The organism is Pseudoalteromonas luteoviolacea H33-S, assembly GCF_001625695.1.
Lineage (GTDB): Bacteria > Pseudomonadota > Gammaproteobacteria > Enterobacterales > Alteromonadaceae > Pseudoalteromonas > Pseudoalteromonas luteoviolacea_B.
The window spans coordinates 57,672-173,014 of the sequence record NZ_AUXY01000070.1 but is presented as its reverse complement, the minus strand read 5'-3'; the positions used below and the strand labels follow the sequence as shown (position 1 = coordinate 173,014).

110 protein-coding genes, 1 tRNA gene and 1 pseudogene (2 of these 112 cut by a window edge) are annotated in these 115,343 nt (G+C 41.7%); 39 read left to right on the top strand and 73 right to left on the bottom strand.

The window, feature by feature from the left end; translation table 11 throughout:
- The 9 genes from N477_RS11335 to rlmE all read right to left on the bottom strand — a co-directional run.
- Nucleotides 1–1,972 carry the 5' portion of a UvrD-helicase domain-containing protein gene (locus N477_RS11335; protein WP_063360645.1) on the bottom strand. The gene continues 2 nt to the left of window position 1, outside the view, so 1,972 of the gene's 1,974 nt are visible here — the first part of the coding sequence; the start codon lies at nucleotides 1,970–1,972; the stop codon is cut by the window's left edge — 1 of its three bases falls inside, at nucleotide 1.
- A 154-nt stretch (nucleotides 1,973–2,126) separates the two neighbouring features.
- Nucleotides 2,127–4,313 carry a TonB-dependent receptor gene (locus N477_RS11330; protein WP_063360646.1) on the bottom strand — a complete coding sequence of 729 codons (2,187 nt, stop codon included), beginning with the start codon at nucleotides 4,311–4,313 and terminating at the stop codon, nucleotides 2,127–2,129.
- 353 nt (nucleotides 4,314–4,666) lie between these two features.
- A tRNA-Leu gene (locus N477_RS11325) sits at nucleotides 4,667–4,752 on the bottom strand.
- A gap of 9 nt (nucleotides 4,753–4,761) precedes the next feature.
- Nucleotides 4,762–5,100: a preprotein translocase subunit SecG gene (gene secG, locus N477_RS11320; protein WP_063360647.1), complete on the bottom strand. Its 339-nt coding sequence runs from the start codon at nucleotides 5,098–5,100 to the stop codon at nucleotides 4,762–4,764.
- Nucleotides 5,101–5,104: 4 nt separating this feature from the next.
- Complete coding sequence (gene tpiA, locus N477_RS11315) at nucleotides 5,105–5,848, bottom strand: triose-phosphate isomerase (RefSeq protein WP_063360648.1); 744 nt, start codon at nucleotides 5,846–5,848, stop codon at nucleotides 5,105–5,107.
- A 79-nt stretch (nucleotides 5,849–5,927) separates the two neighbouring features.
- Nucleotides 5,928–7,268 (bottom strand): phosphoglucosamine mutase, encoded by a 1,341-nt coding sequence (gene glmM / locus N477_RS11310; RefSeq protein WP_063360649.1) that lies wholly within the window; start codon nucleotides 7,266–7,268, stop codon nucleotides 5,928–5,930.
- On the bottom strand, nucleotides 7,265–8,110 hold the full coding sequence (gene folP, locus N477_RS11305) for a dihydropteroate synthase (protein ID WP_063360650.1): 846 nt from the start codon (nucleotides 8,108–8,110) through the stop codon (nucleotides 7,265–7,267). Before folP ends, glmM begins: the two co-directional genes overlap by 4 nt.
- Before the next feature lie 179 nt (nucleotides 8,111–8,289).
- Complete coding sequence (gene ftsH / locus N477_RS11300) at nucleotides 8,290–10,227, bottom strand: ATP-dependent zinc metalloprotease FtsH (RefSeq protein WP_063360651.1); 1,938 nt, start codon at nucleotides 10,225–10,227, stop codon at nucleotides 8,290–8,292.
- 67 nt (nucleotides 10,228–10,294) lie between these two features.
- Complete coding sequence (rlmE, locus tag N477_RS11295) at nucleotides 10,295–10,924, bottom strand: 23S rRNA (uridine(2552)-2'-O)-methyltransferase RlmE (RefSeq protein WP_063360652.1); 630 nt, start codon at nucleotides 10,922–10,924, stop codon at nucleotides 10,295–10,297.
- A gap of 84 nt (nucleotides 10,925–11,008) precedes the next feature.
- On the opposite strand from rlmE, the gene yhbY reads away from it, so the two are divergent.
- Nucleotides 11,009–11,305 (top strand): ribosome assembly RNA-binding protein YhbY, encoded by a 297-nt coding sequence (gene yhbY, locus N477_RS11290; protein WP_063360653.1) that lies wholly within the window; start codon nucleotides 11,009–11,011, stop codon nucleotides 11,303–11,305.
- 18 nt (nucleotides 11,306–11,323) lie between these two features.
- Here yhbY and N477_RS11285 read toward each other — a convergent pair whose 3' ends face one another.
- The gene (locus tag N477_RS11285) at nucleotides 11,324–12,478 is read right to left on the bottom strand and encodes a serine hydrolase domain-containing protein (protein ID WP_081216352.1); all 1,155 of its coding nucleotides are present in this window, start codon (nucleotides 12,476–12,478) and stop codon (nucleotides 11,324–11,326) included.
- A gap of 224 nt (nucleotides 12,479–12,702) precedes the next feature.
- On the opposite strand from N477_RS11285, the gene N477_RS11280 reads away from it, so the two are divergent.
- The 4 genes from N477_RS11280 (at nucleotide 12,703) to N477_RS11265 (ending at nucleotide 17,321) form a co-directional block, all read left to right on the top strand.
- Entirely contained in the window at nucleotides 12,703–13,506 is an 804-nt protein-coding gene (locus N477_RS11280; RefSeq protein ID WP_063360654.1) for a hypothetical protein, read from the top strand.
- Nucleotides 13,507–13,648: 142 nt separating this feature from the next.
- Nucleotides 13,649–14,356, top strand: coding sequence for a response regulator transcription factor (locus N477_RS11275; protein WP_063360655.1), 708 nt, complete (start codon nucleotides 13,649–13,651; stop codon nucleotides 14,354–14,356).
- 103 nt (nucleotides 14,357–14,459) lie between these two features.
- Complete coding sequence (locus N477_RS11270) at nucleotides 14,460–15,773, top strand: sensor histidine kinase (RefSeq protein WP_063360656.1); 1,314 nt, start codon at nucleotides 14,460–14,462, stop codon at nucleotides 15,771–15,773.
- A gap of 201 nt (nucleotides 15,774–15,974) precedes the next feature.
- Entirely contained in the window at nucleotides 15,975–17,321 is a 1,347-nt protein-coding gene (locus N477_RS11265) for a sodium-dependent transporter (RefSeq protein WP_063360657.1), read from the top strand.
- A 46-nt stretch (nucleotides 17,322–17,367) separates the two neighbouring features.
- On the opposite strand, the gene N477_RS11260 is transcribed toward N477_RS11265, so the two are convergent.
- Complete coding sequence (locus N477_RS11260) at nucleotides 17,368–17,823, bottom strand: GNAT family N-acetyltransferase (protein WP_231098054.1); 456 nt, start codon at nucleotides 17,821–17,823, stop codon at nucleotides 17,368–17,370.
- Nucleotides 17,824–17,834: 11 nt separating this feature from the next.
- Nucleotides 17,835–18,578, bottom strand: a complete 744-nt coding sequence (locus N477_RS11255; protein ID WP_063360658.1) for a sporulation protein — start codon at nucleotides 18,576–18,578, stop codon at nucleotides 17,835–17,837.
- A 193-nt stretch (nucleotides 18,579–18,771) separates the two neighbouring features.
- On the opposite strand from N477_RS11255, the gene N477_RS11250 reads away from it, so the two are divergent.
- Entirely contained in the window at nucleotides 18,772–20,340 is a 1,569-nt protein-coding gene (locus tag N477_RS11250) for a cation:proton antiporter family protein (RefSeq protein WP_063360659.1), read from the top strand.
- 289 nt (nucleotides 20,341–20,629) lie between these two features.
- Nucleotides 20,630–20,914, top strand: a complete 285-nt coding sequence (locus N477_RS11245) for a hypothetical protein (RefSeq protein ID WP_063360660.1) — start codon at nucleotides 20,630–20,632, stop codon at nucleotides 20,912–20,914.
- 75 nt (nucleotides 20,915–20,989) lie between these two features.
- On the opposite strand, the gene N477_RS11240 is transcribed toward N477_RS11245, so the two are convergent.
- The 6 genes from N477_RS11240 to ilvY all read right to left on the bottom strand — a co-directional run bounded on the left by N477_RS11240 (nucleotide 20,990) and on the right by ilvY (nucleotide 29,437).
- On the bottom strand, nucleotides 20,990–21,964 hold the full coding sequence (locus tag N477_RS11240) for a sterol desaturase family protein (RefSeq protein WP_063360661.1): 975 nt from the start codon (nucleotides 21,962–21,964) through the stop codon (nucleotides 20,990–20,992).
- Nucleotides 21,965–22,047: 83 nt separating this feature from the next.
- The gene (locus N477_RS11235; RefSeq protein WP_063360662.1) at nucleotides 22,048–24,267 is read right to left on the bottom strand and encodes a TonB-dependent receptor family protein; all 2,220 of its coding nucleotides are present in this window, start codon (nucleotides 24,265–24,267) and stop codon (nucleotides 22,048–22,050) included.
- A complete protein-coding gene (locus N477_RS11230) occupies nucleotides 24,260–25,576 on the bottom strand; it encodes an imelysin family protein (RefSeq protein ID WP_063360663.1) in 1,317 nt (438 codons plus the stop codon). Before N477_RS11230 ends, N477_RS11235 begins: the two co-directional genes overlap by 8 nt.
- An 87-nt stretch (nucleotides 25,577–25,663) precedes the next feature.
- Nucleotides 25,664–27,472, bottom strand: coding sequence for a DUF4856 domain-containing protein (locus tag N477_RS11225; RefSeq protein WP_063360664.1), 1,809 nt, complete (start codon nucleotides 27,470–27,472; stop codon nucleotides 25,664–25,666).
- A gap of 299 nt (nucleotides 27,473–27,771) precedes the next feature.
- On the bottom strand, nucleotides 27,772–28,479 hold the full coding sequence (locus N477_RS11220) for a winged helix-turn-helix domain-containing protein (protein WP_063360665.1): 708 nt from the start codon (nucleotides 28,477–28,479) through the stop codon (nucleotides 27,772–27,774).
- Nucleotides 28,480–28,543: 64 nt separating this feature from the next.
- Complete coding sequence (ilvY, locus tag N477_RS11215; RefSeq protein WP_063360666.1) at nucleotides 28,544–29,437, bottom strand: HTH-type transcriptional activator IlvY; 894 nt, start codon at nucleotides 29,435–29,437, stop codon at nucleotides 28,544–28,546.
- Between the two features lie 128 nt (nucleotides 29,438–29,565).
- On the opposite strand from ilvY, the gene ilvC reads away from it, so the two are divergent.
- From ilvC to N477_RS26465, 4 genes are all read left to right on the top strand, one after another.
- Nucleotides 29,566–31,038 carry a ketol-acid reductoisomerase gene (gene ilvC, locus N477_RS11210; RefSeq protein ID WP_063360667.1) on the top strand — a complete coding sequence of 491 codons (1,473 nt, stop codon included), beginning with the start codon at nucleotides 29,566–29,568 and terminating at the stop codon, nucleotides 31,036–31,038.
- A 182-nt stretch (nucleotides 31,039–31,220) separates the two neighbouring features.
- Entirely contained in the window at nucleotides 31,221–33,125 is a 1,905-nt protein-coding gene (locus N477_RS11205) for a methyl-accepting chemotaxis protein (RefSeq protein ID WP_063360668.1), read from the top strand.
- Between the two features lie 101 nt (nucleotides 33,126–33,226).
- A complete protein-coding gene (locus tag N477_RS11200; protein ID WP_063360669.1) occupies nucleotides 33,227–34,414 on the top strand; it encodes a tetratricopeptide repeat protein in 1,188 nt (395 codons plus the stop codon).
- Nucleotides 34,395–35,294: a M28 family peptidase gene (locus N477_RS26465; protein WP_081216353.1), complete on the top strand. Its 900-nt coding sequence runs from the start codon at nucleotides 34,395–34,397 to the stop codon at nucleotides 35,292–35,294. The genes N477_RS11200 and N477_RS26465 overlap by 20 nt, the downstream gene beginning before the upstream one ends.
- Before the next feature lie 11 nt (nucleotides 35,295–35,305).
- Here the strand turns inward: N477_RS26465 and N477_RS26460 are convergent.
- Nucleotides 35,306–35,506, bottom strand: a pseudogene (locus tag N477_RS26460) (GIY-YIG nuclease family protein); the annotation flags it as partial.
- Nucleotides 35,507–35,661: 155 nt separating this feature from the next.
- On the opposite strand from N477_RS26460, the gene N477_RS11190 reads away from it, so the two are divergent.
- Nucleotides 35,662–36,021, top strand: a complete 360-nt coding sequence (locus N477_RS11190) for an outer membrane protein assembly factor BamE (protein WP_063360670.1) — start codon at nucleotides 35,662–35,664, stop codon at nucleotides 36,019–36,021.
- A 66-nt stretch (nucleotides 36,022–36,087) separates the two neighbouring features.
- Here the strand turns inward: N477_RS11190 and N477_RS11185 are convergent, their stop codons facing one another.
- Nucleotides 36,088–37,422 (bottom strand): ankyrin repeat domain-containing protein, encoded by a 1,335-nt coding sequence (locus N477_RS11185; RefSeq protein ID WP_063360671.1) that lies wholly within the window; start codon nucleotides 37,420–37,422, stop codon nucleotides 36,088–36,090.
- A 274-nt stretch (nucleotides 37,423–37,696) separates the two neighbouring features.
- On the opposite strand from N477_RS11185, the gene N477_RS11180 reads away from it, so the two are divergent.
- The gene (locus tag N477_RS11180) at nucleotides 37,697–37,888 is read left to right on the top strand and encodes a DUF2897 family protein (RefSeq protein WP_063360672.1); all 192 of its coding nucleotides are present in this window, start codon (nucleotides 37,697–37,699) and stop codon (nucleotides 37,886–37,888) included.
- Between the two features lie 39 nt (nucleotides 37,889–37,927).
- On the opposite strand, the gene N477_RS11175 is transcribed toward N477_RS11180, so the two are convergent.
- Nucleotides 37,928–39,298: a YjiH family protein gene (locus N477_RS11175; protein ID WP_063360673.1), complete on the bottom strand. Its 1,371-nt coding sequence runs from the start codon at nucleotides 39,296–39,298 to the stop codon at nucleotides 37,928–37,930.
- Nucleotides 39,299–39,363: 65 nt separating this feature from the next.
- Nucleotides 39,364–40,425 (bottom strand): outer membrane protein assembly factor BamC, encoded by a 1,062-nt coding sequence (gene bamC / locus N477_RS11170; RefSeq protein ID WP_063360674.1) that lies wholly within the window; start codon nucleotides 40,423–40,425, stop codon nucleotides 39,364–39,366.
- A 310-nt stretch (nucleotides 40,426–40,735) separates the two neighbouring features.
- Between bamC and N477_RS11165 the strand changes: the two genes are divergently transcribed.
- Together N477_RS11165 and bcp are read left to right on the top strand one after the other, a co-directional pair.
- Nucleotides 40,736–41,269, top strand: a complete 534-nt coding sequence (locus tag N477_RS11165) for a glycine cleavage system protein R (protein ID WP_063360675.1) — start codon at nucleotides 40,736–40,738, stop codon at nucleotides 41,267–41,269.
- 9 nt (nucleotides 41,270–41,278) lie between these two features.
- Nucleotides 41,279–41,749: a thioredoxin-dependent thiol peroxidase gene (gene bcp / locus N477_RS11160; RefSeq protein ID WP_063360676.1), complete on the top strand. Its 471-nt coding sequence runs from the start codon at nucleotides 41,279–41,281 to the stop codon at nucleotides 41,747–41,749.
- Between the two features lie 53 nt (nucleotides 41,750–41,802).
- Here the strand turns inward: bcp and pdxJ are convergent, their stop codons facing one another.
- The 10 genes from pdxJ to rpoE form a co-directional block, all read right to left on the bottom strand.
- Nucleotides 41,803–42,537 (bottom strand): pyridoxine 5'-phosphate synthase, encoded by a 735-nt coding sequence (gene pdxJ, locus N477_RS11155; protein ID WP_063360677.1) that lies wholly within the window; start codon nucleotides 42,535–42,537, stop codon nucleotides 41,803–41,805.
- 4 nt (nucleotides 42,538–42,541) lie between these two features.
- Entirely contained in the window at nucleotides 42,542–43,288 is a 747-nt protein-coding gene (gene recO / locus N477_RS11150) for a DNA repair protein RecO (protein ID WP_063360678.1), read from the bottom strand.
- Nucleotides 43,289–44,188, bottom strand: coding sequence for a GTPase Era (gene era, locus N477_RS11145; protein ID WP_063360679.1), 900 nt, complete (start codon nucleotides 44,186–44,188; stop codon nucleotides 43,289–43,291).
- On the bottom strand, nucleotides 44,178–44,855 hold the full coding sequence (gene rnc, locus N477_RS11140) for a ribonuclease III (RefSeq protein ID WP_063360680.1): 678 nt from the start codon (nucleotides 44,853–44,855) through the stop codon (nucleotides 44,178–44,180). The genes era and rnc overlap by 11 nt, the downstream gene beginning before the upstream one ends.
- 2 nt (nucleotides 44,856–44,857) lie before the next feature.
- The gene (lepB, locus tag N477_RS11135; RefSeq protein ID WP_063360681.1) at nucleotides 44,858–45,793 is read right to left on the bottom strand and encodes a signal peptidase I; all 936 of its coding nucleotides are present in this window, start codon (nucleotides 45,791–45,793) and stop codon (nucleotides 44,858–44,860) included.
- Nucleotides 45,794–45,808: 15 nt separating this feature from the next.
- The gene (lepA, locus tag N477_RS11130; protein WP_063360682.1) at nucleotides 45,809–47,596 is read right to left on the bottom strand and encodes a translation elongation factor 4; all 1,788 of its coding nucleotides are present in this window, start codon (nucleotides 47,594–47,596) and stop codon (nucleotides 45,809–45,811) included.
- A gap of 67 nt (nucleotides 47,597–47,663) precedes the next feature.
- Complete coding sequence (locus N477_RS11125; RefSeq protein WP_063360683.1) at nucleotides 47,664–48,113, bottom strand: SoxR reducing system RseC family protein; 450 nt, start codon at nucleotides 48,111–48,113, stop codon at nucleotides 47,664–47,666.
- Nucleotides 48,110–49,033, bottom strand: a complete 924-nt coding sequence (locus N477_RS11120) for a MucB/RseB C-terminal domain-containing protein (RefSeq protein WP_247686864.1) — start codon at nucleotides 49,031–49,033, stop codon at nucleotides 48,110–48,112. The genes N477_RS11125 and N477_RS11120 overlap by 4 nt, the downstream gene beginning before the upstream one ends.
- Nucleotides 49,034–49,066: 33 nt before the next feature.
- Nucleotides 49,067–49,672, bottom strand: a complete 606-nt coding sequence (locus tag N477_RS11115) for a sigma-E factor negative regulatory protein (protein WP_063360684.1) — start codon at nucleotides 49,670–49,672, stop codon at nucleotides 49,067–49,069.
- The gene (gene rpoE, locus N477_RS11110) at nucleotides 49,673–50,254 is read right to left on the bottom strand and encodes an RNA polymerase sigma factor RpoE (RefSeq protein ID WP_063360685.1); all 582 of its coding nucleotides are present in this window, start codon (nucleotides 50,252–50,254) and stop codon (nucleotides 49,673–49,675) included.
- Between the two features lie 247 nt (nucleotides 50,255–50,501).
- On the opposite strand from rpoE, the gene nadB reads away from it, so the two are divergent.
- Nucleotides 50,502–52,097 carry an L-aspartate oxidase gene (gene nadB / locus N477_RS11105; RefSeq protein WP_063360686.1) on the top strand — a complete coding sequence of 532 codons (1,596 nt, stop codon included), beginning with the start codon at nucleotides 50,502–50,504 and terminating at the stop codon, nucleotides 52,095–52,097.
- A 1-nt stretch (nucleotide 52,098) separates the two neighbouring features.
- On the opposite strand, the gene N477_RS26010 is transcribed toward nadB, so the two are convergent.
- Together N477_RS26010 and N477_RS11095 are read right to left on the bottom strand one after the other, a co-directional pair.
- Nucleotides 52,099–52,509, bottom strand: a complete 411-nt coding sequence (locus tag N477_RS26010; RefSeq protein ID WP_155731866.1) for a hypothetical protein — start codon at nucleotides 52,507–52,509, stop codon at nucleotides 52,099–52,101.
- The gene (locus tag N477_RS11095) at nucleotides 52,490–52,741 is read right to left on the bottom strand and encodes a succinate dehydrogenase assembly factor 2 (RefSeq protein WP_063360688.1); all 252 of its coding nucleotides are present in this window, start codon (nucleotides 52,739–52,741) and stop codon (nucleotides 52,490–52,492) included. Before N477_RS11095 ends, N477_RS26010 begins: the two co-directional genes overlap by 20 nt.
- 230 nt (nucleotides 52,742–52,971) lie before the next feature.
- On the opposite strand from N477_RS11095, the gene N477_RS11090 reads away from it, so the two are divergent.
- Complete coding sequence (locus N477_RS11090; RefSeq protein ID WP_063360689.1) at nucleotides 52,972–53,880, top strand: YgfZ/GcvT domain-containing protein; 909 nt, start codon at nucleotides 52,972–52,974, stop codon at nucleotides 53,878–53,880.
- A 10-nt stretch (nucleotides 53,881–53,890) separates the two neighbouring features.
- Entirely contained in the window at nucleotides 53,891–54,376 is a 486-nt protein-coding gene (locus tag N477_RS11085) for an FKBP-type peptidyl-prolyl cis-trans isomerase (protein WP_063360690.1), read from the top strand.
- A 9-nt stretch (nucleotides 54,377–54,385) separates the two neighbouring features.
- Here the strand turns inward: N477_RS11085 and N477_RS11080 are convergent, their stop codons facing one another.
- From N477_RS11080 to N477_RS11070, 3 genes are read right to left on the bottom strand one after another with little or no spacing between them, the layout of a single operon-like run.
- Complete coding sequence (locus tag N477_RS11080; protein ID WP_063360691.1) at nucleotides 54,386–54,835, bottom strand: hypothetical protein; 450 nt, start codon at nucleotides 54,833–54,835, stop codon at nucleotides 54,386–54,388.
- Nucleotides 54,836–54,841: 6 nt separating this feature from the next.
- Nucleotides 54,842–55,621 (bottom strand): DUF481 domain-containing protein, encoded by a 780-nt coding sequence (locus tag N477_RS11075; RefSeq protein WP_063360793.1) that lies wholly within the window; start codon nucleotides 55,619–55,621, stop codon nucleotides 54,842–54,844.
- Nucleotides 55,622–55,681: 60 nt separating this feature from the next.
- The gene (locus tag N477_RS11070) at nucleotides 55,682–56,002 is read right to left on the bottom strand and encodes a DUF440 family protein (protein WP_063360692.1); all 321 of its coding nucleotides are present in this window, start codon (nucleotides 56,000–56,002) and stop codon (nucleotides 55,682–55,684) included.
- 247 nt (nucleotides 56,003–56,249) lie between these two features.
- Here N477_RS11070 and N477_RS11065 point away from each other — a divergent pair, with 247 nt between their 5' ends.
- The 6 genes from N477_RS11065 to N477_RS11040 all read left to right on the top strand — a co-directional run bounded on the left by N477_RS11065 (nucleotide 56,250) and on the right by N477_RS11040 (nucleotide 63,758).
- Nucleotides 56,250–57,047, top strand: a complete 798-nt coding sequence (locus N477_RS11065) for a crotonase/enoyl-CoA hydratase family protein (protein ID WP_063360693.1) — start codon at nucleotides 56,250–56,252, stop codon at nucleotides 57,045–57,047.
- A 35-nt stretch (nucleotides 57,048–57,082) separates the two neighbouring features.
- Entirely contained in the window at nucleotides 57,083–57,436 is a 354-nt protein-coding gene (locus N477_RS11060) for a CidA/LrgA family protein (RefSeq protein WP_155731865.1), read from the top strand.
- 1 nt (nucleotide 57,437) lies between these two features.
- Nucleotides 57,438–58,118 carry an LrgB family protein gene (locus N477_RS11055; protein ID WP_231098060.1) on the top strand — a complete coding sequence of 227 codons (681 nt, stop codon included), beginning with the start codon at nucleotides 57,438–57,440 and terminating at the stop codon, nucleotides 58,116–58,118.
- Between the two features lie 31 nt (nucleotides 58,119–58,149).
- Nucleotides 58,150–58,989 carry a mechanosensitive ion channel family protein gene (locus N477_RS11050; RefSeq protein ID WP_063360696.1) on the top strand — a complete coding sequence of 280 codons (840 nt, stop codon included), beginning with the start codon at nucleotides 58,150–58,152 and terminating at the stop codon, nucleotides 58,987–58,989.
- A gap of 146 nt (nucleotides 58,990–59,135) precedes the next feature.
- Nucleotides 59,136–61,682 carry an Ig-like domain-containing protein gene (locus N477_RS11045; protein WP_063360697.1) on the top strand — a complete coding sequence of 849 codons (2,547 nt, stop codon included), beginning with the start codon at nucleotides 59,136–59,138 and terminating at the stop codon, nucleotides 61,680–61,682.
- Nucleotides 61,683–61,916: 234 nt separating this feature from the next.
- Entirely contained in the window at nucleotides 61,917–63,758 is a 1,842-nt protein-coding gene (locus tag N477_RS11040; RefSeq protein ID WP_063360698.1) for a methyl-accepting chemotaxis protein, read from the top strand.
- A gap of 3 nt (nucleotides 63,759–63,761) precedes the next feature.
- Here N477_RS11040 and mrcB read toward each other — a convergent pair whose 3' ends face one another.
- The 4 genes from mrcB to N477_RS11020 all read right to left on the bottom strand — a co-directional run bounded on the left by mrcB (nucleotide 63,762) and on the right by N477_RS11020 (nucleotide 69,178).
- Complete coding sequence (gene mrcB, locus N477_RS11035; RefSeq protein WP_063360699.1) at nucleotides 63,762–66,089, bottom strand: penicillin-binding protein 1B; 2,328 nt, start codon at nucleotides 66,087–66,089, stop codon at nucleotides 63,762–63,764.
- A 109-nt stretch (nucleotides 66,090–66,198) separates the two neighbouring features.
- Nucleotides 66,199–67,428: an ammonium transporter gene (locus N477_RS11030; RefSeq protein ID WP_063360700.1), complete on the bottom strand. Its 1,230-nt coding sequence runs from the start codon at nucleotides 67,426–67,428 to the stop codon at nucleotides 66,199–66,201.
- 11 nt (nucleotides 67,429–67,439) lie between these two features.
- The gene (locus N477_RS11025) at nucleotides 67,440–67,778 is read right to left on the bottom strand and encodes a P-II family nitrogen regulator (RefSeq protein WP_023399545.1); all 339 of its coding nucleotides are present in this window, start codon (nucleotides 67,776–67,778) and stop codon (nucleotides 67,440–67,442) included.
- Between the two features lie 131 nt (nucleotides 67,779–67,909).
- Nucleotides 67,910–69,178 carry a response regulator gene (locus N477_RS11020; RefSeq protein WP_063360701.1) on the bottom strand — a complete coding sequence of 423 codons (1,269 nt, stop codon included), beginning with the start codon at nucleotides 69,176–69,178 and terminating at the stop codon, nucleotides 67,910–67,912.
- A 248-nt stretch (nucleotides 69,179–69,426) separates the two neighbouring features.
- Between N477_RS11020 and N477_RS11015 the strand changes: the two genes are divergently transcribed.
- From N477_RS11015 to serA, 5 genes are all read left to right on the top strand, one after another.
- Entirely contained in the window at nucleotides 69,427–70,950 is a 1,524-nt protein-coding gene (locus N477_RS11015) for a S10 family peptidase (protein ID WP_063360702.1), read from the top strand.
- 211 nt (nucleotides 70,951–71,161) lie between these two features.
- Nucleotides 71,162–71,704 (top strand): hypothetical protein, encoded by a 543-nt coding sequence (locus N477_RS11010; protein WP_063360703.1) that lies wholly within the window; start codon nucleotides 71,162–71,164, stop codon nucleotides 71,702–71,704.
- Nucleotides 71,704–72,324, top strand: a complete 621-nt coding sequence (locus tag N477_RS11005; protein WP_063360704.1) for a 5-formyltetrahydrofolate cyclo-ligase — start codon at nucleotides 71,704–71,706, stop codon at nucleotides 72,322–72,324. The genes N477_RS11010 and N477_RS11005 overlap by 1 nt, the downstream gene beginning before the upstream one ends.
- Nucleotides 72,325–72,435: 111 nt before the next feature.
- Nucleotides 72,436–73,089, top strand: a complete 654-nt coding sequence (rpiA, locus tag N477_RS11000; RefSeq protein ID WP_063360705.1) for a ribose-5-phosphate isomerase RpiA — start codon at nucleotides 72,436–72,438, stop codon at nucleotides 73,087–73,089.
- Nucleotides 73,090–73,101: 12 nt separating this feature from the next.
- Nucleotides 73,102–74,331, top strand: coding sequence for a phosphoglycerate dehydrogenase (gene serA / locus N477_RS10995; protein ID WP_063360706.1), 1,230 nt, complete (start codon nucleotides 73,102–73,104; stop codon nucleotides 74,329–74,331).
- A 127-nt stretch (nucleotides 74,332–74,458) separates the two neighbouring features.
- Here serA and mdh read toward each other — a convergent pair whose 3' ends face one another.
- A complete protein-coding gene (mdh, locus tag N477_RS10990) occupies nucleotides 74,459–75,394 on the bottom strand; it encodes a malate dehydrogenase (protein WP_039611712.1) in 936 nt (311 codons plus the stop codon).
- 242 nt (nucleotides 75,395–75,636) lie between these two features.
- On the opposite strand from mdh, the gene argR reads away from it, so the two are divergent.
- Entirely contained in the window at nucleotides 75,637–76,104 is a 468-nt protein-coding gene (argR, locus tag N477_RS10985; RefSeq protein WP_046354427.1) for a transcriptional regulator ArgR, read from the top strand.
- Nucleotides 76,105–76,106: 2 nt separating this feature from the next.
- Here the strand turns inward: argR and N477_RS10980 are convergent, their stop codons facing one another.
- The 5 genes from N477_RS10980 to N477_RS10960 all read right to left on the bottom strand — a co-directional run bounded on the left by N477_RS10980 (nucleotide 76,107) and on the right by N477_RS10960 (nucleotide 82,107).
- Nucleotides 76,107–77,036 (bottom strand): Dyp-type peroxidase, encoded by a 930-nt coding sequence (locus N477_RS10980; RefSeq protein ID WP_063360707.1) that lies wholly within the window; start codon nucleotides 77,034–77,036, stop codon nucleotides 76,107–76,109.
- A 24-nt stretch (nucleotides 77,037–77,060) separates the two neighbouring features.
- On the bottom strand, nucleotides 77,061–78,092 hold the full coding sequence (locus N477_RS10975; protein ID WP_063360708.1) for an ABC transporter ATP-binding protein: 1,032 nt from the start codon (nucleotides 78,090–78,092) through the stop codon (nucleotides 77,061–77,063).
- Nucleotides 78,092–79,723: an ABC transporter permease gene (locus N477_RS10970; protein WP_063360709.1), complete on the bottom strand. Its 1,632-nt coding sequence runs from the start codon at nucleotides 79,721–79,723 to the stop codon at nucleotides 78,092–78,094. Before N477_RS10970 ends, N477_RS10975 begins: the two co-directional genes overlap by 1 nt.
- The gene (locus tag N477_RS10965) at nucleotides 79,723–80,727 is read right to left on the bottom strand and encodes a Fe(3+) ABC transporter substrate-binding protein (RefSeq protein WP_063360710.1); all 1,005 of its coding nucleotides are present in this window, start codon (nucleotides 80,725–80,727) and stop codon (nucleotides 79,723–79,725) included. The genes N477_RS10970 and N477_RS10965 overlap by 1 nt, the downstream gene beginning before the upstream one ends.
- Before the next feature lie 705 nt (nucleotides 80,728–81,432).
- Nucleotides 81,433–82,107 carry a tRNA-uridine aminocarboxypropyltransferase gene (locus N477_RS10960; protein WP_063360711.1) on the bottom strand — a complete coding sequence of 225 codons (675 nt, stop codon included), beginning with the start codon at nucleotides 82,105–82,107 and terminating at the stop codon, nucleotides 81,433–81,435.
- A gap of 68 nt (nucleotides 82,108–82,175) precedes the next feature.
- Between N477_RS10960 and N477_RS10955 the strand changes: the two genes are divergently transcribed.
- Complete coding sequence (locus N477_RS10955) at nucleotides 82,176–82,715, top strand: GNAT family N-acetyltransferase (RefSeq protein WP_063360712.1); 540 nt, start codon at nucleotides 82,176–82,178, stop codon at nucleotides 82,713–82,715.
- Nucleotides 82,716–82,757: 42 nt separating this feature from the next.
- On the opposite strand, the gene N477_RS10950 is transcribed toward N477_RS10955, so the two are convergent.
- Genes N477_RS10950 through folB form a run of 3 tightly spaced genes read right to left on the bottom strand, consistent with a single transcriptional unit; the run spans nucleotide 82,758 to nucleotide 84,399 of the window.
- Complete coding sequence (locus tag N477_RS10950) at nucleotides 82,758–83,561, bottom strand: undecaprenyl-diphosphate phosphatase (protein WP_063360713.1); 804 nt, start codon at nucleotides 83,559–83,561, stop codon at nucleotides 82,758–82,760.
- A gap of 6 nt (nucleotides 83,562–83,567) precedes the next feature.
- Nucleotides 83,568–84,047, bottom strand: a complete 480-nt coding sequence (gene folK / locus N477_RS10945) for a 2-amino-4-hydroxy-6-hydroxymethyldihydropteridine diphosphokinase (protein WP_063360714.1) — start codon at nucleotides 84,045–84,047, stop codon at nucleotides 83,568–83,570.
- 1 nt (nucleotide 84,048) lies between these two features.
- Nucleotides 84,049–84,399, bottom strand: a complete 351-nt coding sequence (gene folB, locus N477_RS10940; RefSeq protein ID WP_063360715.1) for a dihydroneopterin aldolase — start codon at nucleotides 84,397–84,399, stop codon at nucleotides 84,049–84,051.
- A gap of 105 nt (nucleotides 84,400–84,504) precedes the next feature.
- On the opposite strand from folB, the gene plsY reads away from it, so the two are divergent.
- Nucleotides 84,505–85,101: a glycerol-3-phosphate 1-O-acyltransferase PlsY gene (plsY, locus tag N477_RS10935; protein ID WP_155731864.1), complete on the top strand. Its 597-nt coding sequence runs from the start codon at nucleotides 84,505–84,507 to the stop codon at nucleotides 85,099–85,101.
- On the opposite strand, the gene tsaD is transcribed toward plsY, so the two are convergent.
- From tsaD to N477_RS10920, 3 genes are read right to left on the bottom strand one after another with little or no spacing between them, the layout of a single operon-like run.
- On the bottom strand, nucleotides 85,098–86,114 hold the full coding sequence (tsaD, locus tag N477_RS10930; protein ID WP_063360717.1) for a tRNA (adenosine(37)-N6)-threonylcarbamoyltransferase complex transferase subunit TsaD: 1,017 nt from the start codon (nucleotides 86,112–86,114) through the stop codon (nucleotides 85,098–85,100). The two genes, plsY and tsaD, sit on opposite strands and share 4 nt — an antisense overlap.
- A gap of 24 nt (nucleotides 86,115–86,138) precedes the next feature.
- On the bottom strand, nucleotides 86,139–86,738 hold the full coding sequence (locus N477_RS10925) for a YjaG family protein (protein ID WP_063360718.1): 600 nt from the start codon (nucleotides 86,736–86,738) through the stop codon (nucleotides 86,139–86,141).
- On the bottom strand, nucleotides 86,731–87,081 hold the full coding sequence (locus N477_RS10920; RefSeq protein ID WP_231098055.1) for a putative signal transducing protein: 351 nt from the start codon (nucleotides 87,079–87,081) through the stop codon (nucleotides 86,731–86,733). The genes N477_RS10925 and N477_RS10920 overlap by 8 nt, the downstream gene beginning before the upstream one ends.
- 35 nt (nucleotides 87,082–87,116) lie before the next feature.
- Here N477_RS10920 and N477_RS10915 point away from each other — a divergent pair, with 35 nt between their 5' ends.
- From N477_RS10915 to N477_RS10905, 3 genes are all read left to right on the top strand, one after another.
- Nucleotides 87,117–87,515 carry a DUF2721 domain-containing protein gene (locus N477_RS10915; protein ID WP_063360719.1) on the top strand — a complete coding sequence of 133 codons (399 nt, stop codon included), beginning with the start codon at nucleotides 87,117–87,119 and terminating at the stop codon, nucleotides 87,513–87,515.
- Between the two features lie 57 nt (nucleotides 87,516–87,572).
- Complete coding sequence (locus tag N477_RS10910; RefSeq protein ID WP_063360720.1) at nucleotides 87,573–89,099, top strand: DUF3369 domain-containing protein; 1,527 nt, start codon at nucleotides 87,573–87,575, stop codon at nucleotides 89,097–89,099.
- A 110-nt stretch (nucleotides 89,100–89,209) separates the two neighbouring features.
- Nucleotides 89,210–90,118 carry a LysR family transcriptional regulator gene (locus N477_RS10905; protein ID WP_063360721.1) on the top strand — a complete coding sequence of 303 codons (909 nt, stop codon included), beginning with the start codon at nucleotides 89,210–89,212 and terminating at the stop codon, nucleotides 90,116–90,118.
- A 54-nt stretch (nucleotides 90,119–90,172) separates the two neighbouring features.
- Here the strand turns inward: N477_RS10905 and ubiA are convergent, their stop codons facing one another.
- A complete protein-coding gene (gene ubiA / locus N477_RS10900; protein ID WP_063360722.1) occupies nucleotides 90,173–91,036 on the bottom strand; it encodes a 4-hydroxybenzoate octaprenyltransferase in 864 nt (287 codons plus the stop codon).
- Nucleotides 91,037–91,570, bottom strand: coding sequence for a chorismate--pyruvate lyase family protein (locus tag N477_RS10895; protein ID WP_063360723.1), 534 nt, complete (start codon nucleotides 91,568–91,570; stop codon nucleotides 91,037–91,039). It abuts the gene before it with no gap.
- A 155-nt stretch (nucleotides 91,571–91,725) separates the two neighbouring features.
- Here N477_RS10895 and N477_RS10890 point away from each other — a divergent pair, with 155 nt between their 5' ends.
- Nucleotides 91,726–92,121, top strand: a complete 396-nt coding sequence (locus N477_RS10890) for a flagellar basal body-associated protein FliL (protein WP_063360724.1) — start codon at nucleotides 91,726–91,728, stop codon at nucleotides 92,119–92,121.
- Here the strand turns inward: N477_RS10890 and glpG are convergent.
- The 6 genes from glpG to N477_RS10860 all read right to left on the bottom strand — a co-directional run bounded on the left by glpG (nucleotide 92,099) and on the right by N477_RS10860 (nucleotide 97,488).
- Nucleotides 92,099–92,923 carry a rhomboid family intramembrane serine protease GlpG gene (glpG, locus tag N477_RS10885; RefSeq protein ID WP_063360725.1) on the bottom strand — a complete coding sequence of 275 codons (825 nt, stop codon included), beginning with the start codon at nucleotides 92,921–92,923 and terminating at the stop codon, nucleotides 92,099–92,101. The two genes, N477_RS10890 and glpG, sit on opposite strands and share 23 nt — an antisense overlap.
- Entirely contained in the window at nucleotides 92,920–93,237 is a 318-nt protein-coding gene (gene glpE, locus N477_RS10880; protein WP_063360726.1) for a thiosulfate sulfurtransferase GlpE, read from the bottom strand. The genes glpG and glpE overlap by 4 nt, the downstream gene beginning before the upstream one ends.
- A gap of 85 nt (nucleotides 93,238–93,322) precedes the next feature.
- The gene (gene tdh, locus N477_RS10875; protein ID WP_063360727.1) at nucleotides 93,323–94,351 is read right to left on the bottom strand and encodes an L-threonine 3-dehydrogenase; all 1,029 of its coding nucleotides are present in this window, start codon (nucleotides 94,349–94,351) and stop codon (nucleotides 93,323–93,325) included.
- Between the two features lie 42 nt (nucleotides 94,352–94,393).
- On the bottom strand, nucleotides 94,394–95,590 hold the full coding sequence (locus N477_RS10870) for a glycine C-acetyltransferase (RefSeq protein WP_063360728.1): 1,197 nt from the start codon (nucleotides 95,588–95,590) through the stop codon (nucleotides 94,394–94,396).
- Between the two features lie 309 nt (nucleotides 95,591–95,899).
- Complete coding sequence (gmhB, locus tag N477_RS10865) at nucleotides 95,900–96,448, bottom strand: D-glycero-beta-D-manno-heptose 1,7-bisphosphate 7-phosphatase (RefSeq protein ID WP_063360729.1); 549 nt, start codon at nucleotides 96,446–96,448, stop codon at nucleotides 95,900–95,902.
- A complete protein-coding gene (locus N477_RS10860) occupies nucleotides 96,445–97,488 on the bottom strand; it encodes a glycosyltransferase family 9 protein (RefSeq protein ID WP_063360730.1) in 1,044 nt (347 codons plus the stop codon). The genes gmhB and N477_RS10860 overlap by 4 nt, the downstream gene beginning before the upstream one ends.
- A 128-nt stretch (nucleotides 97,489–97,616) precedes the next feature.
- Between N477_RS10860 and N477_RS10855 the strand changes: the two genes are divergently transcribed.
- Entirely contained in the window at nucleotides 97,617–98,342 is a 726-nt protein-coding gene (locus N477_RS10855) for a 3-deoxy-D-manno-octulosonic acid kinase (RefSeq protein ID WP_063360731.1), read from the top strand.
- On the opposite strand, the gene hldE is transcribed toward N477_RS10855, so the two are convergent.
- From hldE to N477_RS10840, 3 genes are all read right to left on the bottom strand, one after another.
- Nucleotides 98,339–99,787: a bifunctional D-glycero-beta-D-manno-heptose-7-phosphate kinase/D-glycero-beta-D-manno-heptose 1-phosphate adenylyltransferase HldE gene (gene hldE, locus N477_RS10850; RefSeq protein ID WP_063360732.1), complete on the bottom strand. Its 1,449-nt coding sequence runs from the start codon at nucleotides 99,785–99,787 to the stop codon at nucleotides 98,339–98,341. The two genes, N477_RS10855 and hldE, sit on opposite strands and share 4 nt — an antisense overlap.
- A complete protein-coding gene (locus N477_RS10845) occupies nucleotides 99,784–100,377 on the bottom strand; it encodes a D-sedoheptulose-7-phosphate isomerase (RefSeq protein WP_063360733.1) in 594 nt (197 codons plus the stop codon). The genes hldE and N477_RS10845 overlap by 4 nt, the downstream gene beginning before the upstream one ends.
- Nucleotides 100,378–100,439: 62 nt before the next feature.
- On the bottom strand, nucleotides 100,440–101,879 hold the full coding sequence (locus N477_RS10840) for a capsule assembly Wzi family protein (protein ID WP_231098056.1): 1,440 nt from the start codon (nucleotides 101,877–101,879) through the stop codon (nucleotides 100,440–100,442).
- 145 nt (nucleotides 101,880–102,024) lie between these two features.
- On the opposite strand from N477_RS10840, the gene waaA reads away from it, so the two are divergent.
- Together waaA and N477_RS10830 are read left to right on the top strand one after the other, a co-directional pair.
- Nucleotides 102,025–103,287 carry a lipid IV(A) 3-deoxy-D-manno-octulosonic acid transferase gene (gene waaA / locus N477_RS10835; RefSeq protein ID WP_063360734.1) on the top strand — a complete coding sequence of 421 codons (1,263 nt, stop codon included), beginning with the start codon at nucleotides 102,025–102,027 and terminating at the stop codon, nucleotides 103,285–103,287.
- Nucleotides 103,288–103,833 carry a DUF1415 domain-containing protein gene (locus N477_RS10830; protein WP_063360735.1) on the top strand — a complete coding sequence of 182 codons (546 nt, stop codon included), beginning with the start codon at nucleotides 103,288–103,290 and terminating at the stop codon, nucleotides 103,831–103,833.
- Between the two features lie 51 nt (nucleotides 103,834–103,884).
- Here N477_RS10830 and N477_RS10825 read toward each other — a convergent pair whose 3' ends face one another.
- From N477_RS10825 to N477_RS10790, 9 genes are all read right to left on the bottom strand, one after another.
- Complete coding sequence (locus tag N477_RS10825; protein WP_063360736.1) at nucleotides 103,885–104,205, bottom strand: YdbL family protein; 321 nt, start codon at nucleotides 104,203–104,205, stop codon at nucleotides 103,885–103,887.
- Nucleotides 104,206–104,216: 11 nt separating this feature from the next.
- On the bottom strand, nucleotides 104,217–104,396 hold the full coding sequence (locus tag N477_RS10820; RefSeq protein WP_023399504.1) for a YnbE family lipoprotein: 180 nt from the start codon (nucleotides 104,394–104,396) through the stop codon (nucleotides 104,217–104,219).
- 15 nt (nucleotides 104,397–104,411) lie between these two features.
- Nucleotides 104,412–106,967 (bottom strand): YdbH domain-containing protein, encoded by a 2,556-nt coding sequence (locus tag N477_RS10815; RefSeq protein ID WP_063360737.1) that lies wholly within the window; start codon nucleotides 106,965–106,967, stop codon nucleotides 104,412–104,414.
- A gap of 213 nt (nucleotides 106,968–107,180) precedes the next feature.
- Entirely contained in the window at nucleotides 107,181–108,515 is a 1,335-nt protein-coding gene (locus N477_RS10810) for a hypothetical protein (RefSeq protein WP_063360738.1), read from the bottom strand.
- 433 nt (nucleotides 108,516–108,948) lie between these two features.
- Nucleotides 108,949–109,101, bottom strand: coding sequence for a phosphoribosylformylglycinamidine synthase subunit PurQ (locus N477_RS25630; RefSeq protein WP_081216356.1), 153 nt, complete (start codon nucleotides 109,099–109,101; stop codon nucleotides 108,949–108,951).
- 235 nt (nucleotides 109,102–109,336) lie between these two features.
- Entirely contained in the window at nucleotides 109,337–110,200 is an 864-nt protein-coding gene (locus N477_RS10805) for a formylglycine-generating enzyme family protein (RefSeq protein WP_081216357.1), read from the bottom strand.
- A 3-nt stretch (nucleotides 110,201–110,203) separates the two neighbouring features.
- On the bottom strand, nucleotides 110,204–113,047 hold the full coding sequence (locus tag N477_RS10800) for a formylglycine-generating enzyme family protein (RefSeq protein ID WP_063360739.1): 2,844 nt from the start codon (nucleotides 113,045–113,047) through the stop codon (nucleotides 110,204–110,206).
- Entirely contained in the window at nucleotides 113,040–113,981 is a 942-nt protein-coding gene (locus N477_RS10795) for an AAA family ATPase (RefSeq protein WP_063360740.1), read from the bottom strand. The genes N477_RS10800 and N477_RS10795 overlap by 8 nt, the downstream gene beginning before the upstream one ends.
- A protein-coding gene (locus N477_RS10790; protein ID WP_063360741.1) for a toll/interleukin-1 receptor domain-containing protein crosses the window boundary here: on the bottom strand, nucleotides 113,978–115,343 show its 3' portion. It continues 266 nt past the right edge of the window; 1,366 of the gene's 1,632 nt are visible here — the last part of the coding sequence; its start codon lies beyond the right edge, outside the window; the stop codon is at nucleotides 113,978–113,980. The genes N477_RS10795 and N477_RS10790 overlap by 4 nt, the downstream gene beginning before the upstream one ends.

Here is a 115,343-nt window from a genome sequence, read left to right as displayed (position 1 = left end):
ATGAGCCCAACTCTTTAATAAAAATGCTCGGCTCACTAGGAGACATAATATAAGCTTGATGCTTTGCACGGGTTAAAGCCACATAAAATAAACGACGCTCTTCAGCATTTGGGTAGGCCTCTAGTGGGGGAAGAAATGCCTCAATAATTCGGTCATTTTGGCGCGTTGCTGGTACAGAGTTTTTATCTAACCCTGTTAGAATGGTAAAGTCAGCTTCTTTACCCTTTGCCGCATGAAATGTCATGGCAATAATATCAAGCTGTGCATACTGATCATTTAGCAACATAAGCGCTTCTTTAGAAGGAAGCTGCTTATGGTAACGCGCAAGGATCATTACTGATGTATGTCCTGAGTGGCGCATGGCTATTTGCTTGAGCACTAAGGTGTAAGCATTCGTCGACATTTCTGGCGTGATCACCACAGAAGGGGCATCAGGTACCCTCTGCGCACGAACTTGTTTGACAATTTGCTGTGGATTTTGGCAGACAAAATGACTGGCCAAATCGAGTAAATCTTGACCATAGCGAAACGTTTTATCCAATTGCATGACTGTAGAGGCACCAAAGTGATGCGTAAAATTTGTAGTTAGCCCAAGATCGGCACCATTGAAACGATAAATCGACTGCCAATCGTCTCCAACGGCAAATAAGTGACTTCGTGTATACTGTGCTAACAGCGCCTTGACCAACTCAGCCCTAACTAAGGATATATCCTGAAATTCATCGACCAAAATATGCACCCAAGGACTCTTAAAGCGTCCCTCTTTAACATATTTAGTTGCACGACTAATCATGTCATCATAATCAATCGTCTGTTCATTATTAAGATACAGTTGATATTCCGTGATGACAGGACGAAATACACTGAGTAAATCTTCAAATTCTGTTTCTAAGTTTTGTAAGCTGCCAAGGCTAGAAGCCTGTTTATACAAACTTATTAGTTCACTAAACTGCTTAACTAATCGCGCCACAGCACTTACAGAAAAGTCTAGCTCCCTATCATCTGGCTTATATCCAAAATGCACCATCAATAACTGCTGTAATCGTTGCTCATAAGCGCGGTCTTGGCAAAGAGACACCAATGTATCGTGGATAAATTGCTGTTTCTTTTTTTCGTTATGACATAACTGAGAAAGAGTCGGTGGCTTTCCTTCCACTTCGCCTAAAATATACGTCCCTAGGCTGTGAAAAGTGCGGCAAGTAGCATCAAAATTTGCGTTTTTAAGCCTCTGTTGCATTTCATCAGCGGCATCTTTGCCATAAGCAAGCATTAAAATTTGTTCGCTGTTTGCCAGTTGCGCGTTCAGTAAATAACCCACTTTTGCGATCATCACACTGGTTTTTCCCGTACCAGCACCCGCGAGTAACAATTGCCTTTCATCAATAACCACACACGCTCTGCGCTGAGCTATGGTCAATGGCTTGGACGCAACCGAATCAAAGTAGACTTCATAATCATGCAGCTGCTTTTTTATATAGGCTTCTCTAAACTCATCTATATCTTGCTGCTGCCACGTGTGTACTTCTTCTAAAGTGAAGCGAGTTTGAGCGAGATGTCTTTCAAAACGTTTGTCTAGCGACCAATTCAACCAGTAACCTGCCAACTCTGAAGTCATTTTTTGCGCTGTAAGCAATAAGCCGTGAGACAAATAACGTTTTTCCAATAACGACTCAAGTTTAGCGATGCTTTGCGTCAACTTATTAACGTGAGAGCTTAACCAGAGTTTTTGTAATTCAAATTGTGCTGCCTCTAAATCACATCCTTGGATCCGTACTTTAAAGCTAGACTCTGGCGTAAAAACTTGAATTTTAGGTGTAATTTTACCGAGCAAAATAGCTGGAGGCTGAGATTGAATTTGCCAAGTGTACAGTTTTTTTACCGATTTAGTCTCAATCACGATGCCTTTGGTGGAAATCGACATGGCACTGATCCCATCCATGAGTCGCGATAATGTATGAACTGTAAACTGCATTAAATCTACTGAAGAAGCTGAATATAAGTCAGAGTTTAGGGGAATCTAAGAGGACTGTCATTGATTATTCAATGCCATTGAACAAATAAAGAGTAACATCGCACTTTTGCCCAAACAGCAAAAGGCCAGCAGAAGCTGGCCTCTTATAAGTTGCTTAATCTAGCCAAAAGTCTTTTCTAAACTTAAGACCAAACTCGCTGCGGTCATTGCTGCGCATGATGCCAACAAAGCCAGCTTGTTGTAAACGACCAACATCATATACTTCGTTGAATACGTTTTCACCGTATAAGGTAACTTCTGTATCACCTTCGCTATTGGTATAAGAGATGTTAAACCCAAACAGCTCGCGAGACTCAATGAATTCATTTGGATTATTCACTGATTGACCTTGCATATCTGAACGGTAAGAGTAACTAGCGTTAACAGCCACGGTTGCACCCGATTCTAGGTCCATAAAATAAGACGGCGCAACCATCACAGTCCAACGCGGTGTCAATGCAGGTGCGTTCCCCACTGTGATACCTTGAACACCATCATCAACGTGCGTAATTTCTGAGTCAAGATAACCCACTGAACTGCGGATACTGAAATCATCTGTCACTGCTATAGTTGTCTCTAGCTCAATACCTTGCGCGCGTGACTCTCCCGCATTTTCAATATATGTGTTGAACCCATTTGACGGATCGTTAAATGGTAATGCCAAGTCAGTGTAATCAGTAACAAACAGAGCAACCATCATAGACACACGGTCATGCACTTGACCTTTAAAACCAACCTCGTAGTTAAGTGCCTTAGTCTCATCAAATGAGACAAAGGCATCAGCACCACCAAATGGACGCGGCGGGAAGCCACCACTTTGATAACCCTTTTGAATTTGTGCGTATACGTTCATATCACGATTTAGTTGATATGCCGCATTCACGTCCCAAGTTACTTCATCAAATTCAGCTTCTGCGTTTTTTGCAAAGTACGTAAAGTCAGCTTTTGCCTCTTTAGAGTCCTCTGAATATCTTAAGCCACCACCTAAGCTTAATCGCTCAGTAATATCAAAGCTTGCATTAAAATAAGCGGCATAAGAATCCGTTTCTTGCTCAATACGAAACGAGCCCGGTGCTGAAGGTGTATTGAACGGACTATAAACATAAGGTGCCGATGCTGTGAAACCATCTTCATTGAAGTAGTACAAGCCAGATACAAAATCCCAAGAATCAAATGTACCATTTAACTGAAATTCAACTGAGAACTGATCAGCACCGCCTTCTTCAGGGAATTCAGATAAATGCAGTGGCGTACCATCATCATCAAGACCACCCGTATAATCTGAGCTACGCTTACTGGTGATAAATTTAACCGCATATTCGTCATTCACTTGCCAATCAGCAATGACTGAAGCGCCCCAGCCTGAGTAATCTGTGCTTTCAATACCTGCTACCGTTGAACCTAAGTCATCAGGGTTCTCAGGTAACATGCTTTCCTTTAACAACGGAAAGTCACCATTATTCGGGTCATTTGGATCAAGGCCACCTGTTACTTCAATAGTATAAGGTGATTGGCCGGATTCATTGTCTACCGCATCAAGGGCAACATTCAGACTAAAGTCACTGCTTGGCTGCCACTTAACAGCTAAACGGCCACTCATTTCTTGTTCTTCACCGATTTCTTTTTCAGGGTTTGCTAGATTAACAGCATGACCAACACCATCTCGCTCTTTATAAGAGGCATTGGCTACAAAGCTCCACTCATCATTGATCGTTTGGTTGGTATAAATATCACCACCAAGTCTGCCACGAGAGCCTACTTTTGACTCAACGCGCACGATGTCTTCACTACCCGGCTTTTTCGTAATGATATTTACCGCGCCACCCAGCGTATTACGACCATACAAAGTACCTTGAGGCCCGCGTAGGACTTCAACACGTTCAATATTCGGCAAAGATAAGTTAGACCCCATTTGGCGGCCTAAGTACACACCGTCAACATATACACCCACGCCTGGATCTGTCGTAATTACGTGGTCTTGAAGACCAATACCGCGGATAAATACGGATGCATGGGCAGCATTACCAACGCCGTAACGGGTAATATTTAGGTTAGGAACAAATTTACCAATATCATCTAGATTACTCATGTTGCCTTTTTCAATGGCATCCGAGCCAATCGAGGTGATCGCTGTTGGTGTTTCAAACAGGCTTTCAGTACGTTTACGTGCTGTTACCTCTATTTTTTCAAAGGTCGTGTTTTTAGCCTGAGTTTCTTCAGCTGCAAAGGAAGGTAAGCTCACTGCTGTTAAAATTGCAGCGCTTAGCGCAGATAGACCAACGCGTGGTAAAACTGTTGTCATAAAATCTCCAAAGGAATCGCCGTGTGTGTTCAGCCTGAGGGAGGCTGCTCGCTCACATCTGCATAAAAAACAGACATAAAAAAAGATGCGTAATACGCACCTCTTTCCTCTGGAAGGTCATTATACTCATTTAATGTATAAAACGAAATAAAAACTTCATAAATAAATTAATACAAAAAACCACAACCTTTAAATATCAAAAAATTTACAGTTGGATTAAAAATTCAACGCTCTTTTAACTCGACTGACGGGTGGTAATTTGAAAGCGCTCGGTAAGACAGAAAGCAAATGAGAATAGCAATTTGAATCGTAAAAAACAAAAAACCCGTAGCATAAGCTACGGGTTTATGATTTGGTGCGAATGGGGGGACTTGAACCCCCACGAGCATAGCTCACCACCCCCTCAAGATGGCGTGTCTACCAATTCCACCACATTCGCAAATCTTTTTTAGTTAGGTACGTCCGAGTCTTCGTTAGAAGCTGGTACGTCCGTTGCTGCTGGGACAGTGACTGCCGCAGGAGCTTCTAGATTTTCCCACTGGTCAGTTTGTTTTATCTGACCTGCAGTAAGGTTACCTAGCGCAATACTTAACACGAAAAACACGGTTGCAAGTACTGTCGTTGTTTTTGTCATAAAGTTGCCAGCACCAGACGAACCGAAAACGGTTGCTGAAGCACCTGCTCCAAATGAAGAGCCCATGTCGGCACCTTTACCTTGTTGAATCAAAATCATTCCAACTAACGCTAAAGCAACGACTAAGTAGACAACCAAAAGAATTTCGTACATTTACTTATCCTTTTGCACTCTCGCAGATAGATGTAAATGAATCAGGTTTAAGGCTTGCGCCTCCAATTAAACCGCCATCAATATCTGCTTGTGCGAACAATAATTCACTATTACTTTCATTAACGCTACCACCATATAGTATCTGTAGCGTTTGTGAAACTTCAGCGTCATATTTTGACACTAAATCTCTTATAAACTTGTGTACTGCCTGAGCTTGCCCTGGGGTGGCCGTTTTACCAGTCCCGATAGCCCAAACAGGCTCGTATGCTATCACAGACTTAGCCAGTGATGCTATACCTAATTTGTCTATTACAGCAATTATTTGCGCTGCAACAACTTCTTCAGTCTGCACTTGCTCTCTTTGGCTTTCTGTTTCACCAACACATAAAATTGGTGTTAACTCATTTGCCTGAGCTTGAGCAAACTTGTTGGCTACATCTTCATTAGATTCACCAAAAATACTTCTTCTTTCAGAATGACCAACTAGCGTATACTTCGCGCCTAGTGACTTAACTAAAGAAGCTTGAACTTCTCCAGTAAAAGCACCTTTATCATGCTCTGAAACAGTCTGCACACCGGCGACTACGCCTGACGCAACAACGTTACTTAATAGTGCAGTAGGTGGAATAACAACAATTTCAACATCTTGATTTTTGACGTTTTTAACTGCGCTTGTAATTGACTGAACAAGTTCTATAGAACCATTCATTTTCCAATTACCTGCCACCATAGGCTTTCTTTTCAACATCCGATACTCCGCGTCAGAAAGCGGGTGAGATACTAACGCTACTCACCCAAAGTTACAAGAAAAATTTTAACTTTGTAGTTTAATTGCTTACAGATTCAACAACTTCTGCAATTTGCTGAGAGAAGTCCATCACTTGCTTCTCTTGCTCAGCCTCAACCATGACACGTACTACAGGCTCTGTGCCTGACTTACGGAGAAGTACTCTTCCCTTACCATCAAGTTTAGCTTCTACATCTTTTACTGCGGCTTGTACCGCTTCATTACTGACAGGATCCGTGCCCTTTGCATAACGGACATTAATCATATTCATTGGGTATTTAGTAAAACCGGCACCCAAATCCTTTAACGTTTTATTCTGAGCAACCATTGCTGCAAGCACTTGCAAGCTAGAAATAATGCCATCACCTGTAGCTATCAAATCAAGATTTAAAACGTGACCAGAGCTTTCACCACCAATGTTCCAACCCTCTTGAACAAGTAGCTCTAATACGTAACGGTCACCCACTTTACTGCGTAAGAACGGAATATCTTGTGCTTTAAGTGCATTTTCTAAACCCATATTAGACATGACAGTCCCAACAACCCCGCCCTTTAGCGTGTCGTTAAACTTGGCTTGCAGTGCAGCAATATAAACAATGTCGTCGCCATCAAAAACACGACCATTATGGTCAACCATCATCACACGGTCGCCATCACCATCATATGCAATGCCCACATCAGCTTTGTGTTCAAGTACCTGACGCTTAAGCGCATCTACGTGTGTTGCACCACACTGCGCATTAATATTCGTGCCATCAGGTTCACATGCTGTTGCAATCACTTCTGCACCAAGTTCTTGCATAACTGAAGGCGCTATATGATACGTAGCGCCGTTAGCACAATCTAAGACAATTTTTAACCCTTCTAAAGAGTACTCTTTAGGGAACTGACTTTTACAAAACTCAATGTATCTGCCACTTGCACTATCCAAGCGACGTGCCTTACCAAGTTGTTCAGAAGGCACACACGTCATCGGCTCATCAAGCATAGCTTCTATTTCAAGCTCTACAGCGTCATCTAATTTCTTACCATTACCACCAAAAAACTTGATCCCATTGTCGTGATAAGGGTTATGTGATGCACTGATAACAATACCTGCCTCAGCTCTGAATGTTTGCGTTAAATACGCAACGGCTGGTGTAGGCATCGGGCCAAGTAAAACCACATCAATACCAGCTGCAATTAAGCCTGCTTCAAGAGAGGTTTCGAGTAAATAGCCAGAAATCCTAGTATCTTTACCGATGATCACTTTTTTCGTGCCTGACTTAGATAAAACTTTACCTGCAGCCCAACCTAACTTTAAGGCAAATTCTGGTGTGATAGGGAACTCACCTACAAGTCCTCTCACACCATCCGTACCAAAATACTTTCTTGTTGTCATTTAGTTACTCCATGCTTTGCTGCAGACCACACCCGCAGCACATCATTGGTTTCTTTTACATCATGAACGCGAAGAATGTGCGCGCCTTGTTGCGCGCACAATAAAGCACCAGCTAAACTTGCTGGCAAGCGCTCACTTGTATCCCGATTTAATAAGTTTCCAAACATTGATTTACGCGACAACCCCGCCAAAACAGGCAAATTTAAATCTGTAAACTGATGAAACTGACCAAGTAATTCAAAGTTATGTTCAAGTGACTTACCAAAGCCAAAGCCAGGGTCGAGGACCAATCTAGACCGCTCAATCCCAGCCTTCTCACACGCCTCAATGCGCGTATGAAAAAAATCTTTAATGTCATTTATGAGATGTTCGTAATTAGGCGCCTGCTGCATCGTTCTAGGTTGCCCTTGCATATGCATCAAGCAAATTGGCACATCTGGAAATTGCGCAGCGATTGATAGACACCCATCTTCACGTAATGCGCGAACATCATTAATAATATCTGCGCCAGCCAATAACGCTTGACGCATTACTTCTGCTTTGCTTGTATCGATAGAAATAACACAATCTGATTGTGCTCTTATACGTTCAATAACAGGGATGACGCGTTCAAGCTCTTCATCTAATGCTACATCAGATGCACCTGGCCTGGTGGATTCTCCACCAATATCAAGAATAGTTGCGCCCTCTTCAAGCAGCGACAGTGAATTCATGACAGCGCTATCATTTTTATAGTTCTTACCGCCGTCAGAAAATGAATCTGGAGTTGTATTTACGATACCCATTATATGTGGGCTAGAAAGGTCTAAAGAGCGACCTCGGGGTAATGAAAGTTCAAACATGTGTTATCTTCCTGCTATTTGTATCTAAGCATACTTTAACTAGCCCTTCCACATTATTGATTAGATTCACTAAAATATAAAGTTAGCTAGAAATAAGCAGGTGTAAAGTAAATAAAAGATACAAAAAGGCCCCGAGATAGCTCGAGGCCTAAATTCTTACAGCGCTATTTTACCTTTTATTAAGGCTTATCATCAAGCTCTGTATTCGATTGAGGTGGAATTTGTGAGCTAGGCTCTTCAACTTGAGTTGCTGAAGTACCACCATTTACACCACTATCTTGATCTGGTTTACGATCGTGTGCATCTCTTGGTGGACGCACTTCTTTGCGCTCCATCAAATCATCAATCTGCCCTGCGTCAATCGTTTCATACTTCATCAACGCATCTTTCATTGCATGAAGTATGTCCATATTGTCTTTCAGGATTTGCTCGGCTCTATCATAGTTGTTAGTAACAAACTTCTTGATTTCAACATCGATTAGCTTCGCGGTCTCATCAGATACACCAGCTAATCTTGAGCTACCACCACCCATGTACATTTCACCTTGCTCTTCCATGTACATTTGTGGACCTAGGACAGGGCTAAGACCCCATTGTGTTACCATCTTACGTGCGATATCGGTCGCACGTTCAATGTCATTGCTTGCGCCAGTTGTTACCTTATCATCGCCATAGATAATCGCTTCTGCAATTCGACCACCATACAAGCTAGATAACATAGACTCTAAGTGCTCCTTAGAATGGCTAACACGATCTTGCTCAGGTAAATACATAGTCACACCAAGTGCACGGCCACGCGGTATGATAGACACTTTATAAACCGGATCATGCTCAGGAACCAAACGTCCAACAATTGCGTGCCCAGCTTCATGATATGCCGTCATCTCTTTTTCTTTTTCAGACATGACCATAGACTTGCGCTCTGCACCCATCATGATCTTATCTTTCGCAGCATCAAACTCAGCCATGCTGACTTTACGCTTGTTACCACGAGCAGCAAATAACGCGGCTTCATTAACCAAGTTAGCTAAATCGGCACCAGAAAAACCAGGCGTACCACGAGCGATCAATGACGCTTCAACATTCGAGTCAAGCGGCACTTTACGCATATGAACATTTAAAATCTGCTCTCGGCCTCTCACATCTGGAAGTCCTACAACAACTTGACGGTCAAAACGTCCAGGTCTCAATAGAGCTGGGTCTAAAACGTCAGGTCTGTTTGTCGCGGCAATCACAATGATACCTTCATTACCTTCAAAACCATCCATCTCAACGAGCATTTGGTTTAGTGTTTGCTCACGTTCGTCGTGGCCACCACCCATCCCTGCACCACGCTTACGACCAACAGCGTCGATTTCGTCGATGAAGATAATACACGGCGCTGCTTTTTTAGCTTGTTCAAACATATCTCGAACACGCGACGCACCAACACCAACAAACATCTCTACAAAGTCTGAACCGGAGATTGTGAAGAAAGGTACTTTTGCTTCACCAGCAACAGCCTTAGCAAGTAGTGTTTTACCTGTACCAGGAGGACCGACCATTAATACCCCTTTAGGGATATTACCGCCAAGCTTTTGGAACTTTGACGGATCACGCAAAAAGTCAACAAGCTCTGTTACGTCTTCTTTTGCTTCATCACATCCTGCTACATCAGCAAACGTCGTTTTGACTTGATCTTCACTCATCAAACGAGCTTTACTCTTACCAAACGACATGGCGCCTTTACCGCCACCGCCTTGCATCTGACGCATGAAGAAAATCCATACACCAATCAACAGCAACATTGGGAACCATGAGATGAACACATTCGCCAAGAACGACTGCTCTTCTGGTGCAACGCCTTTCACGTTGACATCATTTTTTAGCAAATCATTAATTAGGTCTTCATCATATAATGGCATGATCGTTTGAAAACGCTCGCCATTACTTTTAATCCCTGAAATAGTGCCTGCTGTACGATCTATATTTGCTTCTCTAATCGCACCACTACGCACTTCTTTTACAAACTGAGTGTAACTTGTTTGACGATCAATTTGCTCGCCACCATTGAAACTCTGAAACACAGTCATAAGCACTACTGCAATGACCAGCCAGAGAATTAAGTTCTTCGCCATATCGCTCAAGGGGTTAACCTCTTGTATCCAATTTATTTAAAATCATCTTTAATGCACCTCAACTGTACTACAGTTTGTATCCTGTCGCCACTATATATACTTCACGTGACCTTGGTCGAGACGCTTTTGGTTTACGGATCTTTACAACTTTAAATGCATTACGTACTTCCTGAACAAATTGATCAAATCCTTCGCCTTGGAAAACTTTAACTGCAAAAGCACCATTTGACTTGAGTACTTGGTGACACATATCCAATGCTAATTCAACCAAATACATACTTCCAGCTTGGTCTATCACATTGTTTCCACTCATGTTTGGTGCCATGTCTGAAAAAACAACATCAATATTTTTCCCACCAATGCGGTCTAACAATGCCTCAAGTACACTTTCTTCTCGGAAGTCACCTTGTAAGAATGCGACGCCCGGTAACGAATCCATAGGGAGAATATCACATGCAATAACTTCTCCTTTATCACCAACCTGCTCGGCCAAATACTGCGACCAACTTCCCGGTGCAGCTCCCAAATCCACAACATGCATGCCTGGACGAATTAATTTATCTCGTTGTTGTATCTCTTCAAGCTTAAATACAGCCCGTGAGCGATAACCACGCTTTTGTGCTTCATGAACAAAAGGGTCATCTACATGCTCTTTTAACCAGCGCTTAGAGCTCGCTGAATGTTTTTTATTTGCCATATTCACTGTAACTCATTAGTAATCTTCTTTAGATGGCGTTAGAATAGCGAGAATTCAAGCCTTAATTTAGTAAATTGTACCAATATGACTTTATCAAATAAACAAAAGCAGCACCTTAAAGGGTTAGCTCACCCTCTTAAACCTGTCGTTCTACTCGGTGGTAACGGCTTAACAGAGGGTGTATTGTTAGAAATTGAACAATGTTTAGAAATCCATGAATTGATCAAAGTTAAAGTCCCTACTAATGACCGAGAAACCAAGCAACTTATTTTTGACGCTATTATTCGCGAAACTGGTGCGCATAAAGTGCAATCAATCGGCCACATTTTAGTACTTTATCGTCAAAGCGAAGAGAAGAAGATTATTCTTCCTCGTAACTAAACATCATTTACAGAGCCGCTAACGCGGCTCTCCTTCCCTCGCTACAGCTATTGCATCGCGGATAAAGTTGGTAGTCAATTGATTAATAACCCCACTCTCTGCGTTAAGTAATAAGCTAAACCCAATACCCAAATACGGGATCACAACCACATCAGTTCTGTAACCTTGCACCCAACCGCTATGATAATATAGAGTCTCACCTTCAAAATCATAAATTCGCCACCCTAATCCGTAATGCGCATGATCGACATATTTACGCCATACTCTGCGCTTTAATTCACGCTTTGTCCGCGTAAATGGACGAGATTGAATTGTCAGAGCATCCAGCGACAACACACTCGGATATGCACCAAGTTGTGCCTTCAACCAGGTGACCATATCTTCTGCACTCGCATTTACACCAGCTGCCGGTGCAACTTTATAATAATGCTTTTTCAGTCTAGCGGTATGCCAGTTCTTACGCCCTTTAACATGTGGTAATGCATAGTTATCATTGCTTGTCATATGTTCAAACCCAAGACCCGCATCTTTCATACCCAGCGGCTTAAACATAAACTCGTTCAACCAGGTTTCGTAACTCAACCCCGTCGCTTGTTCTATAACATTACCAACCAAACTAAACATAACATTTTGGTACCCATAACAAACCCCTGGTCGACAAAGGCTTTCAACTTTAAGCAATCTGGGGTAAATATCTTGATAAGACATTCGGGACTCAATCAGATTGTCATAGGCATTGGGTACTAGCCCGCTCGAATGACTTAATAAATGATAAACCCGCAATGTTGAATATTGGCTATCTAAGAAAATTGGTAGGTAATCAGCAACATACTTATCCAAATCCACACGATTTTCAGCTGCTAATTTAGCCGTTAATGACCCTGCAAATGTTTTTGATACCGATGCTAATCTAAAACGCGTTTTGCCATTAACCCTCTTTCCATTCTTAACTTTAGTTCGACCGTAACCTTTTGCTAAATCCCCAAACTCCAAATGGGTAATACTCAAAGCAGCACCTGGTACCGATTTTTCTTTTAGTTTTCGCTGTACTTGCTTAGAATAGTCGCTTACAAAATGCTCCCACGCTTTGGCTCTGTCTATCTCATTACTTTTTACAGGCTGAGATAAAACCATCAACATCAGGCATTTTGAAAATATAAATAGTGACTTCATAATGACTCAGTTCATTAACACGCGATGTTATGGTATCACGTAAGTTGCTGTCTCACGACATACATTAATTTAAAGCGCTAATCTTTTTGTAGAATAAAGTTAAATTATATAACTAGTTACAATCTTGAACATTTTTAGACTGTATCTGACCAATGATTACAAGATAGAATTTAGCACATTGACTTTACATGATAATAAAGAAAAGTAATTTGAGGTATTTAATAATGCGAGTAATCATAGGCGCTATTGCTTTAACAGGGCTTACAGGTTGTATGCTTTCACAACCACTTGCACCAAAGTTAAGTACGCCTCCGAAGCCACTATTACAAAAATCTGTATTCCAAATAAGTTACAGTAGTGAACTTGAGTCTGCCCGTATTAAATCTGTTCAATTACCCGCCCATGCAGTCAAGAAGCTTGACTCTGTGTATATAGATACGAGTAAAGTCACAATCACAGATGAGCTTCACAGCGCACTTGTGGATATTCTGAGTGAAAAGGGCCTAATTGTTGATGACCATCAAAACACAGATTATCGCTTGATCATTCAGCAAATCGACCTTGCTTATGGCAAAGATAAAATTTATGTATTTAACAAACCCACCTTTGACCATCCATATATCGCGAAAATATCGCAGACTATGCCAACAAAGCAGTGCAGCAATATCACTGCTTCTCTAAGCATGCGATTGACACATAACCAATCATCGGATGTTGTTTGGTTTGCAAAATCTTCTGTAGATAGCGCAGGGTACCAAGGCATACCTATGCAGTATACGTTTACCGAAACGCAGCGTATCACTAATGAGCAAAAGGTTATTGAGTTTATTAAAGAACAAAATACGGATGAAGCGAGACAGCAACGATATCAATCAGCTGTTGAGATTCCAAAATACATCGTTGAACCAACACAAACACCTCTTATCAAGGTTGCAGGGGCATGTGAACAAGAAGAAGTACGCGCACTCACCCCAAAAATGCTGTTAAAGTTAACAAATGGCCTAGTTGATAAGTTAAACGTGCAATAATCAACAAACTCATACACTTCATTACATTTATTGAGCCAATAATAAATATAATTGGCGCAATAAAAATAAATGTTAGTATGGTTTTATCAAAAAAAATTGCCTCATTTACATGGGCATTTATATGATTTAAAGGAGCTTGTTTATGGAGCAATACGGGACTATTTTACTAGTAGAAGATGATGAGTCACTGGCACAGTGGGTTGCAGATTATTTAAATAATCAAGGCTACGATACAAAGTGCTGTCATCGAGGTGATGAAGTTGTCGCCATGGTAAAGCAACTCAACCCGGACTTAGTGCTACTCGACATCATGCTACCCGGTCAAGATGGAATAAGTGTATGCAGAGAGCTAAGACAATTTTACAACAAGCCTATCATCATGCTGACCGCAAAAGATGAAGAGATGGATGAAGTCATTGGTCTAGAGGTAGGGGCAAGTGACTACGTTATAAAGCCAGTAAGGCCAAGAGCGCTCCTAGCAAGAATAAAAGCCAATGCCCGAGCTGCGCAAGATTCAAGTGATAAAGAACAGAAAAATAGCGCGCTTTTAGCGGTAGGTAATCTCAAAATTGACACCCAGTCGCGAAAGGTAATGGTGTCTGAACAAGAAGTTGTTATTTCTAGTGCAGAATACTTATTGCTTCATTTTTTGGCCACCAATGCCGGGGAAGTCGTCTCAAGAGATGCGGTATTTAAAGCGACCAAAGGTCGTGAGTATGACGGCTTGGATCGCAGCGTAGATGTCCTAATTTCCGCGTTGCGTAAAAAGTTTGATGATGACCCACAAAACCCTGAAAAAATTAAAACCATCTGGGGTAAAGGGTATCTATTGGTACCGTCGGCTTGGTAAGTAATATTATGTAGCTTAGTGTCATAACTAGGCTACTACAACACTTGATTACTTTATATCTCTGTCTTAGGCAGCTCTACGTTACTCTCATTGAGGTTTAATAATGAGAAAGCTATACCTTTCTTTACTCACTGGTGTGATCATCTCTATTATTCTTTTGGGATGGCTAATTGATACGTTTAGTGAGCAAGCTACACCAAACGAAGACAACTTTTTTTGGCAAGCTAAACTACTTGTGGGTATCGCAAATCAAGCTGGGAATACCCCCATTTTGGCGCGTACAGACTTTATTAAACAAGCTGGTGAAGACTTTGATCTTAAGATTGAATATCACTCCGGAGCCTCTCTTGCTCTGCCATCTGAGCTTACTGAGCAAATGCATCAACCTCAAGGTCTGCTGATAGATTCTGACGAAGGATACTTTTACTTACTTAAGTCCACACCCGCTATCAAGCCCGATTACATAGAGCTACAATTAGAAAAGCCACCAGAAGGCAACAGCTATGATGTGTTACTTACTTTAGCTTTCTATTCAGGGGTCTGTGCTTTTATGTGGTTTGTTTTGGCACCACTCGCAAAAAGATTATCAGTACTTACTCATGCGGCAAAGCAATTCGCAAGTGGTAATTTAGAGACAAGAATTGAAGTTAACCACTTTACTTATATTAAAGATGTTGAACTCACGTTTAACCGTATGGCGAATCAAATTGAAAAGCTGCTTGCCGAAAACAAACTCATGGCCTCTAGCCTGTCACATGATATAAGAACTCCAGTTGCTTGTTTAAGATTTGGATTTGATGCTGCACTAGAAGAAGATGATATTGATGAGATACATCATTTACTTGAGCGCATGGAAAAAGACTTAGATCAAATGGAAGATATGCTCTCCAGCTACCTTTCGTTTGCTACCTTGGAGCAAAAGTCGCACCTGTTAAAGTTTGAGCCCATTACGCTAAAGGGCTACATTTCTGATATTGTCGCCCAAATGCACCCTAAAATGTCGAAAAATGGACTCACCGCGAATATCTCAGTTCAACCAGACCTTATCATGGAAGCCGATCTCCACTGGCTCGCTCGTGCTATTTCAAACCTGCTAAGCAATGCCTGTGATTTTGCTCAAATGCAGCTATTTATCAGCGCAAAGTTACATGATCACGAAATCGAAGTTACCGTAGAAGACGATGGACCGGGTATTGAACCGGAGAACTGGAGTAAAGTTTTTAACCCGTTTTTTCAGGAGCAAGGGCACAGAAACAGAGCTGGTAAAAGCTATGGGTTAGGCCTTGCTATAGTTTCTAAAGTTGTCGACTGGCATCACGGTCAAGCCTCTGTAAGCCGCTCTGAACTGCTAGGGGGCGCTAAATTTACATTAACTTTGCCTTGTAAAGCTGTTTCTCAAACTGTACAGAGTGACTGACATCCAATACCAAGCAAGCTAAAATAACTAATAAAAAACAGTCGGTTGAGTGATTACTTAATGAAAAATTATGGATACTGATCTCCACGCTGTTTTTTCCACCAAAAACTTGTGCTAGATCAGTGCAGATAAACCTTTTTATTTCGCCTCAATTACAGTAGATTGTTGCGGCCGTCTTCAAAAAAAGAGAAATATAAAAACATGAGCAGTATTCGAGGAGAGTTTAGTTCTCGGTTTGGATTTATAATGGCTGCGGCAGGCTCTGCAGTAGGTCTAGGTAATATCTGGGGGTTTCCCACACAAACAGCAAGTAATGGTGGTGCTGCGTTTGTACTAGCCTATTTAGTGCTGGCTTTTTGTCTTGCTTATCCGGCTTTGATGGCTGAGTTAGTGATTGGACGCCATGGTCAAGCAAATGCAGTGACCTCCTTGCAAAAACTAGCAAACAACTCGGCACAAAAACGTTTTGCATTTATCGTTGGTTTCGGCGGTATTATTTGTTCTGGCTTAATTTTGAGCTTTTATGCGATTGTCGCAGGTTGGATGTTCAGTGCCACTTTGGAACCTATCGCCGTGATCAGTGGCAGCCAGTCGGCCACAACTTGGCTCGGTGAGCAGTCTCTGTCAAGAAACCTGATTTTTACAGCTGCATTTATTCTTCTTACTGTCGCCATCATTAGTAAAGGCGTTGAAAACGGCATCGAGAAGTGGTCAAAACGCCTTATGCCAGCGCTGCTGTTCATACTCTTTGCTCTGATTGCCTATGTCTTAACGCAAGACGGTGCAATGGAGGGCGTTAAGGCCTATTTGGTCCCGGATTTTGGCTCAATTTTAGACCCTAATTTATTGGTCAGTGCGCTTGGACAAGCATTTTTCTCATTGTCACTTGGTACCAGTGTGATGATCATTTATGGCTCTTACATCAGTAAACAAGAAAACTTAGTGTCTCTTGGCGCTTACGTTACGCTTATTGATGTATTTATTGCATTTGTTGCAGGTATGCTGATCATACCAGCCATGTACGTTGCACAGGCACAAGGTGTCGAAATATTCTCGCAAACAGGCGAGTTGCTTTCTGAAGATACTCTTGTTTTTCAAGTGCTTCCTGCTTTGTTTGACAGTATGGGCGGCATCGGTATTTTTATTGGCTTTGCTTTCTTCGCACTGATGAGTATTGCTGCACTCACCAGCTCTATTTCAATGTTAGAAGCACCAGTTTCCTACGCTGTTGAAAAGTTTGCTTTAGCGCGAGTACATGCGACAAGATTAATTGGTGTGATTGTCAGTGTGGTAAGCGTCACGATTATACTTAACTTCAATAGCTTATTTGGCTTTGTAGTGCAGCTAACCACACAATTTGCCCAACCATTAATTGGCATGTTGTGCTGTGTCTTTGCAGGTTGGATTTGGCACAGAGGCAAACTGCTTAATGCCATCAAAGAAGGCAATGAGTCTGTGGAAAATAGCTTCTTTTGGAAGATTTGGCCTTGGTATATTAAATTTGTCTGTCCGCTGGCCATCGCCTTAGTTTTCATTAATTCACTATAAAAAAAGGCGCATATGCGCCTTTTTTATTCATCATTACTGCAGTGAATTACTGAGCGTATTGCATATCAATGTGCTCAATCCCATCCTCTAAATAAGGTTCACCAATACTTCTAAACCCAAGTTTTTGATAAAACGCTTTTAAATAGGTCTGAGCAGAAATCTCAATCTGTTTACCTGGATGACGAGATTGACAAGACTCAATCGCCTTCTCCATCAATGTATATGCAATACCACCGCCTCTTGCTGTTGGTGAAATCAGTACGCGCCCAATTGCAGCTGTATCATTGCTTTTCACATAACAGCGAGCATAAGCTTTTACTTGTTCATCGTCAGACAACAAAATGTGCAGCGTTGAGGTAGCGCGATCTACTTCATCAATTTCAGGATAAGGACATTGTTGCTCAACTACAAAAATATCAACGCGTAATTTAAAGACTAGAAAGAGCTCATCATGGCTGAGCTCATAAAATGATTTGGTTTTAAACTCTGTCATTGGCGACATAGTGATCTACATTAAGCAAACAGTCGTTCCAACTGATCACAAATGCGCGACAAGTTGACTTGATCATGTTCAATCGTTAAATCTACATAACCATCACTTCGAAAAGCACGGTCCAGTTCAATTAATACATGCGTTTTGTGCGCTTCAGGTACAAATGACAATTCAACTTCTTGCAAGCCAAACACAGAGCGACTATTTGGACGGTATTCAATCTCTTGGTAACAGCCAGAAATGGATTGGAAGCTCGATGCACGTAAATAGCCTTTTTCAACATCAGCTTTGACTAATTGAAAACCCAGCTTATCCATGGCACTCAATACCGCTTTAACAGCTTCATTGGGGTAAACATGCAAAGCATCTTTATCAGATGGATCAAGTGCAAGGTCTATGTCTAAACCCGTTTCGAGCCATACATGGCAATGGTTATAAGGGGCATTAATTTGCGTAATTGGTGTTTCTGAGTGTAAACGTGCTTCAAAAGGGATCACCTTTTGTTCACCTGGAGAAATCGTGAACTCTTCAGGAATACGCCATTTTTCAATGACATGGTTTGTAAAGTACTCGCCATCATCATTCTCAACTTTTACTTTGGTCATTAAAGCGAGCTCTAAACCTGAAATTTCTTGCTCTACATCACCGCCCATCACGATAATTTGAGCTTGAAACTTCTGGCCTGGGTGTAAATGTTCCGTTTCTAATACAGTATCTACTTTTGCTGCACCTACTCCGACAGATGCTAAGAGTTTTTTAAACATCATTACTCCTCTCGAGGATGTTCCGTTAAAGCATCTTAAACACATTTATTACAGCTTGTCAGTGAAAATCTGCCTATTTTTGATAAATATAGCTTTGTTTGAACACAACATGCACCATACTTTCGTCCAGAATAGATTTATAAACTAGCTCGATTTGATAGAATCGATGCACCAAACACTACCAGCGTAACTTATGGAACTACTTTATTTTGCAATTGCTTTCGCGTGTGGTTTTTCAATTTATCAATTAAAGCTACCACCTTTGATAGGATTCTTAATGGCTGGGTTTATTCTCAACCTGATGGGACAACAAACAACACCTCTGCTCTCTCAATTGGCTGACCTAGGTGTCACAATACTGTTATTCAGTATCGGATTAAAATTGCGAGTGAAAAACTTGGTAAAGCCGCAAGTTTGGGCCCCCGCAACGTTGCATATTGTTTTAAGTAGTGCTTTTTTTGCCTCTCTGTTACTGCTTTTATGTGTCTTCAATTTACCCCTATTCAACGAACTCGACTGGCAAAGTGCTTTATTGGTCGGCTTTGCATTTAGTTTCTCCAGTACTGTTTTTGCTGTAAAGGTGCTGGAAGAACGTGGTGAAATGGCCAGTTTGCACGGAAAAATTGCCATTGGAATCCTCGTTATGCAGGACATTTTTGCCGTGGTTTTTTTAGCGATCAGTACCGGGAAAATGCCAAACATTTGGGCACTAGGTTTAATCGCTGGTTTATTTGTATTTAGAAAAGTAATGTTCTGGGTACTTAGTCGCTCAAAACATGGCGAACTACTTCCTCTATTTGGCTTTTTCTTCGCGCTGGTCGTTGGCTACCATGCCTTTGAGTTTGCAGGCTTAAAAGGCGATCTAGGCGCATTGATCATCGGCATGATATTCGCGCCTCATAAAAAAGCCAGTGAGCTTGCTAAATCTTTACTGAACCTTAAAAACGTGTTGCTTGTCGGATTTTTCTTAAATATCGGTTTAAACGCCAGTATTTCTTTAAACGCGTTCCTCATTGGCTTGCTGCTCGTATTGGTATTGCCTATAAAAGTCATGCTCTACTACGTATTGACAAATATGTTCAGACTGCGCGCTCGTACTTCACTGCTCAGCGCCTTTACACTCTCAAATTACAGTGAATTTGGCCTTATCGTCTGCGCAGTAGCTGCAAGCTCTGGGTTGATTGCACCTGATTGGCTTGCTGTTGTCGCCATCGCAGTGTCAATCACGTTTATTCTGGCCTCACCATTGAATAAACGTGCTAACGAAATATACGTTAAGTTTGAACATATACTACAAAAATTTGAAAGCCCGAAGCGCCTAGAAGAAGAGCTCCCCGTTAATCTGACCGACACACGGATCGTCATCTTTGGTATGGGCAGAATTGGTACTGGTGCGTATGAAACGATCCACTGCTCCCACCCAAACTCGGTTGCAGGGATAGACATCAAACCGGAAGTCGTCGACAAACATATTAAGCGAGGACGTAGAGTGTTGCTTGCTGACGCAACCGATCCAGACTTTTGGCAACGTGTAAATCATTCTAGTGTCGAAATGGTTATGCTGGCCATGCCAAAGCACATGCAAAATATTTACGCATTAGAGCAGCTTCAAGCGTCAGGATATACGGGACAAGTAACAGCTATTGCCAACTATCCGGACCAACAAAAGGAACTGGAAGACATGGGCGTACATTCAACTTATAACTTCTATCTTGAAGCTGGTAGTGGTTTCGCAGAGCACGTAAAAGAAAAATTATTCTAAATCCACTAAATAGTTCTTAGAACCTTTAAAAGGTACTAAGAACTATTTTTATTTCCCTGTCATATAGTTACATCTAGACGTCCAAAATCTTCCTCGTTTTTTAACGCTTTTTGTAATAGTGCGATTTACAAAACTTTACATCGAAGTTAGTAATTAGACATCGAAACAGAGTACACTGGCTGTGTCAGTTAGAGAGCGCATCTCTAATTTTTTGTACTTAAATCTGATACTTAGTATCCTCTTTTGGGAACACTCGAGGGTCCTAGCAAAAATATTTATGAGGGTTTGCATGAGCAAGAATAAGTTAAATTCGCACTATCCAGCAGCAGTTGACGACGTCAATGCAGGCCCGTTTGCCGATATACAAAAACGCTTAGATGATATCCAAGATTCGGGTATGACAGCGCTGGCAATTCGTAATATTTTATTTCAGAAAATGTTGGATTTACATGCTGTACCTGACGACCATTTTTTACGTAGTGAGTCGACGCCAGAACGTTTAGATGACCCAAGCTTGATTGCTAAGCTCAATGACCTTGGGTTTTATCGCGCTTCTTCACGTGTGATGCACTAAAAACCGATTTTTGGAGAGCCTACTCTCTCCTCAAATAGGCTGGCCATGCCCGTCGCCAGCCTACCTTCTTTCCTACTAATTATCTTGTTTTTTCCTAATAAGTACATTTGGTATCAGCGCTTTAGCTGCACCAATCACAGGTTTATAGTAAATTGCCCACAAAGAATCATGACCTGCGTCATATTTACCAACACCAATAGAGATACCTTTCGCCTCTGAAGCGCGTATCAAGCTGCCCGCCATCCGGTCCCATATAGCCAATGCAGAGCCGATATTGGTATCAAAATGCTTAGGGTTATCACTGTGATGAATTTGATGCTGTGCAGGACTTATCACCCAACCTTCCAGTTTATCACCCCAACTAAACCAAATATGAGAGTGACGCAGATTCGAGCCACAAATGTTAAACACAAAAACAAACACATTTGCACCTAGAATATCAAACATGCTCAGCGCTGAGCCAAAAAAGAAATAGCCAAGCCCCACCACAATCCCCTGCGTAAGTGCCATGCGACAGGCATAAAAGTAACTCTCTATCGGATGAGAACGATAAATAGTAAATGGGGTAAGCACCTTAGCCGAATGGTGCACTTTGTGAATTTCCCACAAGCAAGGGATTTTATGTAATGCCAAATGAAGTAAATAGCGCGTCAAATCATCAATAAGAAATAGCATCAATGTAAACACACCAACCACAATAAACGGAGGCCACTGCAAATGGAGGGACGGGCCAAATAATGCCTCAAGCGCATCTGAAATACCAATGGCTACTGGCACCATAGTTAATACGATAGGCGTGAAGGTCAGCGCCTTAATGATGCGATTAATAACAAACAGTCCATAATCTTGCTTAGCACTATCGTGCAGCCACACAGACCGAGGGAACAAAAAGTGCCAAAACCCTTTAACAGAGCGTGACTGGTTAGTTGCATAGTAAACGAAAGACGCCATCACTACAGCCGATGCTAAGTACAACCAAAAAATACGCTTATTAGCATCAACTAAATATTCTGGCAAGGTAGATATACTTTGCCAAATCGTCTCTATCATTAAATTTACTCACTCCAATTTTATTCAAAAAAGGCCACATAATGCGGCCTTAATAGTATGAAAACTGTTTACAGCAATATCAATTAAAACTGATATTTGTACCCTACTGTAAGCTGTCTAGGCTTACCTGGGCGCGCACCATATGGTCTGCGGCTCACAATTTTATCTTCATCAAGTAGGTTGTCTACTTTCAAGTATACTTGACCATAGCTATCAAAGTCGTAGCTTGCTGATAAGTCAACGGTTGTCGAAGACGGTACTTCTTGACCTTCTAGATAAAGCGTAAACTCTTGTGTCCCCTCAGTCCAACTTCGACCCGCAGCTTCTGGCATAGAGCCTATGTACTTAACCGCCAAAGAGGTACGCCATTTCTCTGCGCTCAAGCCAATATTAAAGCTCACCTGATGCTCAGGTAAATATGGCAATGGATCACCATTTCTTACTTCACCCCATTGGGCAAAGGATGTTCGGCGATCATTTTTAAATTCACCTTTGGTATAGGTGTACACCAAGCTGTAAGGTATATCCAATTGTAAGTTTAGAGGGTAGCGCTGAGAAAACTGTGCTTCGAGACCGTACACGTGAGCAGCGCCACCATTAAACTCAGCATCTTGTTGCGTGCTATCACCACAGTTAGACTGACCACAGCTTTCTTTCAAATTGCTATAGTCATTGAAAAAGCTCACCACTTCAAACTCAGTTACGCCATCATTAAAACGGCCACCAAATTCATAGTTTGTGCTTTTTTCAATTTCAATTTCTGACGATTGCGCTGGCGATGCAGGTGAAAAACCACGGTGAATACCAAACAATAAACCAGCATCTTCACTCAGTTGATAGAAACCACTCAAACCTGGCAGCCAGATCCGAGTTGTTTTATCAAGCCAGTCATTTGCATTGTTATTATTTTGGTAGTGCATATCCATAAGTTCACCACGCACACCCACACCTAAAGTTAAAGCATCAAACTTCACTTTGTCTTCAACATACACAGACAAGGCTTCTGTATGTTCAGTGTTAAGTGTTGTAAAGCGCTTACTGTTTTCAACTAAGGTTGAAACGCCAGATTTCATCTCATAGCTTTCTTCAAAGTGCTTACGCTCAATTTCATCTTCGTGGAGTCTCACACCGAACGATAGCTCATGATCAAAGTCAAGCAGTCTGAATGTAAAGTCACCATCAATTTGCAGGCCTTGAGAGTAGTATTCTCTATCGTTTGTGCCCATGGTTAAAAAGTTTGCTGCACCAGGTACAACTGAATCTTGTTCACCCTTTAGGATCTCAAACAAACGGAGGTTGTCTTCTGCTTCTGGGTTTAACAAAATTTCCTGAGGTGATTTACCTTCAATGCTATTCAACTTCAGCCATGCGCGTTCGTAATCATTACGATATAAGCGTGTTGTTAAGCTGAGGTTATCACTGCTCATGCTATGCGTAAACATCACTTGTTGATGCTCAGTATCCATTTTAGCAGGCGCTGTTGCAGCGTAACGGCGGTAAGGGTTTTCTGCAAAATCAGCTTCTGTTAACCCCAGATAGGTCTCATCAGAGATTTCGTCTGCATAACTTAATTTCAGACCGAAATTATGTTCAAAATCGCCTTGCTGTAATCTGTAGTTAAACTTAGCTAAGAAATCGTTTTTATCAAAGCCTGTATCACCGCCACCGTCAAGCTCTTTAAAGCCATCAGCCTGCACGTTTACAGCTTCAAATAAAAAGCCAACATTGTTTACTACTGAGCCAAAATAACCGTGTGCTTTAGTATAGCCATCACCGCCTGCTGCAATATCAATTGCACCTTCAGTAAATTCAGGCACTGAGCGCGTCACGAGATTAAGTGCACCTGCAATGGTTTGCGGACCATGCTTGATTGCAGCCGGGCCTTTGAAGACCTCAACCGCTGTCATGCGCGTTGTTTGTGGGAAATAATAAGCAGCTGGCGCAGAGTAAGGTGCAGGGCCAATTAAAACGCCATCTTCCATAATCGTAATTTTTTTACTACGCTCTGGCGTCACACCACGAAAACCAATATTGGGACGAAGGCCATACCCATCTTCTTCACGAATATTCACACCAGGTACAGACGAAAGTACACGATGTATATCATCGTACTCGTACTCACCTAATTGCTCTTCTGTAAGTAATGTCGCAGAGCCAGCCTCTGTTCTTAGCTTGTCATAATGGCTAATAATTTGGATATGTTCGATATCGTCTTTCGCGGCTTCATCAGCGAAAGCACTGGGTAATGCAACAGCAACCGCCACTGCAAGCAATGATTTATTCATACGCGTGTACTTAGTCATTATCACCTGCCGATGTTTGAGGAAGTTCTAAAGCTAACTTGTTGATGAAGTCATTTTTGAGTTCATCAGTCACATCTTTGACCTTATCATGTACGTTTGTTACAGAGGCCGTATTGTTTTCAACAGCATCTTGCAAAGACCCATCAATAGCCAATAAAGCCGCTTCTGCTTCATCTAACCCTGTCAACATACGCTGTTTGACATCAGAGCCTTGCTCAGCATCTAGGAAATCATCGAAGCCCAAAGTGTTATCAGCGTTACTGCCATCACCGGTAAAAATCTGTCTAAATGCGCGGATATTAGCAAGTAAGTTTTCTTTTGAATGCTCAGAGATGTCAGACTCAACATCTTGTGGACAAATATTAGAACCACAACTATTCGTAAACAAACCTAAAGGTTCACCCAGTTTTTGATCTTTCAGCTCTTTAGTCATGTAAAACAAGGCTTTTGAAATTTCATTCAATGCGGTATGAGCGGAATCAAATTGCGAACCCGAGCTACCAGCATTAATCAACTGACTTGCAAAGCCATTATCGCCTTGCCAACGAGATAAGATTTCGGCACTGTTATCAACAATGTCGCCCGCAACCGTGTTTGCAAACTCACAACGCGCAACTTTTCTCTCATTGATGGTTTTTCCATTCCACGGCGCAAGTGCTGCGTTGACAGTCGTACAATTGTGATCGTAATTGGTATTAAAGAGCGCATGCTCAATAGCAATGAGCCCCTTGCGATCAGTTGTACGGTTCTTAATGTTGTAAGGGTTATTAGCGTTACCATTAATAACACCATCATCATGGTAAACGATGTCCAAATCGATGCTACACAGTGCACCGCCAGCTGGCCATGAATAGATATTGCCTTTCAACTCTTTGCTATTGGTTATAATAGGACCAACTTGCATCATCTCAACATATTGCCAACTTGCCATCGTTGCACGCCAGCTATCCTTCGCTTTTTCATGTAAATCAGCCGATTCTGCAGTTTGCGCTTTTTCTGCCACACAGTATTCACCTATTTGCGTTTTCTGTGCTTTTGCAAATTCATCAAATTGAATCAGAGCAGGTGTGAGGACATTATTAACCAAATTAGACACTAACGCAGCTTCATCGAAAGTGGTTGGTTGTGTAGGTGTTGTTGGTGACGTCGGCGTCGTTGGTGTCGTTGGTGTCGTTGGCGTCGTAGGCCCATTTGAGCCATTAGCGCCAGCAAATTCCGAACCAGCAGTGCTCGAACTACTCTCACCACAGCCACTTAAAAGCAATGTAACAGCAATAGCCACCGCACTTAAAGGGGATAAGACTCTCATTATGTCTCTCTTAATTGATACCTATAAATACAACAAAAGGTTAGCTACGTACGCAACTAACCTTTCTATTATTATTGAACTAAATGATTACCACTCAGCAACATTTTGTGCATCAAAACCATAAGCTTCAGCGATAATAGCACGTGCTTTTTCTAGGTCTTCGATGTAACCAGGTACGTCAGCTTCTGCAAGCTTAGGCGCATCACCCATTAACGTATGAATTTCAGCAAATTGTGTTGCCGTTACTGGTGAATGTGGATTGAATTGGAAGTTCAATGCGAAACCTTTCATCTCACCCCAATATTTTGCAAGCTTTTCGAAATTACCGGCATCAAAATCACCAGATGCAATCAGTGTCAGGTTGCCACCTTCTTTTGCAATCGTGTAGTTGATGTAATGAATTACAGTTGCAGCAATTGATTTTTCCCAGTTAAGAAGCGCTAGGTCACGATACATTTCAATCTTCTCTTGGTCTTCAGGAGACCAATCTGCAACATTCTTTTCAAAGTTGTCGGTAATTAACTTACGACCTTGGATAAATGCAAGCTGTGCAGCACCAGAGAAATCAGTTGGGTTAGCGTTGCCCGCAGAGCCTTTATCACGCTTAGATGCATTTGTAGAGTTACCGAAGTTGTACTCAGTCAGAAGATCAATAGTACCATTCTCATTTGTGTCGTGAGAAGCAGAATCTGAAATCTGCACATCACTGTACTCTAAATAGTGAGTTGCAGCACCGAAATAACCATAACCTTCATCAAACTTGTGCTCAAGCTCAGTGTAAGTCTTACCCTCAGCAAGTTTTGTATTGTCTGCAGACTTTTCACCAATTAATAGCTCATCAAGATAGTCATCTGCACCTTGAGAAAGCGCAACAGCACCATTTAAGTGCTTTTGAATTAGTTGCACAAGGTCTAAACCTTCTGGCGTGATATACAATGAGCTTAAATTGATTGTTTTGCCATTGTGTGTTGCTGATAGTTGCTCACCATTTGCAAAGCTTTCAATTTGTGCATCGATTAAATCTAAATAATGAAGCACTAGGCCTTCAGGTGTTGACACTTGTTTCCCAAAATCAGTCCAGCCTACTAGTGAGCCAGATTCTTCCCACTTTTTATTCATGTAAGTTGTGTCACGTCCAGCGATCTTGCCTTTTTCGCCTAACACTTTCTTCACAGATGAAATTTTACCTAGGTTCGTTTGCTCAGCCGTATCAGGTAGGAAAGTTAATTCATCGTCTAAAAATGCAACGTCAGTTTCTTGAGGGTTAAGTAGAACGCGAACTTTCGTTACAATATCTCTTAATTCTTGTGCATCACTGATCCCGTCAGTACCCGTTTTAAGCGTACCTAGTAGCTTTTTAACTTCTAAAATGGTTGCTTGACGAGAAACCTGACCTGAGTACGCAACAGAAGAGTCACCCGCAGTATTTTTAAACTCATATACGTTCACACCTGCAACAGCTTCGATATCTGAGATAGATACTGTGATTTCTTGCTCAACTTTCTCATCAGCAGAATCTGTTGCTGACACAGTTAGCGTCACTTTTTGTTCAGCTTCTTGTTCAAAGTTTAGTGTATTAGCCGCTTTTAATTTCAGCTTACCTTCAACAATTTCAAAACGACCATCGCTAACAGTATAAGTTAAAGCACTCGCTTCATCGCTATCATCTTCAAATACAACGCCCGTAACTTCAGCACCTAATGTATCTTCAACAATTGATGCGTTTTCAGCAGTAATCGTTGGTGCTTTATTTGAAGGAGTAGTTGGGGTAGTTGGAGTTGTAGGTGTATCTGGAGTAGTTACTGTGTTGTTATCGCTACTAGAGCCACCACAACCTGTTAAACCAACTGTTGCTGCTAAAATTGCAGTTGCAAGCAGAGACTTTCTTAATGCCATTAGACGTCTTCCTATGAAAATTATTTGTATTTGCATTTTCTTAACGGGCAAAAGTATACACCCACCTAAATAGGAATCAATATTGTTTGCGTTGTTAAGAACATATTGATTAGTAGGCAGTGTCAAGACTAACTATAGAAGAGATAATGAGAGTCACTAGCATTAAAACTGAAATATTTTGTAACAACCTGTTTTGGAAGAACTTTAATATTTTAAATACAAATTATAGAATATTTTGTTATATAATTTTCACAGGGTTTGGTTGATTTATAGTTCGAAAAATTCGAACTATAAATTTTTTACCATGCTTCTTTGACAAACAGATATCCTTGACGCCACACAGTTTTTATCTTTTGTGGGCTAGTGGCGTTGTCCCCTAGCTTTTTACGCAAACAAGATACGCGCACATCTATGGTGCGACTGTTAGCCTGATAATCTTGCCCGATGATCTTTTCATAAATTTCTTCGCGGCTAACCACCTTGGGGGCTTTAGACGCCAATAACCAAATTAGATCAAATTCGTGCGTTGTCAAACTCACACGTTGATTTTCAAACATAACCGTTCTTTCCTCCCCTTTTATGGTCAATGCACCAAACGACAGTTCTTTGCCATTACTGCAATTATATTGGGGTTTAACAGACTGGTATTTACGTAACATGGCGTCAAGACGTGCTCGCCACAACCGAGGTTTAGCATGAGTTGCGATAACATCATCAGCGCCCAGTTCAAGTAACAGGCTTTGAATGTCATCATTGTTATCTTCAACAGACACCAGAACAGGTACTTGATAATAACTTTTTAAAGTATTTATGGTGTCGAATTTTGCACTGGTAGCGATACTCTGATCAATCACAATACTACTTACCATTCCTTTTCGACTTTTTTGATTTACATGGTCTAAATTTTCTAGAACCATCGTTTGCACATCAAATCCTTGATCTTGAAGTGCAGCTTGTGGCACAGCCAAACTGTTACTTTTACTCTCTGCGATCAGTATGGTACGCACTACCTACCCCTGTTCAATACACCTAATTTTTTGCGAGTCTACTCCTCTTACCTGAACATCAGCTTTACGAATTAAATATTCCACACGATACCGAAAACAATTTATTTATTACCGGATCTTGGAGCCGTTTTTTCTTTGTTACCAAGCCAATATCTATTTCTTCAGATTGCAAATTCAATTGCTGAACTTGATTTTTAAACGGGCTTTGTGACAACACAATCTCTGGAATATAGGCTACACCAAAACCTAAGCTTGCCATGGCGACCATGGCTTCATGACCGGAGATATGTGCATAGACTTGAGGCTGGATCGACATACGTTTAAAAAAATTATCGATTCTCTCCTTAAGTACTCCCTGCTCAGGGACAATGAAAGGCAACTCTCCCCACGGCAAGTCACTTTTATTATGCTTATCCAATAACTCCGTTAATGGGCAAGCCATTGTTGGCGCGATAAATACCAGTCGAGAACGGCCAATTGACTGATACTCAATACCTTGAGGTAGGGAAGCTGGTTTGACAGCCACAGCCACATCCGCCAAATCACCTTGTATCTGGGAAAGAGAAAAAGCGGGATCGCCCGTCATCAAATTTAGTTCCACCTGAGGAAACTCTTTACGATAGCGTGCAAATAGATCGTAGATGAAGCTATATGATGCTGTTACAGAGCAGTATAAACTCAGCTCGCCTGTTAATGGCTGGGACTCATCTTGGCATTCACTTTTAAATTGACGCCAACTTGCCAAAGTCGCTTGCGCATATTGAACAAATGCCTTGCCTTGTGGTGTCAAAGATACACTTCGGTTATCTCTGATAAAAAGCGGTGCACCTACCTCATTTTCTAATTGTTTAATTTGACGACTCAATGTCGGCGGGCTGATATAACAGCGTTCACTTGCTCGAGTGAAGTGCAAAGTATCTGCCAAAGCTAAAAAGTAGTTCAGTTGCTTATGATCCATCTAGGCACCTTATCTTTCAAAATATGAAATACAATAGTTTAAATATATCATTTTACGCAAGTACAAGATCTCACTATCTTAGCTCTAACACAAACAAATCACATTAAGACGACAAAGCAGGATCTGACATGGCGAATTATTTCAACTCTTTACCATTACGTGAGCAATTGGCTCAATTGGCACAATGTAAGTTTATGGACCCCTCAGAGTTCAATGACGGTGTAGAAGCATTAAAAGGCAAAAAGTTGGTGATTGTTGGTTGTGGTGCACAAGGGCTAAACCAAGGTCTTAACCTCAGAGATTCTGGGTTGGATGTATCGTATGCACTTAGGCAATCTGCAATCGATGAAAAAAGACAATCATTCCTCAACGCCAGTGATAATGGCTTTGTTGTCGGTAATTATGAAGAGCTCATTCCAACAGCAGATTTAGTACTCAACTTAACCCCAGACAAACAACACTCAGCTGTTGTCACTGCTGTAATGCCAATGATGAAGCAAGGCGCTACACTGGCCTATTCACACGGTTTCAATATCGTTGAAGAAGGCATGCAAGTGCGTGAAGACATTACGGTCATCATGGTTGCACCAAAATGCCCTGGTACTGAAGTAAGAGAAGAGTATAAACGTGGCTTTGGTGTACCAACGCTTATTGCTATTCACCCAGAAAATGACCCTGAAGGTAAAGGTTTAGCACAAGCAAAAGCATATGCAGCAGGCACAGGTGGACACAGAGCTGGCGTCCTTCACTCATCGTTTATAGCCGAAGTGAAGTCCGATTTAATGGGCGAGCAAACTATTTTGTGCGGCATGCTACAAACGGGTTCAATACTTTGCTTTGACAAGATGGTAGAGCAAGGTATTGCTCCAGACTATGCGTCCAAATTAATTCAATATGGCTGGGAAGTCATCACTGAAGCGCTCAAGCATGGCGGTATTACCAACATGATGGATAGGCTCTCTAACCCTGCAAAAGTCAAAGCATTTGAACTCAGTGAAGAGCTTAAAACGATTATGGCGCCGCTCTATAACAAGCATATGGATGACATCATAAGTGGTGAATTTTCTAGTGGTATGATGGCTGACTGGGCAGAGGATGATGCAAAGTTACTAACATGGCGTGCTGAAACCGCTGAAACTGCTTTTGAAAAACAAGCTAATACTGAACAGCATATATCAGAGCAAACGTTTTTTGATAAAGGCATCTTAATGGTTGCTATGGTCAAAGCGGGTGTTGAGCTGGCTTTTGAAACTATGACCGCAGCGGGGATAATCGAAGAGTCAGCTTATTATGAGTCTTTGCACGAAACGCCACTTATTGCTAACACAATTGCACGTAAAAAGCTTTTCGAGATGAATAGAACCATCTCAGATACTGCTGAATACGGGTGCTACTTGTACAATCATGCCTGCCTACCACTGCTGAAGCCATTTATGGAGAATATTAGCAGTGACGTAATAGGTGCAGGGTTAAGCAATACAGACAGCTATGTTGATAATCAGAAGCTTATAGCTGTAAACAGCGCAGTTAGAAATCACCCTGTTGAGGTTATTGGAACAGAATTGCGAGGCTACATGTCTGCCATGAAACGAATTGTATAAACCAGTTCGCTTGTTAGAACCAAGGCCCAACAGTGAAAACTTTGGGCTTTTTTTCATACATTTAAATGAGAGATATAATAAACTACTCATAAATTTATACGACATAACGAATAAATCTATATGTGTTAATTATTGACCATGTTAGAATTATCGCCACGCGGTAATCAGTTTCTGTAGGTTAAATGAGTAACACAAGCTTTACAATCACTCAAAAAATCACCATCCTAGGTAGTGCAACAGCAATATTAGTTGCAAGTTTAATTGGCTTTATTTCGATTTATCAATCCAAATCCATGGTTGAGTCCAGGATGCTCGGCTCTGAGCTACCAAGCAAAGTCGAAAGTATCACTAAGTCTCTTGAGCAAGAAATTGTCGTATTAAAAAATGCGGCAGAGCAACTCTCTAGTAACCGATTTATACTTGAATCAGCTCAAAATGGTCAGTTAAATGAAGACTTATTACTTAACGAACTGAAGAGACTACAGCAACAATATGGCTTGGCTACAGCGTCTTGGGCAAATAGACAAAACAACAAATATTGGAACCAAGACGGCTTCTTACGTGTATTGAATATGCAACAAGATAGTTGGTTTTTTGCTTTTACCCAAAGCAGAAATGCCTATTCAATAAGTATTTTCCAAGAGTCGCCTGGCGACGTGAAAATGTTTGTTAATCACCAGCAAACCAATGGTATTGGCCTTGCAGGTCTTGCTAAAAGTATTGACGACATGCAGCAAAAGCTTGCCAACATGCGTATTGAGCAAACTGGATTTGTCTTTGTGGTTAACCAAGAAGGTCAAGTGCAGCTCCACCCTGATGCCAATTTGGTCGCAAAGTCGACACTTGCAGACTTCTATGGTGCGCGCTCGGCAAGCGAACTTCTAAATAACTCACGATTAAATATTTTAGAGTTAACAGCAAATGAGCAAGCAGTACTCGTTGCTGCACACCGTATTCCGGATACAGACTTGTATGTCATTGCTCAAGTGCCGCAGCAAGAAGTATTTGCTCAAGTCACAGAGCTGCAGTGGCAAATAGTGACTTTTGCTCTCATTATTGCTTTCGTTGCGAGTATTTTTAGCGTATTGCTAGCACGTACTTTGAGCGCGCCTCTATTAAAAATGGCTGATGTATTCAAGCAATTGGGTAGTGGTGATGCAAATTTAAATTATCGCGTACCACGCTCTGAGCAACCTGAACTGGCTGCACTTGGCGACGGTTTTAATCAATTTATTGGCAAAATAGATACGGCTATAAGTAAGGTCGCAACAGAAAGCCGAGATATTCGCGCAGCCAGTGAATTAGTATTTGAACAAACGCAACGTAACTCTCAATCTCTTGATGAGCAAAAGAATCAAACCATTTCAGTGGCAGCCGCTATCAATGAAATGGCAGCGACAGTACAAGAAATTGCAGGCAGTGCGAATAATACTGCAAAGCTAACGCTGGCCAGTAAAGAAAGTTCGCTTGAAAGCCACAGCTGCGTGCAAACCAGCCAAGAAACCTTGATGGAACTTGCCACGGATATTCAAAACATGGCCACTCAAGTTGAGACTCTTGCAAGTAAAACGCAATCCATTGCTAATATTTTAGATGTGATCAGAGGTATATCTGAACAAACTAACCTATTAGCGTTAAATGCCGCCATCGAGTCTGCAAGAGCGGGTGAACATGGTCGAGGATTTGCCGTGGTTGCGGATGAAGTACGTGCACTGGCCAGTCGTACGTCTCAATCAACAGACGAAATCCAAGCAACAATCACCGAGCTAACCGCTGCATCTGATTCAATCGTTGAGCAAATTGCGCTGTCATCACAACAAGCTGAACAAAGTGTCACTCAGATGCAAACATCTGTTGAACTCATGGATAGCATCACTGAAACAGCTAATCAAATCAATGATATGACAACACTCATTGCAACTGCGACAGAAGAGCAAAGTAATGTAGTTGTCGATGTTGGAAGAAGCATAGAACAGATCAGCGTGATAAGTGATGAAGTCATGAACGATCAGCTCAGTACGGAGCAAGCCATTCAGCAATTAGCTGACTCAGCTAAGGAGTTAGATAAATTAGCTGCCAGCTTTTAGAGTAGAAGCTCAATAATTAAGCAACGCTTTGTAACAATTTTTTCTTTATTTACTCTCAGGGTTCGCTAGTCTATTAAGAAAGAGCTGTGGGAGTAACTACCATGAAAATTAATTTTCAAAGCGTTGTTTTAACTATGACTTTAGCGATATCTAGTATCACGCTGAGTGGCTGTCAAACAACCGCATCAGTCGATACAAATAATCTCGTATTACTTAAAAAAGCGCCATTCAAAACACTGCCAGTCGAATCACAGCAAGATATTTTTGTGCTAGACGAGCAAATAATAACTTCTCTTGAAAAACACTTTAAGGAAGGCGAGCAACCAGAGCTAAAACACGCACAGCTCTTAATGCAGTTTTTGCTGGAAAATGGTGATGCCTCACTCTCCTACATGAGTGATGCCAACCTCACTGCATCTCAAACGTATCAAAACCTCAATGCCAATTGCTTATCCTTATCAATTTTAGCGTACAGCTTGTCCGAATTTTTAAACCTACAAGCCGAATTTCAAAAAGTACATGTCCCAGAATACTGGGCTACCAGTCGAGGTTATAACTTTCTCAGTGGCCATATCAATTTAAAAATCCACGAAGATAGAATGCGTTATTACACCAAACAGGTACTTCACACAGCCCCCAGAACACTAACCATTGATTTTGACCCAAATAGCCGCCGCCAAGCATTTAAGACAACTCCGATAAGCAAAGATCGTGTCACGGCTATGTTTTATAACAACAAAGGCGCACTCAACATGGTCGAGGGTAACCATGACCTTGCTTTTAGTTATTTTCAAGCGGCAATAGAACTGGACTCAAACTATACAAGTGCTTGGGCTAATTTAGCGATACTTTATCGGATGAAAGAGGAATTCAGAACCGCAGAGGCATTCTACAATCAGGCGATATCATTAGACCCAAACAACAACACCGCAAAAGGTAACTTGGCAGTGCTTTATGATTTGACTAATCGAAACAAACAAGCTGAGGAAATCAGGACTGCTCTACACCAGTACCGAAAAGACAACCCATATTATATCCTAACGCTTGGCCATCAAGCGATGGAAGATGGCAAGATCAATAAAGCTATTCGACATTATAGAAACGCGCTTAAGATTAACAGTCAATTACATGAGGGGCATTTTGCGCTTGCCAAAGCGTACTACGCAAAAGGCGATTTAGTGCAAACAAAACGTCATATGAAACGCGCACTCGATCATGCAGAGTTTGAACATAACCAAAAACAATATAAAGGTAAATTGGAGTGGTTAGATGCAGTGGCTAAAAATTAGCCTTCTTATTATTTTAGTATGTGGCAGCGAAGCATATTCACTTGAACGAGATATGCGGGTATTAACCAGCCCTGAATTTGAAGGAAGGCCATCTGGGGCTGATAAACCACATCAAAGCGCCCACTATATTACCCGACAATTCGAAAAATATGGCCTTGATGTTCACTTTCAGCATTTTGAATTTGAATATGGCTTTTTCGACTCTGCATCAGGCCATAATGTCGTTGCAATCCAAGCATGTCAGCGTGTGCAGTGCCACTCCCCTATCGTAATTACAGCTCACTACGATCACTTGGGAAAACGCGGCAGTAGGCATTACCCCGGTGCAAATGACAATGCCTCTGGGGTTGCCGTCATGATAGATATTGCTAGGCAATTACAAGGAGTAGATATTGCTAGAGACATCATCTATGTGGCAACAGATGCTGAAGAGAAGGGGCTGCATGGCGCAAAAGCATTTGTGAAAGAACTTGGCGAGCGACAAATTTATATGAATATCAATCTTGATATGCTCGACTTACAGAAAAAAAATCGATTATACGCGCTAGCCTCACGCACACTAAAACCTCTTGAAGCGCACATCGAAGAGACATTTAAGGCGACCTCGGTCAAATTTAGGTTGTTTTTCTCAGCTAAAATCATGGCCAGAAGGCTAGCGGCCCCCCAGGTTGACTGGCTTAGAGCCAGTGATCACTACCCTTTTCACAGAGCGGATATTCCATTTATCTACTTCGGTGCGGGCATGGATAAAAACCATCATTCAGTCAAAGATTCATTGGATAAAATCAACTTTGAAAAGCTCACACAAGTCTCAAATGCGATAACTAAGTTTGTACTTACACTCGTATCTGAGTCTGATATCGCCTCCACAACCAATTGACGCTTTTGCGCTTTTGTCAGTTGTTTTATTTGCCACTCAAGTTTGGCAGCTTGCACTTTTGTCAGACCTGATATAGCAATGATCAGTGAAATGGGGCCTTTGCCACGCAGGCTTTTAGCCCCAGTACCATTATTATGCTGCTCTACCCTACGATCTAAATCATTGGTGATCCCGGTATACCAATGACCCAATTTATTTTCGACGATATACAAATACCAAGTTTTAATCGTGTGATTATTTTCGTTCAATTTAAATTTCTCAATTTTAGAAACTTTTTACAAATTGCGCAGTCGAAATGCACAATCTACTTTACCTTCTTAGTGCAATCTGTATCATTCGTAATAACCTAAAATAAGGATACACATACATGCAGTACAATAAACCCCTTTTGACTTGGCTAGTCGCCGCCATAATGACTATATTTTTGTCCGGTTGTTCAAGCTGGGTTTATAGGATTAACGTGCCTCAAGGTAACTTTTTAGAGCAGTCCGATGTAGACAAGCTTCGGATCGATATGACCAAAGAGCAAGTTATGTTCGTTTTAGGCACACCGGTTGCTAAAGATGCATTTGACTCTTCAAAGTGGCACTACAAATATGTGTTTAACATAGATAGAGAGTCTGAAGTTCGTAAAAGCTTAGTGGTGCATTTTGAAAATGATAAACTACTTAAACTGACTGGCGACTTCGAAACTCCCGAGCAATTTAATACCCCATTAGATAACTAGCCACATCAATAGTTAATATGGCAGATTATCTATCTGCCATTCGAATCATCACTTATTTTACTGTCGCTAAATTGTGACGACCGCCAAGCTCATTACCACGGTAAAAATAGCTTGAATAAATATGCTCACCCAACTCAATGCCCCCAAAAAGCGTAAACTTAACGGTAACTTAGTCGTTGGAAACAGCCGACGATTTTTTAATAGACGCGCTAAAGCAAATATAAATAAAGTACAGCTTGAAAGCAGTATCACCATAGACAATTTATTATCTCGTTCTGCGTCTAGAAAAAGTACCAGCTGCAAAGGCAAGAACAATACAGTCAATGCTTTTAGCGTATAAACCCTAAAAATACGCTGATATTTAGCTTGCTCGCTAAGTTCAATAATACCGCGCTTTTCTAAATATTTCTTTGAATTAACCGATTGATTCTCAGTCGCTAATCGATAAGGTGTGCAACCTGATGCATCTGCAAGACGAGGGTCCACGCCCATATCTTCAACCAATTCAAGCATAGGGCGAGAGTTAGACAGTACAGCATAATGCATCAGGTTTCGACCTAAGTCATCCAAGGAGATCCCACAATGAAACTCTTTAAGTGCTTTTGCAGCACTGACAAAGCCCTTTTCAACGATCCACATCATCGCTGACTTTCCTGCGCTATCTGCACCAAGCCCTCTTGCGCCCTTTTCAATCAGCGACAACATATTTGATTGCTTTGCTGCCCCAGACATGACTTGCTCTAACAGCGCATTATCAAGGATCTGTAGTCGCTCTTCTTCATTACACAACAGAGTCAACAAACCTTCGCAATCACGCCCTTCATTAAGGTTTTTAACCGCCTCAGCTTGGGTGAGCGCCATATTCTCTAACACTTCTTTATAGCAAGGCGTTAAACAATCACGGCTATGCTGCCCGCCATTGAGCCATAATTCACATGTCTGTGCAGGAGAAAGTACAAACCCCTGTGGCAGTAGCCAGCATAAGGTTTTAAATTGTTCATACTTCAATAACAAATCAACAAAAGATATTTTGCTCTGAAGTTTAGCCTGTGATGCAATACTAGAATACTGAGATAAGCAACCGAGTAGCTTCACGGTGAGATCATCTCGGCTTATACCTGCCTGTTCAATATGGTTAAGCAATTGCGCCACATAGAGGTGCTGCTCCTCATCATAGTCGTCAATATGTTGGAAAAAGCAAGACTCAAATGGATCTAAAGGCTTTAGCCATGCCACATAAAAAATGGGCGGCAATACTTGAGAAATAACACCTTGCTCATCTTTCACCACTTCACATTCAGGCCAAGCCTCTAACGCATCGAGAATAAACGCGCCATTATCTTCCACAAGACCTTTTAGCAAAAGCGGAAACTGAGAAGGCCAAATTAAAACTTGCTCCATGGGTGCACAAACCATTTAATTAGTAATATCAAAATAACAATTATCGAAGGCAACATATGCCACAACCTCAGACAGCAAGATGATACCAAGTGTAAACATAAAAAGCTGCGAATATCTCACACTATTTACAACTATCCTCGAACCACCAGTGAAGACAGTATAAACTCGTACAATAGCAGTGATTTTAGTAGACTATGAGGTAATCAATAAACTGATATGTGTAAGCCTATGGATATCAGATTTATCTACGCTGAACACCTTGTATGGAGCCATTTTGGAAAAATTAGAAACTTGGAAAGTCATCCTGATCATTGTCGCCGTACTAGGCTATATCATCGGCAATATCATGTTGCTCAAATATGCCAATAAATTTGACGTGAAAGGTAAAGTTGATAAGCAGCTCAAACCAAATGAAAAGGAAGGTAGTGAAAAAAGCCAAGCTGAGGACAGAGATAAACCGGAGTAAGCAGTGAGTACCCAAAAGCACTCACTGCTGAGTGTAAAGTTAGCCTACAAGCCAATGTGCCATCAATGCGATGACTGGTAAAGTCACCAAAGTTCTCAAGATAAATACCGCAAAAAGCTCAAATATATTAACTGGAATTTTGCTGCCCAGCAGCAATGCGCCCACTTCAGACATATATATCAATTGCGTTACGCTCAGTGCTGCAATGATAAAGCGAGTAACATCACTTTCAATATTGCTCGCTGCTAATATTGATGGAATAAACATATCAGCAAAGCCGACTACAATGGTTTCTGCCGCTTTGGCTGCTTCAGGTACTTGTAGCAGCTCTAAATATGGAATAAACGGCTGACCTAAAAACTGAAAGATTGGCGTTTCCTCAGCAATGATGAGTGCAAATGTACCCACAGCCATGACGACCGGTAATACTGCAAATAGCATATCCAAAGCATTTGATACACCTTCTTTCACGGTGCCTTTCATGCCCGGTGCATTATGTGCTTTTTGCAATGCAACATCGAGTGCATGACCAAACAATGTTTTCCCTTCAGGCACTGCTTCAGAATCTTGGTTATGTGTTGAGCCATCAACATAGATGTCTTTCTTAAAGCTCAAAGGCGGAAGCCTTGGCACAATGATCGCCGCAACGACACCAGCCGCACACACAGTCAAATAAAATGGGGCAAATAAATGCTCTAACTTAACCTGACCAATTACGACCAAGCAGAAAGTAATAGACACTGCAGAGAACGTGGTACCAATAATAGCGGCTTCACGTTGTGTATAGTGCTTGTCTTCATATTGACGTGAAGTCATTAAAATACCGACACTGCCATCTCCTAACCATGAAGCCACGCAGTTAACAGCACTGCGCCCCGGCACACCAAATAGTGGTCTCATTACTTTTGTCAGCAAAGTACCAACTAGCTCTAATAAGCCGAAATTAAGTAATAGAGGAAGTAACAAGCCGGCAAATACGAAGACTGAAAACAACACAGGCAATAGATCATTTAAAACCAATGCCCCTGTGCCACTAGAGTGGATTAGCTCTGGTCCAACTTTAAAAAATGTCATTAAGATAAATAACATGCCGAAAAGTCTCGTAACAACCCAAATCCAGCTCACATCATAAAGATGCCTGATAAGGTCGTTCTTCAATAATATTTTTGGCTTGAATAACTTAACAACTAAACTAAGAACCCCGGTTATACATACGATACTGACTATCAGAGCATGTATAAAGGGACTTGTTAAGCTTTGCAACTCTTTTGCGAGTACAGCAATAGGAATTGTCATCGCATCGCCTATTGCGACAGGGGTCATAAACAGGAATACACCCACGAGTGACGGCACTATAAAAGCAAACCAAGTTCGCCAATTTACCGAAGATGCTTGCGTTGTATCTGACATTATTTCTAAATCCCAAAAAAAGAAAAGAGCTGTCGCTCTTTTCTGAACTACTTTGCGGTTTGTAATTATATACTTAGTCCGCGACTACGCAGAGCTTCTACCAGCCCTTGTTGAAGTGCTTCCATAGTTGCAGCATCAAGTACATTGCCTTCTGCGTCAAGCCATGTCAGTGAAGTTTGTTCATCGTCTGTGACACCCACTTTGATAGTATAATCACCATCTTCGAGTGTTAGTGTCGTCTCTTCTTCACCCCAAATTGAATCCCATACACTGTTTTCAGGTGCTTGGTATCTCACTAATACTTCATTTGAGTCTTCATCCATACGAATAACGGTAAAGTTTACTCGCTCAAGGAAGTTTGATAAACGCTCCATCACAGACACTCTGTCTGCAAGTGTGATCAACGCAGCGTTACCCTCATTATCAAAACCTAAGTCAAGAGACAAAACACCTTGTTGTTTGCGTAACTCAACTTCTAATAAGCGGTATCTATAATCAAACTCAGCAACCACTGCATTTAACGCGCGCACTTCTAGTTGCTGTTGTAATAAAGGATCCAATGCGACTTTGTCACTTTGATAGTCTAATAGCTTTGCCTCAAGAGATGCTGTGCGCTGATGCTCTTCTTGCGACAAAGTAAACTCAAAGCGCTGTCTTGATACTTCAGTAACGGTCTCCCAGAACCAACCTTCTTCTGCCTTAATAATTGAATACCAACCGGTCGCAATCTTGCCGTTCGCACGATCATCTACGCTAATTGAAGTTTGGTTATTTCGAAGTACACCTTCTACTGCTTCCCAAATAAAGGTGTCAAGTGTGTCGATACCATCATTTTTATCAAAATAGATACGTGCGATATCTTCTTTATCTTCGGCCCAGCTACCTTTGGCAAGTGTTAATACTTGTTGAGGCGGTCGAAAACTGAGGGGATCAGCATCATTTTCATAGACAGCAACATTCATTTGAAATTCTTTATCTTGAAAAGGTTGCTCGAGATCTGCTGGAACTTGCACAGCCTCGTGGACACGATAGTTTTTCTTATGATGCGTGTCATTGGTGAAAACACTACAACCTGATAAACCGAGTATAACGCCGAACGTTAGCGCTTTAGGGACCCAATACTGCACTAATAAAACTCCTTAGCAAACCCACTATATAATTATTCTTTCACTTAAGATTAAGGAATGCTGAAATGGTTCACTGCCAGCTACACTAATTTTCTAGAAAACTGACAATTAAATTTCAAAAAATCTGCACTATGTTACTTGGCAAACTCAGCAAACACAAGAAACACGCGCTTGAATTGTCTGATCCGTAAAACAGTGCAAACGTAGTGACAAGTAGGACTGGCATTTAATCTATGATAATATGCGGCGCTACATAGTTTTAATACAGCCTCTATGACTCACTTTGGCGCAAGCTAACTAGGACGTCGGTATGACTACTTTTACTTCACATCAACTTGTTTTAACTGCAATAGGGGAAGATAGATCTGGTATTGTCAGTGAACTTACTCAGCTAGTCAGCGAGTGCAACTGTAATATCATTGACAGCCGTATCGCCATTTTAGGCAATGAGTTTACATTTACTATGCTACTCTCAGGAGATATAGCTGCAATCAGCCGAGTTGAGCACACCCTGCCATCAAAAGGCATGGAGCTAGGCTTACTCACCATGATGAAGCGTACCGCTAGCCACACAGAAAACAACTTCAGTGCAGGTTATACGTTGGAATATACCGGCATTGATACACAAGGTACATTGAGCAGAGTAACGCGCTTTTTCGCTGAGCAAAATATCAGCATCTGCTCACTTAAATCAGATACCTTTGAGGAAAATGACGAGCTACGCATGCGCTGCGAGCTGGAATTCAACACCCCCTCAGAATTAAATTTTGAAAAATTTAAAGTAAAGTTTGAAGAACTATCTAGTATTTCAAACGTACATTATGTTTTCAAACGCATTCGCTAAGGATCATTAATGAATACATTACAAGCAGGTGATATTGCACCTAGTTTTACATTAGAAAACCAAAATGGTGAAACAGTTGCACTGAGCACACTGCTCGAGGCAAATCAGGTTTTAGTTTATTTTTACCCAAAAGCACTTACTCCAGGTTGTACGGTTCAAGCAGAACAGCTTCGAGACCACAAAGCGCAACTTGCTGAACTTAATACTGTTGCAGTTGGCATTAGCCCAGATCCGGTAAAAAAACTTAAAAATTTTGAAACTAAAAAAGAATTAAACTTTGACCTTTTATCAGACGAAGACCACGCCATCGCAGATGCATTTGGTGTTTGGGGCCTGAAAAAGTTTATGGGTAAAGAATATGATGGTATTCATCGTATTAGCTTCTTAATTGGACAAGACGGTGTGATCAAACACGTATTTAATAAGTTCAAAACAAAAGAGCACCACCAAGTGGTTATTGACCACCTGTCAGCTCAATAATAAAAAACCCAGCTTAGAGCTGGGTTTTTTTATCGCTATCGTTTTGTGACAAGTTAAGCTTGTCTCGCCTCAAGCATAATGCGTTTCATATCTCTTACAGCCTTTTCTAAGCCGTCTATCGCTGCACGGGCAATAATTGCGTGGCCAATATTGAGTTCGTATATTTCAGGCATCTGAGCAATTGGTTTTACGTTATGATAGTGAAGACCATGCCCTGCATTGACGATAATGCCAATAGAGTGTGCATATTGCACGCCTTCACGAATGCGCTCAAGTTCCGCACTCTGCTCACTATCTGATTCAGCATCAGCGTAAGCCCCTGTGTGAATTTCAATGTAAGGTGCTTTTGTCGCTTTAGCAGCATCAATTTGTGCTTTATCAGCGTCGATGAATAAAGAAACTTTGATACCCGCTGCGCTTAGCTTTTCAACTGCATCACTGACTTTTTCGAAATTTCCAACGACATCCAAGCCACCTTCAGTGGTCAACTCTTCACGTTTTTCAGGAACAAGGCAGACATATTCAGGCTTTACTTCGCACGCAATATTGAGCATCTCGTCTGTAACGGCGATTTCAAGATTCATTCGTGTTTGAATCGTCTTTGCCATAACATATACGTCACGGTCTTGAATATGGCGACGATCTTCTCTTAAATGAATGGTGATGCCATCTGCACCGGCATGCTCTGCAACAGCGGCAGCATGTGCTGGATCAGGGTAACTTGTACCACGAGCTTGTCTTAACGTCGCAATATGGTCGACATTTACACCTAATAAAATATCTTTCATTACTCTACCTTGGTTGAAAAAGTTCTCTGCTTTTAAGTGGCTTATTACCAAGCAAAGGTTTTAATAAATAACGGCTTAATGCCTTAGCCTGCCGCCGCGATATCAAGGAGCTATATTCTCCATGGGCGATAGCAAGCAGGGTTTGTCCAGAAAAGCTGCGTTGGATATCATCACTGGGACAAAAGCCAACTTCCCTGACAAATTGATAATAGTTAGCTTCCTCAATGGGGGCACCAAACGCATCGTAATCGAATTCAATGCCAACCCCGAGTTCATGTAACAGCTGAAACTCATAATTACGCAATATTCCCTCAATTTGTTCACTATTTTCAGCTTTTTTTAGCTGCTGTTCATGCGAAACAATTGCCATCGTATTACCGATATCATAGAGCTGCTTAAGGTGCTCTTGATACAAGCAAAATACATGATCAAGGGGTTCATTTACAGGGATAATGCGATGAGATAATTCGTTAAGATAAAAAGCACAGTATAAATCTGTGCCTTTAAACATCATAGGGGGAGACTGGATCTCAAAATCATTTAAATACTTTAAATCATACTTGCCAGCGTAGCGTACCAGCAAACAAGTGAAAGGCTGCAAAGACGCATTTTGACGTAATGCACGTTTACCTTTGATTCTCGCCAACATAGACAGTTGGCCAACGCCTTCAACGAGCATATTTAGCATCACTTGCGAATCTCTATAAGGTCGCCGGTGGAGCAAATATGCCTGCCGAAAGTCACTATCCAATCAGTCTTCTCCGTAACCTAAGCTGCGAAGCGCACGTTCGTCATCAGCCCAGCCAGATTTAACTTTGACCCAAAGTTCTAAAAATACTTTGTTATCAAGCATGTCTTCTAAATCACGACGCGCTTCGCGACCGATAACTTTAAGCTTCTCGCCTTTATTACCAATCACCATGCGTTTTTGAGATTCTCGTTCAACCAAGATCAACGCATTGATCTGCCACACGCCATTGTCTTGCCATTTAAATTGCTCAATTTCAACGGTTACTGAGTATGGCAATTCGTCGCCCATAAAGCGCATTAACTTTTCACGGACAATTTCCGCAGCCAAGAAGCGCATAGAACGATCTGTCACATAGTCATCTGGAAAATAGAACTCACACTCAGGAAGGCGATTTCTAACCTCTTCCTTAACCATATCGATATTTTTACCAATCTTCGCTGAAACTGGCACAATACCGATAAATTCATGCTGCTCACTGAGCCACTGCATATGATGCAATATCTCTTCTTTTTCTTTAACTTGGTCACTTTTATTCATCACGACCAAAACAGGACGGCCACTGTCTTTTACCTTTTTAAGAACCATTTCATCATCTTGGTTCCAAAGGGTGCCTTCTACCACAAAGATAATTAGCTCAACGTCACCAATCGAACTGCTCGCTGCGCGGTTCATTAAACGGTTAATGGCTCGCTTTTCATCAATGTGTAGACCTGGTGTATCTACGTAGACAGCTTGATAGTTGTCTTCAGTGTGAATACCCATAATTCTATGGCGTGTCGTTTGCGGTTTGCGAGACGTGATACTGACCTTTTGCTCAACAATTTTGTTGAGCAAAGTGGATTTACCTACATTTGGGCGGCCAACAATCGCAATCATGCCGCAGTGGGTGTTAGGATTCATCTTTTAAAATCTTCAATGCTTGCTCTGCGGCTTTCTGTTCCGCTTTACGGCGTGAACTACCCACAGAAATAATACTATCCATACCCTGTACAGTACACTCAACCGTGAATGTCTGATTGTGTGCTTGCCCTTTTGTATCAATTACCTGATAGGCAGGTAATGGTAGCTTTCTCGCTTGCAAATACTCTTGCAATAGCGTTTTAGGGTCTTTCTGGTTGTGACCTGGAGAGATAGCCTCTAAACGGCTTTGATACCACTTAAGTACAAGCGTCTTACAGGTCTCGATGTCTGAATCTAGAAACACCGCGCCAATAATCGCTTCTACCGCATCAGCCAAAGTCGACTCTCTGCGATAGCCACCACTTTTAAGTTCACCAGGACCGAGCCTTAGATAATCTCCTAAGCCAAACTCAACACCAAACTCTGCAAGTGTTTGACCACGAACCAAGGTTGAGCGCATACGACTTAAATCGCCTTCGCGAGCTTTTGGAAACTTGTGATACAAAGCATCTGCAATTACAAAGCTTAAAATAGAATCGCCTAGAAATTCTAGGCGTTCGTTATGCTGACCTTTATGGCTACGATGCGTCATTGCCTGTTCAAGCAATGCTTGCTCTGCAAAGTCGTAGCCAATCTTTTTATATAATTCTGTGACGTTCTTTTTCATTGTTACTGAATGTTACCTAGGCGTTCAAAACGAACCCCTGTTGGAACCCAGCCTGGCAATAAGCTATCTGGACCGTTTTCAAAATCAAAACTCATCCAGATGAATACAGCTTTTCCAACTAAGTTTTCTTTAGGAACAAAGCCCCATACGCGGCTGTCCTGACTATTGTTACGGTTATCGCCGACAGCAAAGTAGCTGTCTTCTGGAACGACCCACTCATCTCGGCGAGTACCAGGTTGCTGGTAATAACGCTCCGACAGTTCCAGTGCTTTCGGGTTAATTAAAATATCATGTTCAACATTAGGTAAAGATTCTGTCAAACGTACTAGTGGCATAGAGCCTTGCTTGAATTCATCACGATTCACAATTTCAACGTCAATCTTGTTGAACTCTCCACACGCTAGTCCATTTCGGCTTTGCTCGCCCTCTTCACACTTTGGATGAATGAAAAGCTGACGATTACGATAAACAATACGATCGCCAGGCAAACCGACAATACGCTTGATAAAGTCAATACGCTCGTCCAACGGGAATTTGAATACAGCAATATCACCGCGCTCAGGGTCTCCAACATCAACGAGTTGAGAACGCCAAACCGGGTCTTTAATGCCGTACGCATATTTTTGCACTAAAATAAAGTCTCCATCCAACAATGTTGGCATCATTGAACCTGACGGAATTTGAAAAGGCTCAAAAATAAATGATCGAAACACTGTAATCGCCGCAATCATTGGAAAAATAGACTTTGCACTATCAGTTATGGCAGGCACAGGTGCTATCTGGTCAATCACCTCTTGATCAAGAGGCTGCTCCGATGCGCCTTGAGCAAGCGCAATACGTTCCTTACGTTTTGGTGCATACACTAAATGATCTATCAACCAGATCAGGCCCGATCCCAAAGTTAACAGCACGAGAAAGACCGAAAAATAACCTGCCATAAATAATAATTCCTGTTACTTACCTACTTTTAATATTGCAAGGAACGCATCTTGCGGTACTTCAACGTTACCTAACTGCTTCATGCGTTTCTTACCTTCTTTTTGCTTTTGTAATAGCTTCTTCTTACGGCTCACGTCACCACCGTAACACTTCGCGATTACGTTTTTACGTAACTGCTTAACAGTCGTACGGGCAATAACATGGTTGCCAATTGCAGCCTGAATCGCAATATCGAACATCTGCCTTGGAATTAACTCTTTCAAAGCATCAGCAAGTTGACGGCCTCGGCTTTGTGAGTTATCACGGTGAACAATGATCGCAAGCGCATCCACTCTATCACCATTAATCAAAATATCACAGCGAACCATGTCAGATACTTGGAAACGCTTGAAATTGTAATCTAGTGATGCAAAACCACGGCTAGTCGATTTCAATTTATCAAAGAAATCCATGACCACTTCAGCCATAGGTAATTCATAAGTCACTGCAACCTGATTACCATGGTAACTCATCTTAGTTTGTACACCACGTTTCTCAATACACAAGGTAATCACATTACCTAAGTACTCTTGTGGTACCAAAATATTCGCTTCTACGATCGGCTCTCTGATTTCTAAGATGTCATTAACCGGCGGTAAATCAGACGGGTTATCGATTTGAATAACACCATCTTTGGTTTCAACTTCATAGACCACGGTAGGCGCAGTGGTGATAAGATCCATGTCATATTCACGCTCTAGACGCTCTTGGATGATTTCCATGTGTAGCATACCTAAGAAGCCACAGCGGAAACCAAAACCCAGTGCCGTAGAGTTTTCAGGCTCGAAGAACAAAGATGCGTCATTCAAGCTCAATTTATTCAGTGCATCACGGAAGTTTTCATAATCATCTGAAGAAATTGGGAACATACCTGCATAAACTTGCGGCTTCACTTTCTGGAAGCCCGGCAGTGTTTCTTCTGCTGGCGTTTTTGCAAGGGTTATCGTATCACCAACTGGTGCACCATGAATGTCTTTAATACCTGCGATGATGAAGCCCACTTCACCACTTGTTAGCGCACCTGTCTCGGTTTGCTTAGGCGTGAAGATACCAATTTTATCTACGATATGAACTTGATCCGTAGACATAATTTTTATTTTTTCGCCTTTACGAAGTTGGCCATGCTTAATACGTACAAGTGATACAACCCCTTGGTACGGGTCAAACCATGAGTCGATGATCAACGCTTGTAATGGCTTATTCACATCGCCCTCAGGTGGTGGGATTTCCTTTACAATCTCTTCTAGAACGGCATCGATACCAATACCGGTCTTCGCACTACACTGTACAGCTTCTAGCGCATCAATACCTACGATCTCTTCGATTTCTTCTGCAACGCGCAAAGGATCGGCCTGAGGTAAATCAATCTTATTCAGAATTGGAACGACTTCTAAGTCCATTTCAATTGCTGTGTAACAGTTGGCAAGCGTCTGTGCCTCTACACCTTGACCTGCATCGACAACTAATAATGCACCTTCACAGGCAGCCAAAGAACGTGATACTTCATAGGTGAAGTCAACGTGTCCTGGTGTGTCGATAAAGTTTAACTGATAGGTTTCGCCATCTTGTGCTGTATAGTTCAAGGTAACACTTTGCGCTTTAATCGTAATACCGCGCTCACGCTCGAGTTCCATTGAATCCAGTACTTGCTGCTGCATTTCGCGGTCTGACAAGCCACCGCATACCTGGATTAAGCGGTCCGAAAGTGTCGATTTTCCATGATCTATATGGGCTATAATTGAAAAGTTACGGATATGCTTCATATACTGGATTCTAAACTTCTGTTATTCACAAATAGAGATTAAACGCCGATTTTACAATTTATTTGACTTAATCACCATCTATTTGCGTGACTGGAAGGCTAATTGGATAAATTTTTATCACTTTCACCTCATGTTTTAAGGTTTGTCCCTTAATTTTCGCTATCCAAAACCCAAAAATCGCAAAACCAGCTGCAAACCCAATTTGACCGAGTTCCGGAAGTGAGAATATCAGTAGCGCACTAAACATACCTATAAATGCCATGATCAATGGCAAAAGATAAACCCAAAGCGCATGCTGGACAACTTTGCTATCATCGAGTGCGAGCTTTACTTTCTGACCAACACTCAGTTTTTGCGAAATGGAAATGGGGAACGCTTTTTTGTGAGTACCAAAAAGCTTACTAAAGACTTGAGAGCCGCACTTACCATTGCAGCCCTCACATGCGGGTTTTTGTTCTGAGACGAGCCAAGCTGTGTTCCCTTTAAGCTCAGACACGGTTAGTGTTTGCTCAATCATAGGGAACGCTTTACTGATTCTGCAATAGACTTGGCAGTTTCTACAGGCACTTTACCAACAACAGAAACATCAAATGCACCCGCGTTGTGAACATACACTGTCGTTGCACCTGAAGTCAGTGCACCACTTGCACGTTGACCGGTCAATGGTCGCTGCACAAACACAGATACTTCCACTAACCCATCAGAATACAAAAAGTAATCCGCCAGTTCGTTGTTTAAGTTTAATTTATGCCTGTCTGACTTAAGTAGCTTAAAGCCATTCGGTAACCAGCCAATTTGCCAGTTGTTCTGAAGTTTAGACTGCGCTTCATCAGCTATCACTGAGACAGGGACCGGTAATGTTTTACTTTTCAATTCTAGCAACTGACCCGCAGGTTTTTCAGTCACTGAAATATGCGTCAATTGCAACTGCTCAAGCACTTCTGCGCGTTGGTTTACGTATGCAGCTTTGAGTAATAAGGCAGATTGTAAATCAACCCACAGCCAATAGTTGTACTTACTCTCATCTTTGGCGACCAATCGAACAAGTTGAGCCGGTCGCCCTGCAATACGCTCTTTACCACCTAATACAAAATCATAACTTGCGTCAAGCGCACTGATGTCACGTAGCAATGCCTCAGGGATAGGCCCGTCAATCACATCTGTACTGAGAGAGTAAGGTTCAGTTTGTGGCTCAAAATAAGTAACCACATCATCGACTCTGACAACCTCAAGTCCTGCGCCATTTAACAAGGTCAAAATTTCTAAATCGGTTTGCTCTACCTGACCATGCAACCATCTATATGGTTCCATGCCTTTACCTTTGACAACAACAAACGATGCATCAAAGTTTCGCTCTTGTACAGCCAACGACATATCTTTAAGTAACTGCCTTGGGCTTATATTTTCATTGGCGTATACCTGAGCAGTCAGCAACATACTCAGTAAAACCGAGAGCCATTTAATCAAGGTTTAATTTTCCTCTTGTTTATCCTTTTCAGCTTGGTTGGTATTTTTTGATAAAGCATGCGCCATTCTTGACTGACGTTGATGCTCTAATACCAAAGCGCCTATTCGTTGCTTTTGCAGCTCTCTCACGCCTCGTTCAGCAGACTGCATTGCAGGCTCAGAAGACAAGCTTACCGGTGCAACAGTACCCGTTAGTGGGATAGATTGTAACACAGGCGCCTGTGCATCAATGCTATTTTGTGGCATAAAATTATTTACTCCAACTACGGTACATAAAGCAACGCTAGCCGCGATAGCCACTTGAGATAACGGACGACGCCAAAACGACATCTGCACGACATTACTTTCTTTTTCTTGCTGCTGTGAAGTCGCTTTTTCTTCAGTCATGTTGTAAACAGGTTCATCAGCAATGGCAGCTGCAACACTTGCTGTAATATCTATACAAGGCGCTGCCTGTTCTTTTTGCCTCATTACGTCACCAATGAGTGCGTAACAAGCAAACTTTTCTGCATCTAATTGAGCTTGGTTCCCCATATTAAGTTCACGCTCTGCATCTAATATTTCAGACGTCATTTGCTCATTGTTTACATCAAACTTTGACTGCGTCATTTAATCTTTACCTATGAGTGGGTTAATATTTTTATCTATGGCTTCACGTGCCCTAAAAATCCGTGACCTGACCGTACCGACAGGACACTCCATTACCACAGCAATTTCTTCGTAACTCATTCCTTCGATTTCTCTCAAAGTAATTGCTGTTTTCAAGTCATCGGGCAACTCTTCTATTGTTTTAAAGATAACTGCTTTAATTTCATCGCTTAAAAGTAAGCTCTCTGGAGATGCATTAGACCTTAGTTGGTCAGCACCATCGTAAGTCTCAGCTTCTTCAGCGTCTATATCACTAGCAGGGGCTTTACGACCCTGTGATACTAAATAATTTTTAGAACAGTTCACCGCAATTCTGTACAACCAAGTGTAAAAAGCGCTATCACCGCGAAAATTAGGTAATGCCCTATACGCTTTGATAAATGCTTCTTGAGCCACATCGGCTACATCACCTGAGTTAGATACATAACGAGATATCAACGCCGCCACCTTATTTTGATATTTGGCAACCAGAAGGTTAAAAGCGTTTTTATCTCCTTGCTGAACTTTTCTAACTAGTTCTAAATCCAAATCCTGCTCGTTCATTCGAGCCGGTACTCCTCTTTGTTATTACTTATATTCGCGCAGTGTTGCCATCATTTTACAGCTAGTCTGACTCTACCATGAATAAAAAGTTCTGTTTTTTTAATATTTTTTTTAAAATACTTCGTATTACTTCGTCTCAGACGTAACGCAGCTACAATTTTTATTTCGCACCCGCGTCCTGTATTGATATATGATAGACGCTATCTTTGTAGTTGTAACAAAACTTTAAAAGCTAAGAACCACTAACATGAAGAAAAAAATGCAGCATCAGACAGATGTGATTATTGTCGGTAGCGGCGCCGCCGGACTCAGCCTTGCTCTTTCTTTGGCAAATCACTGCCAAGTTACTGTCATTAGTAAAGGGGATTTAAAGGAAGGGTCAACATTATACGCCCAAGGCGGTATCGCTGCAGTATTTGATAAAAAGAACGACAGCATTGAGTCTCATGTGGAAGATACACTCAAAGCAGGCGGTGGCTTATGTGACAGAGAAGCTGTTCATTATACTGCATCAAATGCCAAAAAATGTCTGAAATGGCTAATAGAGCAAGGCGTGCCATTTGATATGGAATTTGATAGTAAAGGAAAAGAACGCTATCACTTGACTCGAGAGGGTGGGCATAGTCACAGACGTATTTTACATGCCGCCGATGCCACAGGCAAAGCCGTACAAACTACGTTGGTCGAGCGCATACTTGAACACAACAATATAACTGTATTAGAGCAATACAACGCCATTGACCTTATCACCGATAAGACTACTGATGATAAACAAGTAAACGGTCTATACGTCTATAATCGAAAGCATAACTGTGTTGAGTCTATCGCTGCCAAATACGTTGCCTTGGCAACAGGTGGTGCCAGCAAGGTCTATCTTTACACTTCAAACCCAGACGTTTCAAGTGGTGATGGTATCGCCATGGCTTGGCGTGCTGGCTGTAAAGTTGCCAATATGGAATTTAATCAATTTCACCCCACCAGTTTGTATCATCCTGAATTGCAGAACTTTCTTATCACTGAAGCCATGCGTGGTGAAGGCGCACATTTAAAACGCCCTGATGGCACACGTTTTATGCCTGATTTCGATGAACGAGAAGAGCTGGCACCCAGAGATGTCGTCGCGCGTGCAATTGATTATGAAATGAAACGTTTAGGTGCAAACTGCGTTTACTTAGATATTTCTCATAAAAACAAAGATTTCATTATCGAGCATTTTCCCACCATTTACGCTAAGTGTTTGAGCGTCGGCCTGGATATTACCAAAGAACCAATTCCTGTCGTACCGGCGGCACATTATACTTGCGGTGGTGTCATGACGGACTTCAATGGTAAAACAGATATTGGAAATTTATATGCAATCGGTGAGGTTGCTTATACCGGTTTACATGGGGCAAATCGCATGGCCAGTAACTCTTTACTTGAGTGTATTGTATTTGCTCACGCCGCAGCACAAGACATTCTTGCAAATATAGACTCGCAGCCTGAGGTTACACCTTTGTCACCTTGGGATGAGAGTCAAGTAAGTGATTCTGACGAAGAAGTCGTCATTACCCATAACTGGCATGAGCTCAGACTGTTTATGTGGGATTATGTCGGTATCGTGCGCTCAACAAAAAGACTGGAACGTGCACTAAGGCGTGTAGAGCTGCTACAGCAAGAAATTCACGAGTATTACGCTAATTTCCGTGTCAGCAATAACTTGTTGGAGCTGCGCAATCTCGTCCAGGTTGCAGAGCTAATTATTCGTAGCGCACTAGCCCGAACAGAAAGCCGCGGTCTTCACTATACTTTGGACTTCCCTGAACAGCATGATAAACCAGAGCCAACAATCTTAAAGCCTTAGTTTATCGCACTTGCAATGCAATGCGACTTAAGTGACACCAACTGTCAGGGTCCATTGCATTGTCAATAAACATCAACCTGCGCTTTTTCCCGCAATCACTATAAAGCTCAAAAGTAATTATCGACGCATATTTTTGCGCATGTCTTATTACCCCTTCAAAAATGACCTCTTTGTCTGAAAGCTGTACCCAAGCATCCTGTTCAATTAACACCAAATCACCCGAGACAGGCATGATTTTCGTGGTGTGCTTTAATGCAAATAGATACCCAGCGTAGCAAAGCGCACTGATAGACCACCATATTGAGGGAAAGATAAGAAAAAGAATGAAAGCCAATGAAATGAAGCAGACCACAATGAGCTTGTGGTCCAGAATATTGTTTTGAAAAGAGATACTAAACGCGGACTCTATCAAGGATAAATTTCACCATATTTTCTAAATCAGGGTGAGGACACTTTTCATGGCCCATAAACCACGCAAACAAATCTGGGTCTTCGACCTCTAATAAGCGTTGAAAGACAAGTTTGTCCGCATCACTTAACTGATCATAAGCTTCGTCAACAAACGGCTCAAGCAATACATCTAACTCTAACATGCCACGGCGACAAGCCCACTTAATGCGGGGTTTTGGATACAATTGTTCCATATTGCTCAACTACCTCTTATTTTGCACATAAACATCTCACGAGGCAGTATAACCGATACTCACCAATCAGGAAAATGAGTTCATACTTCTATTGCGCCAGCGCAAAATCAACTGCACTGTACAACCCATAATCATTATTAAGAATTATTGTCATTTGATCTTGCTTTTGCCTATCTCAGCACCCATTTATCAGGTAACATTATCTAAACTATTTACTCAGGATCAGCTTGATGGCCACTGTATACAAACTCCCTCTTCGCTTACTCTCAGTATCCGGACAAGACAAACTTAGTTACCTACACGGACAGGTTACCCAAGATATTAACCTAGTCCAAGAAAACAATTTTTTATGGACAGGTCACTGTAGCCCGAAAGGTAAGTTATGGGCAGCACTGCGCGTCTTTCGTCTTGACGATGCTTTTTGCTTGCTAGGCTCAGAACCTGAAGCCGAGGTAACCTGCCGTGAGCTAGGTAAGTATGGTGTATTTGCCAAAGTGGATATCAAGTTAACTGAACATCTGTGCTTCGGTGTACTAGCAGATGCGTATGATGAAGTATCTCAGGCACTTAACTTACAGTTCGAAGCAGATAACAACGCATGTCAATTTGCGTCAGGTAAAGCGCTAAAACTAGATGATAATAGCCTTATATTAATTTTTGATAAAATTGAATCTTTACCTGAATTGTTCAACATAGAGCAAGATGCAAGTGCCTTTCAAATTCGTGATATTTTGGCAGGCGAGCCACAATTAGGCGAGCGTGGTATCGATGAGTTCGTTCCACAGATGATCAACCTACAAGCTTTAAATGGTATCAGCTTTAAGAAGGGCTGCTATACTGGTCAAGAGACAGTAGCGCGAATGCGTTATCTGGGCAAAAATAAACGTGCTATGTTCATTGTTCAAGGTCAATCTGATGCGCAACTTGACGCCACAGATCTTGAAATGCAATTAGAAGAAAATAACTGGCGTAGAGCAGGTAAAGTCATTCATCAGGCATATGACTCTAAAACTAAAACATATTATGCACTCGCAGTCTTACCAAACGACTTAGAAGATTCAGCAATATTGAGACCTAAAGACAACGACTCAGTATCGCTAAACATCAAGGCATTGCCTTACTCTATAGAAGATAATTAACGGAAATACTATGAAAATTGCTCAAAATGCAGTGGTAAAAATGCATTATGCTGTTTTGGATGATGACCAAAACACCATTGACAATACGTTTGACGAAGAGCCTCTTGAATTTATCATTGGCACAGGCTTTTTGATTGAAGGCTTAGAAAATGCACTCATCGATAAGCAAGCTGGTGACAAAATTAGTGTGACTGTGAAACCTGAAGAAGGTTACGGTGAGCGCAACGACAATTTAACTCAAGCAGTTCCTAAAAGTATGTTTGAAGGAATTGATGTTGAAGTTGGCATGCAATTCCGTGCAACAACAGATGAAGGTGAGCAGGCGGTTATCGTCATAGGTGTTGAAGACGATGAAGTCATCGTCGATGGTAACCACCCACTTTCAGGTCTTACACTGCATTTTGACGTAGAAATACTAGATGTACGTGAGGCTACGGCCGATGAGCTAGCACATGGTCATGTACATGGTGCTGGCGGTTGCGGTCACGACCATTAAAAAAAGCGCCTATTCGGCGCTTTCTTCTTGCTTTACTTTATCTTTCATTGCCGCAAGTAAACCAGCTTGATCTGACGTCCCTAATCGGTATTTTGTCCCGTCAGCCATGCTCACCTCTATCGCTTTAAAACCTGACACACTATAAACCCAGCCGTCATGAGAAATACGTATCCCAATCCCATGCCTAAATGAGTTAGTGACCGCTCGCACTTCCTCGATATCATCAAATGAAATCGTTTTTTTCGCGACTTTTGGTCCAAACCACCAGCTCAGCTGTTGATTTTGCGCATCAACCTTAATGGTTAAGCCATAGAATGCGACAGCCACGAGCAATAAGATCACACCAAATGCGATAACACCAACATTTGCGCCGAGCAAAACTAATCCAATTACAACAAAAATACCTAGCCAAGCTAAGATACCCCAAATTGCCCATGCGAGCTGTGTTTTTTGATACATATTGCCTCAATCAAAACCGTATACAAAGGTCACCCCAAACTCGGTGTCCACTTTACTTTTATCTTCTTCAGGGTCTGAATTATACCGATATGTATAAGAAACCTTAAGTGATAACCCTTCAATCACTTGGCTAATTAGAGACGTTTCAGAGAAACTTCGATGGCCTAGACCTGACACTGATCGCTCGTAACTAAAGTCTTGATTAAAACGAGTTCGCTTAGAAATATTTCTCTCCCACTGCAAAGAAGCACGTAAAAGATACCCTTTTTCGGTCCTTTTCTCGTGAGGCATTAACTCGGTTTCATCATCAACACGATAAACTACGATACCTGGTCCAAGATTAAAGTCTACTGTGTTTTTACGCCCTTCGAATAAACGGTTACCATAACCGACAACAAAGGTACTGGTATACTCCCTGCCATTAAACTCATCAACTTCGTAGTCCCCATATAAAAAGAAAGACTCATTATCGATACCAAATTTATAGCTGGTTTGCGCCGAAACAAAATATCTTGATGCGGTTTCATCTTCAATACCTGTCTCAGTATCTGTTTCATCAGCGTAATGAGTGTCTATTTTAAATTGATTGCGCCAGTATCTAAAATCTTGATAAAGGTTACCATTTAACTTGAATGAGGAGTTTTTGGTATTGCCACTATTGGCAATATAACCAAACTCAACATCTCCATACAAAAACTCCCCTTGATGTAATTCATGGATCTCTTCTTCGGATAGCTCACCATATTCATGAAAGTCTTCAAATGGATCAACTGCATATACCTGCATACTGCAAAACACAAAAATAAAAGGGAGTAACTTCACACTGTTCACTGCACAACTAACTCTTTACGATTGCTTCCAGACAACATGACAAAACGGCGCATCTAAATCTCTACTTATCAGCACCTTAGCAAACACTTCATCACCATCCTCAAATTCTATGCCTATCGTGACTTGAACAAAATGCGCTTTTTCGGCCTCTTGCTCAAATGCAACAATAGTTTGCCAACTATCGTCAACATCAGCCTCTTCGATAAAGCCAAACTCTTCACGATGCTCATTGAACAGGTCAATGTCTTCTTGAGATAAGTTATCCGGCGCCAATTCAAGAAAAATATCATATGCCTGATGTGTTACATCTTCAATACTGCTCAGTCTTGCACTCATATCCTCACCCCTAACTAAAATAAGCCAATTAATGATACCAAAGTCATCTCTTTTTTTTCTACACAGATAGGGTGTAATGAATAAATTTAACGCCAAATAACAGTGTAAACTAGCATAATCTCAACTTAATGACATTCATACACTATTGGTCTCTATCCTTGTACCTGAAAAGCACTTTCACTAGCAAATTTAGTTCTTTTACTCTAGCCTTAACTTAAAAGAAAAATAATAAAATATCGGAGCCTATATGGTGCACTTGAAAATAGCTAATGACATTGCTTGGGTCACATTACAGCGTCCACAAAAACAAAACGCGCTGTCTTTTGACATGTTTAAGCAACTCGATAAAATCATAAAAGTAATTCACTCAAACCATAGCATTAGAGCGACTGTGATTCAGGGGGAAGGGGAGCACTTTTGCGCTGGACTCGATGTCAAAAGTGTGACTAAGCGCCCTAGTCAAATCATAAAGCTTTTAGCCAAAATACTCCCAGGCAACCAAAATTTAGTACAGCGTGTTGTGCTTGGCTGGCGAACATTACCTATTCCTGTATATGCAATTTTACAAGGAAATTGTTTAGGTGGCGGACTACATATTGCACTCGGTGCTGACTTTAGAATTGCTAGATCAAATACCCAAGTTGCCATTATGGAATCAAGATGGGGACTTTGCCCAGATATGGGCACAAGTGTCATTCTCCCATCCTATATACGCCAAGATCATGCTTTACTCCTTGCTATGAACGCTGATCGTATAAATGCGCAACGTGCACAAGAACTTGGTCTTGTAACAACTATCACTGATGAACCGAAAAAGTATGTTGAGCAACAAGTCGAATCTCTACGCCAACACTCTCCCGATGCGCTCGCAGCAATCAAGCTACTTTATAACCAAGCCTATCAACAACCCTCACGTAAATTATTGTGGCTAGAAACCTGGTATCAAATTAAATTGTTATGTTCAAAAAACACTCGTGTTGCCATGAAAAATGGTGTAAAAGAGAATGACACGCAACCTTATCAGAAGCGCACAAGATGGAAGTAACCGCCGTATTCTCATTAACTTGTCAATAAAACGCCGTGCAACTATTTAACGCTTTTTTCTCTATGCTCTGTATCGTGGTTTGCCTATACAGTGCCAAACTGCTCGTCGCACTCACTGCTCTGAATATTCCAGCGCCTTTAGTGGGGCTAGTGATGCTCTTTATTTTGCTGCATTGGCGTATTATCAAGCCACAGAGACTCGCACATACCAGCCAATTTTTAATTAAATACTTGCCACTATTTTTTATTCCGGTCGGTGTTGGATTTATCAGTGATTTAAACACAATAACGGACAACTTACTTTTAGTTGGCCTACTGCTCACACTATTACCCTGTCTAGTATTGATCCTTGTTGGCAAGCTGGCATCAAAAGGAAGGTACCGTGATTAGTATGCTTGTTTGTTTATTTACAATTTTACTTTTCATGATAGCGAGAAAAATACACCTTACTTGGCCCAGCCCACTATTAAACCCAGTATTAATCTGTATTGCATTGATTAGTGTGTTACTGCTCATTTCTGGGGTCAGTTACGACAAGTACTTTCAAGCGAGTATGCCAATTGACTGGTTCTTAGAGCCCGCGGTCGTCGCGCTTGCTTTTCCGCTCTATCAGCAATATGCCTATATTAAACCCGTTTTCATGCTGTTGCTCATGTGTACCTTCGCGGGGATTTCGTGTTCAACGGTCATCGCGTATACGCTGTGTACGCTTTTCAATGCAAACGACGTATTGATGAGCACCATGATGGCACTGTCTGTGACCACCCCTATCACCCTACTAATCACAGAATCTTTAGGTGGTCTGCCAAGTGTCGCTGCAGCCATGGTCATTTTAATCGGTGTGTTTGGTGGTGTATTCGGTATATATATCCTAACACGACTCAAAATCTCTCAGCCACAGGCTAAAGGTATTGCATTGGGTGTAAGCTGCCACGCTATTGGGACAGCCGCCGCTATGGAACATCACCCTTTAGCTGGGGCATTTGCATCAGCAGCCATGATTTTAAGCGCACTTATCAGTGCGTTTTGGGTTCCTGTATTATTTACTATACTCAATCACTTAAACATTTAGTTAACTCACACTATAGATCAAGGAGCAACGCTTGATAGAGCAAGAAATCGCCCAATTTGAAAAGTACTACGATATGATCCGCACTTACTTGCTCACCTACAGTATGCAATTACTTGCGGCTATTTTGATATTAATTTTTGGTTTATGGCTTGCCAAAAAGTTGGCCGGTACAACGCATACGTTGATGGCACGACATGATATCGACATCACCTTAACAAACTTTGTCGCTAACGTCGTCAAGGTCATTGTGGTGACCATGTTCATCATCATTGCCTTAGGTAAAATTGGCATCAGCGTCACGCCGTTTGTTGCTGCAATAGGTGCGGCTTCACTGGGTGCAGGCTTAGCAGTACAAGGCATGTTATCAAATTATGGTGCTGGACTTGCGCTCATAGCAACACGCCCCTTTGTTGTGGGAGATACAATCTCCATTAAGGGCGTCAGCGGGCAAGTTAAATCGATTGAGCTTGGTCATACTATTTTAATCAATGAACAGAAAGTCGAAATCACCGTACCAAATAAACATATTATTGGTGAAGTGCTGCACAATTCATTCAACTATTCACATGTCGAAGGTCAAATTGGTATCGCTTATAGCGCCTCAGCCCACGCCGCCATTTCGGTGATCGAGAATATCCTCAGCAATGACGAGGGAGTGGCAACAGATCCCGCGCCACAAGTGGGCATTGAAGGCTTTGCTGACAGTGCTGTTACCATCAGCTATCGCTATTGGACACCAACAATCTCTCTGATTGAAAACAAACTCAACGTTAATTTAGCGATTTACCAAGGCATCAAAGATGCCCAAATCGAAATCCCATTCCCTCAGCGTGTTGTCACTATTAAATCAAGTGCAGCAAAGTTCGACTGAACTTGAAGACAATCAGTGGCATGTGCCACTGACTCACTTGGTTTGCGCTCATCGTCAAAAGAAAAAAGCCATTGATTAACCCTTAACATAGCTCTATGCTGGATACGTTTTGTTCACAAAACATACAACATGTAAGGAGAAAAACAATGAGAAAAAGCAATATGAGCTATTTGCTCGGTAGTAGCGTGCTGCTGCTATCTAGCATGCAAACCCTAGCTGCAAATTGTACTGGTTTAGCCACTTGGCAAGCGTCTGAAGTCTATCGTGCTGGAGATCAGATCAAGCACTTAAATAGCGCGTTTGAAGCCAGATGGTATAGCCAAAATGAAGATCCTCAACTGAACTCTGGGGACTATCGAGTTTGGAAAAATTTAGGGGCTTGCGGTGGCAACCAAAACCCAGAAGTAACCCTATTAACCCCGGCTCAAGGAAGTGTTTTTAAGCAAAATGACAGCGCTGTCTTGTCAGCGAATGCATCCGATGCTGATGGCGCGGTTGGGCAAGTCGAATTTTTTATCGATGATGTTTCAGTGGGCTTTGACAATCAAGCGCCCTATCAAATTAACTGGGTCGCACAGTTGGGTCCGCATGTCGTATCCGCAGTCGCAACCGATGATCAAGGAGCGATTAGCCAAGCAAGCTCCGCGAATATAGAAGTCAAAAAGACTAGTAATAATACGCCGCCAGTCATTGAACTGAGCTCACCTAATAATAATGATCAGTTTACGCTGGGTGATGTTGTGCGTATCACAGCCACGGCAACCGATACCGATGGCTCGATTGCTAGCGCATCAATTTCAGTCAATAGTACTGAGGTTGCTACATTTACCAATGGCAATATCGCATATGACTGGGTTAGTGACACAACAGGTCAAGTGCAAATTAAAATCTCAGCCACCGACAACAGCAATGCAACTAGTGATACCACGGTTAACGTTAAGGTCGCTTCTGCCTCGCAGGGCGGGTGTGCAGGTCTCAAGTCCTATCAAGCAGGGCAAGCCTATCAAAATGGTGAACTTGTCTCTCATAACAATAGAAAATATCGTTGTGACGTCAGTGGCTGGTGTAGCTCAAATGCTCAATGGGCATACGAGCCTGGTGTCGGACAACATTGGGCTGATGCGTGGAGTGATTTAGGCATTTGCGCCATCGCACCTGAAATACGCTTCATTTCCCCACAGCCAAATAGCACTTTATTGCAAGGGCAAGCCACAGAAGTCTCAGTGACAGCAAGTGATGCAGATGGCACCGTAGCACAATTAGATGTCTACGCCGGTCAAACCTTATTAGGTAGCTTTACAAGCGGTACAGCCACGGTCAATTGGCAGCCTTCGACACTGGGGGGCGCCACATTATCTGCTAATGCCACCGATAATGAAGGTAATATCGCTACCCAACAGATCCAAGTAAACGTTACAGACAAACCTGTTGTTATTGACTTAACCTCACCCACTGCGGGCACCCAATATGTGATTGGCGATACAATAAATATGAGTGCCCAAGCGCAAGCCCTCACAGGCACCATTAGCAGTGTAGATTTTTACGCCAATGGTACGCTGCTTGGTAGCGATACGACATCACCATACACTTGGACTTATACAGCCTCAGTCCTCGGTAATCAAACTCTGACAGCCGTTGCCAAAGACAGTGCTGGCAATCAAGCAACAAGCTCTGGGACAAGTATCTCTGTCATTGACAAGCCGATAGGTAAAACACATAAGCTCATTGGCTATTGGCACAATTTTGTCAATCCAGCAGGTTGCCCCATCCCATTGGCACAAATGTCGCCTGCATGGGACATCATTGATATCGCTTTTGCAGAAAATGACCGTAATTCAGATGGTACGGTACACTTCAAACCATTTGAAAAAGACATACGTTCAAACTGTCCACCGATCGATCCTGTGCAATTCAAAGCTGATATGAAGGCACTGCAAGCTCAAGGCAAGGTATTTGTTTTAAGCTTAGGTGGCGCAGAAGGTACAATCACGCTCAACACGGATGCTGACGAAGCAAAATTCGTTTCAAGCCTCACCAACATCATTCAAGAGTGGGGATTTGACGGACTAGATATTGACTTGGAGAGTGGCTCGAATTTAGTACATGGTTCACAGATACAAGCGCGTTTACCTAGAGCACTCAAGCAAATTGAGCAAAACATGGGCGGGAATATGGTCCTCACCATGGCCCCTGAACACCCTTATGTTCATGGCGGAATGATTGCTTACACCGGCATTTGGGGTGCTTATATTCCCCTTATTGATGCGCTAAGAGACACATTAGATTTACTCCATGTTCAGCTATACAATAACGGCGGACTACCTAATCCATATGAGCCAGGTAGTGCACCTGAAGGCTCTGTAAATATGATGGTTGCTCACGCTAAAATGCTTATTGAAGGGTTTGATTTAGCCGATGGTACGCGTTTCGCACCACTGAGAGACGACCAAGTTGCGATTGGTTTACCATCAGGTCCAAAATCAGCAAACTCAGGACAAGCGCCAACCGCAAATATCATTGCTGCGTTAGATTGTCTAACAAAAGGCTTAAGTTGCGGCACGATTAAACCGGCATTTAACTATCCTAAGTTCGGTGGTGTAATGACCTGGTCTATCAATTGGGACAAGTATGATGGTTATAACTTCTCTAAACCGATTGGTGATAAATTAACGCAAATGAATCAAGGTAATTAATTACACTGAATCATTTACCTCTTTTATAATGACACCAAACGCCTGATAGTATTTATCAGGCGTTTTATGTTTTAAAACCCGCTACAATTACTTGAGCATACAAGACGTATTAACCACTCACCTTGCCCTTAAACTGGCTTTTTTTTCATCTAGAAAAATATTTTCTGTTCCTTTGAACTATTCTTTGTCTTAATAAGGTCTCTATCACGTGATTCAATAACAAAGACTTAAATTATGACAGGACTCAGATCACTATGTAGCCCCGCCATTTCATTCATGGCACAACTTAAGTACAAAACTAAAATTAGCCTTGTATTTGGTATCTTACTCTTACCACTGGCATTAAGTCTGTTTTTTCTAAACTCCACGCTCACTCATTCAATAAAAGTGAGCCAGCAGCAGCAAGAAGGACTCAATTTATATCCTAAGCTGCTAGAAAACATCATTAATGACAGACAAAAAGATAACCAAAGACTACTCGCTCAAAGCGGGTTTTCAGTCAACACCCAAGCCTCTAATACCCCATTAGAGCAGGTGTCCATCGCATCAAAGTTGGCCATTGATAACGATTTAAGTCGCTCTTACTTAAACCGCTCATTGGTCGAGTCATTACCCAAAGTGGTCTATCAAATCAATGATATTGCCGAGCAAGCAAATGGTATTATCAACCGTGGCAGATTTACGCCAGACTCCTTTATTGCACTGTCTAACCTCAATAAAGCGCTCCCAATTGTCAAATCACAGCTCCTCGATAAACTTGAAGTTGCAGCCATAGAAAGCCCATTTGTTAAACAGCAGCTATCGACCCAAATTAATGCGCTCAACTCAGCGCTCGACAGCTACCAAAGATCGATTAAAACCAAATTACTCGACCCTGATGACATTGAGTTAACTGCCAATGCTTTTTCAACAGCTCATCGTGATGTTCAGCGAAAAACGCAAAATTTAGTGGAAGCAGCCCTACCCACACTTAAAGCGATGCTGCAAGAAAAGCTTGAGCGCGAACAAACAATTCGTAACTTGGTCGCGACTGCTTCGATTATCAGCTTGGCGATTGCACTTTACCTCATGCTAGGCTTTTATTTTGCGGTCGTTGATACGATCTCAGAGTTTTCACACTCTGCGCAAAAAGCCGCACAAGGTGATTTGCGCTCTCGCGCTATATCACAGGGCAATGATGAGCTTAATGATATTGTGGGGCAATATAACCGAGTTTTAGATGCATTCACTGAGTTGCTAGGAGATGTGCACAATACCACCAGCGATTTACATCATGCCACGGACAAACTCAGCCACATTAGCCAGGATACGCGCCATGATGTCGCTCAACAGCAAATTAAGATTTCTGGGATCCACACTGCATTATCAGACATGGCTAACGCCGCTGACTCGGTTGAAAACTCAGCGCAGCACGCCACAGAACTCGCCAGCGCCGCGGCAGACCAAGTAAAACAAGGCAGCCTTAATACCACTGAATTAGCACAGCATATGACTGTGTTACAAAACGAGTTTGAAGAAAGTCGACAGGCACTCGATAAACTAGCGCAAGACAGCCAAAACATCAGTAAAGTCAGTTTAGGGATCAGCGAAATTGCAGAGCAGACCAACTTGTTAGCGCTCAATGCAGCCATTGAAGCTGCGCGAGCTGGTGAGCAAGGGCGGGGATTTGCCGTTGTAGCAGATGAAGTGCGTACCCTTGCCAAGCGGACTCAGCAACAAACAGAAGAGATCCATACTATTATCAAATCACTACAAAACGCGTCCAACGATACCCAACAAAAAATGCTCAGTAGCGTTGAAAAGATGGAGCGCGGTGTCACTGCAGCCAATGAGACCAATCAAATTCTCAGTGCTGCGGAGCAAAGTATGAGTGACATAGATCAACAGGGGCATGTGATCCGAGAGCTTGTACAACAGCAAACGCAAGCGACGCAACAGGCACTTTCAGAATCCAGTGAAATAAGTGACCTTGCGGAACACACGTTAGGTTCTGCTGAGGCCACACAAGATGATGCGCATCAGTTAAGTAGCATGGCGGCTAACTTAAAATCAGCGATGAGTCAGTTTAAAACTTAACGATCACTGACAACTTGGTTTTGGGTTAAACAGCTCTGCGCGCAGCGGCAGCTGAATAGTCGGGCCACAATGTGGTGCAGCTTGCTCCCCTGTTTTCTTATTTACAAATGCCCATTTCACTCCCGCAGGTCGTTCATCAGCAATGGCCTGCGGGTTTAAGGGCTTAAGATAACGAATATAGAGTTCAAGTGCCCCAGTACCGCCAGTTAATTTAGTTGGTTTATTGTCATCACGACCAACCCAAGCAACGGTTACCGTATTGTGATCAAACCCGGTAAACCAACTGTCTCTCATATTGTTGCTTGTTCCTGTTTTCCCAGCCAATTGAACAGATGGGAAGTGTTTGTTTAAACGTTTACCTGTGCCACTTTTGGTTACCCTTTTTAAACCATACTTGGTCATGTAAACTGAGGCAGGATCAAACCTGTTTTCTCGTTTTGGCTGATGTTTATAAAGCGTTTTACCACTGGCATTAGTGATAGCAGAGATACTGGTTAATTCGCTGTATTTGCCATTAGCCGCTAACGTCGTGTACATCTGAGCGACATCAAAACTGGATAACTCAACAGCCCCTAGTAACATCGAAGGGTAAGTCGGGATGTCACTCTTAACACCCAGCTCAGACATTGTATTCGCAACTTTATGTACACCCACATCTAGCCCTAAATTGACCGCAGGGATATTTAAGCTTTTACTAAACGCTTCATATAGCGGAACAGGACCTCTAAATTTATGGTCGAAGTTTTCTGGCGACCAAGTCTTACCTGACGAGTCGGTCACCTGTAACGGCGAATCATCTAGCAATGTCCCCAAAGTGAAGTCTTGCTGCAATGCAGTCAGATAAATGGCTGGTTTAACTAATGAGCCAACACTGCGTTTAGTATCTAGTACTCGATTAAAACCCGAAAAACGCATTTGCCTGCCTGACACTAACGCAGATACACCTGCTTTCTCTGTATTCACAGAAACCATCGCAACTTCTAAGCCCGATATATCAAAACGACGCTCCAAGTATGGAAGACCTGAAGTAATGGCTTCTTCCATCGCACTTTGCTTTTGCAACTCAAAGTAAGTAAATATACGCACCCCAGCATGGATCACATCCTCATTTGGCACCAAGTCCTTCAGCTCACGATTCACCAATTCCAAATAACCTGGGTAGGATTGCAATAGACTTTCTTTCAAAGGCTGAATGTCAATTTTTCGCTCTAACGATTGTCGGTATTCGGTTGTCGTAATGATGCCGTTTTCTGCCATAAGCCTAAGCACCAAGTCTCGACGTTCCATGGTTCTTTCTGGATACCTACGCGGGTTATAAAATGATGGGCCCTTTACCATAGCAACCAATAACGCAACCTGATCGAACTCCAGCTCATCTACTGGTTTTGCAAAATAGAACTCTGACGCCAATCCCATTCCATGCACACCCTGATTGTATGCCTGACCTAAATACACTTCATTAAGATAAGCCTCTAATATCTCATCTTTGCTGTAACGATAATCCAAAATGAGCGCAATAAAAGCTTCATTGACTTTTCGAACCAGTGAGCGCTCTCGCGTAAGGTAAAAGTTTTTAGCAAGCTGCTGAGTCAATGTGCTACCACCTTGCACCGTTCTACCTGCGCGAATATTACTATATAGTGCGCGCATAATTGACCACACTGAGACACCATGGTGTTCATAGAAGTTGCGATCTTCAACAACTAACAGTGCTTGCTTTAATACATTCGGAAACTTTTCAAGCGGAACAAACTCACGATCTTGATTGGTCTCATTACCAATTCGCGCAATTTGCACTGGCTCTAATCGCTCGCCAGCGATGCGGCGACCGCCTTTATCGACAATATTAGCAAGCTTTTTACCCGCAAAATTAAGTGTAAATACTCTGGATGACTCAGCCCCCTCGTAAAACTCAAATGCACGACGGAAAACCGTTATGGTGCGTCCTTGTACTATATATTGACCTGTCCTATTAATTCTATTCACTCTCGAGTAATTAAGCCTCTCAAGTTCCCAAATCACCTCTTGCTCAGACAAGTACTGATCTGGATAAAAGGTCATAGCACGCGCATAAACCTGAACTGGAAGCTGCCATTTGTTGCCTTCAAACTGCTTACTCACTTTCGCATCTAGGTACACAACATACATTGCAACCGCACAGCAAACAGCAAGGCCGCCTTTCCAAAATAGCGACCAAAGCGTTTGTAGTATTCGAGACTTTAAAATACTTAAACGCTGCTTAACCGAGACCTTTTTTGAGTTAGGTGATTTTTTTTTCGTGGTGCGCTTTGGTTTTGATTTATTTGCAGGCGTGCGTTTTTTCTCTGACATTTACCGGAGCAATATTTACCATAATTACAATGATGCTAGAGTAACTTAGATTAACAGCCACTGAAACCAAAAAAGCAGGCTAACGCCTGCTTTTTTAACTGCTTAAATATTAATGGTTTCGTATTGTGACAAATTCTGGGTAAGCATCTACGCCACAGTCATGCTGATCCATACCACTGAGCTCCTCCTCTTCCGTCACACGGATCCCCATGGTCGTCTTTAAAAGTGCCCAAACCAAATAAGAAGTGATAAAAACAAACCCAAGAATTGAAACAAGACCAATCAACTGCGAGACGAAGTTTGCATCGCCATTTGAGAAAGGCACCATCATCACACCCAGACAACCACATACGCCATGCACCGAGATGGCACCTACAGGGTCATCAATTTTAAGTTTATCCAGCGCCACAATGCTAAATACCACTAAACTTCCACCTAACGACCCGATAATGCACGCAAGTAGTGGCGTCGGAGAAGCTGGCTCCGCAGTGATAGTGACAAGCCCAGCCAATGCCCCGTTTAAAATCATCGTCAAATCCGCTTTTTTCCACATGACTTTACACACAAGTAAAGCCGATATTGCGCCTGCGGCAGCAGCGGCATTGGTATTTAACATGATTTGACTCACTGCAATGGCATTTTCCTTATCAGCCAAAAACAACTGCGAGCCGCCATTAAATCCGAACCACCCCATCCACAAAATAAAAGTACCTAGGGTCGCTAGAGGTAAATTAGAACCGGGGATAGGATAAATCTCTCCATGTTTACCATACTTGCCCTTTCTTGCTCCCAGTAACAAAACGCCAGCCAATGCAGCAGCGGCACCCGCACCATGGACAATCGCAGAGCCTGCAAAATCAACAAAACCCAACTCAGATAAAAATCCTGCTCCCCAACTCCAATAACCTTGGATAGGATAAATAAGCCCAGTTAACACCACAGTAAATAATAAGAATGCCCACAACTTCATGCGTTCAGCCACTGCGCCAGAAACAATTGACATGGCCGTTGCGACAAAAACCACTTGAAAGAAAAAATCAGACTCAAGCGCATGGTCGGCATCAGCTGACGCATCACCAATTAGCGCTCCAAAACTTGGCACAAACCCGCCTTCAGAGTTGCCGACGTACATAATGTTGTAACCAATCAGCAAATACATAGTGCAGGCGATTGCGTAAAGTGCAATATTTTTAGTTAAGATCTCCGTGGTATTTTTAGATCTTACTAACCCTGCCTCTAACATGGCAAACCCTGCCGCCATCCACATCACTAACACGCCCGATATGAGAAAGTAGAAAGTATTGAGTGAAAATTGTAATTCTATAATTGTGTTTTCCATCAGATTGCACCTCAGATTGCTTCTTCGTCTAATTCACCGGTGCGGATCCGCACGATTTGCTCTAGGTCATAAACAAAAATTTTGCCATCACCAATTTTTCCGGTATTTGCAGCTTGTGTTAATGTGTCTACTACCCGTTGGCAGTTTTCACTGTGCGTTGCAATCTCAAGCTTAATTTTTGGTATAAAATCGACTTGGTATTCAGCTCCTCGATACAATTCTGTGTGACCACGCTGACGACCAAATCCTTTCACGTCAACGACTGTCATGCCTTCTATACCGAGCTCAGCGAGTGCTTCTCGGACTTCATCCAATTTAAAAGGCTTAATTATCGCACTTATCATTTTCATTGTTGGCCTCCAAAGGAGTGTGATTCCTGTTGATGATGGAATACACAATCCAACCTTTATGCCAAAAAGATTAGTGCTTATTTATCAGTGGGGTATAAAAAATATAGAAAGGTATTTAGCGAAAAGTGCACTTAGCTGGTGCACTCTTCTAAGATTTGATTTGATTTGGTGCAAGCTGTCACTGCACTATTACGACCTTGCGCTTTCGCCTTATATAACGCTTTATCAGCATGTCGCATCACTTCACTCAATGTCGCAAACTCACATTTTGCAATACCAATACTCAGGGTGCAATGTAAGCGGTGGTCATCGACTTGGAAAATATTCTCTGCAAATTTGAGACGAAAAACATCAAATTTGGCTTTTGCTTTTTGCAAATCACTTTCAGCGAGTAAAACAGCAAACTCCTCGCCACCGACTCGAGATACTAAACTACCCGAGAATGACTCATTGAGTAAATGAGCAACCTGAGTAAGTATGCTATCGCCACCCAAGTGGCCATATTTATCGTTAATTTCTTTAAACAAGTCTAGATCTAACAAAGCTAAGCAGCTATCTTCTAGCCCGGATTTAAGTAACCTATCCATTTGTTGGCAAAAATAACGACGATTGTATAAACCCGTCAAATAATCACGATGTGCGTAATCTTTAATCTCGGCAATTAGGTTTAATTGCTCCATCGTCTGCATTACACGGCAGTGGAACTCCTCGTTCATAAATGGCTTCATTAAGAAATCATTTGCACCATATTTAATGAACTTTGCGGACAGGCCGTGTGTTCCAGCACCAGATAACCCAACAATCGCCAAATCATCGCGACCACGGAAATTGCGCACTGCTTTAACCAACTCAAATCCATCCATCGTTGGCATAGCATAGTCAGTCAATAAAAGTTTAACTTCATGATCAGCTTTGAGCATAGTAAGTGCTTGCTCACCATCTTGAGCTTCAAAAACAGTGAATAACTGCTTTTCTAACATCTGTCTCATCACAGCACGACTGATCATAGAGTCATCAGCAATCAGTGCTTTACAGCCTTGATTACGCAGCAAACGGCTTACCAATTTAATGGCATACAAATAAGAATCGCGATTATCTTTGATCACATAATCAACGACTCCCATTTCTAGCATCTGTTGTCGGCTATACTCATCAATCTTAGAGGTCAAAACAACCGTAGGGACATTGTGACTCAAAGTTAACTGGACGACTTCCGCATCCATTGCATCAGGCAATGTTAAATCTACCAAGGCCAGTGTGTAGCAATTGCTCGCAAGTAACGCTTTACTTTCCTTGAGAGACCAAGCAAAGTCTATATCGACACTTAGATGTTGTGATGCCAGATGGCGTAAGATCTGTTGGACAACCTTACTATCTTCAACAATCAATACTTTTTGCATGGAAACTTTCTCTAGTGACTGCAATGAGAAATGTAGCTATACAAGTATTTAACAGACTCAAATACTTTAATACTACAGACATAAGGGTGAAATATACGCGATTTTTGTGACAAAAAAAACCTGCACCGCCCCTAAATGGTAAACAAATTGTAATGGGCAGCAAATATTGCGAGTTAGTCTCATTGACTTTGAAATCAGCGTTAAAAACGATTTAAATGTAGGCGATAAGTGAAAACACGAGGAACCCCATGGCAGCAGTACCTAAAATAGTATCTAGCTTACTACTACTTTGCGTCAGCACATTCAGTGCTGCTAATAGTAATCAACAAGGCACGTTAAGCTTTGATATAGATCATCAAGTCACCACAAAACACAAAGCCACAATTAATGGCTCAAAAATAAACTATACCGTATCGACTGGCACTCAGCCTTTGTGGGATGACGAGGGGCATCCTATTGCATCTTTACACTACACTTATTACAAAAAAGACAAAGTAAAGGATAATGCAAAACGCCCGCTACTCATTTCATTCAACGGTGGTCCGGGGTCAGCTTCTGTGTGGATGCACATAGCTTATACTGGTCCTCGTGTCCTAAAAATAGACGATGAAGGATATCCACTTCAGCCTTATGGACTAAAGGATAACCCATATTCAGTTTTAGATACCACAGACATAGTTTTTGTGAATCCAGTGAACACCGGCTATTCACGTGTATTACCTGATAAACAAGGCAAAATGCCGAGCAAAGACGTTCAAAAAAAGCGTTTTTTTGGTGTTAACGCCGATGTTAAATACCTCGCAGCTTGGCTAAACACCTTTATTAACCGTCATGACAGAGCGTTGTCACCTAAGTTTTTAATAGGTGAAAGCTACGGAACAACGCGCGTTGCAGGGCTTGCACACGAACTACAAAACCAGCAGTGGATGTACTTAAATGGTGTGATCCTAGTCTCGCCAACAGACATCGGCATTAAACGTGACGGTCCTGTAAAGGCCGCTAATAGACTTCCTTATTTTGCGGCGACTGCTTGGTATCACAAAGCACTCAGCAATGAGCTACAAAATAAAGACTTACTTGAAGTATTGGAAGAAGTTGAAGCCTATACCTTGAACACCTACTTACCTGCGCTTGCCAAAGGCGCTATGATCAGTGATAAAGAGAAGCAAGCTGTTACTGCTCAAGTTGCCAAATATTCAGGATTATCAGAAAAGTTTGTCGCACAGAATAATTTGGATATTCCAAATGCTACATTTTGGAAGGAACTGCTTCGAGATAGAGAAGTGACCGTTGGCCGACTGGACTCAAGGTATTTAGGCATAGATAAACGTGTCGCTGGTGACATACCTGATTATTGGCCTGAACTCACCTCTTGGTTGCACTCATTCACACCGGCAATTAATCACTACTTCCGCCAAGAGCTGAACTATAAAACAGACATAAAATACAATATGTTTGGCCCCGTTCGTCCATGGGATAGAACTAAAAATACCGTGGGTGAGCGCCTAAGGTTAGCAATGGCGCAAAACCCATATTTACATGTCATGGTTCAATCTGGGTATTACGATGGTGCTACCAACTATTTTGATGGTAAATATAATTTATGGCATTTAGACCCCAGTGGTAAAATGAAAGACAGATTAAGCTTTAAAGGTTACCGCTCTGGTCATATGATGTATCTGCGTTATGAAGATCTTAGACTCTCTAACGAAGATTTAAGAGATTTCATCATCCAAGCATTACCTAAATCAGGTGAAGCTGCTAAATACTAACTTTGGCCGTGATGTGGAAGCACGCTTCCACATCACGGCAATAACGTAACTCCTTATTTTTATAAAGTCATTACGCCCCAACCGATAACTAACTCTTCAGTACTTCAAAAACCATCTAGTTAAAAAGCTTTATATCTTTGAATAGATTAATTCAATGCTTCCGATTACTTTTTGGGTATACTCTTCATATTAGAATAAAATGAGATTGTCTATGAGTGATCAGTTTAGGGTTGTCTTTGTTGGGTTTAACGCCGACACTGATAGCCACAATGCCATGGAAAGCCTAGCCACCAAACTGGGCGTATCAAAGCAAAAAGTTGTTGCATTTACTCAAGGTAAGCCCCTGTTTGGCGCCACTGAAAAAAGTAAATGCTTAAAACAAGCTAAACTCCTAGCGATTTATGGGTTCCAAAGCAAGGTGCAAGCCGTGCAAAGCAGCATGACAAACGCCCCTCAAGTTAACAATGCTGCAAATGAACGTGTATTTGAAGCGCTTGATTACATCACCAGTAGCCTGATCAGAATCGAAGAAAAGTTAGAAGAACTTGAACAGCGTATCGATGGACAAAATAAAAGTAACGAAGAAAAAGAAGATGACGAATGGCAAAATGACGAGCTATTCGATGAACTTGACCTAGATGCAGAGCCCAAGCCAAGGTCCAAAAAGCTTTTATATACACTGTTAGCCGTGTTATTCATTTTGCTTATTGTACTCGGATTTAGTTTGGCTTTCCCTGAGATGGTTCAATTCTAATGAAAGAAAATTCATGTTCAAATACAAAAAAAGCAGAAACACGCAAAAAAATTCGAAGTTCAATAAGAGCACAACGAAAAGCTCTTGATGAAAATTTTCAAACTTCTGCTGAAACCGACCTAAACATTAATTTTTTTCAACATGAGAAACCGACTAAAAACGCCTCAATCGGGGTCTACTTACACAATGATGGCGAACTCAGAACTAACCTTTTAATTCAATCACTTTGGAAAAAAAACATTCAAGTATACCTGCCCGTAATCCACCCCTTCAGCGGCACTAGTTTACTGTTCCAAAAGTATGAAAAAAACTCAACCATGATTCAAAACCGCTATGCTATCTTAGAACCTAAGTTGAATTGTTATGAAATTTGCCCAATTGAGCAACTAGATTACTTGTTGATGCCTTTAGTTGCTTTCGACGAGCACGGTAATCGATTAGGCATGGGTGGCGGCTATTACGACAGAACATTAGCTAACTACTATTCACAAGGGTGGGTAAAACCCAAATTGATAGGGTTAGCACATGACTGCCAAAAAGTCAGTGAATTGCCAATTGAAGCATGGGATGTACCTTTGCCTGCAATACTAACGCCTACCCAATATTATCAGTGGCGCTAACAAAACCCACTGCTAAAAAGTCTGCGCTTAAGAGTGTAATTTATTGTCATACAATTCGAGTGTTTAAGCGTATAATCTCAACTTAATTAAAGACAACAAAGTGATTACGTTATGACACAAGATGAAATGAAAAAAGCTGCAGCATGGGCAGCGCTTGAACATGTAAAAGAAAACACCATTGTCGGTGTCGGAACAGGTTCCACAGTCAATCATTTTATCGATGCACTCGGTAGCATCAAAGATGATATTAAAGGTGTGGTTTCGAGTTCAGAAGCATCAACTGAAAAGCTAAAAGCACTCGGTATTGAAGTCTTTGAGCTTAATGATGTTGCTCAATTAGATGTGTATGTTGATGGTGCTGATGAAATTAACGAACATGGACACATGATTAAAGGCGGTGGTGCTGCGTTGACCCGTGAAAAAATCGTTGCCGCGGTTGCTGACAAGTTCGTTTGTATAGTCGATGAGAGTAAACATGTTGACACGCTGGGTAGCTTCCCATTGCCGGTGGAAGTTATACCAATGGCACGAAGCTACGTCGCTAGAGAGCTGTTAAAGCTTGGAGGCGACCCAGTATATCGCCACGGTGTCGTCACTGACAATGGCAATGTCATTTTAGATGTACATGGATTAAATATCACAGATCCAAAAACGCTGGAAGAAAAAATAAACCAAATCGTCGGTGTTGTAACCAATGGGCTATTTGCTCACCGTGGTGCAAATACCGTAATTACAGGGACACCACAAGGTCCACAAACTAGGTAATAGGAATGAGTCATGAGTAAGGTATCTTTGTCTAAAGATAAGATTAAAATATTATTGTTAGAAGGCGTGCACCAAAGTGCAGTCGAAACATTAAAGCGTAATGGGTACAGTAATATTGAGTATCTCAAGACATCGCTGCCTGAAAATGAGTTGATTGAGCGTATCAAACATGTTCACTTTGTCGGTATACGCTCGCGCACCCACCTCACAGAAACGGTCTTAAATGCGGCTGAAAAACTCGTTGCTGTTGGTTGTTTTTGTATTGGTACAAACCAAGTGGATTTAGATGCCGCAAAACGTCGTGGTATTGCCGTATTTAACGCGCCATTCTCAAATACACGTTCGGTTGCAGAGTTAGTACTCGGTGAAATCTTGTTACTACTTCGCGGTATTCCGAAGCGAAACGCCATGGCACATCGCGGCCAATGGCTTAAATCTGCTATTGGCTCTTTTGAAGCTCGCGGAAAAACTCTAGGCATCATCGGCTATGGTCACATCGGCACACAACTTGGCATCATGGCTGAAAATATCGGTATGAAAGTCGAGTTTTATGACATAGAAGACAAGCTCACTCTTGGTAATGCACAGCAAGTGCAAAACCTGACACAGCTGCTGCAACGTGCAGATGTGATCAGCCTACATGTACCAGAAACACCGCAAACTAAAAACCTGATTGGCATGGCTGAAATTGAAGTCATGAAACAGGGTGCGATCCTAATCAATGCATCACGCGGAACCGTTGTAGATATTGACGCCCTTGCAGAAGCTCTACAACATGAAAAACTTGCCGGTGCTGCCATTGATGTTTTCCCGGTTGAACCGAAATCAAATGATGAGGAGTTTGTGTCTCCACTGAGAGAGTTTGACAATGTCATTTTAACGCCGCATGTGGGTGGCTCTACACAAGAAGCACAAGAAAATATCGGTATTGAAGTGGCGGGTAAATTAACCAAGTACTCAGACAATGGCTCCACTGTCACAGCTGTAAATTTCCCTGAAGTATCGCTGCCAGAGCTGTCTAACCGCAGCCGTTTATTACACGTACACGAGAATAGACCGGGTGTGCTAACGCAAATCAACCAAGCATTTGCTCAACATGGGATTAATATCGCTGCTCAGTATCTGCAAACAGACGATTGCATTGGTTACGTAGTTATTGATGTAGATAGTGATCACTCAGAAGTTGCGTTAAAAGAACTAAGCGCTGTTGAAGGGACGATCAGAGCACGTATTTTACACTAAATGTTTAATACATGAATTGATAAAAGAGCCGGTAAACTGCCGGCTTTTTAATGACTGATTAAACAACTCAATCAAAATAAAAAAAGCTGCTTTAAAAGCAGCTTTTTTTCAGGGTTATTTCTAGGCATTAAGCCATGAAATCAACACCTTCTTTAATGTCTTTTTCAAGCGTCGCTAACATGTCGTCTTTTGCTTTTTGTTCAAAAGCGCTTAGCTCGCCGTATGGTAATAGCTCTTCAACGCCATTTTTACCAAGACGGATAGGCTGTGCAAAGAATTCTGCATCGCCAGTGTTACCTTCAACGTAAGCGTACTCAAATACGTTTTCTTCGCCTTGAAGACCTTTAACAAGTGAGAAGCAGAAACGAGCTGCTGCTGCACCCATTGAAAGCGTCGCAGAACCGCCACCCGCTTTTGCTTCAACAACTTCAGTACCCGCGTTTTGGATACGCTTAGTAAGAGAAGCAACTTCCTCATCAGAGAATTCAACACCTTCAACTTGAGAAAGAAGAGGTAGAATAGTTGTTCCAGAGTGACCGCCAATAACAGGTACTTTTACTTCTGATACGTCTAGACCTTTAAGCTCTGCAATGAATGTTTCAGCGCGGATAACATCTAATGTTGTTACACCGAAAACGCGTGCAGCATCATAAGTGCCTGCTTTTTTGAATACTTCACGTACAATTGGTACAGTGCCGTTTACTGGGTTTGTGATGATACCAACAAACGCCTTAGGGCAGTTTTTAACGATACCTTCAGCCAGAGTTCTAACGATACTCGCGTTCACATTGAACAGATCCGCACGGTCCATGCCAGGCTTACGTGGCATACCAGCTGGGATCAAAACGATGTCTGCGCCTGCAAGTGCAGGATCTAAGTCATCTTTACCGTAACCCGCAACTGACACAGCAGTTGGGATGTGAGAAAGATCTACAGCAACACCTGGAACAACTGGTGCAACATCGTATAGTGCTAGCTCAGAGCCTGCAGGCAAACCGTTTTTAAGCAGAAGAGACAATGCTTGACCGATACCACCAGCGGCACCTAATACAGCAACTTTCATTATAATTCTCCATATATTGAAGGTAGGAATTTTGTGTGCTGTAAAGATAATGAAAAGCGAGGGTAAAGACAAATTTATCCGCGTTATTTTCAAGATTTTTTCGACTATAGTTGTAAACAAGAGACAACTTTGTCGCAATTTGCCTTTACGATATACCATGAAAATTACTCCAGCGTTAAAATTTGGGTAACTGTTGGGATTTGTGTAAAATCGGGCAACCAAAATTAATAGAAGAGATGTATATGCAAGCGCAAGACAAACAAGAAGCCTTAGTTAAAGCCTTTAAAGCACTTTTAAGAGAGGAAAACTTTGGTTCTCAGGGCGAAATCGTTGATGCGCTAAAAGATCAAGGCTTTGACAATATAAGTCAAAGTAAAGTATCAAGAATGCTGAGTAAATTCGGCGCGGTTCGCACCAGAAATGCCAAACAAGAAATGGTTTACTGCCTGCCTGCAGAAATGGGGGTCCCAACAGCAAAAAGCCCGCTGAGACAGCTTGTTATCGATATCATGCACAATGAAATGATGATCATTATCAGAACCAGCCCCGGTGCAGCGCAGCTGATCGCTCGTCTGCTAGACTCTTTAGGCAGCGCAGATGGTGTATTAGGCACAATTGCAGGTGACGACACTATTTTCATCGCACCCGCAAAAATATCTGAGATTGACGCGACTTTAGACAAAGTAAAAACATTGTTTGACAACGTTTAAACTTAATCGTCAGCCATTATTTGCGCCATCTCTTTCAAAAATTGTAAAGATGGTGCAAAAAAAGACGCGCCCATATCCGCTTCAGAATAATCTAATAGTGGATCGTAACATTCTTGCCCTGATAGCAAACCGAATCGGCTCATTAGAACCGTCTCAAATGCATTCCCGTGAGCTGCACAACTCAGATTAATGCTACCTTGCTCAAACACATCCCCAAACGGCATACTCTGATCCAACAGCAGTACTAGCCCTTGCGCATCTTTAAGCTCTGCACGACTAGCATGACTAAATGCCACTGCCGGCTCAATTAGTTTATTATCTAAGCGCGTACGTCCCATCAGCGCCTCTTGCTCATCAATTGCAAGTTGCTGCCACCTCGCCAAATCAAACTTCACTCGCTGAATATGAATGTAGCTACCTTGATGATCTAGTCCTTCGGGGTTATCAACTAACGCGACTTTACGCTTAAAGCGACCGTGTGGTGACTCACTGGCGTAAATAAAGCCGTTAAAATTTCGCCCATCCAAAAAGCGAAAACCGCGAACATGCGCAACGAGTTCAACACAGCCTCCCAACATATGTAAGACACTTTGCGCAAATAGATGATTTACATCTTCTCTATCTGAGCGTATGACATAAAGCAAATCAAAAGGCTGACTATGTATTAAGTGATCGGTAGAACGAATATGAGGAAAGCTTTTTAGTTCAGGTGGTATAAATTCAGGATAGATATGAGGCCAATATTGTGCACCAATCGCGACGAAGCTGCTAAGCATAGATTCAGAGAATCTATCACTCAACTCATCTTGCAGTCGCCCAGCTTGCGCCAGTGCTTCTCGCACAACTTCATCCTGCCCTTCAAGCACATTGAAGAATAAATGTAAGCCATGCAAGTTTGCCTCTGCACAGATCCCCGATTGCGGCTGGGCCATACCTTTTCCTTATCGTTTATCGCTCTAAGAAAAGAAATTTACCGCATGGGGCTTAATTTTTAAAGAGATAGGTTTAGACAAATCTAACGGTTTGTCAGCAGGTTTTGCTATTTCTAGCTGTTGACCCTGCAATTCGATGGCATATAAATACTCAGTACCCACAAACCTCTCTTGATTCACTTGGATCGCACCATGGTCAGTATTATACAATTCAATGTGGCTCGGCCTGACAAATATTTTACCCTTATCTTCAGCGTCATTTTGCTGAGTTAATGAGTTTACTTGCCCAAATTGAGTGCTAAATGCCCCATTACCAGCATGTGTTGCATCTAAATAAATCCCCTGGCCTAAGAACTCTGCAACCACTTGGTTTTTTGGCTGATGGAACAATTCAGTTGGGCACCCTAATTGTGCTATTTGGCCTTTGTGCATAATGGCAAGTCGATCTGAAAAAGCGAAGGCTTCATCTTTTGAGTGACTGACAAAAATCGCAGATACTTTTTGATCTTTGATAATACTGCGTATGTCACTGATAAGTTGAAAGCGAACTTGCGCGTCTATATTTGAGAAAGGCTCATCTAACAGTAACAAGCTCGGGCGATAAGCCAGCGCCCTTGCAATAGCGACCCTTTGCTGTTGACCACCAGACAACTCATGCGGGAAACGCGCGGAAAATGCACCTAAATGCACCAGCTCTAACATTTCAGATACACGAGATTGCTTTTCAACGCGGCTTAACTTACCTAGCCCAAATGCAACATTTTGCGCTACCGTCAAATGCGGAAATAAAGCATAGTCTTGAAACATCATGCCGACATTTCGATGTTGCGGCGCGACAAATGTGTTTTCACCGTTGACTTGGTTCTGGCCAATTTTAATGCAGCCTTGTTGCGGCCTGATAAGTCCGGCAATGGCTTTAAGTGTGGTCGTCTTTCCACATCCGCTGGCGCCTAACAAGCAGACGATTTCATTTTCCTTTACCTGCAAATCAAGGTTGTCGATCACAGCATGACCGTCATAACTGTATTGCAAAGATTCTATAGCAAGGCTGTACATTATGTTTGCTGCTCCATTGAGCGGTTAACCAAATAAAGCGGGATTAACCCAACCAGTACGATAAACAAGGCAGATATTGATGCTAACTCTAACTGTTCATCGCTTACAAACTGAAAAACATGGGTTGCGAGTGTTTCAAAATTAAACGGCCTGAGCAGCAGTGCTGCCGGTAGCTCCTTCATACACTCAATAAATACCAATAAACCCGCGGTTAATATACCGCGCTTTAATAGAGGAATGTGTACGCGACCCAATGTCTGTAGATTATTTTTGCCCAAAGACGCACTCGCCATATCAATACTTGGGCTGATCCGCACAAAACTCGCTTCTACAGCCCCCTGAGCTATGGCGTAAAAGCGCACTACATACGCAAAAACAAGGGCAAAAATGGTACCACTGAGTAACAGCCCGGGTTCAAACCCAGTACCATCCAGCCAGCGGTTTAAATAGTCATCAAATAATGTAAGGGGCAATAGCACCGCGATTGCTAAAACGGTACCAGGCAAAGCATACCCCATACTCGCGACCTTCCCCGGAAAGCCCTTGGTTTTTTGCTCGCCTATACGCTGATAAAACACCACCAAAATACTAAAGCAAATAGCGATTACGCTGACATAAAGGCTGATTTTTAAACTTTGCCACGCATAATTAAAAAACGCGTCATTCCAAGCCTGATCAAAATAACCAATAGCGTAACTGGTCAATACACCCACGGGAATAAAAAACGCAACAATTAATATAAGGCTGCAAAAACCTGTCGCCAACCAGCCACTTTTACCGCCCAGTTCATATAGGCTGGTGTCATTTACACTGCTTTGACGCTCATGTACGACTTTGCTTTTTCGGCTCATTTTTTCTAGTGATAATGCAATGAAGAGAAACAGCAACATGATCCCTGAAATTTTTGCGGCGGCGGTGAGAGAATAGTACCCGAGCCAAGTATCATAAACAGCGGTAGTGAGTGTACTGACTGCAAAATAGTGCACCGTAGCAAAGTCCGCCATCGTCTCCATACTTATTAAAGCAAGTGCAGCGACAATGGCTCCACGAGATAATGGCAAACTTACTTTGAGAAAACTCTGAAATGGCGATAAACCCATTAACTGACTGGCCTGAACCAATTTGAAAGACTGCTCTCTGAGTGCTGTTTTAAAGATTAAGTATAAGTAGGGGTAAAGTACCAAAGCTATCATCACAATAGCACCGGGCAAAGTACGTATATCAAAGAACCAGTAATCATCAGGACTCGTCCAGCCAAACCAGTCTCTTAGAAAGATCTGCACAGGGCCTGCATAATCCAATAAATCTGTATACACGTAGGCAATGATGTAGGTGGGCATCGCAAGTGGCAGCATTAAAGCCCACTCAAACACTCGCTTACCGGGGAAGTGGCAATATGCTGTTAACCACCCAAGGGGCAGTGCAATTAATGAACTCAGTAACAACACCCCTGCAATCAGCATAATAGTATTACTGATGTAGTCCCAAAGAACTGTATCCCACAGGTGTGAGAATACTTCAGATTCTCCTTGTAATGATTCAAAAATGAGAAAAGCCAGCGGGGTCGACAGGCATATACCAATCACCCACGCTGTTATCTGCCAATTGGACAGTTTATTTTTTAGCTGCATTAAAGGTCAAATTTTACCTCATCGATTAGCTTTAGAGCCAATGGACGGTATTTACTAATTTCAGCAAGCGGCAAGCTGTCTTCCTTAAACACTCCCCATGACGCTACCATTTGAGATAATTCGACGCCCGGCTTGACCGGATATTCCATATTCGTCGATGCGTACATATTCTGCGCCTTATTGTCCGTCATAAACTCTATGAGTTTCAAGGCATTTTCTTTATTTTTTGCATACTTGGTTAGAACTACACCAGATACATTTAAGTGCGAACCGCGATTCTTTTGGTTAGGAAAGTTGATATAAACAGACTCAGCCCATGACTTTTGCTTTTCATCTGCCATCATTTTTCCGAAATAATAGCTATTACCTAAAGCAATATCACACAAGCCTTCTTTAACTGCTTTAACTTGAGCACGGTCATTACCTTGAGGTTTACGTGCAAGGTTGTTCTTAACTCCGACCAACCATTCTTTAGTTTCTGTTTCACCATGATGTGCGATCATAGATGCAACTAACCCTAAATTGTACGGATGCTTACCAGAGCGAGTACAAATTTTTCCTTTGTACTTTGGATCGGCCAGCTCTTCGTAGCTTAGTGACTCCAATTTACCAAGCCTTGCTTTTGATGAGTATACGTTACGCACGCGTTTGGTAAGCGCAACCCATTGCCCTTCTGGATCTCTAAAAGATGCAGGGATATTTTGCTCAACGGTCTTACTTGCGATTTGCTGCGTAAGGCCAAGGTCTTCTAACTGGATCATGGCGCTAAAATTTGAAGTTAACACTAAATCTGCACGTGAGTGCTTCCCTTCTCTTTTAACGCGCTCAATTAAGCCTTTTTTTGCAAAAACGACGTTAGTTTTAATCCCTGTTTGCTTTGTAAAGTCATCAAGGATAGGTTGAATTAAAAACGGTTGGCGAAATGAGTAGATATTTACTTCATCGGCTGCAAAAGCTGGCATACAGGTCACAGCGGTCAATAATGTGGCGATAGCTCGTTTCATGAAGACTCCAAATCCAAACAATTATTATTATCAAGTGATTCTAACGCGATTATACATAAATTACAGCCCGCTGAGTGGGTGAACAAAATTATTATTACCGCATAAAGACAATTTATCTGTAAGAGATTTCTCACTATGTTTGTAGATATCGAGTAATCTAATCCAGATTTAACCGCCCTCAAATAAGGAACCTATTGTTATTTAATAATTTTTATATATCAAATAGAAGATAGTCCGTTTTTGATAATCTTCAAGCTAATGTATTAATACGCAGCACAGCATATACTTTAATCGTCTCTTGGGGAGAGGCATAGCAGGGAAAACGGATGTGATAGGCGCGACATGGATTGACCCCCGAATGGAGTATGGAACTAGGATTATGATGTACTTGCAGGAAGCAAGTATTTAAGTAAGGAAGTTCAGATATTCAGGATGTCAGGACTAGATGGAATTAGGAAGGGTAATGGATAAGCCCAAAAGGAATAATTGCAAGGTAATATCAAACAATGGATACGTTTGATGCAAATGAGGATGGGGTCAGGATGATCCAAGTGGATTGGTACAGGATGTGCAAGAATTCGCAGAATCAAAACACCAAGCGAATTGTATGGAAATGAATTAGGGAGTTGAGTTATTCAACATAGCAGGATGCTGTTTAGAAGATTCCGTCAAGCGCGGCTCGTAAGAGTCGCGCTATCTTCGTGTTTATATGTCAGAAAATTTACTTCGTTTACCTCGTAAATACGCATCTCTAAAATCAATAAAATGCGATGTGAGGTTTTCAGCTGCTTCTGTTTCACCATTTTCTTCAAGTACAACACAAGCGACTTCCGCCGTGCCGAGTTGGTGCTCATGGGGCGCAACCCTCAACTTATAATTTGACAAACTTTGCGGAGACACAGATAACACTGGGAATTGATCCAAATACGGGCTCTTTCTGAACATTTTCTTGGCTTCACGCCACGTACCATCAAGAAAGATAAACAGCGGCTTTTTCCCTTCTATACGCTCTACTGTTTTTATCACCCGCTGTGGTTGCACATTTTCTTCAGGAAAAACCACAATAGGCTGATACAGCGGATTCTCCAACAACATAATCAATGCATCGCTCGGCTCTGTTCGATCCCACCGAAATGCATAGTTATCAGGCACAATATCTGCGATTAAACGCCCTGTATTGGATGGCTTAAAACTTTCGTTATGATACATTAACAAACACACTGCGCTTGAGCACTGAGCCTGCTTAACGCCAGCGCAAATACATAATGGCTCTGCGAGTAAGCAAGTCTCACATCGAGTAAGTTTTGAACCTCGTGCTTTGAACTCTCTCTTAGATTCAGAAATTTGCTGTGCACGAAGCGCCAGTACAGAGTTACCCAAAATATTCTCCAAACAAAAATGACGCAGTATTGTAACAAGTCTAATAATAAAAGGATAAAGCAATTATTATGAAAGTTAATCAAACAAATCGGCTCAAGTACCGACTACTCACTCCAGACGATGCCCACCTGCTCTTTCAATTAGATCAAAACCCTGCTGTGATGCAGTTTATCAATGGTGGTAAGGTTACGAGTCAAGAAGACATAGACTCAATATTCATACCTCGGCTCAAACAATTTTCTAACCCAGATAGTGGGTGGGGACTATGGGGCTGCTTTTTAAAACAGAGCAACGACTTTATCGGCTGGATCCTCGTGCGCCCTATGGACTTTTTTACAGAGAAAAGAGACGACACCAATTTGGAAATAGGCTGGAGATTTATGCAAACAAGCTGGGGACAAGGCTATGCAACAGAAGCCGCTAAGCAAATTGCTGATGCCTTAGCCGAACATAAAGTCGCCAACAAGCTCACAGCCTTAGCTCATCCGGACAATCTAGGTTCAATTAATATCATGAAAAAAATTGGCTTAAAATACCGCACAAAGGCTATACACACAGAGCCTTTGGGCAGTGCCGAAGTGATTATTTACGATAACAGTTTTGATTGATAGCAGAATAAAATAATGGGGCTCATATCGCCCCATATACAATTACATAGATAAATAGATGACTAAGAAGGCGCCTAGTGCGAGTCGATAAATCACAAATGGCAGCATACCCATTTTCTCAATGACCTTTAAGAAAAAGTGAATACATGCATAAGCCGCAAAGAATGACAACACTGCACCCGTAGCAATATCCGTAATATTAAACTCATCACCTTCAGAAATAAGCTTATAAGTTAAATAGCTGCCAGCAGCCGCAATGACTGGAATTGACATTAAAAATGAAAATCGCGCTGCACTTTGTTTATTTAGGCCCATCAGTAAGCCTACTGTCATCGTGATCCCTGAACGAGACGTACCAGGTAATAGCATTGCAATTACTTGAGACAGACCAATGCAAAGCGCCATCAACCAGTTGATCTGGTAAATCGTTTTTATTTGTTTCGCCGTTTTATCTGCATACCAAAGTAATAAACCAAAACCAATCGTCGTCCCAGCAATGATCCAGGCATTTCTTGAGTACTCTTCCACCAAGTCTTTGGCAAAATAGCCAATCACCAACGAGGGTAAAGTGGCCAGCAAAATAAACCAACCTAATTTGCTATCATCAGTTGTCCCCTGACTGCCAAAAGATTTAAACCACGCAGCTAGGATTTCACTTACCTCTTTACGAAAATAAATAACCACCGCAAAGAGGGTACCCACGTGAACCGCAACGTCAAATGCTAAGCCTTGATCTTGCCAGCCAAAAACCTGCGAAGGCAATATTAAGTGAGCTGAGCTCGAAATCGGTAAAAACTCAGTTAAACCTTGAATTAAGGCCAGAACAATAATTTCAATCAAACTCATTATAAATTAGAACTCCACTTTCCATAGTTTTTGACTAGGGTTATGATAGTTTTCCCAGATAGATAAAATAGTTTCACCTGTGGTTGGGAGCGCAATATGCCCGCCGACTTCGGACAAAGGCAATAGTACAAAAGCATTTTTAGTAATTTCGTCTCTAGGTAACTGCGCAGGTTGCTCACAGATCAAATCATCATAAAGCAACAAATCGAGATCTAAAGTGCGAGGGCTAAACTTTTTATCGCCTTGCGTGCGACCGTTATCACGCTCAATCTTTTTGAGTAAGTGACAAACTTCATCCACTGACATGTGTGTATTAGCAGCAAATACTGAATTGAAGAAGTTACGCCCATTAAATCCCACCGGCTCGCTCTCATAAACATTTGAATGTTTATAATCTGGAAAATGGTTAATTAAAGCCGTCAACCCATTTTTAAAATGCCGTTCCCGATCTACATTGGAACCAATACTGATATAAATCTCTGACATGCTATTTTTTCCGATATATTTCAATGCCAACTGTAGCTGCTTGTGCGACGGCTGCTGGTTTACTGACTTTAATTCGAACATCACTGACAGAGAATTCAGCCAAAATCATCTTAGCCAATTTTTCTAGCAAAGTTTCCAATAGCTCTACTTGAATTGATTCAGATAAACCAATCACTCGTTCGCTGACTTTTGCGTAATCTACGGTAAGATTTATATCGTCAGTTTGCGCTGCTGGGGTAATATCTGTAGACATTTCAATATCAAAATAAAGGCTTTGTTTACTTTCTTTCTCAAAGTCGTAAACTCCTATTATGGTCTCGACGTGTAATTGCGAGATATAGACCTTGTCCATGTATACTCCTAGCATGACTAAAACGGGGTCGGCGAATAATATTAGGCCGTGTAAAAAGAATCGCGATCATAGCCCAAAACAGAGCAATAAAAAATAAGGAAGCTTGTGTTAGTCATTTTAATGTGTATTTGTGCTTATTTATTTGGTTCGATTTCCTCAGCGATTTTAATATCAAGGCTGTTCTCTTTGCCTGATCCCCGCTTTTCAGGTTCGAATAATCCGGGCGCCACCAATGTATTACGCATTGGAGGAAAACTGCCGGCGGCATTGGTACTTATTTTTGATGTTTTAAAAGGCACTATTCCAGTTTGGGGCGCTTATTTCTTAAATATAGAACCGATTTGGTTAGGGGCGGTCGCAGTGAGTGCTTGTCTTGGACATATTTACCCCGTTTTTTTCCACTTTAACGGTGGGAAAGCGGTCGCCACCGCGTTTGGGGCTTTATTGCCCATTGGCTTACCTTTGGCGGGCATGCTCATAGTGACATGGTTGCTTGTTCTTTGGGCTTTTCGTTTTTCCTCCCTTGCAGCCATCGTGACCGTCACCGCAGCACCGCTTTATACTTGGATTATCAAGCCACAATACACGCTCCCAGTTGGCTTTTTAACGCTGCTAATTATTTTCCGTCACAGAGCAAACATCTCTAGGCTCCTCCAAGGAAAGGAGCCTAAAGTCGGGAAGAAAAACACTGAAAAAGATTAAGAAATCGCAGGTAGGCTATCTAATGGCCAGCGAGGTTGGGTTTTCATATCAAGCGGTGCTGTATGACCTGCTTTTAAACGCTGCATACCAGCAAACGCAATCATAGCCCCGTTATCCGTACAAAATTCAGTACGAGGATAGTAAACACGCCCTTTCATACCTTGCATCATACGCTCAAGCTTTGTTCTCAGTTCAACGTTAGCACTCACCCCACCAGCGATGACAAGGCGTTTTATGCCTGTTTGCTTTAATGCGCGTTTACACTTAATTGCCAATGTATCAATGACAGCAGTTTGAAACGCATGCGCAATGTCAGCTTTAGTCTGTGTGTCATCACCTTCATTCTTTATCGTGTTCGCTGCTGCGGTTTTAAGACCACTAAAGCTAAAGTCCAGCCCAGGTCGGTCGGTCATTGGCCTAGGGAATACAAAACGTCCAGGCACTCCCTGTGTCGCAAGTTTTGCGAGCAATGGGCCACCTGGATAATCTAAACCTAATAGCTTCGCAGTTTTATCAAATGCTTCACCTGCGGCATCATCCACAGACTCACCTAAGATCTCATACTCACCAATCCCAGCCACTTTAACCATCATAGTGTGCCCACCTGACACCAAAAGTGCTACAAAGGGAAACTCGGGTTTGTCATCTTCTAACATGGGTGCAAGTAAATGGCCCTCCATATGATGTACAGCAACCGCAGGAATATTCCAGCCAAATGCCAGAGAACGCCCGATAGAAGTGCCCACCAGCAATGCTCCTACCAAACCTGGTCCCGCCGTATAGGCAATACCATCTAATGACTCTGGACCACAACCAGCCTGCTCAAAAGCAGCTTCAATCAGTGGAATAGTTTTACGTACATGATCCCGAGACGCAAGCTCCGGGACGACCCCACCATAATCGGCATGCACTTTAACTTGACTGTAGAGCTGATGAGCAAGCAATCCTTGTTCATCATCATAAATAGCGATGCCAGTTTCATCACAGGAAGATTCAATACCTAAAATACGCAATCTTATTCTCCACTACACTTTTTACTACACATTCTCGATGGCCAAGCCAATGTTCGTTTGACCATCAATTATCGCTTGCGCTTTTAACTGTTTAACGCTTTCAGAAGAAATACGTCCCATATTTTCAACAAAATCTATTAGCTCGCCCAATACTTCAATTTCATATTGCATCAATGGGTGCTCACGAACCTGTTTATTGTCAGGAATAACATCTTCTTGGGCGAATAAAAACTCGATATATCGCGCCACAGTGGCCTGCGATATTTTTGCGACATTGACAAATTCTACGTCATCTTTGGTCATGATCCCTTGGATAAAACCCAATAATGCAGTTGCGACATCTATCGCAGGGTATGTACCAAACATATCGAAGTCAGATAATTCGGGGACGTTAGGCTCTATTTTCTCAATTTGCTTTTCTAAGCTGATTTTACTTTTTGGCAATAACAGCTTTTCCCAGCATAAATTCAGTGCACTTCTAAAAACTTGCTCATCGCCAAACCCTGTCGCTTCGCTAAATAATCCATAGTTTGGTGTCATTCTTTCCAAAATAGCTGCAGCAAGTACCGCTTTTTGTAAATAGTTCAGTTCACGAATGCGCTGAAAGTTATTTGCTTTACTCATACTCTCTTCCACAGTGCCAACAATACTCGAAAGCTGAGCCATTGAGCTCATTGCAATGCTGACATTGCCAATCTAATTTTGATTTTTTCTGGTGGTAGTTTACCAATATTTCTTCTCCAAGGGGCAACTTTATCGCAGGCACAAAGATCTTAATGGTATTATCAGCAAACGGAAGCTCCCCAAGGGTAGATGATAATGCCTCCCCTTGCATGGTCGTCTTGATACGAGCTTGATGCAAGAGACCATTCACAAGGTGAGCTTCGATCATATTATCAGTGCTAAAGACACAGCACCATTTATCTAAATCATTAACCATCGCACTCAATGTTAATTTTGCTATCATAAACAATATTGTAGTGTGTAATTTGGAAGAGCTCTATGACGCTTACCACCCCAGGGTTATTATTTCCCGCAATTTCGTTGTTATTATTGGCTTACACAAATCGTTTTTTAGTGCTTGCTCAGTTAATCCGAGAGCTCAACGCACGTGAAGGGAATACATTGCGCCCGCTTGTTGTTAAGCAAATCAACAACTTAAAAAAACGTATTAAACTGATCCGTTTAATGCAAGTTTGGGGAGTCTTTTCATTTATCCTCTGTACCCTTTCTATGTTTGCCCTGTTTATTGACATCAGCTTGCTCGGGATAGTGCTGTTTGGCGCCAGCCTTTGCTGTCTAGTTGCTTCTCTTATGCTCTCACTTTACGAAATCCATATTTCGTGTGATGCAATAGAAATTGAACTCAATAATATCGAAAAAAAGCCGATGCAAGAGTAAGCAACTCGTTTTGACCTTACTATACTGAGATTATCAATAGTTAAAGGTGGGTCATGTGTGAGCGGTTTTCTTTTTTCAAATGAGCAACTAAGAGAAGAAACATCACAACCTGAAGAGCGTGCTTTTTGGGATGTGCTAGTCGTTGATGATGAGGAGGACATTCACCAAGTCACTAAATTAGTTCTTTCTGATTTTAAGTTTGAGGATAAAGCATTACGTTTTCATCACGCTTATTCGGCCAAACAAGCCATGGAAATATTAGAGACCCAAGATTGTATATCAGTTGGTCTCATTGACGTTGTCATGGAGAACAACCATGCGGGACTCGACCTAATTAAGTTCATCCGCAATGAAATGGCTAACCATGACATCAGATTAATTCTCCGAACAGGTCAACCAGGAGAAGCCCCTGAAGAATCTGTGATCCGCGATTACGATATTAACGACTATAAAAATAAAACAGAGCTCACCGCTGTAAAATTAAAAACACTTCTTTACTCTGCACTTCGCTCACACCGAGACATTCAAACAATAGAGCTGCACAAAAAAGGCCTAGAGAGGATTATTGCTGCATCATCTAGCTTTTTGGAATGTGATAATGTGCAAGATTTTGCATCAACTATCTTAGAGCATGTTGCACAAGTCTTAGGACTATCTGATTCAGAAATTTATTGCGCCGCAGCAACCAATAAGCAAACAGACTCTGGCTCTCAATTCAAACTTTTAGCCGCTTCAGGAGAAGGCATAGAGCCAAGCTCAGATAAAATCCCAAATAACGTTAAAAACTTATTCATCGAAACACATAACAAAAAGACTTCTTGCAAGTCTTGCAATGAATATGTCGGCTATTTCACCTCTAAAGGTGGGCTGGAGACCATGCTATACGTCAGTAAAGAAAGCTCTCTACGCAGCACCGATTGCCAACTCCTTGAGTTTTTCGCAAACAACATTGCACTGGCACACGACAATATAAAATTACGTGAAACCGTCAAAGAGTCACAACGTGAACTATCCTACATTTTAGGCGAAGCGGTAGAAAAACGGTCAAAAGAAACCGGGTCACACGTTAAACGTGTCGCGATGTATAGCAAGTTACTCGCTGAATTATCAGGCATCAATAGTTACCAAGCCGAAATAATCAAAATGGCATCTCCCTTACATGATATTGGTAAGATTGGTATTCCCGACGTGATATTAAATAAGCCTGCTAAACTGACCAGTGATGAATGGGAAATAATGAAAACACATGCCCAGCTGGGCTACGATATCTTGAAAAAATCAACGAATGAAATATTGCAATGCGGCGCAACAATTGCTCACCAGCATCACGAAAAATGGGATGGTTCCGGTTACCCTCAAGGCTTGAAAGGCGAAGACATTGATATTGTTGGAAGAATTACCGCAATAGCTGATGTTTTCGACGCATTAGGCAGTAAACGTTGCTACAAGTCGGCATGGTCCCTAGAAAAAGTACTTGACGAGATAAAATCTCAAAAATCCAAGCAATTTGATCCCAAATTAGTTGATTTATTTATAAATAATCTGGAACAATTCATTTTAATCAGGGATACATATCCCGACTAAAACTTTGTAAGCGAAATGTAAAAAATTCACTTGGATGTTTCCTGAAACTGTATTAGTATTAGGAAATCAACGTCATGATTGCATTTTTGTTGAAATAAAAGGAATTTCAAATGAGATTTGAACAACTTGAGCAATTCGTTGCTCTAGGCAACCTTCGTCACTTTAGACAAGCTGCCGAACAAACCCAGATAAGTACATCAGCTCTAACGAGAAGTATACAGACTCTGGAAGATGAAATTGGGTGTGAGCTGGTAAAACGCTCTACGCGCTCAGTAAAACTAACCGAGCAAGGTGAGCTGTTTCTCAATTACTGTAAAGCGACCCTAAGTGAACTGGACGTCACAAAAAATACCATTAAACAAAGCCTATTTGGCAGAGATCAACAAAAGTTGGTCGTTGGATACACCGTAAAAGCAAGCGAAATTGTTCCGATGTCATGTGGCCGATTCTTAGCTGACTCTCCCAATGTTAAAATTGAGATGCAGCTATTAGATGAACATGAATTAACTAGAAAGCTTCAGTTAGGTGAAGTGGATATCAGTGTTTATTTATCATCTGCAACAAGCCTTATCAGTGATATTCATTTGCCTGATCAGCTGATTTTATTTGTATCAAAGCAACACCCTCTTGCCCAACAAGAGTGTATCCGTAGAGGAGAGTTATCTCAGTACCCCATGTACAGCTGCTTCTCGCAGTCTAAGCAAGTGCAGAGCATGTTAAACGAGTCTGTAGAAGGTCTAAACAAGTCAACAAGCGTGAAGATAGGTAATATCACTCAAGTTATTGATGGACTTAAAAACAGCCAAAGTTTTGCTATTGCAAGCATTGAGCACTCAAAAACAATTGCACAAGACCCTGATCTAGTTCTTTTGAAGACCAACAAAGACAACAGTCATGAGCAGTTAGTTATTAATACCAACCACCAACTTAGTGGGAACAGCCATGTAAACAGCCTACTTCAATTGATTGAAAAAACAGCCGCTCAATTGCAAGTAAACGGTGCGCCGGTGCATTCTTAATTTTTTTTATACTTGACGCACTAAGCCCACACTTTAGATGGTGTGGGCAAAAATCTAACCTAAAAGCACGCCAATAAATATCGTCAAGCCTACATAATTGTTATTTAAAAAAGCTTTGAAGCATGCGTCTCTATTACGCTCAACAATCTCTCGTTGTAAATACACTAACATCATAGTGGCAATAATTAATGTAGCCCAATACCAAGTGCCTAACATGAAATGAACACCCACTATCAACATACACATTAAGAAGCATATATTTAATAATGCAATAATGTGCCTATCCCATTTTCCAAATAAAATTGCGGTCGATTTAACCCCGATCTTAACATCATCGTCCCTATCTACCATTGCATACATAGTGTCATACGCAACAGTCCACAGAACATTAGCAATGAATAATAGCCATGCCACAAGTGGTACCTCACCCGTAGCAGCCATAAATGACATAGGGATACCCCAGCTAAACGCTGCGCCTAAAACAACCTGAGGCAAATGCGTATATCGCTTCATAAACGGATATAAAGCCGCTAGCAAAACTCCGCCGACTGACAGGGCGATTGTTTGCCAGTTTAAAGTCAGCACCAATAAAAATGACAGTAAGACCAACACGAAAAAGAGCGTCAGCGCTTCTTTTTCTGATACAGCCCCTCGGGCTAGCGGACGCATTGCTGTTCTTTTTACTGAGCCATCTACTTTTCTATCTGCATAATCATTAATTACACAACCAGCACTGCGCATCATAAAAGTCCCTGCGCCAAAAACTACAATATGTAAAAAGCTTGGCATGCCTTCAGATGCTAACCATAGGCTCCACATAGTAGGCCACAACAATAAGAATGTACCAATCGGCTTATCAATTCGCATTAATTGTTTATATTCGGCAACATTGGCATATTGCAACGACGCTACTTTCATTTATTTAATCTCATTATTAAAAATTTCGCATACCAAGACTTTAGCAGAGCCTTTGGTAAATATACTGCGTCTGGCAAAGATAGGGCCATGCTGTGCGCCGAGTAGTTTACATAATTGCATATGTGAATGGGTATCATCAACATAGCTTACTTCTAGCGCTCCCCTATGCCAAAGCGACTGTTGAAATAACTTCTCGCCCAGCGGTTTATCACCAAGATTTACCAATCCTTGCTCGTTTGCATTCAACAAAATCCAACTTTGCGCATAAACATGGGGCAAATCATCACAATAGAGTAACACCTGCCGACATACTGCTTGCTCAACCTCACTTTCGAGTGCTTTGGCAATATCTGGCGGTAACATCAGATGCTGTTCATCGAGAACTTTTACTTTAAAGCTGCCACTTTGACTTTTTAACAATGCCGTTAAGGAGCCTTGCTCAATTAAGCGTTCATGTATTTTTGAAGGTGCTTTGACGACAACCTCGTCGCAGCTCCCCCAATTAAAATCTAGAGAAATAGGATGTTTTAACAATGCAATAATTCAATAAAGACTAAACCGCTGCCATGATAGCAAAGCTTAGCAATGCAAAAAAGTTCGTGATTATCTAAATGCTGGCTGTTCATGTTTTAAGTTTAAGTATAAACTAACCATATTGTTGATATTTAGTTACGTATTTTCAGACGATTATGGTTCGTACTCTTTTATTATTTATGGCGTTAACGGTCAGTGTTGCAAGCTTTAAGCTTAAAGCAGAATCAAATGTTGGCTATTACGGTTTTGAGCCAGATATCATTACGAACTATATTGGCCAATCCAATAAAAAGCTCGGATACGTGCGCGTTACTATCGATTTGATGCTGGATGATATTGCCAATATTGCTGTAGTCGAGCACCACACCCCATTGCTAAGAGATGCAATTGTTCAAATACTGAGTAAAGAACCAGAAGAAACAATAAAATCTCTTACTGGTCGAGAAGAGATCAGAAAGCGCTGCGCCGAAAAACTTAAAACACTGCTCAAAGATGAAACTGGACAAGAAATTATCCGAGAAGTCTTATTTACGAAGTACCTTTACCACTAGTTTGATACATCATCGCAGCGAGGCTCATTCCGGTTAGTAGTCCAACTAAATGGGCCCAGTTTGCCATACTGATAAATAGCACATCAGTAAATCCTAAAATCATCCACACCAACATAAAGCCGATCATGGGTTTAGACAAAATAGCCTGCTCATCTTTATTAAGATATGAGTAGATCCAGCAAAATCCCATCTGTGCGTACACAACTCCGCTCAAACCGCCAAAGTTCTCATCCACAAGTAAAAACTGCGCCCAATTGCTCAATAATGCACTGACCGTGAAAAGAGATAGCAAAATTATAAAACCTGCTCTATTGACAATTTGGTTACCCAAAAAAACCCACCAGCTTAAGTTAAACAATAAATGTACCGCACCAAAGTGCATAAAAGCAGGAGTTAGCCAGCTCCAAGGGTGGTTTATATCAAATTTAAGCGCTTCGAATACAGCCGATGGCGTGAAGAAATAAAAACTGATGTAGACAAGTAAAGCGATGATTGTGACAACCTGTACGAGCCAGTTTAGACGCACAAAACGCTGAAATAAGTTTAGCTGTGTGCCTTGATATTTTAATACGCCGTCTGTCTCGCCCACTTGCCAAGAGGCATTGCTATACTTTTCATGATAAGGGTTATCGAGAAACTCTTGCCAAATCGCTTGAGCGGTCAGCAAATCCTGCTCTTGTACCCACACTGACACAGTTCTTCCATCTTCACTGTGTAATTGGCTTTCTACCCCAAGTGTTCTTAGGTAATCAACGGCTCCTTGAACCGCTCTAGGGTCTGAAAAGGAGCCAAGTAATTTCATTTTTCTACATGTTCCGGAAGTGTTTGCTCCCATTGAGTAAAGCCGCCATCCATACTGTAAACATCTTCAAAACCTTGCTCGACTAAATAGTTTGCAGCATTTTGAGAGCTGATCCCATGGTAACAAACAATAATGATCGGCTGCTCAAACTCTTTTTCCTGCATAAAATGAGCTAAGTTTTCATTCGAAAGGTGCTCCGAACCAGGAATGTGCCCCGCGGAAAACGAGTTAGGATCGCGGATATCTGCAACAACCACGTTATCTTGTGCGATTAATGCTTGTGTTTGTTCAATACTAATATGTTTAAAAGCCATATCTCTCTCATTAAAAAAGCGGCCCAATTAATACAATACCTTACAAAAAGGAAAGTACAATTTAAAGCCGCCTGTTGGACTTAAATTACTTTGTCCAGTCTAGGATCACTTTACCTGACTGGCCTGAGATCATTGTATCAAAGCCCTTCTGAAAATCATCCACATTAAATTCATGGGTAATGATGGGCTCTAGATTCAAACCAGACTGAATCAAACTTGCCATCTTGTACCAGGTCTCAAACATTTCACGTCCGTAAATGCCTTTGATAACTAAGCCTTTGAAAATGACTTGGTTCCAATCAACCGCCATATCACTGGGTGGAATACCCAGCATCGCAATTTTACCGCCGTGATTCATGTTGTTCAGCATGCTATTAAATGCAACCGGTACACCAGACATTTCTAGGCCTACATCGAAGCCTTCTGTCATACCCAGTTCTTCCATCACATCTTCAAGACTTTCGCTTGCCACATTGACCGCCTTAGTGGCGCCCATTTTACGTGCAAGATCTAGTCGATATTCATTCACATCAGTGATAACAACATGGCGCGCACCTACATGTTTAGCAACCGCTGCTGCCATAATACCAATTGGACCAGCGCCAGTGATTAATACATCTTCACCCACTAAATCAAATGATAAAGCAGTATGTACGGCATTACCAAATGGGTCAAAAATCGATGCTAACTCATCTGAAATATTATCTGGTATTTTAAATGCGTTATAAGCTGGAATAACTAAGTATTCAGCGAATGAGCCTTCTCGATTAACACCCACACCAATAGTATTACGACATAAGTGTACTCGACCTGCTCGGCAGTTTCGGCAATGCCCGCATGTGATATGACCTTCACCAGAAACACGGTCACCAACAGAAAAGCCTCGTACCTCTTGACCCATATCGATGATTTCACCCACATACTCATGGCCCACGACCATAGGGGTTGGAATGGTATTTTGAGACCACTCATCCCACTTATAAATATGGACATCGGTGCCACAAATTGCCGTTTTACGGATCTTGATCAGTAAGTCGTTGTGCCCCATTTCAGGTTTAGGCACATCGGTCATCCAGATCCCTTCTTCAGCTTTCAACTTGGATAATGCTTTCATAATATTCACTCGTTAGAAAGTAGGTGCGTTAGCACCTAGCAATTAAATCACACCTAAATCTTTACCAATGCGGATAAACGCTGTAATCGCTTTATCCAATTGTTCTTTAGTGTGCGCAGCTGAAATTTGCGTACGAATACGAGCTTGGCCTTTTGGCACCACAGGGAAAGAGAAACCAATCACGTAAATACCTTCAGCTAGCAATCTATCTGACATTTCTGCTGCCACTTTTGCATCGCCAAGCATAACTGGAATAATTGCATGATCTTTACCTGCACATGTAAAGCCAGCCGCTTCCATCTCGTTGCGGAAGTATGCTGCGTTTTCCCATAGCTGGTCACGTAATGCTTTGCCGTCTTTAAGCATATCAAGCACTTTGATAGATGCTGTCACGATAGATGGCGCTAACGAGTTAGAGAACAAATATGGGCGAGAGCGCTGGCGTAACCACTCTACAATCTCTTTTTTACCTGATGTGTAGCCACCTGATGCGCCACCTAATGCTTTACCAAGCGTGCCAGTGATAATGTCAACTCTGTCCATAACGCCACAGTACTCAGCCGTGCCCGCGCCATTTTCACCTACAAAACCAACAGCATGTGAATCATCTACCATAACAAGTGCATCGTACTTATCTGCAAGATCGCACACTGCAGCTAAGTTACAGATAACACCATCCATTGAGAAAACACCATCAGTTGCTATCAGCTTAGTTTTAGCACCCGCTTCAGTCGCTGCAATCAGCTGCTTCTCTAAATCGGCCATGTCATTGTTTGCATAACGGAAGCGTTTAGCTTTACATAGACGCACACCATCGATAATAGATGCATGGTTCAAAGAGTCAGAGATTATTGCGTCCTCTGGGCCAAGGATCGTTTCAAATAAGCCAGCGTTAGCATCAAAGCACGACGAGTATAAAATCGTATCTTCAGTTTTCAAAAACTCACTGATTTTTTCTTCTAAAGTCTTATGGATGTCTTGAGTACCACAAATAAAGCGTACAGATGCAACGCCAAATCCATGATCAGATAAACCGCTTTGCGCTGCTGCGATCAGATCTGGATGGTTAGCCAAGCCTAGGTAGTTGTTTGCACAAAAGTTAATAACGCTCTCACCTGTTGATACAGCGATTTCTGCTTGCTGTTGTGATGTAATAATGCGTTCTTTTTTATATAAGCCTTCAGCTTTCACTTCTTCTATTTGTTGTTGAAGTTGGCTGTAAAATGCCGCTGATCTCATGTAGAGTCTCCATTGGTTGCACGGAGTGTGTACGCCTAATTTTGTTTCTGAGGTTAACACACGACTATAATGCCTCGAATACTGCATGATTTATTTAGCTCAATGCAATGTTGTTTCGATTTTATAGACGTTGAAACTCAGGTTAAATCAATTAAAAGGGTACACACCAAATGAAAAGTCATACTCAAGCCAATTACCCACTTGTTGTATGAATGAGTTAAATTACTTGAGTATATTTTAAAAGGTTCGCAAGCTAAATGCACGGATTGTGATTATCTTGTTTTATATGAGCGTAAAGCTAAATGGGCGTTAACCTAATTTTTGGGGCAGCTGTGCCAAAGAGTCGCAAACAAAATCTGCAAATGATTCATCTTCAGCAGTGAACTCTTGTCCTGAACGCACCAATATTTTGGTTGCCACACCAGCTGCAATAGCAGCTTTCATATCTGAAGCCTTATCTCCAACCATGATACTATTTGTAGGGTCGATATCATGCTCTTCAATCGCTTTTAATAGCATGCCCGGTTTTGGCTTTCGGCAATCGCAATCACGCAAGTACTGTGGTAGTGCTTTTTTGGGGTGATGTGGGCAAAAATAAACACCTGCGATATCAATACCATGCCTATTAAACTTTTCACACATCCACTGCGTTAAGCGCTGGAACTGAGCTTCATCGTAATATCCGCGACCAATACCAGATTGGTTCGTCACCACGACAAGCTTATAACCTAATCCTGTAAAGTATTGACACGCTTCAAACACACCGTCGATGAACTCAAAGTCTTCAATGGCATGTACATAAGCGTGATCATGATTGATCACACCATCTCTATCTAAGAATACTGCTTTAGATTTCATAATTTCTCTTGTTGAACGACTTTATCAAACATCGCTGTTACATCATCAACACTAATTTGTGCCATTAAATCCGCGCCTTTTACGCGAGTGCCCCAAGGCAACTCACTGGCCGGCTTGCCTTTTTGTTTGAGTAAATTTTGGTGATACACCTCAACAACATACTGCTGGTATAAGTATGGCCCTGTTCGCTTTGGATTGGAATGCGCGTATAAGCCAATAACCGGCGTGCCTACCGTCACTGCCATATGGGCAGGACCTGTATCAGGTGCAAGTACTAACTTTGCTTGTTTAAGCACACATAAAAGCGTTTTTAACCCAGTTTGGCCCACAAGATTTAAAATCTGACATTTTGCCTGCTCAATAATGGCTTGACTTAGACTGACTTCTAACTCAGTTGGGCCACCGGTTATTACGACCTGAAAGCCTTGCGCTGTTGCATGCTCTGCAAGCGCTGCATAGCGCTCTGGCAACCAATTTCGCTCTTTTTTACTCGCAGCAGGTGAAATGACAAACACACGTTCAAGACCGTGCAAAAGCGTTTTTGCCTGGTCCTCATCCTCAGCTGTATAAGGCATACTCCAAGTTGGGCTTTGAGGCTGTGCGCCAATTGCCTGAGCGAAATGATGAAAGCCTTCGAGTACATGCGGTTCAATTTGGCCCGTGATATGTTGATTGACGACTAGCGAATGTAACTCTTTTGAGCGCGCACTATCAAAACCAATTTTTACTTTTGCAGGAATACACAGCGCAGCCACGTTAGAACGAAACGCAACCTGCATGTGCAGCAGCACATCAAATTTTGTGCCTTTAAAATGCGTCCTTAAATCCTTAAACGCCGCTTTGCCGCGTTTTTTATCAAATACCACAAGCTCAACACCCGGTAAATCGGCCAATAACATCGCCTCTACTTTACCTATTACCCAAGTTATTTTCGCTTGAGGATGTGCGCGTTGAATTGCTTGGACCGCTGACACTGCATGACATACATCGCCAATAGCTGATAGTCGAAGCACGCAAATAGAAGAAATTGTTTTTGACACTCGCCTTACCCAATCAGTTTAAGAACGCATGATCTTAAATTAATCGTCTCGATTTGCAACACTTGTGCATTTCCCTCTTGAGAAAAAATCGCTAAACTTGCGACATATTTCCACTTTGCTAGCCACTTATGCTAAAAATAGACAATACCGGCAACCACTTCATATTAACGCCACAAAATAGCGAATTAAATATTAACCAAGACTGGTTTTATGTCGAATATTGGCGGCAAAAAAACGCTATCGTAAACAGTAAGCTCGGCCGCGCGCCAGCTTGGTTTATTCAATATCAAAAAGGCAATACTGCCGTATTAAAACATTATTGGAGAGGCGGCTTAATAGGCAAAGTATTGAATGATCAATATCTATTTTTAGGCTTGGAAAAAACCAGAGTATACAAGGAGTTTAAACTTCTTTTAGAGCTGAAGGCGTTAAACCTAGCAGTACCAGATCCCATTGCGGCATATGTTGAACAAGCCTATGGTATTTATCGTGCTGATATACTTACACAAGCTATCCCAAACGCACAAAGTTTGTGTGAAAAGCTACAACAAAGCCACTTATCAGAAAATGAATTAGTGTCTGTCGGTCAAACCATCGCTGATTTCCACCGTCACGGTGTTTATCATGACGATCTCAATATCAATAATATCCTTTTTGATGGACAGGGTAATGTCAATTTAATCGACTTTGATAAAGGAGAGATCAGAGCCACAAATAAAACATGGCAACAGGCTAATATTGATAGGCTGGCGCGTTCTTTTAAAAAAGAAGCCGGCAAATGGCCGACTTTCTTTTTTGATGATTCACACTGGCAAGTGCTGCTTCAGGCTTACGAAAAGCACTTGAACAGTTAACCCTTGCTTAAACGTGCTTTTTTAATGATATTCGAGGTTGAGCAACCGTCTAAAAAGGACAATACCTCAACCTGACCACCTTGTGCTAAAACATGGTCAGCACCTGCGATCTCCTCGACCTTATAATCACCGCCTTTGACAAGCACATCAGGGCTTATCGTCGCAATTAAATTAGCAGGCGTATCACCTTCTACTTCTTTGCCAAAAGGAATCACCCAATCTACAGAAGCCAAAGCTGAAATAACCATCGCACGCTCGCTTAAAGGATTAATTGGCCTATCGACCCCTTTCAAACGCGAAATTGACTCATCATTGTTTAACCCTACAACTAAACGGTCGCCCATAGATTTAGCCTGCGCTAAATAACGCACATGGCCTGCGTGCAAAATATCAAAACAGCCGTTCGTAAACACGATTTTCTCGCCATTTTGCTTAGCAAATGAAATATGTTGCAGCACATCTTCAAAAGGTGCCTGATAATGCTCACCTGTTTCTTTCAAAAACTGGCTCAATTTTGCACTCAACTCTTCCGGTGTCACAGTGGCAGCGCCTAATTTACCAACCACGATACCCGCTGCCAAATTAGCCATTTCAACAGCATCTTTGGCATTCATACCTGCACCTAGCATAGTCGTTAGTGTTGCAATAACTGTGTCACCAGCCCCTGTCACATCACTTACTTCAAGTACTTGTGCTGGGAAATCATGCTTTTCATCCTCAGAGATAAGAGACATCCCATGCTCAGAGCGCGTAAGTAACATCGCATTGATACCCGCTTCTGAGATTAACTGTCGAGCACTTTGGGTAATCGCAGCCTCTGAGCTAACATCACCACCAGCGAGCTTAAATTCATTTAGATTCGGCGTAATAAAGTCGGCACCGCGATAGAGTGATAAATCACTTAATTTAGGGTCAATAAGTACCGTTTTGCCTGCTCGTTTTGCGATAGCAATCATCTCAGAGATGTTCGCAAGCGCACCTTTATTGTAATCAGAAAACAACACATATTCGTATGCATCAATGACTTGCTCAAGCTTTTCGGTAAGTAGTGCGCTGTGCTCCGGTAAGAATTGTTCTTCCATATCCAAGCGAACAACTTGCTGATGACGACTGATCACACGCATTTTTGCAATGGTCGGTAGCTGTTCCACGCTTACCAGCTGAGAATCAATATTTTCATCTGCCAAAATATTATTCAGCTTACGGCCATTGTCATCTTGGCCAATCAGGCCTAGAAGCCCAACCTTGCCATCAAGATGTGCGATATTCTTCGCAACATTGGCTGCACCACCAGCTTTGTCATCTAAGCTACTGACTTTAACGACAGGCACCGGGGCTTCAGGTGAGATCCTACCGGTATCACCATGCCAATATCTATCTAGCATCACATCACCCACAACAAGCACGCGCGCATTATTCAGGTTTTGTAAGGCAGCTAAATTCATTTGCTTTGCTCCGCAATTAAAAAGTCAACCGCTTCGCAAAGCCAATGACCAATAAACATATGCGCTTCTTGAATACGTGCTGTTTCATCATAATTTATAATAATAGGCAATTTAGCAATGTCTTTTACTTCGCCGCCCTGACGACCAGTTAAAGCCACGGTATAAGCACCAATTTCATTTGCTGCAGCCAAAGCCAAATTGATATTCTCGCTAGTACCTGAGGTTGTCAGCCCTATAACCAAATCTTCTGGCTTGCATAGCGCTTGAACTTGCCTTTCAAATACTGTGTTAAAATGATAGTCGTTGCTATGAGCAGTCAGTATCGACGTATCAGTTGTGAGTGCGATTGAAGCCAGTGGCCCGCGCTCTAGTTTATAACGCACCACAAACTCAGCGGCTAAGTGCTGTGCATCTGCCGCACTACCACCATTACCAAACCAGATAACTTTACCACCTGAGGCGAGTGTGTTTTGACACGCTTCTAAAAGTGCTATCGACTCTTGATGATAATTCGCCATATTCGCAAATAGCGCCATATGGCGTTCCAAACTGTCTAAGTAACTATTCGCAATTTGTTCATTGACTGACATAGTGAACCCTAAATTTCCTACAAACCCCATAATTGGGTTAGTTCTTAATTATTACCCGTGTATTACCAGTATACATTGACTGACAGCCAAGTGTAATTTTCTCCGAAGACATCTTTGCCCACTGTTAGGCTCGTTTCTAACTGATAATCATCAATTTTTCTAGAATTAGAAAGCTTGAGTTCATTTTGCTTTTTATATTCATATTTCTCATTATCTTGGTTATCAACAGTTGACCACTTTAAACGCCATAAAGAATCAAAGCTTTCTGCATAAGTAACTTCAACAACTTGGCTTTGCGTCGCTACTCCGTGATTAAATACTCGATGATTGCTTGCAAAGTGCCCTACCACGAAATCATTGATACTATTGCCCTTTACAGGGTAAATATGATGGGTATACCACAGCTCACTAATATCTGAGAACTCGTAACGCAATGAGACATCTTTGGTTAATTCTGGAATGTAAAAGCCATAATTTGTGACAGAATTACCAAACAAGTAATTTTTATGCTCTCTGGTATCTTCACCACCATGCTCGATATACCATTCAACAGGTGTATACCAATTCGTTTTAAACGATGTGGTAACTGTAGCCCATTGGTCTCCAAGCTCAGTATCTGTGCTGCCTGTTAGACCACTATTATCACTGCCTGCGGGGTCAAAAAATGCCTTAACCACATCCTTTCCTGAAACTTCTCTTGGACCGCCTCCGAATTGCATCATTCGGTTGATACCGACTTTCCAGTTTTTCAACGGCTCAAAGCTTAAATGCGTCCCCGCTAGCTTAGGCGTACCGTCATGTCGCTTGTTTTGATAATGAATACCGTTTTCGACATGTTCCAATTCAGAATAAAATAACTCAAAATCAAAATTCCACCAGTTTTCAAGTGGAGAGTTTAACCCCAAAGACACTGATAAAGGAGTTTGTGCATTCGTTGAATAGACTTGAGCCGAGTGCTTGAAAGGCGAAAACCAATGTTCTTTATAGCCTATATTAAGCTGAAGGCTCTCTCCACCCAGTGCATAAAAAGTATTATAAGGCACTAACCTACCGGCTTCTACACGGTACTCAGCACCTAACTGTAATAGTGAGCTGTCACTGCCTCGATAGATACCATCCAGAGAAATTTCTGCGTATTCGCCCGAATAATTCCCTCGATCATTTGCAATTTGTTGCTCTTCCCCAGAATCGATGCGCAATTTCACTCCCCTACGAGTGATTGCATCTGTTTGCAAATATGGTGCAAGTCGAGCTCGGATACTCGCTTGCAAAGCAGGGTCAATGTCGCCAAGTCTTACAATATGTTGGTTAATTTCTGAAATTCTATAAGGCTTACTCATTGGCGTTACAGCCGTTAGAGTGAACATCTTTTCAATTTGATACTCGAGAATATTATCTTTACCAATAGGAAGATAAGCAGTCGGCGCAGCTAAAGCCGATTGAGCGACAAAAGTCAGGGGTAAAGAAACAGCAAACAACAACTTTTTATAAATTGACAACATTTTATTTCTTTCAAAAACAATCAGGGGCGAGCATACTAGCAAATTAAGCGCAGTTGGGCACGTCCCGATATGTGTAAAATTGTTATAGTCATTTTCATTCACCTTTAATCACGTTAAACTGCGCTTTTATTTATGCTCTGATACCATGACCCGATTTATTTACTCACTCACCTTATTGCTACTTGCGCCGCTTATTGCATTTTATTTGTATCACGTCAGAGGTAAAAAAAATCAGGGTTATAGAACACACTTTTCACAAAGGTTTGGCGCGGTAAGCTCACATTTGCCACAAGAAGCTATTATTATTCACTGCGCCTCCGTTGGTGAAATATTAGCTGCAGCGCCATTAATCAAAAAAATACAATGTCAGCACGCAGCGCACCCCATAATTATTACTACAAACACACCAACTGGTAGAAATGAAATTAATAAACAGTTTAATGACTCAGTCCACAGCTGTTATCTTCCAATTGATTTTGGATTTGCAACACGCCGATTTATAAAGCGTTTAAAGCCTAAACTACTTGTCGTATTAGAAACTGAGCTTTGGCCGAATCTATTTCATTATGCAAACCAAGGTCACTGTCCGGTTGCAATTATCAATGCGCGGTTGTCTGATAAATCCTTACGCGGTTACCAAAAGTTTTCTTCACTCAGTAAAAGTATCATGGACAATATCACTGTGCTTGCTAGTCACAACGATGAAGATGCTAAAAGGTTCATAAAACTGGGGCTCAAACAGAATAAGGTCATTACGACTGGGTCTATTAAGTTTGACGTCACTCTCAGTAATAGTGAAATGGAACAGTTGGCAGTATTGAGGGCTCAACTAGGAAATAGACCTATTTGGGTTGCAGGCTCAACACACCCAGGTGAACATGAGCAAATCATTGACGTACACAAGCAGTTACTGAAAGAAACTCCTGAAGCGCTGCTTATCATTGCACCTCGTCACCCTGAGCAATTTAATCCAGTTGCGACTTTGCTGACAGATTCAGGCCTCAACTTTAGCCGTCGAAGTGGGGCATACAATACAAACAACCCAGTTTTGTTGGCGGACACCCTTGGCGAGTTAAAGTTTCTTTATGGCTGCGCTGACATTGCATTTGTCGGTGGCAGCTTAATTGAGCGAGGTGGTCATAATCCACTAGAGGCCGCAGCAAGCTCCATAGGCGTTTTAAGCGGACCGAGCACCTATAACTTCTCCCACATCTACCCACAATTAATTGCGGCAAACGGTGCTCAGATTTGCTCAGGTAAAAACGAATTATTTCAGCAGTTAAGTCTATATTTACAAGATAGTACTGCCGCGAAAAAGCTAGGGCAAAACGCACATACTTGTCTTGCAAGTAATCAAGGCGCCATTAATCGTACCCTAGATGTTATCGATTCACTATTGGAGCAGTAAATGAGTGAACATATTAGCAACGCGATGAAAAACTGGGTCAGTAATGTCATCGTTAAATATAACTTTTGTCCATTTGCCAGAAAAGAAGTGGAACAAAATGCCATACATTACTGCATAAGCGAGGCAATGAGTCATGACGATGCGGTCATGGATATGTTGGAGCAATGTTTTGAGTTGAATCAAAACCAAGATAGAGAAACTACCCTACTTGTTTTCTCCAATGGTTTCAGCGATTTTAACGCCTTTTTAGATTTAGTCGACTTAGCCAATGCGATGCTTTGCGCGCAAGGGTTTGAAGGTACTTATCAAATTGCAAACTTTCATCCTGATTATGTCTTTGCCGACAGCGATGAAGACGACCCCGCAAACTATACTAACCGCGCGCCTTATCCTACATTGCATTTGATCAGAGAGGATAGCATGGCTGAAGCACTTGAAATGTATGATGATCCTGAGTCTATTCCCGACAACAACATTCGCCTTGCTAGGCGCAAAGGTGAGGCATTTTGGCAGCAGTTGTTGGCAAGCTGTATTCACCATAAATAAAGCTTCAAACCAAATAACTGCGCTATACAGCGCAGTTATTACAAAGTGGCTTTATTTTTTCACCCACTTGCCATTTACTTGAATGAAGTGTCCTGAAGAGGTCTTCTTATAGGTTTTTTCTGCTGCAAGCTTTTCCACTTGTGACAAACTAATACCATTTTTCTTTGCCAGCTGCTGATACTTTGCTTTGCGTTTTTTATTGATATCAGCGACCAGTTTCTTCACATCACCTGCTCCCTTAATAACGCCTAAATAGCCCGCTGAGTTTTCGCCAACCATGCCTTGTGATTTAGCTTCATTAATCGTTAAAGCCATCACCGAAAAGCTCATACATGCCGCTGCGATGGTAGTCAGTATAATTTTTGCTTTCATGTTCTCACTCCTTAGAATAATTCACTGTCGTCACTAAACAAGTCGTCTAGTTCTTTGTCTACTTTAACACGGATTTCGTGGTCAACTTTTACATTTAAATTGATGGTAATTGGCTCTTTTGTCTCTACCTGAACTTTATGAGTACAGGCTGAAGTAACCAAGACCAGCATCAAAGTTAGCATCCATTTCATGCTTTCTTGCTCCTATTAGTTTAATGCTTTTTCAACTTCTTTGGTGATTTCATCGCTCAATCGCAATGCCCTAAATAACTGAAAAATATTCTCTTTGTGTGTGTAATTAAAATTAATTGGCTGTCCCTGCTGCTCGTTGACACCCGTAATTTGTACAGCCAAGTCAAGCCACCCATCCGAAGACATATTCACGTCGCTGGTTAGCTTCTCTATGTTTAATCGCTCTAGCATGCCAAAAGCCGTTTCCAAACTTGGCTGCTGGGCCTTAAGCGCTTCCACGGACTGGTTATTCTCAATACTCAATAAGCCAACATCTATGTTATTTAGCTTACCGCCATGAATTTCTAGTGCGCCATCAACAACAGTTACAGGCAGTTGCCCATAAACACGCCCACTGAGTTCGACACCTGCGTTTTTAGCTGCATGGGCTATTACAGCCAACTCCCAGTCTTGTGCTTCAACCAGAAAACTCTGATCTTCCTCGGATAAACTGATCTGCTGAGCACTTAGCTGACCATCAAATATATAAGCACTGATATTGCTCAACATGGGCTTTGAATCATAAGATGAGAGACTCGCTTGAAAGTTCTCAAGCACTGCCCCAGAGCGGATCTCTCGAATGCCTATCGGTGACTCTTCAATGACCAACTGTTGGGCCTTGATCATGCCAGTGACTGGCATATTCAAACCACTTAAATAATGGGAATCGTATAAGATCCCCCCTTCTTCTAACGTCATATCAAAATGGTAGCTCTGTTCTGAAACATCCCCACTGATATTGGCCGAAATTGTCCCTTCACTTAGCTGTATCTTTGGATCAAATTGTTGAATGATTGGCTGTAGTGTTAAAAAGCTTTGTTCAGGTACCGAAACATCAACTTCGTTCAGCTGTGGCCCGACTTTATGCTTTATCAATACTTCAAGCTCTTCCAAGTGTAAGACATGGTCTAAATTAAGTTGCTCATTAAAGTTCCCTGAAGAGGTCACAACCGCATTTCGAAAAGAGAGTTGAGGAGTGGCAACTAACCCAAGATGGGTTTCACCATCAAAGTGAATACTCGTTTCTACATTCGCTAATTCACCTTTAAACGTCATGCTCTGTGAAACATCTTTCCCTCTTAGTTCGCCCCTTTTAAATGAGCCAACGTCCATATTAAGTTGACCTTTGAAGTGTTTTAACTCATCAGTATTAAGCTTACTCTCCAACCAAATATGCTTTCCCAGCGCCTCTTCAAACCTGTATCGTTCCACGCTCACTTGAGTATCAAACACATCCACTTCAAATGCTTGAAGCGGATCCGCTGCCAATATACTCAAGTCAGCACTTAAAAGCGTTCTTAAATTCAGCTCTGTATTGTTCAGCAACACTTGTGTATTTTTTAGCTCACCCATTGATGTTTGAGTTGCTAGCTCAAGATTGATATTTTGGTCAAGCATACCGACCAAAGTAAACTCCCCTTGACTAACTATATCTTCGACTGTTATCCCATTAGCGAAATTCAACGCCGAGCTATTTAATAACCAATCTCCACTTGTTGATAAATGATTGCCTTCGGCAGATAACTTAGCCTGAAGTTCTAACCAACCAAACTGAGGGGTCTGATGACTCAGCTTGATGTCTAATAATGCTTTTTTTTGAGGTACCGCAAGTCGAAAATTATTTAATGCTATCGCATTCAAACCATTTTGATCTTTGGCACTGAGCGAAGGTATTTCCACTTTCGCCAACGTCGCTGTAAATGGTTCAGGTATAAATAGTTGCCAATCAGTACTCACTACCTCTGCGGGTAAAGACTGCTGGAAATCTGTGAGCTTTCGGCAAGACTTGCCATTTATTTTCACCTGCAGCTTGGATAAATCGACGTTAGCTAAGAGTGAGTTTAAATTTAGCTGACTCACCAAACCACCCTTTATATCCGCCATCATATGGCAATCTGCCAGACTGGCATCCAAAATACTCGCTTGTAAATTAGCCCTAGAATCAATTTCAACACCGTCAAATGTAAAAGATAATAGCCCGGATAACGCCTTTATTTGTGTTGGTAAGTAAGGCTTAAATCCTTGGCTAGATAAATCCGTTTCAACACTAATTTGATCCGGCAACAAGGCAACGAGTGCAGATACATCACCATCAATGCGAAATCTATTGAGTTCTGTTTCATTGATAGAAAAAGAGAGCGGCTGCTGCAATTGCGGCGACTTAAAATTCACATCTTTTATCGTCAACAATGGTCGATTTTCAACCAGCGGTAGCAACAACTTTTGCAATGGCTTTGATTGTTGCGCAGACGGTTCAGTAATATGCTCAATCTGCAAATGCTCTACCACAAGAGCATCTGGTGTCACCGTTACCTCTTTTGCCGTGATATTTGCTTGTGTATGTGACAAGCACGCTTTACTGATGTCGACTTTAGTAAACCCTGCAATTGACCACTCTAAACATGTTAGCTCACCCTGCTCTTGCGCTAAGTAGTGATCCGCCACCACAAGACTCAAAGGCATCCGAAATATATACAAAGAGATCAGCAATAAGCAAAAGCTTATCCCTGCATAAACTAAAAAGCGCCGCATGCGTTCCTAAACTAACTTTTCATCAAAACAATGAGTTTAAGCCATCACGCTCACAATGTAATGTAGAAGAGCGTAAGAAGTTGTAAAATTAACAAAAATACCTGATAGGTTATCGCTGCAAGTATGTAACAGCCTGCTTGTTAGCCATAATCAATGCCATCATATTTTTTTGAGAAACAAACAAAAAGGTCACCAAAGTGACCTTTTGTGGCATTAGTCAAGTTCAACTAATGCTCTAACATAAATATAGTCCCCAAATTCGGCCCTATGGCGAGATTCCCCCCTTGCAATAAAGTCTAACAACTTGGCATATGTTTCGCTGTCTTTTGCATTGCCTTTATATCCATATATATAAGCTCCAAGCTCTTCTAACTTTGTCTCTTCTACTGGCAGTGTAAATACATCACCAAAGGATAGTTGTGGAATAGTGCCCTTAATACCACCATTTATCTTCCAATCGTAACGAGTCTCAGTAGTATCACTGACCAAATAGCTATATCTAAATTCGACGCGAGCCAAGTCCTCATTTATTGCACTAAAGTCATAAGTCACATTTTCTCTGCCTGAGACGCTCATTACCTCATCATTCAAACTATCAGATAACAAGGGGATTTCATTTACGCCAAACTCATGTTCAGTATTCGCTCTGCTTCTGGCCGATTTCCACACCTTGAACCTAGCGGTATCAAAGTTGGTTTGATTGAACTCTACCTGGTGGTAGTAATTGTGCTCAACTGCATCAGGGAAAATATACAGCGGCATCGTTTCATCTGTTGCTTGCCTTTGATTAAATACCAAAGAAGATGCGTCTGATGCAGCACCAAAAGCACCGATTATTTGCGCATTGGCACTAATTTGTTTATCCACGATTACGCCATTATGAGTGAAATCTGCATCAGAGATTACGATTGTTTGAGGGCTTGTTGGTAACGAGAAAACCGCGGCTTTTGCATCATTATGCTCACGTGATATCGCTGCTAAATATAATGTGTCACTGCCATCACAAACGGCTAAGTTACCATTGGATGGTAAAGTACTATTCGAAAGTAGAAAATACCCATTTTTTGTAAAGGTTAGCGCCGAATCATCGACGCGATACATCTCACAGCTACATTCTGTAGATGTTTTAAAATAGTAAGTTCCTAAGTTTTCTCTATGCTCAATATCTAATTCTGTCCGGATGTATTTATATTCACCGTCAGCACTATCACTCACTTCACCAATCACAGAAAGGTGCTTTGTACCTACCGGCAACTCTCCTGAAAAATCGCCATTCGAATCCGTCTTTGCAGATCCTAGAGATGCCCCATTTTCATCGTGAAATACAATATCAACTTGCTTAGGCTGATAATTTGAGCACTGTTGAGATTCTGCCCTTAAAGTAAGTTTTTGTGCTTCAACTTTGTTAACCGGTGTTTCAACGGTTGGATTATTTTGTTGATCTTGCCCACTTACTTGATTGTTGTTGTCTCCCCCAGAGGACCCCCCACAAGCTGCCAGCGCAAATGTGATTGAAGCAGCTAGCGTTGTATATAAAAGCTTTTTCATTACTTCTTCCTTTATTGTTATAAATCCGAATGTTTCTAAAGTGTTGCCAATTTACACTGAATCAAACTCACCATACACATAGATTGGCAACTTATGATTATTTTTATGCACAGCGATATATACCCCAGCGCTCTGTTCTCTAGTATGTGTGATTAGTGCAAGCTTTCGCTACGTACCAGTTATAACGATATTAATCTAAAAAAGGGGCTACTACTTACAATAAAAACCCCAGCCTCATAACAGAATGGCTGAGCATTTAACTAAGTTATGAACGTTCAACTTTTGTTTATAATCACCCGTAACAGCCAGCTTTATAAGCAATAAAAAAGGCCACCTAAGTGACCTTTCTCTTTACCCAAATCTTAGCCGATATTTTTATTGCGATACGGAACATGCATACACAAGGGTTGTCATCGTTCCACTCCTCTGAATGTTAACCGTTCGGGTCGTTTGGGTATTGTATAGTCGGCTGACCAAAGTTATCAACGTGCTCAATTGCAGCTATACCAAACTCAAGTGTCGCTTTCATTACTGCACCATGAGCAAGCTCAGCATGACCTTCACCGTGAGATACCCAAACTGGCATAGCTTGAGAAAATACTGGTTGGCGATCGGAACATAAAAAGCGCGGCAGCAGTCAACAAAAGCTTATCAGTGCGTGCAACAAAGATGGCGAATTTATTCCTAACTATTGTGGAATCTAAAGCGGTAGTTTAAGCCTACATCCACGTAATTTAGAACAAAATCAAAGTTATAAAATAGCATATAAAGCAAATCAGAAAAGTTAGTAAAGCCCTACCGAGCTTATCGAACTTTCAAATCTATTCCGTAATAGCTAACCGTAAACCAAAAAAACTATACCTACTTTTCGGATTGAATTGAATGCGCGTTGCAGCACGAAAATTAAAAGTACTTGTTTTCCAAGAGCCTCCTCTTAAAGCTGCTTGCCAATTATTTCTTTCGTTGTTTTGGAGTAAACCATTAAGCCCGTTCAGAACGTGATATTTACTTAAATCATCTTTCCATATATTTTGACACCACTCCCAAACATTGCCATGCACCTGATATAACCCCCACTCATTCGGAGCATAACTGGCCACATCGACAGGTCCTCTATGCATATTGTAATAATTTGCATGTTGTGTCGAGACCTCATTTCCCCACCAATACACAGTTCGAGTACCAGCCCTACATGCATATTCACGCTGAGCTTCATCAGGCAAAGTCACTTTAAGTTCAGGGATAATTCGATTCAGCCGCTGACAAAAGCGCTGACTATCAAACCAGTTTACATTCTCAACAGGAAGGTTTCTAGCATGCTTTGAGTAGCTAAACACACTCGGGTTCTCTCCCATCACTGCTGTCCATAAACCCTGAGTAACGGCTGTGTCTGCAATCCAAAAACCATTTTTTATATCTCTAACATGGCTGTATTCATTGTCCTGCCGTCCTAACTCTTCTTTTAATGACCCCATTAAAAAAATGCCTGGCGTGATATAACGCATTGTTTGCGAGACGCCCTTTACAGAAAACCGCTGCCATAGTCCATATTTATCAAAGCCATGTTCATTAGCCCATGGAGCTGGAAATAATTTTGGGGGCATCAGCTGCCAACGCTTCGTGTTGTCAAACTCAGACAGCGCTAGCCGCTCACTGTGGATGTCTAAATGTGAGCCATCAACCATAAACTATTTTTTCCTTTTACGTCTTTGGCTTGGTGTCCTCCAAGGCCTATGTTTTTGATTTGAATGTTGTTGAATCGACGATTTTTTTAATTCAGAGCCCAAAACCCCAGACTCTATAAAATCAAAGATCGCAACCCTAAACCCTGTATCTCCATATTTACTATCACGATTAATAAAGTTGCGATTAGCAGATCTAATGCTGCGAGCTTCGCTATCCCAAGCCCCACCACGAAGTGCGAATTGACTATCACTGGACAAATTACTTGACCCAAATGCATTAAATAATGATGTATTTTCCCACGGGGTAAGATCAGCTACCCATAAATTTTGACACCACTCCCATACATTTCCATGCATTTGATACAGGCCCCACGGATTGGGCGGATAGTGGGTAGCATCAACCGTCCGGCCCTTTTTTGCTCCAAAATTTGCGTATCGTGCGAACGGTTTATTTCCCCACCAATGCGCAGATTGAGTACCTGCTCGACAAGCATACTCCCAGTGGATTTCATCTGGTAATGACACATTCAATCCAGGAACTTTCGAGTTTAAAGCCTCGCAAAACAAATGACAGTCTTGCCAATTTACCTTTTCAACAGGCCTGCGTGGTGCGTCTTGATCGCTGGTAAAATGACTAGGGTTGTTATCCATTATTTCCTGCCATAGGGCCTGGGTAACAACCGTTTCCCCCAACCAAAACCCCTTATTCACCCTACGCACAGTTTGCTGCTCAGAGCTGAACCTACCATATTCACCTTCTGGCGAGCCCATTAAAAAACTCCCAGGTGGAATATATCGCATTACAAGGTTAATAGTTTCAGGGTCTATCTGAATTGGAATTATTAACTTCAGCCCATACTTATCAAGTATCAATTTAGAGCATTTTATAATCGTAGGCGCATCATCCTTGATCATAACCTCCGCATTCAAATAATGTTCCGACTCTTTAACCAAGTCAGACAGACTGTTTGACCATGTTACTGTTATAAAGTCAGTTTCTGCAGTGACCCCATCTTCGTCAATGCATAGAGAGTCCGCCCAATAGAATCGTTCATTATTTTCTTTACTTAAGCAAAAAGACTGCTTTGTATTTTTGATAGTGATAGGCCATTTTGCGATTTCTACACTGTGGCCAGGGAACATAGGTATTGGAGATTCGTCTTGGATATAAATTCTGCATGAATCAGTATCATATATAGAGATTACAATCCCAGATACCGACTCCTTTTTTTCCGTTACCAATTTCAATTTACCATTTTTATAAATGAGAAAGCCTGGTTTGAACGGTTTCGCTAAGCTATCAGAATATTTTAACGCGTCGTACAACTCCTCATCCATACCTTTAACGGCCCGAACCCCAGGGCAATGTTTACTGATATAGTTATTAGCTAATGATATTTGTCGCTTTATTGCAGTCGACAAGCACGACTCTAACTCAGCCAATGTAATGGCTAATTGATACCCACTGGCACAAATTTCCTCAACACTAAACTGATCATGAGACAATACGCCAGCCCGAGTCACCGCATTAAAATAATTATCTGACACCTGCACTAATGCACTATTTTCCGCTCGCCACTGAGGACTATACATGGCCATTAATTGGTAGTGTAACATTTTAAACTGAGGTATATTTTCAGGCAGGTGCTGCGAGATAATTGCAGATGCTCGCTGCTGCGTCGAACAATTTAGCTCTGAGAAGTACTCTAAATCATGTCCAGATACACGCTTAATATCCATCACCCGTGATGCTGGCATTGAACGAATCTGACTCCAAGACATCACACTCTGCTCTATCGCAATACTGCCGCCAGTCAACTTTGTTCGTAATGCTCTTATCATCGCTGGAGTTATACGCTGAGGAGTCGTAGCAAGTATTGCCTTGAGTATTTTCAGAGCCTGATCGTCCGATGTGTTTAAGTCTCGCGGATCTCCCCAATAAACCCATCCTTTAGAAGGTCTTGTCCCTATTTTTACAATATGGCTAGCTTGTCGCTCCACCTGCTTAAGCCAGACCTGCCAGAACTCTGAAGTAAAGTTTTTAGGATCAGCCAAAATGATTACATTACCTTCAGTTATAGGTGGCATACTAGATTGAACTTGTAACAGGTGCTCACCCCATTTAGGCGGGGAAAAGCACTTCAACCAATAACTATGAGCAACTATATTTACACCTAGTTTTCGCTTCAACCCTGTCATAAAATCTTTAATATCATCGACTAAGCAGGGTGACTCACCACCACTATCTATATACAGTGTAATTGAGGTCAATTGCTTTTTTGACTGCTTAAATATTAACTTTTCTAGCGGTCTATATTCACTGACTTGCTTTATATTAGCCTTGATATCTAATTGCTGTGAAAGGTGTTCAAACGTTAAAGCACGTTCAATTTCTCTCCAAATATTAAACGCTGGATCAATTGCAGTTGATTTACTCATTGTTCGAGGCACATTTTTTTCTAGAATTAACTGCGGATAATCAGCCACCATCTCTTCAGCTGGTGTATTAATACTTTCAATTTTGTGGTGTTCGCTAACGATTACAATAGGAAAAGTAAAATTGGCATCCACCCTATCTGCCTTTACGCTATCTAATATCTGTTTTCTGGTAGTTGACGCCTCACTGTGATTACCTCTATTAGTTTCCTCCTTGGTCTGCATGTAACCTTGACGAGTTTGTTCAACATCAAGTATATCGTCAGGGTTTAACCGCAGGTTCAGTAGAGCTTGACGCAATAAAGGGTGCGTTCGCCCCATTTTTTCTACTAGATTTAGTCCAGTAATATATGAAGGCGTATCATAGTCAATACGTTTATTTTTAGGCGGTGAATCACTGCTCTCAGACATGTGGACGCTGTCGCTGTTTTTGTAAGAAGAAGCTTTCAATAATCTTGAGTTGCTCTGGCTGCTCGTGATGATTATACCTATCTAGTACCCTTAAAATGTCGAGTAACTCAGATGTGCCAGGGAGATATTCATTTTTCTCGCCACATAGCCCTCTTAACTTGATCAATTGTTCAGCCAGCCGTTGCACAATTCCCTGAGCAAATTTCTTTTCATAGTCAACATAGTGCACACCGACAATATTGAGCAGCTGATTTACTCCCTCTTCACCTTGCTCCAAGGAAAGATCGAGAATCGCACAGCGACGAAGAAAAGCATCTGGAAGAGCCTTTTCGTCATTAGAGGTGATCACTACAAGCAACGGGTTGTCACTTTTTTGCTCAAGCGTTTGACCCACAGGTGTAACAGAAATAGTTTTGTTGTTCAGTACTTCTAATAGGGCATTCGGTAAACTGGCATCTGCCTTATCTATTTCATCAATGAGTAACATACTCCCATCTCGCTCCTCTGTCGTATCTGCACACTCTTTGCTATCACACTCTTGTAAATGTGTGTCAGGGGCGATTGCTTGCCACACCACGCCTGGCTCAATAAAGTGACGAATATTTATATCATCATGATTACCATGCCCATGACTAAAGCGCTTTATATGATCAACTTTATACAGTAAGTCTTCTATTTCAGTATTTGCATGGATAGACGCATAGTTAAAGTGCAGGTTGAGCCAGCTGGCAATAGCAGGAGCCATTTGGCTCTTGCCAAGACCGGGATCTCCCCTTACGAGTAGCGGACGATTAGCAAAGTAAGCAGCTTGAATTGCCGCAACCTGCTTGGTGTCAAAAAAGTGAGTGACACCACTCCAGCCCTTAATATCATCGCGTATTGGCTGCCCAAAGCTCTTAATTTGCGCCAAAATTTTTCTGTCCAATTTACTCATTGACTGTACGCCCATAATAAGTCTTCTATCTCTTTCAATAGGTTAAAACATGCTGCATCATCATTTACAAAGTCACGAGTCACCACTTTCTCTCCTTGTTCAAACATTTCAGTCAACAGCTGTAATGGCAATGTCCCATAGTGCTTTTCATCACAGCCATCATAAATGAATGACAAAAATTCGGAGAACAGCGTATACGCTTTCCCCTCATTACCCGGAGAGTAAAACTCTTGACTACGCGCTAATAAAATAAACGTATTGTATTGAAATTGATTATTTATCGTTCGCCTTAACGCTTTTTGTATCGCGCCAATAACCCTCGCCCTTGGTATATTTTTAATTTCATGAAGACTTTTTGAGGAGCTCTTTAAAACTGATGCAAAAAAATTATCTAGTAGTTCATTTAAACCAAAACCTTGCTCGTTCAACCCTACCGTTGGCATTTCAAGCATATTGTCAAATGAGAAATTCGGAGAGGCCAAGCTATCAGGTGCATAATCCAACTTTTTAAATTCGACAATATCTCGGTTCATCGCTGACACGCCCACTTTAAGATATAAAAAAAGCTCATCATCATGAAAAGAAAAACGTATCACTTCGTTTTTAAGCCCCCCTTGCTGACGCTCAGCAACCCATTCAGGATGGAGAGTAGCCTGAGCTAACAAAGACATAAAAACTTGCAACTCAGAAAATTGACTTTGACATCGAGGCAGCATACTTAAAGCCGCTTTTAAATGCTCACAAAGTAAAGCTAATGCTTCAAAATTGAAGCTTTTAATATGCTCGAAAAATTGATAGGGACTAAACTCTCTGTGCTCCTTTAACCATTGGGCCAATCTAGCATGCTCTGACCAATGATCCACTTGCTCCTTTATATTTGCGAAATAATCTGACAAGAGCCGCTCATTATCCATGTTTTGAGCATAGACTTTCACCCTTTGAAACAAGGCATCAATATTGAGGCCACTTTGAGAGATATAGGAGTCATTTTCGTTGAGCTTAAATTCATCCAATGACAATCTTAACTGCTGATTAAGTTCGACCAACTTTTTTTCAAAAAAGTTAATGGCAAATGTCAGCGCTAGCTCCTTATCATCACGTGGGTCTGGGCAGTCAATAAGTTTGAAATCTACACAGTCTTTACTTACATCTGCTGACTGACGCTCTAGGTAAATATGAGCCAAAGCTTGTCCTAAAGTATAAGAGTTATTCTCTAAAAACTTGTATTCTCTGGCTTCAAATGCGTGTAATAAATCAGTAAAACCGCTAAGAATAATAAATGGTGCATTTGAATGGCGGTGAATTAAAATACAAGCAAGCTCTTGCATGCAATAAGGACTATCTAAATAATCAGGGCTCAAT

Excerpts from the sequence above, each read along its gene's own strand:
- N477_RS11330 (WP_063360646.1), bottom strand. The coding sequence starts at position 4,313 with ATGACAACAGTTTTACCACGCGTTGGTCTATCTGCGCTAAGCGCTGCA.
- secG (WP_063360647.1), bottom strand. The coding sequence starts at position 5,100 with ATGTACGAAATTCTTTTGGTTGTCTACTTAGTCGTTGCTTTAGCGTTA.
- tpiA (WP_063360648.1), bottom strand. The coding sequence starts at position 5,848 with ATGTTGAAAAGAAAGCCTATGGTGGCAGGTAATTGGAAAATGAATGGT.
- glmM (WP_063360649.1), bottom strand. The coding sequence starts at position 7,268 with ATGACAACAAGAAAGTATTTTGGTACGGATGGTGTGAGAGGACTTGTA.
- folP (WP_063360650.1), bottom strand. The coding sequence starts at position 8,110 with ATGTTTGAACTTTCATTACCCCGAGGTCGCTCTTTAGACCTTTCTAGC.
- ftsH (WP_063360651.1), bottom strand. The coding sequence starts at position 10,227 with ATGGCGAAGAACTTAATTCTCTGGCTGGTCATTGCAGTAGTGCTTATG.
- rlmE (WP_063360652.1), bottom strand. The coding sequence starts at position 10,924 with ATGGCAAATAAAAAACATTCAGCGAGCTCTAAGCGCTGGTTAAAAGAG.
- yhbY (WP_063360653.1), top strand. The coding sequence starts at position 11,009 with ATGACTTTATCAAATAAACAAAAGCAGCACCTTAAAGGGTTAGCTCAC.
- N477_RS11285 (WP_081216352.1), bottom strand. The coding sequence starts at position 12,478 with ATGAAGTCACTATTTATATTTTCAAAATGCCTGATGTTGATGGTTTTA.
- N477_RS11280 (WP_063360654.1), top strand. The coding sequence starts at position 12,703 with ATGCGAGTAATCATAGGCGCTATTGCTTTAACAGGGCTTACAGGTTGT.
- N477_RS11275 (WP_063360655.1), top strand. The coding sequence starts at position 13,649 with ATGGAGCAATACGGGACTATTTTACTAGTAGAAGATGATGAGTCACTG.
- N477_RS11270 (WP_063360656.1), top strand. The coding sequence starts at position 14,460 with ATGAGAAAGCTATACCTTTCTTTACTCACTGGTGTGATCATCTCTATT.
- N477_RS11265 (WP_063360657.1), top strand. The coding sequence starts at position 15,975 with ATGAGCAGTATTCGAGGAGAGTTTAGTTCTCGGTTTGGATTTATAATG.
- N477_RS11260 (WP_231098054.1), bottom strand. The coding sequence starts at position 17,823 with ATGTCGCCAATGACAGAGTTTAAAACCAAATCATTTTATGAGCTCAGC.
- N477_RS11255 (WP_063360658.1), bottom strand. The coding sequence starts at position 18,578 with ATGTTTAAAAAACTCTTAGCATCTGTCGGAGTAGGTGCAGCAAAAGTA.
- N477_RS11250 (WP_063360659.1), top strand. The coding sequence starts at position 18,772 with ATGGAACTACTTTATTTTGCAATTGCTTTCGCGTGTGGTTTTTCAATT.
- N477_RS11245 (WP_063360660.1), top strand. The coding sequence starts at position 20,630 with ATGAGCAAGAATAAGTTAAATTCGCACTATCCAGCAGCAGTTGACGAC.
- N477_RS11240 (WP_063360661.1), bottom strand. The coding sequence starts at position 21,964 with ATGATAGAGACGATTTGGCAAAGTATATCTACCTTGCCAGAATATTTA.
- N477_RS11235 (WP_063360662.1), bottom strand. The coding sequence starts at position 24,267 with ATGACTAAGTACACGCGTATGAATAAATCATTGCTTGCAGTGGCGGTT.
- N477_RS11230 (WP_063360663.1), bottom strand. The coding sequence starts at position 25,576 with ATGAGAGTCTTATCCCCTTTAAGTGCGGTGGCTATTGCTGTTACATTG.
- N477_RS11225 (WP_063360664.1), bottom strand. The coding sequence starts at position 27,472 with ATGGCATTAAGAAAGTCTCTGCTTGCAACTGCAATTTTAGCAGCAACA.
- ilvY (WP_063360666.1), bottom strand. The coding sequence starts at position 29,437 with ATGGATCATAAGCAACTGAACTACTTTTTAGCTTTGGCAGATACTTTG.
- ilvC (WP_063360667.1), top strand. The coding sequence starts at position 29,566 with ATGGCGAATTATTTCAACTCTTTACCATTACGTGAGCAATTGGCTCAA.
- N477_RS11205 (WP_063360668.1), top strand. The coding sequence starts at position 31,221 with ATGAGTAACACAAGCTTTACAATCACTCAAAAAATCACCATCCTAGGT.
- N477_RS11200 (WP_063360669.1), top strand. The coding sequence starts at position 33,227 with ATGAAAATTAATTTTCAAAGCGTTGTTTTAACTATGACTTTAGCGATA.
- N477_RS26465 (WP_081216353.1), top strand. The coding sequence starts at position 34,395 with ATGCAGTGGCTAAAAATTAGCCTTCTTATTATTTTAGTATGTGGCAGC.
- N477_RS11190 (WP_063360670.1), top strand. The coding sequence starts at position 35,662 with ATGCAGTACAATAAACCCCTTTTGACTTGGCTAGTCGCCGCCATAATG.
- N477_RS11185 (WP_063360671.1), bottom strand. The coding sequence starts at position 37,422 with ATGGAGCAAGTTTTAATTTGGCCTTCTCAGTTTCCGCTTTTGCTAAAA.
- N477_RS11175 (WP_063360673.1), bottom strand. The coding sequence starts at position 39,298 with ATGTCAGATACAACGCAAGCATCTTCGGTAAATTGGCGAACTTGGTTT.
- N477_RS11165 (WP_063360675.1), top strand. The coding sequence starts at position 40,736 with ATGACTACTTTTACTTCACATCAACTTGTTTTAACTGCAATAGGGGAA.
- bcp (WP_063360676.1), top strand. The coding sequence starts at position 41,279 with ATGAATACATTACAAGCAGGTGATATTGCACCTAGTTTTACATTAGAA.
- pdxJ (WP_063360677.1), bottom strand. The coding sequence starts at position 42,537 with ATGAAAGATATTTTATTAGGTGTAAATGTCGACCATATTGCGACGTTA.
- era (WP_063360679.1), bottom strand. The coding sequence starts at position 44,188 with ATGAATCCTAACACCCACTGCGGCATGATTGCGATTGTTGGCCGCCCA.
- rnc (WP_063360680.1), bottom strand. The coding sequence starts at position 44,855 with ATGAAAAAGAACGTCACAGAATTATATAAAAAGATTGGCTACGACTTT.
- lepB (WP_063360681.1), bottom strand. The coding sequence starts at position 45,793 with ATGGCAGGTTATTTTTCGGTCTTTCTCGTGCTGTTAACTTTGGGATCG.
- lepA (WP_063360682.1), bottom strand. The coding sequence starts at position 47,596 with ATGAAGCATATCCGTAACTTTTCAATTATAGCCCATATAGATCATGGA.
- N477_RS11125 (WP_063360683.1), bottom strand. The coding sequence starts at position 48,113 with ATGATTGAGCAAACACTAACCGTGTCTGAGCTTAAAGGGAACACAGCT.
- N477_RS11120 (WP_247686864.1), bottom strand. The coding sequence starts at position 49,033 with ATGTTGCTGACTGCTCAGGTATACGCCAATGAAAATATAAGCCCAAGG.
- N477_RS11115 (WP_063360684.1), bottom strand. The coding sequence starts at position 49,672 with ATGACGCAGTCAAAGTTTGATGTAAACAATGAGCAAATGACGTCTGAA.
- rpoE (WP_063360685.1), bottom strand. The coding sequence starts at position 50,254 with ATGAACGAGCAGGATTTGGATTTAGAACTAGTTAGAAAAGTTCAGCAA.
- nadB (WP_063360686.1), top strand. The coding sequence starts at position 50,502 with ATGAAGAAAAAAATGCAGCATCAGACAGATGTGATTATTGTCGGTAGC.
- N477_RS11095 (WP_063360688.1), bottom strand. The coding sequence starts at position 52,741 with ATGGAACAATTGTATCCAAAACCCCGCATTAAGTGGGCTTGTCGCCGT.
- N477_RS11090 (WP_063360689.1), top strand. The coding sequence starts at position 52,972 with ATGGCCACTGTATACAAACTCCCTCTTCGCTTACTCTCAGTATCCGGA.
- N477_RS11085 (WP_063360690.1), top strand. The coding sequence starts at position 53,891 with ATGAAAATTGCTCAAAATGCAGTGGTAAAAATGCATTATGCTGTTTTG.
- N477_RS11080 (WP_063360691.1), bottom strand. The coding sequence starts at position 54,835 with ATGTATCAAAAAACACAGCTCGCATGGGCAATTTGGGGTATCTTAGCT.
- N477_RS11075 (WP_063360793.1), bottom strand. The coding sequence starts at position 55,621 with ATGCAGGTATATGCAGTTGATCCATTTGAAGACTTTCATGAATATGGT.
- N477_RS11070 (WP_063360692.1), bottom strand. The coding sequence starts at position 56,002 with ATGAGTGCAAGACTGAGCAGTATTGAAGATGTAACACATCAGGCATAT.
- N477_RS11065 (WP_063360693.1), top strand. The coding sequence starts at position 56,250 with ATGGTGCACTTGAAAATAGCTAATGACATTGCTTGGGTCACATTACAG.
- N477_RS11055 (WP_231098060.1), top strand. The coding sequence starts at position 57,438 with ATGCTTGTTTGTTTATTTACAATTTTACTTTTCATGATAGCGAGAAAA.
- N477_RS11045 (WP_063360697.1), top strand. The coding sequence starts at position 59,136 with ATGAGAAAAAGCAATATGAGCTATTTGCTCGGTAGTAGCGTGCTGCTG.
- N477_RS11040 (WP_063360698.1), top strand. The coding sequence starts at position 61,917 with ATGACAGGACTCAGATCACTATGTAGCCCCGCCATTTCATTCATGGCA.
- mrcB (WP_063360699.1), bottom strand. The coding sequence starts at position 66,089 with ATGTCAGAGAAAAAACGCACGCCTGCAAATAAATCAAAACCAAAGCGC.
- N477_RS11030 (WP_063360700.1), bottom strand. The coding sequence starts at position 67,428 with ATGGAAAACACAATTATAGAATTACAATTTTCACTCAATACTTTCTAC.
- N477_RS11025 (WP_023399545.1), bottom strand. The coding sequence starts at position 67,778 with ATGAAAATGATAAGTGCGATAATTAAGCCTTTTAAATTGGATGAAGTC.
- N477_RS11020 (WP_063360701.1), bottom strand. The coding sequence starts at position 69,178 with ATGCAAAAAGTATTGATTGTTGAAGATAGTAAGGTTGTCCAACAGATC.
- N477_RS11015 (WP_063360702.1), top strand. The coding sequence starts at position 69,427 with ATGGCAGCAGTACCTAAAATAGTATCTAGCTTACTACTACTTTGCGTC.
- N477_RS11010 (WP_063360703.1), top strand. The coding sequence starts at position 71,162 with ATGAGTGATCAGTTTAGGGTTGTCTTTGTTGGGTTTAACGCCGACACT.
- N477_RS11005 (WP_063360704.1), top strand. The coding sequence starts at position 71,704 with ATGAAAGAAAATTCATGTTCAAATACAAAAAAAGCAGAAACACGCAAA.
- rpiA (WP_063360705.1), top strand. The coding sequence starts at position 72,436 with ATGACACAAGATGAAATGAAAAAAGCTGCAGCATGGGCAGCGCTTGAA.
- serA (WP_063360706.1), top strand. The coding sequence starts at position 73,102 with ATGAGTAAGGTATCTTTGTCTAAAGATAAGATTAAAATATTATTGTTA.
- mdh (WP_039611712.1), bottom strand. The coding sequence starts at position 75,394 with ATGAAAGTTGCTGTATTAGGTGCCGCTGGTGGTATCGGTCAAGCATTG.
- argR (WP_046354427.1), top strand. The coding sequence starts at position 75,637 with ATGCAAGCGCAAGACAAACAAGAAGCCTTAGTTAAAGCCTTTAAAGCA.
- N477_RS10980 (WP_063360707.1), bottom strand. The coding sequence starts at position 77,036 with ATGGCCCAGCCGCAATCGGGGATCTGTGCAGAGGCAAACTTGCATGGC.
- N477_RS10975 (WP_063360708.1), bottom strand. The coding sequence starts at position 78,092 with ATGTACAGCCTTGCTATAGAATCTTTGCAATACAGTTATGACGGTCAT.
- N477_RS10970 (WP_063360709.1), bottom strand. The coding sequence starts at position 79,723 with ATGCAGCTAAAAAATAAACTGTCCAATTGGCAGATAACAGCGTGGGTG.
- N477_RS10965 (WP_063360710.1), bottom strand. The coding sequence starts at position 80,727 with ATGAAACGAGCTATCGCCACATTATTGACCGCTGTGACCTGTATGCCA.
- N477_RS10955 (WP_063360712.1), top strand. The coding sequence starts at position 82,176 with ATGAAAGTTAATCAAACAAATCGGCTCAAGTACCGACTACTCACTCCA.
- N477_RS10950 (WP_063360713.1), bottom strand. The coding sequence starts at position 83,561 with ATGAGTTTGATTGAAATTATTGTTCTGGCCTTAATTCAAGGTTTAACT.
- folK (WP_063360714.1), bottom strand. The coding sequence starts at position 84,047 with ATGTCAGAGATTTATATCAGTATTGGTTCCAATGTAGATCGGGAACGG.
- folB (WP_063360715.1), bottom strand. The coding sequence starts at position 84,399 with ATGGACAAGGTCTATATCTCGCAATTACACGTCGAGACCATAATAGGA.
- N477_RS10925 (WP_063360718.1), bottom strand. The coding sequence starts at position 86,738 with ATGAGTAAAGCAAATAACTTTCAGCGCATTCGTGAACTGAACTATTTA.
- N477_RS10920 (WP_231098055.1), bottom strand. The coding sequence starts at position 87,081 with ATGATAGCAAAATTAACATTGAGTGCGATGGTTAATGATTTAGATAAA.
- N477_RS10915 (WP_063360719.1), top strand. The coding sequence starts at position 87,117 with ATGACGCTTACCACCCCAGGGTTATTATTTCCCGCAATTTCGTTGTTA.
- N477_RS10905 (WP_063360721.1), top strand. The coding sequence starts at position 89,210 with ATGAGATTTGAACAACTTGAGCAATTCGTTGCTCTAGGCAACCTTCGT.
- ubiA (WP_063360722.1), bottom strand. The coding sequence starts at position 91,036 with ATGAAAGTAGCGTCGTTGCAATATGCCAATGTTGCCGAATATAAACAA.
- N477_RS10890 (WP_063360724.1), top strand. The coding sequence starts at position 91,726 with ATGGTTCGTACTCTTTTATTATTTATGGCGTTAACGGTCAGTGTTGCA.
- glpG (WP_063360725.1), bottom strand. The coding sequence starts at position 92,923 with ATGAAATTACTTGGCTCCTTTTCAGACCCTAGAGCGGTTCAAGGAGCC.
- glpE (WP_063360726.1), bottom strand. The coding sequence starts at position 93,237 with ATGGCTTTTAAACATATTAGTATTGAACAAACACAAGCATTAATCGCA.
- tdh (WP_063360727.1), bottom strand. The coding sequence starts at position 94,351 with ATGAAAGCATTATCCAAGTTGAAAGCTGAAGAAGGGATCTGGATGACC.
- N477_RS10870 (WP_063360728.1), bottom strand. The coding sequence starts at position 95,590 with ATGAGATCAGCGGCATTTTACAGCCAACTTCAACAACAAATAGAAGAA.
- gmhB (WP_063360729.1), bottom strand. The coding sequence starts at position 96,448 with ATGAAATCTAAAGCAGTATTCTTAGATAGAGATGGTGTGATCAATCAT.
- N477_RS10855 (WP_063360731.1), top strand. The coding sequence starts at position 97,617 with ATGCTAAAAATAGACAATACCGGCAACCACTTCATATTAACGCCACAA.
- hldE (WP_063360732.1), bottom strand. The coding sequence starts at position 99,787 with ATGAATTTAGCTGCCTTACAAAACCTGAATAATGCGCGCGTGCTTGTT.
- N477_RS10845 (WP_063360733.1), bottom strand. The coding sequence starts at position 100,377 with ATGTCAGTCAATGAACAAATTGCGAATAGTTACTTAGACAGTTTGGAA.
- N477_RS10840 (WP_231098056.1), bottom strand. The coding sequence starts at position 101,879 with ATGTTGTCAATTTATAAAAAGTTGTTGTTTGCTGTTTCTTTACCCCTG.
- waaA (WP_063360734.1), top strand. The coding sequence starts at position 102,025 with ATGACCCGATTTATTTACTCACTCACCTTATTGCTACTTGCGCCGCTT.
- N477_RS10830 (WP_063360735.1), top strand. The coding sequence starts at position 103,288 with ATGAGTGAACATATTAGCAACGCGATGAAAAACTGGGTCAGTAATGTC.
- N477_RS10825 (WP_063360736.1), bottom strand. The coding sequence starts at position 104,205 with ATGAAAGCAAAAATTATACTGACTACCATCGCAGCGGCATGTATGAGC.
- N477_RS10820 (WP_023399504.1), bottom strand. The coding sequence starts at position 104,396 with ATGAAATGGATGCTAACTTTGATGCTGGTCTTGGTTACTTCAGCCTGT.
- N477_RS10815 (WP_063360737.1), bottom strand. The coding sequence starts at position 106,967 with ATGCGGCGCTTTTTAGTTTATGCAGGGATAAGCTTTTGCTTATTGCTG.
- N477_RS10810 (WP_063360738.1), bottom strand. The coding sequence starts at position 108,515 with ATGAAAAAGCTTTTATATACAACGCTAGCTGCTTCAATCACATTTGCG.
- N477_RS25630 (WP_081216356.1), bottom strand. The coding sequence starts at position 109,101 with ATGCCAGTTTGGGTATCTCACGGTGAAGGTCATGCTGAGCTTGCTCAT.
- N477_RS10805 (WP_081216357.1), bottom strand. The coding sequence starts at position 110,200 with ATGGTTGATGGCTCACATTTAGACATCCACAGTGAGCGGCTAGCGCTG.
- N477_RS10800 (WP_063360739.1), bottom strand. The coding sequence starts at position 113,047 with ATGTCTGAGAGCAGTGATTCACCGCCTAAAAATAAACGTATTGACTAT.
- N477_RS10795 (WP_063360740.1), bottom strand. The coding sequence starts at position 113,981 with ATGAGTAAATTGGACAGAAAAATTTTGGCGCAAATTAAGAGCTTTGGG.